The following is a 115,343-nucleotide window of genomic DNA, read 5'->3' on the forward strand; positions in this document are numbered from 1 at the left end:
CAAGCAGTTGTTGGAATCGCTGATCGACCGCCAGTTGTTGCAGAACGAGGCAGCCAAGGACAAGACGGACCGCGATCCCAAGGTGGTGCAGGCGATCGAGCGCGCCAAGGCGCTGATCGTAGCGCAAGCCTACATGCAAAAGCGCATCGGCACGGTTGCCCGTCCCACCAAGCAGGAAGTGGAAGAGTACTTCCACAAGAATCCGCAATTTTTCACCGAACGCAAGCAGTTCGACATGCGTGAACTGGTCATTGCCAGCGCCGACATGAATGACAAGCTGAAGGCGGCCATGGATGCGGCGAAGACGCTGGACGACGTTGCCGCATGGCTCGACGCGAACAAGGTCAAGTATGCCCGTACCCAGTTGTCGCGCACCAGCGCGGACCTGGCGCCCGAGCTGAGCGCGAAATTGCTGTCGATGCCGAAGGGCCAGCTGTTCATCATCCGCGAGGGCGACCGCACCTTGCTCATTTCCCTGGCCGATATCCGCGACAATCCCGTGACCTTGGCACAGGCCGCGCCGCAGATCGAACAGTTTTTGTTCAACAAGAAAAATAAGGATGCCGCCGATGCTGAACTGAAGCGTTTGCGCGCCACCGCCAAGATCGAATACCTGGGCAAGGATGCGGCGCCAGCCACCGCATCGGCAGCGGCCAGCGCACCGGCGCCGGCGCCGGCACCTGCGGCCCAGGCCGCACCGGCGCGGAGTCCTTCGGAAGCAAATGATCGTGGCGTTGCTGGCTTGAAATAAGTCGCAGCATTTTAGGTAAGAAACTCATCAATGGAATGAACGAATCATGAAACGACTTCTGATGTGGTGCATGGCTACCCTGTTGGCCCTGAGTGCCGGTTTTGCCGGCGCTGCCGATGTCCAGCTGGGCGCCGGCGACGTGCTGAAAATCTCCGTTTACGGCAATCCCGACCTGGCGCTCGAAACGCGCGTCAGCGAAGCGGGCGAAATCACCTTCCCCCTGGTCGGTAACGTAGCCCTGGGCGGCCTGTCCGTATCGGCTGCCGAGAAGAAGCTGGGCGGCTTGCTGGAAAGCGGCGGCTACCTGCGCAAGGCGCAGGTCAATATCATCGTCACCCAGCTGCAAAGCCAGCAAGTATCGGTACTGGGGCAAGTCAACCGCCCCGGGCGCTATCCGATCGAGGGCAAGCGCAGCCTGATGGACATGCTGGCCATGGCGGGCGGCGTTGGCGCCGATGGCGGCGATACGGTCAGCCTGATCCGCAAGCGCAATGGCAAGACCACGCGTGAAATCATTGATATCATCGACATGGTGCGCTCGGCCGACTTGAACCGCGACCTCGATGTGGCCGGCAACGACGTGATCTTTGTCGAGCGCGCACCGCGTTTCTATATCTATGGCGAAGTGCAGCGCCCGGGCGCCTTCCGCCTCGAACGTTCGATGACGGTGCTGCAGGCGCTGTCTGTCGGCGGCGGTCTGACGCAGCGCGGCACCGAGCGCGGCATTCGCATCAAGCGCCGCGACGAGGCTGGCAAGCTGCAAATCATCAACGCCAAGCATGACGACCTGCTGCAAGTTGACGATATGGTGTACGTGCAGGAAAGCCTGTTCTAAGCCTGTGTCCGTATCTTTCCGGCGCAAGCCGGATATTTTTCATTCTGTGTTGAGGTTTTCCCATGAATTTGTCACAGCTCCTACTGATCCTGCGTGCGCACAAGAAGTTGATCTTGGTCACGCTGCTGGTCACTGTTCTCGGCACGCTGTCGGTCAGTTTGCTCTTGCCTAAAACATACAAGGCGACAAGTTCGTTGCTCTTGAACTACAAAGGGGTCGACCCGCTGACGGGCCTGGCCATGCCGGGCCAGTTGTTGCCTGGTTTCATGGCGACGCAAATCGACATCATCAGCAGCAAGAACGTAGCGCTGCGCGTCGTCGACCATTTGAAACTGGCGGAAAGCCCGGCCGTGATCGCGCAATTCAATGAAGCGACCGAAGGCAAGGGCGGGACCGTGCGCGACTGGCTGGCCGATCTGCTGCTGAAAAAAGTGGAAATCGTGCCATCGCGCGAAAGTAGCGTGGTCGACATCAGCTTCAAGGGCAGCGATCCGCAGTTCGTGGCTGCCGTGGCGAATGCCTTTGCTGACGAGTATCAAAAGACCAGCATCCAGCTGAAGGTCGATCCGATGCGCCGCGTCTCGACGTACTTCAGCGAACAGACCAAGTTGCTGCGCGATAACCTGGAAGTGGCGCAAAGCAAGCTCTCCAAATACCAGCAGGACAATGGCATCGTCAGCGTCGACAACCGCCTTGATGTCGAATCGAACCGCCTGAATGACTTGTCGGCGCAATTGGTCATGGCCCAGGGTCAGTCGATGGAAGCATCGTCGCGCCAGCGCATGGCGCAGGGCAGCAATGGCATGGCGTCGCCCGACGTGTCGTCGAATCCGCTGATCCAGAACTTGAAGATTGGCCTGGGCAACGCCGAAGGCAAGTTGGCTGAAATCGCCCAGCGCCTGGGCCGCAACCACCCGCAATACGAGAGCGCAAAAGCGGAAGTCGACAAGCTGCGCGCCGACCTGCGCGAACAGCTGGCCAATACCTCCAGCAGCGTTGGCAACAATGCGCAGATCCTGCAGCAGCGCGAAGCGGCAGTGCGCGCCGCCCTGCAGGCGCAAAAGGCCAAGGTGCTGGAACTGAACCGTACCCGCGACGAGATGGGCGTGCTGATGAAGGATGTCGAGAGCGCCCAGCGCGCCTTCGACGTAACGTCCCAGCGCCTGTCGCAAACGCGCATCGAAGGCCAGGCGGAGCAGTCGGATATTTCCGTGCTCAATCCTGCCGTGCCGCCGATCGATCCGGCCGGTCCACGCGTGCTGCTCAATACCTTGCTGTCGATTTTCCTCGGCACCTTGCTGGGCGTGGGTCTGGCCATCGTGATCGAGATGCTGTATCGCCGCGTGCGTTCGGAAGCCGACTTGCAAGAAACGCTGCAGATTCCCGTCTTCGGCGCCATCGACTGGAATGCCAACAAGTCGCCGCGCAAAAAAGGTGCGTTGAACGGCATTCTGCCGCGCCGCCTGCGCTTACGTTAAACATGGATATGACGATGAACCAAGCCGCGCTCCCCATTTCAATGAACACCGTGCCACGTACCGGCGACTCCAGTATTGGCGGTCTGCTGCTCGAGTCGGGCAAGATCACGCCCGAGAACGCCGAGCGCGTGCTGCGCATGCAAAAAGAACTCGGCATCCGCTTCGGCGAAGCGGCCATGCGCCTGGGGCTGATCACGGAAGCCGACATCCAGCAGGTGCTGGCACGCCAGTTCGACTATCCCTACCTGCAAAAAGGCGAGGGCAAGTATTCGCACCTGCTGGTGGCGGCCTACGAGCCGTTCACGCCGCAAGTGGAAAAGCTGCGCGCGATCCGCAGCCAGCTCATGCTGCGATGGTTTGCCCGCGGGCACAAGGCGCTGGTGGTGCTGGGCGGTGCGTCCGGTGACGGCGCCAGCCTGTTTGCCGCCAATCTGGCCGTCGTGTTTTCGCAGTTGGGTGAACGCACCCTGCTGGTCGACGCTAACTTGCGCAATCCGCGCCAGCATGAAATTTTCGATGTCCAGACACGTCAAGGCTTGTCCGACGTACTCGCTGGCCGCGCCCAGCTCGACGTCATCACTAAGGTCGAATCGTTCGTCGACCTGTCCGTGCTGGGCTCGGGCACCTTGCCGCCGAATCCGCAGGAGCTGCTCAGCCGTAGCTCGTTTGCCAGCCTGAACACGGAACTCGAATCGCTGTTCGACATCGTCATCTATGACGTGGCTGCATATGCGCTCGGCTCCGACGCCATGGCCATTGCGGCGCGCGCAGGCGGCGTGCTGATCGTGGCGCGCAAGAATCAATCCCTGTTGGGCGACATCAACGCCATGGCCGAACAGATCGCGCAGAGCGGCGCCAAGGTGGTCGGTTCCGTGATGGTGGATTTCTAAATGAATACGCAAGTCAAGCGCTGGAATGGCGTGAATTTGCAGCAATGCAAAGAGTATCTGCCGGAATGGCTGCCGCTCGCCCTGGGCTTGCTTGCCATGTATATTCCTTCCTTTGCCGGCCTGTTCGGTGGCATCTGGGCCACGGAAGAGCAGGCGCATGGCCCCATCATCCTGTTCCTGTCGCTGTGGCTGATCTGGCGCAATTGGCCGGACATGCTGGAAAGAACCCGTGGCAGCCAGCCCAGCGCACTGGGCTGGGCCGTGCTGGCCATCGCGCTGCTACTGTATGTACTGGGCCGTTCGCAGCACATCATCGCCTTTGAAATCGGTTCCTTCATCTGGATGCTGGCGGCGGTGCTGCTGCTCAAGCGGGGCATGCGCGCCCTGAAAGTGTTGTGGTTTCCCTTTTTCTTCATGCTGTTCATGGTGCCGTTGCCTGCGCAGCTCGTCATCATGCTGACCATGCCGATGAAAATGGCGGTGTCGTACGTGGTCGAGCACCTGCTGTTCTTTGCCGGCTATCCGATCGCCCGTACCGGCGTGATCCTGCAGATAGGCCAGTACCAGCTGATGGTGGCGGACGCCTGCGCCGGCCTGCAGACCTTGCTGTCGCTGGAAGCGCTGGGCCTGTTTTACCTGAATGTGGTGCGCCATACCTCGGCCCTGCGCAATATTGCGCTGGCCATCATGATCATCCCGATCTCGTTCTCGGCCAACGTCGTGCGCGTCATCGTGCTGACCCTGATTACCTATTATTTTGGCGATGCGGCAGGGCAGGGCTTCCTGCATGGTTTCGCCGGCATGGTGCTGTTCATCACGGCGCTGATCCTGATTCTGTCCGTCGATACCCTGCTGCAATGGGTCGTTAAAATGCGCGAGCGCAAAGCTTTACGGAGTCAAGCATGAAAGCAATCAGCCGTTCCGTCCAGGTCAGCGTGCTGGCCGGCATCCTGATGGTGGCATCTGCCGGCCTGGCCAAGCACCTGACGCCGAATGTCAAGATTGCCGACAGCAAAAGCCAGTTCCAGCTCGCCGAGATCATTCCCGCTGCATTTGGCGGCTGGACCATCGATACGAGCATCATCCCGCTGCAGGTCGATCCGGAAACCCAGGCGCGCCTGGACAAGATATACAACCAGACCCTGTCGCGCACGTATATCGACCCGCAGGGAAACCGCGTGATGCTGTCGATTGCCTATGGCGGCGACCAAAGCAGCAATATGGCCGTGCACTTGCCCGAAGTCTGCTATGGCGCGCAAGGCTTCGAAGTGCAGAAGTCGGGCCGCAGCGAGGTCAGCACTGCATACGGCACGATACCGGTGAAACACCTGTATGCCGTTAATGGCCCGCGCCAGGAACCGATCACCTACTGGATTACCGTGGGCGACAAGGCGCTCACTCCCGGCATGGACCAGCGCATGCAGGAGCTGCGCTATGGCTTGAGCGGCGCGATTCCCGACGCCATGCTGGTACGCGTATCGAGTATCGATAGCGACACGGGGGCCGCCTATGCGATACAGGAAGGCTTTGTGCGGGCCATGTTGTCGAGTATGAAACCGCAGGACCGCGCACGCATCATCGGCAGCTTTCCCGGCTGATCCGGGCGCCGGTGCGTCGCCTGCCACGGCGTACGCGCCCTGAAATTTTATCGATAGGACTCACCATTAATACCTCTTTGCAGCGCCTGAACGCTTTTTCCTGGCCAGCGTCCCGCCATGCCCGCCAGCGCTGACATCAAGACGCGGGCGGTCAGCGCCGTCAAGTGGGCCGCACTTGGCACGGTAACCCGTTTCGTGCTGCAGATGGGGGTGCAGATCGTGCTGGCCCGTTTGCTGGGACCGGAAATCTATGGCCTGTTCGCCATGGGGCTGCTGGTCATGACCTTGAGCACCTTCCTGGCCGATTTCGGGTTTGCCTGGGGCCTGGTGCAAAATCAGGAGCTGCAGGACGATGACATCCGCTTTGCCTTTACGTGGCAAGTCCTGTCCGGCGCGGCTGCCATGTTGGCGCTGTACCTGCTGGCGCCGTGGATTGCCGCCTATTTCAAGGAACCGCGCCTGGCGCCGATCGTCTGCTGGCTGAGCCTGACGTGTTTGCTGAGCGCGATGACGGCGCCGAGCAGCAATCTGTTGCGCCGCCGGCTCGATTTTCGCTGGCTTAACATTGCACAGATTCTCAGCTATGCGCTCGGTTATCTGTGCGTGGGCGTGCCGCTGGCACTGATGGGGGCCGGCGTCTGGACGCTCGTCAGCGCCTGGCTGGTGCAGGCGCTGAGCCTGCTGGTACTGACCTATTGCCGCAACCCCCATACGCTGCGCCCGCTGCTGTGGTATCCGGGCGCGCGCCGCTCGACGAATACGGGTAGCACGGTCTTCATTACCAACCTGAGCAACTGGTTCTTGAACAACCTGGACCGTGTTTTTCTCGGGCGTATGCTCAACGCGCATGCGGTGGGCGTCTATGCGGTCGGCTATAACCTGGCCAATACGCCCAATTCGCTGTTTCTCAGCGCCCTGCAGCCGGCCTTCCTCGCGGCCGGCGCCCGTCTGCAGGATGATCTGCCGGGCCTGCGGCAAGCCTATCTGTCCGTGATTGCCGCCACCTGGATCGTGATTGGTCCCGTGTTCGTCGTGCTTGCCTGCCTGGCCGGCGACCTGATCGCCACCTTGTATGGCGATGCCTGGCGCGAGTCGAGCCGCGTGCTGGCCGTCCTGGCTTTGGGCATGCCAGCCTACGTCACCTGGGGCATGTCCACGCCGATCTTGTGGAATACGGGCGGCAAGCACCTGGAGTCCTTGCTGCAGATGCCGCTGATCGTGCTGGCCTGCCTGGCGCTCTGGCAGTTTGCAGGCCTGGGCGTGCTGGTCGCCGCTGCCATCGCCGCAGGCACCCTGCTGGCGCGCGCGCTGGTGATCGGCACCGCGGCATGCCGCCGCCTGCAACTGGGGCCGGCGCACTTGTGGCCCAGTGCCTGGCGTTCCCTCGTATTGATGCTGCTCGCGGCGGCCGGCGCCCATGGCGGCTCGCTGCTGGGACATGGCCTCGGGCATGGACCGTTGCCGGCCTTGTTGCTCGGCTCATTCGGCGGTGGCGGCCTGTGTCTGCTGGCCGGCATGATGCATCCGCCATTGCTGGGCCGGCGCATAGTCGACCTGCTTGGACGTTTCAGTCCGCCGGTGCCGGCACGGGTCGGTGTTTATCTTCGTAGTAAATGTTCAGTATGATGAGATTGATATGATTGAATTTATCGTCGGCTTGGTGGTATTGATCGCCGCAATCGCAGTCGTGACGGGTGCCGCATTGAGCGCGCACTGGGGAAGGAACCGTGAGTTGGGGGTGATGCAGTATATCCCCTACCTGATTCTGCTCAACTATGCCCTGTCCATCCTCTTGTCGACGCGTGACCTGGCGTTCCCCGAAGATGTGGTGGCGGCGATTTCCGTCAAGAGTCCCATCGTGACCTGGGTCGGGCGCCTGAACTCCATCTTCCTGATCTTTGCCTGCAGCGAGCGCATCTTGCGGCGCATGCTGACCGACAATCCCAGCAAGCCGCTGCCTGGCATGCTGCTGTTTGCTTTCTGGATATTTTTCGCGACAAATACGCTCAGTCCGGGCCTGTTTGGCCAGTATCCTTATGTATCGCACGAATTTCTGTACGCGCTGCTGGCTTGCCAGGCCGCGCTGCTGGCCAATACCAAGGCCGATGTGGATGCGATGACGGTCGTGTTGCGCAATGCCCTGTATATCCTGCTTGGCGCCAGTGCCGTTTGTCTGTTGTGGAAGCATAGTCTGGTGATGAGCACGAATTACCACGGCCTGATACCGGGCCTGAAGCTGCGCTATGCTGGCCTGACCATCCATGCCAACAGCATGGGCGTGTTGAGCGTGCTGTTTATGCTGTGCCTGTGGTATCAGCCGTTCAAGAATGTCTGGCTGATGCGTATCGGCTGGGCCATGGGCGGACTGAGCCTCTTGTTGACGCAGTCGAAGACCAGCTGGATCGCGTTCATGCTTTCTGCGGTCGTGTTGGCCTGGTATAGCCGTCGCGATGAAATCAATGCCCGCATTCAAGATTTCCGGCGTCCGCATCTGCCGGTGCTGCTGGTGCTGCTGGTGATGTTTGGCGGGGCGGGATTGTGCCTTGTGTTTATGTTCGGGGGCGCCGGCGACAAGATCGCACGCTTCTTCAGCAGCAGCGACGGAGCGGAACTGATGACCTTCATGGGACGCGACCAGATCTGGCAGGTCGCCATCGAAGAATGGCACAAGTATCCGGTGTTCGGCTACGGCTTGAACATCTTTGATGAAGCTTTCCGCAACAGTATCGGCATGCCGTTCGCCACGCATGCGCACAGCCAGTTTTTTCAGAGCCTGTCCAGCGCCGGCAGCGTAGGCGCCGTTGGCCTGCTGTTCTACAGTCTGGTGATTGCTGTTTTCGTTGGCAAGACTGTCAAGGCCAGCCAAGGCTTGTCGCTGGCCGTCTTCATCCTGCTGATTTGCCGTTCGATCAGCGAAGTGCCACTGTCGATGGCCAGCCTGGGGCCGGACCTGCCGATTCATATGCTGCTGCTGGCGGTATTGGTCCGATACTATGAGCCGGTATCCAGGCTCGAGCGGGATCGGGCAATGGCCCGCCAGCATGCAGTCGATGGGAACTGGTCCTGATGCTCTGTTCGGTTATTGTTCCCCTGTATAACAAGGAGCAGTATGTGCAGGCTGCGCTCGCTTCTGTGCTGGCACAGACACACCAGGAGCTGGAAATTGTCGTGGTCGATGACGGCTCGCGCGACGGCGGGGCAGCGCTGGTGGAGGCCATGCACGACCCGCGCATACGCTTGATACGTCAGGCGAATGGTGGCGTATCGCGTGCGCGCAACGCGGGCGTGGCGGTCGCGCGCGGAGAGCTGATCTGCTTTCTCGACGCCGATGACTGGTATGGCCCCGCCTATCTTGAAACCGTGTGCGCAATGGCGCGCCAGCATCCTGACGGCGCCTTCTATGCGACCGCGTATCGGCGCGTCAGCGGCGTTGATGACGCCGCGTGGGATATGCCTTCCGATAGCGTTGTCATTGATAATTTCTTTGCGCATCGCCATCGCCACGGCCCATTCTTTTTCACCGGGTCGGTGGCCGTGCCGCGGCGTGTGCTGCAGGACATGCAGCCCTGCTTTCCAGAGGGAGAGAACTTTGGCGAAGATCAGGACCTTTGGTTCCGGCTGGCAGAAAATGCCCGCCTAGTCTACTGCCCGGCGCGGCTGGTAGCATACCGGGTGGATGTGGCCGGCAGCCTGACGGCCGTGCATAATCTGCAATCGTTGCCTCCGTTTTTTTTGCGGCTGGAACAGCGCGCCACTTCGCTCCCCGCTTCGGATGCAGCGCGCCGCCCCGCATTGCGCATCGTTTCCGATGCGAGGGTTAGCGTGGCGCGTTTTGCCTTGCAAGAAGGGCGGCGTGGCGCCGCGTTGGCTGAGCTCTGGCGCGCCGCGCGCTGCGCCATTTCTGCGCGCTGGGCCGTGACCGTGCTTGTGTGTTCCCTGGGCAACGCTTCCATGCTAAAACGGTGGGAACTATGGCGTGAGTTACGTAAGTGCAATTAATAATATGAATTGTTGGTAGGTGATTTCGGTATAATCTTCCTTAGCCGATGTCATAAAAAATGTGTCGCGAAGGCCGGGAGCTTTTACTTCAGGTATGTCATGCCAGCGCAATCAATGGAATGCATGGTGGGTAATTGTTGATATCGCCCGGGAAAAAGTTTGATATTCTCATGGAGATTACAGCATGAACTCAGCTAAACGAACACTGTATATTGCCGCCTGGTTGCTGTTTCCTCTATGTCCATACGCCAGTGCGGACTGGGCACAATCAACGGATGCCCTGGTTGTCCGGCCGATGCCAGGAAACCGGCAAATACAGGTGCAGAACCCACCGACATTCAGTTGGGCGCGCTATTCCACAAACCCCAGTTCCTACACGCTTGAGATTCGCTCGGGCACGACGGTGGTGCGGACCTACACGAGTCTGCGCAATTGGTATTTACCCAGTGAGACCCTGCCGGCGGGGGTGTATACTTGGCGCGTTCGGCCGACCAACGGCACGCTCTGGTCCGATGACCGGTCATTCGAAATCAATGCCTCGTCGAAACCCTTTGTCCTGCCTGAAAATGCCGTGTTGCGGGCGAATGTACTGAAGCGTCCGCGTCCGCGCGGCCTGTCGTCCGCCTTGCCGATCGCGAGCGCCTGGACGCCAGCCATGAAAGCGGAACGCGGCAACGCCCTGCTGGGCTTGACGAATGAAGTCCTGCGGCAAACGACGGCCGTTGCCCTGCCTGCCGACGCGAACTGGCCACTTGTTGCGAGCAAGGTGATGACGGCGGCGTATGCGGCGCAAATGACCTCCATCCGCAGCTTGATCAGCCTCAATGCCCGGCAACTGGAAGCATCGGCCCTGCTATATCGCCTGACGGGCGATCAGCGGTTTCTGACGGAAGCCTTGCGTCGCGGCGACGCTCTTGCAGCACTCAATCCCGATGGACCGACCAGCTATGCCAACCAGGTGCAGGGCAGCCGTGCCATCGCCCTGACCATGAGCAAGGCCATCGATAGCCTGGCCTCCTCGCTGGACGGACAGCGGCGTACGGCGTGGCTGCAAACTGTCAAGGTCCGTACCGATGTCATCTACCAAGAGTTACTGGGAACGACCGGCGGCATCGAGCAACTGCCTTTCGATGCATCGACTGCGACCAATATCGGTTTCCTGGCTGGCATATCGGCCTTGGCGCTGGGCGATATCCCGGAAGCGACCACCTGGTTCGACTTCTCGGTGCGTTATTTTGCCAGTTCGCTGATGGTCTGGAGCGGTCCGGAAGGCGGATATTCGGACGGAACGGCGTATGCGGAATACGCGGTGGATTATTCCTTGCAGGTGTGGCAACCGCTGTTGCAGGCAACCGGCATCAATCTGTTTGAAAAGCCGTGGTCGGTGGGGCTGGCGCGCTTCTTCATGGAATTCGTTCCGCCCGGCGCCAAGACGCATTTGTTCGGCGACGGACAGGAAACGGAGCCTCTGTATCGCCTTTTGAAAGCCTATGTGTCGCGCTTTGCGACGCCCGAGGCGGCATGGTATGTTAACAGCATCAGCAGCAATGAAGATATGCTGACCTTGCTGCAAGCGCCATATCCGCTGCCCGTGACGACCGTGACGGAGGCGCCGCGACCGCCCGCCAACGCGGCGCTTTTCCCCAGTATCGGCTGGAGCGCCATGCACAGTAATCTGGCGGACCCAGGGCGTACCTCCGTCTATTTCAAGTCCACGCCGTATGGTTCGTTCTCGCATAGCCACGGCAATCAGAATAGCTTCGTGCTCACCAGCGCCGGCGTGCCGCTGCTGATTGAAACGGGCTGGTACGACTGGTATGGGTCGCCGATGACCACCTCCTGGTATCGTCAGACGAAATCGGCCAATTCCATCACTTTCGACAATGGCGTGGGCCAGATGATCGATGGCTATCGCGAGACACTGGTGCGCAATGGCTCCATCACCTCGTTTGCCACGACGCCCGCACTTGATTATGTTGCCGGGAATGCCACTGCTGCCTATGGTGGCGCCCTGAGCTCGGCAGTACGCCAGTTGTGGTATTTGCGCAGCAGTGATGCCGTGCTCGTGCGTGACAAGCTCAGTTCCCCGACGGCCCGTGTCTTTGAATGGAATTTCCATTCCGCCGCACCGATACTGGTCGATGCCAACGGCAACGTGTCCGTGGTTAACCAGGGGCGCTCTGTCTGCCTCAAACCGCTTGCCGATGCCGGCCTGCGCTTCGAGCGCCGTACGGGACCACCGCCGAAGCCTGGCAGCTATGAAGATCATGGGGCGTTCGTGCGTACCACCTCTGCTGCGAACGCGGAGTTTTTGGTCTTGCTCGATGTTGGCTGCAAGAACCTGCCGGTCACTGTGACGCCCAATAGCACGGGCAAGCAGGTGACGATCGGTACCCAGGTGGTGACAGTCACGAACTGAGTGCCAGCCTGTTTGCTGCTTGAGTTGCCCTGCTTGCCATAGCAGGCGCTCATGGCGATGTGCATACTCCACCCTATAAGTGATCAAGCTTATAGGGTGTTTTCATTTCTGATGGGAGCTATCGGGGCTGGCGCACCTCATGGCAACGGGCGGGATCACCAGACTGAAACACTACGTGGCATACATTTTTAAATGGTATAATTGCAATAATTTGATTATATTTTGAGCAATATTTATTATGAATGCACCGGTGCACATTGCGCATGAAAAGGGAGCGGATATGCATATATTGCAAATTGTTCCCGAGGCATTACCTACATTCCGTGCCGATGTCGCAGTTCTGTTTGGAGATTATCTGCCGCGTCATGGTGTCCGCTGTGCGTTGGTGGGCAAGCCTTCCGAGCTTGCCGTGTCGGCCGGGCCTGCGCAATTTGAACGGGTGGATGTCAGTGCCCGGGGCGGCGGGCGTTTGCGCCGTGAACTGTCCTTCCTCGCTACCTGCGCTGCGGCGCTGTTGCGTGCCAGCCGCCGTCGCTGTGCCGTGATTCAGGTGCGCGACATGGTATCGATAGGCTTGCTGGGTCTGATTGTCGCGCGCTGCAAAGGCATTCCCTTCGCTTACTGGATGTCCTTTCTGATGTGCGAGGGACGCATCGCGCGTGCGCGCGCGCTCGTCGCCACTCATGGTGGCGTGCGTAATCGGCTGGTGCTGTTCAAGGGCCTGTTGGAAGAACGCCTCCTGTACCGTTTTATTTTGCCGCATGCGCAGCACGTTTTTGTGCAAAGCGAAGCCATGCTGGAAATGATGGCCGGTAAAGGCGTGCCGCGGGAGCGCCTGAGCGCCGTGCCGATGGGGGTCGATACGGAAGTGCTGGCGGCCGAGGCTGTATGTGGCGAGCAATTGCCCGACTGGGCGGATGGGCCTTTGATTGCCTATCTCGGCACGCTCGATCCTAGCCGCCAGATTGTGCGCATGATCGATGCGCTGGCCATCGTGCGGGCCACGGTGCCGGACGCCCGCTTGCTGTTGATTGGCGGCGCGGCGGGGCAGCAGGACGTGGCGCAGTTGCAGGCCCATGCGGCGCAGCTGGGCCTGGGCGAGGCCGTGCGCATTACCGGCTGGCTGCCGTCCGAGCAGGCGTGGAAATTATTGATGGGCGCCGATGCCGCCGTCTCGTACATCCCCCGCAGCCTGGTCTACGATGTTTCCTCTCCGACCAAGTTGCTGGAGTATCTGGCGCTCGGCATGCCCGTGGTGGCCAATGACAGCCCGGATCAAGTGCGGGTCCTGGAAGGCAGCGATGCTGGTTGGCTGGTGGAGAGCTCAACCGAGGCCATGGCGGATGGCTTGTTGCGCATTCTGCACGATGTGCCGGCCGCGCGCGCACGCGCAGCCAGCGGCCCCGCATATATCGAAGCGCAGCGCAGCTACCGCGTGATCGCCTCTGCCGTTGCCCTCCAGTACAGGAATATGGTGGCGCGCTGAACGCGAATCAGGCGGACGGCCGGCGCAATACGAAGCGATGCTTGCCGTTTGCCTGCAGCAAAAATGGCGCATTGTAGACAAAGTCCAGCTGCTCGAATGTCAATGAAGCCTTGATGCGGTCGCGATAGTGCTCGCTCAGCGTCAGCTGGCCTTCGCTGCAGCTGCCGTGCAGATTGATTTCCAGGCGCTGTGCATCGTATACCACTTGGAATGAATGAATTTGCGCATCTTCGCGGAACAGATGCGTGAAGAATTCCGAGTGTACGGCGGCGCCATGCGGGTCGAGCACCATGTCGTTTTGCCTCCCTCCCACCTCGTCAATGAGCGGCAGGCCCCGTCCGCAGGCGCACATGCGGCCTGTCATGCGCACCAGGTCCCCCGTATCGCAGCGGGGCAGGAACATGGCCTGGTTGGCCATGTCCGTGGCGATCAGGCGGCCGTCCGGCAAGATTTCGGTGTGGCTGCGCGTTGAAATCAGGTGCATGCCATCCCGGTGCTCGCATTCAAATGCGGAAACGCCTGCTTCATTGCAGCCATACTGGCTGTAGCAGGGTACGCCGAAGGCGGCTTCGATATCGGCACGCATTGATGGCGTGAGCACTTCGGCAGTGCAGACGATGCCGCGCAGCGCGTGGCGCGTACGTGTTCCCGAAGCCAGCCGGTGGCGCGCCAGCCGGTGAATGGCCGAGGCGTAGCCGTACAGCAGGCGAAAGTTGTCATTGCTTAAGGCTGCATTGTAGTCGTCCATGCGTCGGGGCGACATGTCAAAGGCCGACAGTACGCTGACATTGAGTAAACGATAGTAAATGCGCTGCTTGTAGCCATTGCCGAATAGCGAAGATCCTGCCAAGAATGCTACTTTGTCGCCCAGTTGAAAGCCGGCCGCTTCCCATGCCAGGAAGATACCCGCCCATAGATAGGATTGCGATTCTGTGCTGCTGTAGTAGACGAGCGGTTCTCCGGTGGAGCCGCCGGTTTTCTTACGTATGATCTTGCCCTTGTATTGCGGGTTGAGCAGTTGTTCCCGGTGGGTATTGATAAAGCGCTTGTCCAGTACGGGCAGGTCGCTGAAATGCTTGACATCGCGGAACAGGGGCAGGGCGCTGCGCATCGCGTCGAAGTAGTTCTCAAGCTGGACCTTTTCACGCGCCTGCAATTGGTCGTGACTTTCGAATTGCCACTGTCCTAAGGCCTTGAGCAAGCTAATCGAATCGGTACCACGGGCCAGATCGATGATTTTGTAACGTAGTGCTGAAAACATGTTCTTTGCTTCCTATCGCGTTGCAACAATCTGGTTTTGTGAAACCACGCTGCTGCCCTTCCTGGATAGGTCAGGTCCCGCAGCAGGCAGGCCAGGCTGTGCGCGCAGATGAAATAATTAATTACAATACAATAATTATGGCACATGATACAGCTTTCAGTTGATCTTTTGGCTGAAGCCGGGCGGGTGCGCGCGATTGGGGTAAGGTCATTCAAAAATTACATTTTATGTTGTAGAATAGTTACTCTTTATGAATACAAGTATAACGATTCTGCTGTGCTGCAAAATGTACTGCCGCAATGTTGCAGCAGTATGTAACAATAGAAAAACGACAATGGTTGGTGTGGAGCTGACTTGTCTTACGGCTTTGTTTTCAATGCCTTGGGCTTTGCAAGTGCATTGAGTCCCTCTGTCGCGCTGACCCGACAAGGATAATTGCTGAACCATAGGGGGCAGGGTGAAAGAGTGCAAAGTGTTGATGTTAGGAACCGATCCCGACGGGCAGGGCGGAATTGCGACTGTCGCCTCGGTATTACGGCAACAGGGTTTTTTTGAGCGCAATCAGGTTCGCTACATCGTTACGCATGCAAATGGCGCAGGTGTGCGCAAGATACTGACGGCGCTGGAGGCCATCGCCGCTTTGAGCTGGGTCTGCTTGACGCGCCGTCGCGTGGTCGTGCATGTCCACTCGGCTTGCCGTGCCAGTTTTTTTCGGAAATCGCTGCTGCTGGCGATCGCCAGAATGGGCGGCTGCAAGACGGTATTCCATCTGCATGGCGGAGAGTTCCGGCAGTTCGTGCTGGAGGAGTCGGGACCGCTGGCGCGCTGGTGGATACGTCATACGATTGTGCGCAGCTCGGCCGTCATCACGCTGTCGGATAGTTGGGCTGATTTTTTGCACACGTTAGTGCCGTCGGCCAAAGTGCGGGTCATCGCCAATTCCGTCGCACTTCCTGCGAGCATGAACCCTGCATTGGAAGAACCCGGGCGTATTTTGTTTCTTGGACGCGCCGGCAAGGGCAAGGGTATTTTTGACTTGTTGGCAGCGGTGGCCCGGTTGAAGGACGAGTTTCCGGAAATTATGCTTGTGATCGGTGGCGATGGCGACCTGCAAGAAGTCGAGCGTGTTGCGGCCGAATTGCAGGTGAGCGCGCATGTCACCTTGCTTGGCTGGATAGGCCAGCAGGAGCGCGATAACCAGCTCCGGCGAGCCGCAGTGTTTACTCTCCCTTCCTATAACGAAGGCCTGCCCATGTCCATGCTCGAAGCAATGGCCGCAGGAAAAGCCGTGGTGGTCACTCCTGTGGGGGGCATCCCGGAAGCGGTGCGGGATCATGAAAATGGCGTGTTGGTGCCTGTGGGCGATGTGGATCAATTGGTTAATGCTTTCCGGCAGCTGTTCCTCGATGTTGCGTTGCGTCGCAGCATAGGGGACAAGGCGCGCGCCACCATTGTCGGACGCTACAGTACAGATGTTGTGATGACGCAACTTTCTCAACTATACGGAGAGTTGGAGCGCGCTACCTAGGCGGAGTGGTGGGCATAACTTGTCGACAGGTATCTGCTTGGCAAATATTGAATTTTTTTCGAAGGTTTTATTATGACAATAATTGCAGTGATTGGCCTGGGCTACGTAGGCCTGCCCTTGGTCGTGGAGTTTGGCAAGCTGGGGCGTACCATCGGCTTTGATATTTCCGTCGAGAAAGTTCAGTCTTGCCAGCGCGGCACGGATCCTTCGCGCGAACTGAGCGACCAGCAAATGGCCGCGGCCGTGCAGGCCGAGTATTCGTCCGAGCCGCAGGTGCTGGCCGAAGCCGATATTATCATCGTGGCCGTGCCGACCCCCGTCGACCAGGCGCACAATCCAGATTTCTCGCCCTTGATCGGCGCCAGCCGCACGGTGGGTCAGTATCTGAAAAAGGGCGCCATCGTCGTCTATGAATCGACCGTGTATCCGGGCGCGACCGAAGAGGTGTGCATCCCCGTGCTGGAAGAGGTCTCCGGCTTGAAGTGGAAGCAGGACTTTTTTGTCGGCTATTCCCCGGAGCGTATCAACCCGGGCGATCGCAAGCATATGTTGACGAATGTCATCAAGGTCGTGTCGGGCGACACGCCGCAGACGCTCGAGCGCGTTGCCTCCATGTACGAAACCATCGTCGAGCCGGGCGTGCACCGCTGCTCCAGCATCAAGGCGGCGGAAGCGTGCAAGGTGATCGAAAACACCCAGCGCGACCTGAATATCGCGCTGATGAACGAGCTGGCGATCATTTTCGACAAGATCGGCATCGATACGTCGGAAGTGCTGAAGGCGGCCGGCACCAAGTGGAATTTCCTGAAGTTCTCGCCGGGGCTCGTGGGTGGCCATTGCATCGGGGTCGACCCATACTACCTGACGCACAAGGCGGAAATGCTCGGCTATCACCCGCAGGTGATCCTGGCCGGACGCCGCATCAACGATGGCATGGGCAAATACATCGCCGAGCAGACCATCAAGAACATGATCGCCTCGGGCAGCTACATCAAGGGCGCCCGCGTCAACGTGCTGGGGCTGACATTCAAGGAAAACTGCGCCGACCTGCGCAACTCGAAGGTGGGGGACGTGATCCGCGAACTGAAGACCTATGGCGTGGAAGTATTCGTGCACGATCCATATGCGGAACAGGAAGAGGCGATGCACGAGTATGGCGTGCGCCTGTTCAGCTGGGAGGAGTTGCCGCGTGCCGACGCGATCGTGGCGGCCGTATCGCATCAGCAGTTGCTCGACCTGCCGGTGGAAGAGCTGCAGCGCAAGCTGATCAAGAGCGGCTGCTTCATCGACGTCAAGGCGTGTTTCGACCAGCAGGCGCTGGAAGAGGTGGGCATCAAGGTCTGGCGCCTGTAAGGGGCGGCGCCGCGCAGCAGCGCGGCATTTTTTTATTGTTGCAAGGGTAATTCATGCGTATCTGGTTTGAACTGACCAACTCGCCGCACATCAATATGTTTGCGGCCATGATCCGCGAACTGGAACGCGAACACGAGGTCGTGATCACGTGCCGGCCGCTGGCCAATACGGTCGAGCTGCTCGACTTGCATGGCTTCAAGTACACGGTGGTGGGCAAGCATTACGGCGGCCAGCTGTCGGCCAAGCTGTTTGGTTTCCCCGTGCGCGTCTACCAGCTGTGCCGTTTTCTGAGCGGCAAGAAAATCGACGTGGCGATCTCGCAGAGCTCTTTCCATTCGCCGGTGGCGGCACGCCTGATGGGCATCCGCTCCATCTATATGAACGATAACGAGCATGCGGCAGGCAATATCCCCGCGTTCTTGTTTGCCAACCGCATCATGGTGCCGGAGTTTCTCGGCATGGAAAAACTCAAGAAGCAGTGGGCCAATCCGGGCAAGGTCCTGCATTATCCGGGCGTCAAGGAAGGGATTTACCTGTGGGAGCTGGACCAGCGCCTCGGCGCCAAAGCCGTACAGCAGCGGACAGGGCGTGCGCGGCCCGTGGTGTATATTCGTCCGGAACCATGGACGGCCCAGTATTACAAGGGCAGCCGCAACTTCCTCGATGAATTGCTGTTGGGCATAAAAGACCAGGTCGATGTCGTCTTGCTGCCGCGAGGAAAAGAGCAGGGCGTGCATTACCAAGATCCGAAGTTTGCCGGCGTGCGCGTGGTCACCACCGCGCTCGACATCGCCGATATCGCGCCCGATTGCGACCTGTTCATCGGCGCCGGCGGCACCATGACGCGCGAGATGGCGGTGCTGGGCATTCCCACCATCTCCGTTTATCAGGATGCCTTGCTCGACGTCGACCGTCACCTGCTGGAAGTGGGCGCCTTCGAGCACTGGCCCGCCCTGACAGCCGCGCAGGCGCTGGCCTACCTGGACAGTGCCACGCAGCAACCACCGAATCGCAGCTTGCTGGAAAAGGGCCGCGCCGCGTATGACCTGGTCAAGCGGCAGCTCGTCAATGGTTGAATTTTGATTAACAACATCCGGGACGCTGACGGCACGGGCCGTCAGCGTCCCGGCAGCGCAAAAGGACAGGACAATATGATACGCCTCGCAGTAGTAGGCTTGGGCAAGATGGGCTTGTCCCATCACTCGATGATCAATGCACATCCCGGTGTTACGCTGGCGGCCGTCTGCGACGCCACCGGCTACATGCTCGACATCCTGGGCAAATATACGAGCGTCAAGACCTATACGGACTTTGACCTCATGCTCAATGAACTGGAACTTGATGCCGTGATCATCGCCACGCCATCGAGCATGCACGGCAAGATGGTGCTGGCCGCGCTGAACAAGAATCTGCACGTGTTTTGCGAAAAGCCGTTCTGCCTTGATACGGAGGAAGGCGAGCAGGCGACCCGCCTGGCTGCGGAGAAGGGCCTCGTCAACCAAGTCGGCTACCACTACCGTTTCGTCGGCGCCTTCCAGGAAGTCAAGCGCCTGCTGGACCTGGGCGTGATCGGCGAGGTGACGCACATGCTGGCCGAAGCCTATGGCCCGGTGGTGCTGAAGCCGAAGGGCTCCACATGGCGTACCCAGCGTTCGGAAGGCGGCGGCTGCCTGTACGACTACGCGGCACACCCGCTGAACCTGCTGAACTGGTATTTCGGTGCGCCGCGCGGCGTGGGCGGCTCCGTCCTCAACAAGATATTCTCGGCCGATACGGACGATGAAGTGTTTTCCACCCTGTACTACCCCGATGGCAAGAGCGCCCAGCTGTCCGTCAACTGGAGCGACGAGTCCTACCGCAAGATGACGACGAAGGTCAGCGTGTGGGGCAAGAACGGGCGCATCGCCGCCGACCGCCAGGAAATCCAGGTCTACCTGCGCGATGCCAGCGGTGCGCCGGAAGGCTACCGCGAAGGCTGGACCGTGCGCAACACTACGGAATTGACGGAACCGGTCGACTTTTACCTGCGCGGCGAAGAATACTCGGCGCAGCTCGATTACTTCGTCCGTTGCATCGTTGACAAGCGCGCGGACGACAATGTCAACTCGTTTGCCTCGGCGCTGGCGACCGACCGCGTGATCTCGATGCTGATCGCCGACGCGGAAAAAGGTCCTGGCGTGCTGTCCAGCGATGCCTTGCCAGAACAGCCGAAGAAGAAAAAAGGTTTCTTTTTTGGCCGCTGACATGCCGCGCAGCAGGATTTCGATACGAAATATGAATGGAGCAGGAAATGGATCAACTCGATCGTTTGTTATTTGGTGATAATCAGTTCTTCGGTGTGAATCATATGTCGGAGGAAAAAGCGCGGGCCCAGGCCATGCGCTTCCAGGATATCAAGGCCGTTATCAAGGTGCTCGATAATGCCTACGATGAAGGGGTGAAATCCTTCATGTGCACGACCCATGACCGTATCGCACAGGTGTGCGATCACATGCGTGCCGACCCGGTGCGCTACAAGGACTTCAAATTCATGCCTTGCATGCCGTATGCCCACAAATATGCGAATGCCGTCACGGAAGACGGCATCATGGGCGCGCTCAGGCGTTTTACGCCCGATGAAGGCTTCCTGAATGCGGCCCTGCGTGGCGGCAAGGCATTGGCGACCAAGGATATCGAAGGCATCATCACCCTGCTGGTGGATGCGGAAATGAAGATGTTTGCCGGCCTGAATACGCCCGTGATCTTCCTGCAGAACGTGGTGGTCGACCTGCTGCTGGGGCTGGGCTTCAAGGAAGCCTTCTCGATCTTCGCCAACCACGTGCGCAAGCGCTACAACGCCGAGCCCGGCTTCATCACTATGAATCTGCCGATGTTGCTCGACGTGCTCGAAGAGCAGGGCATCGACAATCCCATCGTCTGCTCGAACATCAACAAGGTGGGCTTCCGCATGTCCGGCGGCTTCGATGCCTACCAGAGCGCCTTGCGCGACCGCAAGTTCCGCGCGATCGCCATGTCCGTCTTCGCCTCGGGCGCCATCGCTCCCGAAGACGCGATCGAATGGGTGTGCAAGCAGCCGAACATCGAAGCTATCGTCTTTGGCGCCTCCAGCCGCGGCAATATCCGCAATACGCGCGAACTGGTGGAGCGCTACTGGCCAGCGGCACAGGAACTGGCATCATGAAGACGATCTATCTGGTGGCCGGCGCACGGCCCAATTTCATGAAGATCGCGCCCATCGTGCGCGCGTTGCAAGGCCATGCGCGCCTGGCGTTCAAGATCATCCATACGGGCCAGCACTACGACCGCGAGATGAACGACGTGTTTTTTGAAGAGCTGGGCATCCCCGAGCCGGACGTCTTCATGGCGGCAGGCGGCGGCACGCACGCGGAACAGACGGGCAAGATCATGCTGGCCTTCGAGCAACTATGCCAGGCCGAGCGGCCCGCCGCCGTGCTGGTGGTGGGTGACGTCAATTCCACGCTGGCCTGCTCGATTGCGGCGAAAAAACTCGGCATTCCCGTGGCACACGTGGAGGCTGGCCTGCGCAGCGGCGACATGGGCATGCCGGAAGAGATCAACCGTCTCGTGACGGACAGTATCTCGGACTGGTTCTTCGTCACCGAACCGAGCGCCGTCGAGCATTTGCGGCGTGAAGGCAAGTCGGAATCCGCCGTGCACTACGTGGGCCACGTCATGGTTGACAACGTTCTGTACCAGGCTGAGAAACTCGGCCGGGAGTCGCCGCAGCAATTTGAAACGTCGGCCTTCAAGGCGGCGCACAGCGGCGCGGGAGCCCGCTATGGCGTGGTGACCCTGCATCGTCCGAGCAATGTCGACAGCGCAGAAGACATGCGCAAGGTGGCGGGCGCGCTGGTTGAGATCGCCGCCGACCTGCCCCTGATCTTTCCCGTGCATCCGCGCACGCGCGCCAACCTCGACAAGTTTGGCATCGACCTGGGGCCGAACATCGCGCTGGTGGGGCCGCAGGGCTACATGGCCTTCCTCGACCTGTGGAAGGACGCGGCGCTGGTGTTGACCGACAGCGGCGGCTTGCAGGAAGAAACCACGGCGCTGGGCGTGCCCTGCATCACCATCCGTGAAAACACGGAGCGTCCGGTCACCGTCGACGAGGGCAGCAATGTCCTGGCTGGCACGGATCCGCTGCGCATCGTGGCCGAGGCGCGTAAGGTGCTGCGCGGCGAAGGCAAGCAGGGCCGCCGTCCGCATCTGTGGGATGGCCGGGCCGCGCAGCGCATCGTGGCGCAACTGGACCAGGAACTCGCATAGGCAGCGGCAGGCAAGGAATAGGCTGAAAGAGGATTGGACAGGCGCACAGGGCGGACACGGATAGCGCCGCCCATGCGCTTGCAAGATGGCCGATGGCTGGCGATACGCTGGCCGGACGCCGCATCCACCCCAAACAACGATGGAAAGCGATCGACGATGAAAGCAATGATATTGGCTGCAGGCAAGGGCACTCGCGTGCGCCCCCTGACCTATGATTTACCGAAACCGATGATACCCATCCTGGGCAAGCCGGTGATGGCTTACCTGGTCGAGCACCTGTCCCGTTACGGCATTACCGAAATCATGGTCAATGTCAGTTATCTGCATGAAAAAATCGAAGAGTATTTCGGCGAGGGGCACCAGTTCGGCGTGCAGATCGGCTATTCCTTCGAAGGTTACACGAATGACGCGGGCGAAGTCGTGCCCGAGCCGCTGGGATCGGCCGGCGGCATGAAGAAGATCCAGGAGTTCGGTAACTTTTTCGATGAAACCACCATCGTGCTGTGCGGTGATGCCTTGATCGACCTCGACATCAAGTCCGCCCTGTTCGAACACCGTCGCAAGGGCGCGCTGGCGTCCGTCATCACGCTCGAAGTGCCGTGGGACAAGGTCTCGAGCTATGGCGTGGTGGTCAGCGACGCCGATGGCCGTATCCGCGCCTTCCAGGAAAAGCCGGCGCAGGCCGATGCGTTGTCCAATTGTGTCAGCACGGGCATCTATATTTTCGAGCCGGAAGTGCTGGAACTGATTCCCAGCGACCGGCCATTCGACATCGGCTCGGAACTGTTCCCCCTGCTGGTCGAGAAGGGACTGCCTTTCTATGCGCAAAAACGCGATTACAACTGGATCGATATCGGCAGCGTCAAGGATTACTGGGAAGTGCTGCAAAGCGTGCTGATGGGTGAGGTGGCCCAGCTGGACGTGCCCGGCATCCAGATCGACGACGGCCTGTGGGTCGGCTTGAATACCAGCATCGACTGGAGCGGCGGCACGCGCATCGAAGGCCCCGTCTACATCGGTTCGGGCAGCCGCGTCGAGGCGGGCGCGACGATCATCGGACCGACCTGGATCGGCCACGGCAGCCACGTGTGCGCGGGCGCCGAAGTGGTGCGCAGCGTGCTGTTCGAGTACACGCGCGTGCTGCCGGGCGTGGCGCTCGATGAAATGATCGTCTTCAAGGATTACAGCGTCGACCGGGCCGGCGAGATGCGGCACGCGTCGCAGTATGATCCCGACGCCTGGGCCAATGCGCGCGACCGGCGTAACCGGCGGCGTGCCGAGACGTCCACGCAATTGCGCGCAGTCAAATAACCAGGAGCCCCGACATGCACATCTATCCAGTGATCTTGTCGGGAGGCTCCGGTAGCCGTTTATGGCCGCTGTCGCGACAGGTGCTGCCCAAGCAACTGTTGCCGCTGGTATCGAGCCAGACGCTGCTGCAGGAGACCGTGCTGCGCGTGCGCGACCTGGGCGATGTCGGGCTGGCGGTCATGCCGCCGCTGCTCGTGTGCGGCAATGAGCACCGTTTCATGGTGGCTGAACAGTTGCGCCAGGTTGGCGTCGCGCCGCTGGCCATCCTGCTGGAGCCGCTGGGACGCAATACGGCACCGGCCGTGGCGGCCGCCGCGCAATATCTGCTGGCGCACGATGCCGATGCCCTGATGCTGGTCTTGCCGGCCGATCACCTGGTCGGCGACGTGGCCGCGTTTCACCGGGCGATCGCGCAAGCCGCGCCGCTGGCTGCCGCCGGTGGGCTGGCCACCTTTGGCATCTTGCCGACCGCCGCCGAAACGGGGTATGGCTATATCCTTGCCGGCGCCCCTTTGCCTGGCTCGGCGCATGGACGCCAGGTCGAGCGCTTCGTGGAAAAACCGGACTTGTCCACGGCCCGCGCATTTCTCGCCGATGAGCGTTACCTGTGGAACAGCGGCATGTTCCTGTTGCGCGCCGCCACCTGTCTCGGCGAGCTGCGGCTGCTGGAGCCTGCCATGCTGGCGGACTGCGAGCTGGCCGTCGTGCACGGCTGCCGCGACCTCGACTTTTTCCGCCTCGATCCGGCCGCCTTTGCCCGCTGCCGCAGCGTCTCGATCGACCATGCGGTGATGGAGCACACGCAGCGCGCCGTCGTCGTGCCAGCCGCCATCGGCTGGAGCGATATCGGTTCCTGGTCGGCCCTGTGGCAAGCCTTGCCCGGCGACGAGCATGGCAATGTCGTGCGCGGCGATGCCTATCTCGATGGCGTGCACAATTGCCTGGTGCGGGCTGGCAGCCGCATGCTGGCAGTGCTTGGGGTGGATGACCTGGTGATTGTCGAGACCGATGACGCCGTGCTGGTGGCGCATCGCGACCAGGTGCAGCGCGTGCGGCAGGTGGTCGAGCACCTGGAGCGGCATGCGCGCACGGAACACGTCCAGCACCGCCTCGTGTACCGGCCCTGGGGAAGCTACGAAGGCATCGATATGGGCGAGCGCTTCCAGGTCAAGCGTATTGTCGTCAATCCCGGCGGGCAGCTGTCGCTGCAGATGCACCATCACCGCGCCGAGCATTGGGTGGTCGTGCGCGGCACGGCCCGCGTCACCTGCGGCGAGACTGTCAAATTACTGACGGAAAACGAATCCACCTACATTCCCATCGGCATGACGCATCGCCTGGAAAACCCCGGCAAGCTGCCGCTGCATCTGATCGAGGTGCAGACGGGCAGTTATCTGGGGGAGGACGATATCGTGCGCTATGCCGATGCCTACCAGCGTGCCTGAGCGATATTCCACGGAACAGGAATAAATGCCATAAAGAAACTATTCATTAAAGAAAAAATAACTGAATAAGTTACTTTATGATATCATCCGGGCTGCTTGTATTTAATCCAATTCCTGTGGGCAATTATTGTCTGCAATCACGTTTGCTGGAGTCGCATGAAAAACAATACCTGCTCGATCCTGGTCGCCTTGGCATGTGCCGGCGCGGCACTGTTTTCCCCGGCCGCCATGGCTGCCGTGCATGACATCAGCTCCGTGCCCACGGCTATTACCCTGACACAGGGTGGCTCGCTGACTTTCGGCGATAAGTTTAAAGCCGGTAACAAGGACAATGTCTTTAACGATCACTTTACCTTCAATGTGGCGCAGCTGAGCGATTTGAGTCTGGTGCTGACGTCGACCAGCACCAGCGCGGCGAACGGGCTGAACCTGACGGGTTTTGGTTTGTACAATAGCGCCAACAGCAGCCTGTTGCAGGGAACGCAGATGTTGACGGGCAAGGACGACAAGTGGTCCTTGTCCTTTGCGAACCTGTCCGCCGGTTCCTATTACGTCAAGGTCAGCGGCAATCTCGTGTCGGGTGCGGGCGCCACGTTCAGCGGCAACGGCAACCTGGTTTCCGCAGTGCCGGAACCGGCCACGTACGGCATGTTGCTGGGCGGCCTGGGTTTGCTGGGCTTCCTCGCGCGCCGCCGCCAAAAGCCAGCCTGATCGCATCGCAATCGATTCTTCCCGCATTTTATCCCGCGGCCAGCCTGCGCCGGCTGCTGTCTTTTTTTGGTGAAAAGTATGAACAAAATTCTGAAATCCCTGTTCCTGGCGATCATGCTGGCCGGCAGCAGCCTGGCCGCTCAGGCCGCGCCTGCCGATATCAGCCATGCACCAGTCGACCTGACCCAGGACCTGCTCGATTATTCGGGCAGCAACCTGTTCGGCTCCTTCAGCCTGGCTCCGGGCCAGCTGGCAGGTGCGGAGCACAATTTTTTCAGCGACAAGTTTTTGTTCACCTTGAGCGGTAGCAATGATTTCAGCGGCCTGGCCACGTCGCTGAAGTCCGGCCTGAACCCGGGTCTGACCCTGACCGGCTTTAATTTGAAAAATGCCGGTGGCATCGTCTTGCAAGGCACGCGGGACCTGGTCAACTTCAGCGCTGCAGACCAGGCGTGGAGCCTGTCGTCGAACCTGGCCCCGCTGGCGGCCGGCAACTACTTCCTGGAAGTCAGCGGTTATGTTGCCTCGGCAACGGGAGGCAGTTACAGTGGCAATGTCTCCGTCAATCCCGTGCCGGAACCGGAAACCTACGCCATGCTGTTGGCTGGCCTGGGTCTCGTCGGTTTCATGGCGCGTCGGCGCAAGTTGCAGGCCTGAAATCAATTCGGCTGGGTAAAAGATGGGGGCGGCAGCCTCCATTTTTTTTGCCTGCAGACTTTCAAGGCTATAATCGATCGTATCGCGGATGATCGGAACGCGATTATCCTGATGTTCCCACGTATCCTTTTACGGTAAACCATTGCGTATCTCTCCCTGTCTTTCGCTGCTGCTGGCAGCCGGCGCGGTCCATGGCGCCGATGCCACCATCGCCCGTGGCTTGCAAGCTGCGCATCTGGCCGTCGTCATCAACGATGCCGAGCCGAATAGCGTTGAAGTGGGCGAATATTATCGCCAGGCGCACGCCATCCCCGTGGCCAATATCGTGCATGTGAATATTCCGAACCGTCCGCGTAAGCTCAGCGCCAGCCAGTTCGCACAACTGAAGGAGTACATCGATGGCCAGTTGAAGCCGGGCATCCAGGCCGTGCTGATGGTGTGGAGTGCGCCCTATGCGGTGGAATGCAATTCCATCACGTCTGCCTACACGCTGGGCTACGACGCGGCGCAATGCGCAAAGACCTGTGGCGCCGGCAAGGCCAGCACCTATTTCAATAGCGATGCCGGCCAGCCATTCACGCAACTGGGCATGCGCCTGTCGATGTTGCTGCCCATCGATTTTGTCGAAGAGGCCAAGGCGGTGGTGGATCGTGGCACCGCCAGCGGTTTTTCCGTGCCATCGGCCACGGCCTATTATCTCAACACCAGCGACGGGGCGCGCAATAGCCGCGCGGCGTTTTTTCCGCCGGCCGGCGTGGTACGCCAGCGCAAGCTGACGATCAGGAACATGAAGGCCGATGTGCTTGAAGGTGCGCAGGACATCATGGTGTACCAGACGGGCATGGCGAAGGTGGACAAGCTCGACACCCTGCGTTTCCTGCCCGGCGCCCTGGCGGACCATCTGACGTCGTTTGGCGGCGACTTGCAAGGCACGGCGCAGATGAGCAGTCAGCGCTGGCTGGAGGCGGGCGCCACCGCCAGTTACGGCACCGTCAGCGAACCATGCAATTATTGGCAGAAGTTTCCCAATCCTACAGTGTTGCTGCGCCGCTACCTGAGCGGCATGACGGCGCTGGAGGCGTACTGGGGCAGCGTTTCCTGGCCAGCCCAGGGCTTGTTCATCGGCGATCCGCTGGCGGCGCCGTACGCGCCGTTCCGCCGCTGATGACCGCGGTGGTCGCGGACAAAAAAAATGGCTCGCAAGAGCCATTTTTATTTTAAGCCTGGGCCTTGCTGCGGCGCCGTCCTACCCAGGTCAGCAATCCCAGGCCCGCCAGCAGCATCGCATAGGTTTCCGGTTCCGGCACGGCCGGAATCGGTGGCACGACGCCGCCGCCGCCCGTGTCTATCGCGCCATTGCCGCCGCCACTGCGGTCGAAGCCGCCGCTTGCGCCCCCGCCGCCGACACCGCCGCCACCGGCCGGGGGCATAATGCCGCCACCTGAGGAGGTCAGCAGTGGTTCATAGACATCGCTGGCGCCGAGTGCGCGGCCAACGCGATAGCCGCGTCCTTCGATGGCCGGCTCTTCCTGCGCATACACGAAATCGCGGCTGCCGAAATGGTGTTCGCCGGTGCTGGCCAGCAAGTTGGGACTGGCGCCGTAGCCGCTATCCACAGGCTGGCTCAGGGCGCTGGCGAGACCGTGACTATTGCCCGAAAATGCAGGCGTGCGTAACATCTGGTCGGATTCTGCCTTACTGAAGTCGGGCGTCGAACCGACACCGTCATTGCTGCGCGTACCAAAGTTGACGAAGCCGTTCGCTAGGCTGCAGCCGCTGCTGGAGCTGTCCGGATTGAACTCTCCCCCCTTGCCGTCGCCATCCGTATTGGCCGCTTCGCAGCGTTTGCTGTTGTTTTCGGCCTGCGCCGCCGTCGCTTGTGCTTGCGCCATGCCTGCCGTCATGAAGAGGGCTGCGGCAAAGGCGGCGCTGACAGCAGAGTGGTGGATGCGTGGTTTTGACATGGTGTATCTCTTCAGAATTTACCCGAACGCCGCGCTGGTGCGCGGTCAGTTCGCGATGTGATTAATGTTGCTACCGATAATGCAATCTGTAGTGCATGGCGATGTTGCATTCCAGGAGGCATGCGAGGCTGGGGCCTGCTCTCATTGTGGCGGTACGCTTGCTGCGAAGCTGGTTGTTGTTAGGAACCAAACTTATTTGCCTTAAATATATCACATTTTTCCTGGCGGCGTCTTTTTGAGATGTTCCTTGGTGCACTTTGTTGCAAAAAAAATGCCTTGCCGGATATCAAAAAAGCTGGGCGGGCACGACTTTTTACTCCATTCGGCTTAATCAAATGTCATCAAGTCGTCATCCCGGGCGTTTAATATGCAAATAACAAGTCTGAAATACTTTTGTTAATTGTGGCGCGCCGGCCGATCATGTGGGGCCGGCGTCATTTATTTACCGACCGGGATCCTCATGCACACTTCGTTTTCCCCCTTGCGCACGCCGCTGCGCCTGACCGTCATGGCCGCCGTGCTGGCCAGCCTGTCCGTCCCAGCCCTGGCTGCTTCCGATATCGTCATCAGCCAGGTGTATGGCGGTGGCGGCAATACGGGGGCGCTGTACCGCAACGATTTCATCGAAGTCTTCAACCGCGGCGCCAGTCCCGTGAACCTGGGCAACTGGAGCGTGCAATACGCGTCCGCCGCTGGCACGAGCTGGTCCGTGACGGCCTTGCCGGCTATCGATTTGCAACCAGGCCAGTATCTGCTGGTCCAGCAAGCCAAGGGCGCGGGCGGCACGCAGGACTTGCCTGCGCCAGATGCCACGGGCAGCCTGGCCATGTCCGGCACGGCAGGCAAGGTGTTGTTGAGCAATAGCAAGACGGCCCAGACGGGCGCCAGCCCCACGGGCGCCGCCATCGTCGACCTGGTCGGTTTCGGCACGGCCAACGGTTTTGAAGGCGCCGTGGCGCCCGCGCCATCGAATACCCTGTCGATTACGCGCGCGAATGGCGGCTGCGGCGACACGGACGACAATAGCGCGGACTTCGCGGCCGGCAGCGTGGCGCCACGCAATACGGCGTCGCCCTTGAATGTGTGCGGCGGTCCCGTCGTGCACCAGATCGTCACCACTTGCCCGGCCAGCCTGGCCTTGGCTGTGGGCAATGGCGGCAACGCCGTGCTGCGCGCGTCCGACGTCGATGGCGTCGTGAATGCTGCTATCTTGAGCTCGCCGGCCGTGGCCGGCATCAGCCTGGCTAATTTCAGCGCGGCCGGCGTGGCGGGCGAAAGCGCCAGCGTGAACCTGCTGGTGGCCGCCGGCGTGCCGGTGGGCAATTATCCCGTCATCGTCAATTTCAGCAACGACCAGCTGCAAAGCGCCAGCTGCAAGATCGATGTCGCCGTGCAAGGACTGGCCGCCGTCAGCCACACGATCCCGCAAATCCAGGGCAGCGGTGCCAGCAGCCCCTACGCCAATTCCGTGCAGACGACGGAAGGCGTGGTGACCCTGAAAGTGGGCACGGGCTTCTTTATCCAGGACGCGGCCGGCGATGGCGACCCGTCGACGTCGGACGGCATCTTCGTGTACACGGGCGCGACGGCCACCACCGTGCAGCCGGGCGAACTGGTGCGCGTGACGGGCACGGTGGTCGAATACACGCCATCGGGCGCGAAAAATTCCTATACGGAATTCAAGGACGTGACGGCCATCCTCACGCAAAGCGCGGGCCACAGCATCGTGCCGGCGAACGTGACCTTGCCGAACGAGAACCTGGCGGCAGTGGAAGGCATGCTCGTGCGCTTCACGCAACCGTTGACCGTGTCGCAAAACGCCTATCTGGGCGCGCGCGGCGAACTGAGTCTGTCGGCGGGGCGTCGCGAAGTCCCGACCAACCGCTACCCGGCCGGTTCCGCCGAGGCGCAAGCCTTGACCGCCGCCAATGCGAACAACCTGATCGTGCTCGATGACGGCATTTTCGTGGTGCCAGCGACGATACCGTACATCGGCCAGGACAACACCGTGCGCAGCGGCGACACGGTGGCCGATCTGACGGGCGTGGTGGACTTTGGCGCCATCGGCGGTGGCGGCGCCGCGTACAAATTGCAGCCGACGCAAACGCCGCAATTCTCGCGCGACAACCCGCGCACGGGCAGCCCGGAACTGCCGTCCGGCAACGTCAAGGTGGCCAGCGCCAACGTGCTGAATTTCTTTACGACCTTTACCAATGGAAATAACGTATTTGGCCAGACGGGGCAGGGCTGCACCGTGGGCACTTCGACCACGAAGAGCAATTGCCGCGGCGCCGACAACCTGGCCGAGTTCGTGCGCCAGCGCGACAAGATCGTCGCCGAACTCAAGACCATCGATGCGGACGTGGTGGGCTTGATGGAAATCCAGAACAATGGCGAAACAGCCGTCACGTACCTGGTCGAACAGCTGAACGCGGCCATCGGCGGCGTCACGTACGCCGTGGTGCCGAAGCCGGCCGCCACGGGCACGGACGCCATCCGCGTGGCCATGATCTACAAGCCTGCCAAGCTGGGCCTCGTGGGCGGCGCCTTGTCGGACGCCAACGCCATCAACAACCGTCCGCCGATGGCGCAAACCTTCCGTGCCGGCAATGGCGAGAAATTCTCGCTGATCGTCAATCACCTGAAGTCGAAGGGCAGCTGCCCCTCGAGCGGACTGGACGCGGACCAGAACGATAGCCAGAGCTGCTGGAACGCCACCCGCGTGCAGCAGGCCCAGCGCCTGGTGGGCAGCTTCGTGCCGCAGGTGGCGGCCGCCGCCGGCGACGCGGACGTGCTGGTCATCGGCGACTTGAATTCGTATGGCGCGGAAGACCCGATCCAGGTCATCACGGGCGCCGGCTTCGTCAATGAACTCGAGCGTTTCGTGCGGCCGTCCGGCATGCCGTATTCGTACGTGTTTGGCGGCCAGAGCGGCTACCTCGACCATGCACTGGCCAGCGCTTCGCTGAGCCCGCAAGTGGCCGGCGTGGCCGAATGGCATGTGAATGCGGACGAGCCGGAAGTGATCGACTACAACATCGACTCGGCCAAGCCGCAAGACCTGTACAACGCCTTGCCGTACCGCGCCTCGGACCACGATCCCGTCGTCATCAGCCTGGACTTGCAGCCCGCCTACCGCGACATCACGGCCGGCGTGGCGCAAGCGAGCTCGGGCCTCACGTACAACCGCGTGACGCAAAAATACACGGGCACGTTCTCGTTCACCAACACGGGCACGAGCGTCTTGAACGGCCCGTTCCAGGTGGTGTTCGGCGGCTTGCCTGCCGGCGTCAGCCTGGCCAATGCCACGGGCAGCCATGCGGGCGCCGCGTATGTCACCGTCAACGCGGCCAGCCTGGCGCCGGGCGCGACGGCCTCGTTTGCCGTCAGTTTCATCAATCCGTCGAAAGTGACGATCAATTACTCGGCCAGCATCTTCGCCGGCAACTTCTAAGGACACCATCATGTTGACAACGACACTCAACCTCACCCTGCGTCGCGCCGTGTTGGCCGCCGTGCTGGCTGGCAGCTCCAGCCTGGCGCTGGCGGACCCGCTCGGCTACCACGTGGAGATCGACACGAGCGCCTTTTCCGGCGCCGGCTTCCTCGACTTCGCCTTTATCGCCGGTAACAGCCCCGCGCCGGGCGCCAGCGCCGTGCTCAGCAATTTCTCGGGCGCCTTTGGCGCACTGGAATCGGTGGAAGGCAACGTCAGCGGCAGCTTGCCCGGCACCTTGACCTTTGGTAATAGCGGCGCTTACAACGACTGGTTCCACAACGTGACCCTGGGCGGCAAGTTCGGGTTCAACATCGTCTTTGGCGGCGACTTCCTGAACACGGCCGGCAACGCGGGCACGACGTTTGGCGTGGGCTTGCTCGACTACACAGGCATGGCTTACCTGGGCAATACGAACGGCAACCTCGTGCAGTTCGAACTGACCCCGCTCAACGGTGGTTTGCCGGCCAGCATCGCCGGCAGCACGTATGCGGGCATCGCATCGATCTCGGCCGTGCCGGAAGCGTCGGAATGGATGATGCTGACGGGCGGCCTGGCGCTGATCGGTTTTGCCCTGCGCCGCCGCCAGCCAGTCACACGCGCATAGTTTTTTTTCCAGCCTGGACACAGCGCGCCTGCGGGCCGCTGTGTTTTTTTTATCTATTTATTCGTAATAGCTATAAATCAGGAAACTAAATTGTATTAGTCACCGTTTTACGCTTGATGCATAGTCAAAAACTTGTCGGGCAGTCTAGTATTTTCATGACTGCCGCCAACTTTTTCGGGAGATGCATCGATGCCTGGCCATATCCTGGTGCTGGACCCTGCGCCCTCCATGCAGGCGCTGCTGGCGCACAACCTTGAGGGCGCCGGCTACCGGGTCAGCTGCGCCGTTGACGCGCGCGGCGCGCTGGCGCTGCTGGCGACCGACCCGCCCGACGTGCTGCTGCTGGAATGGGAACTGCCGGATGCGTCCGGCATCGCGCTGCTGCGCCAGGTGCGCCAGGATGGCGTGCTGTGCGACTTGCCCATCATCATGATCAGCCCACGCGACAGCGAACAGGACAAGGTGCTGGCGCTGGAAAGCGGCGCCGACGATTACCTGTGCAAGCCCTTCGGCCCCCGTGAAATGCTGGCCCGCGTGCACGCGCTGCTGCGCCGTCGTGCGCCATCTGCCTTGCGCGCAGGTACAGGCACGGCCGGGGCTGCCGCCTTGCGGCTCGATCCGCACACCTTGCGCGTGACGGCGGGCAAGGTGCCCATCCACCTTGGCCGCGTTGAATTCAAGCTGCTGCATTTCCTCATGGACCATCCGGGCAGGGTGCACAGCCGCGCGCAACTGCTGGACCAGGTGTGGGGCCATGCCGCCTACCTGGACGAGCGCACGGTCGACGCCCACGTGGGACGCTTGCGCCACGCCTTGCAGCCGGGCGGTTGCGGCCACCGCATCGAAACCGTGCGGGGCAGCGGCTACCGATATCTGGCGTTTGATACCGCCGATGCGGCCGTGTACGCATGATGCTGCTGACGGGGCGGGAGCAGGAATATCTGTTGCACGCCATCCTCGGCGCGCATGGCATCGCCGCGCCCGGCGATTTCTTCCTGTGGAGCCAGGGGCCGCTGCAAACGTTGTTGCCGCACGACATATTGATGTGCGCGCAGCTGGACGCCGACGGGGCCGTGCTGCGCAGCGAAGCCTGGCACAGTGCCGCGCCCGACCACGCGCTGCTGCGCCAGCGCCAGGGGCAGCTGGCGCACCTTGCGCTGGCCTGGCGCGCGGGCGGCCGGAGGGCGGGCGTCATCGACGGCGTGCTGGTGCATGGCAGCGTGGGCGACGCCGGCGGCAGCTTTTTTGCCCTCTTCGCCGTGACGCCTGCGGACGCGGCGCGGCAAGCGTATGTGCTGGAATTGCTGCTGCCCTATCTGCACGTGCACTGGCTGGCGCTGCCAGGCAGCCAGCGTGCGCGCGTGACGGGCCCGGCTGCCACGCGCGCGGCCAGTGCGCGCGAGCTGGAAGTGCTGCATTGGGTGCGCGAGGGGAAAAGCAATGACGAGGTGGGACAAATTCTCGGCATCAGCGGCGCCACGGTGAAAAGCCATTTGCAGCGTATCTACAAATTACTGGGTGTCAGCAACCGCACGCAAGCCGTGTCGCGCGGCATCGCGCTGCGCCTGCTCAGCCATTAGCGCTGGTCCCGCGGCCGGGCCTGACTCTTTTCATTACCATCTTGCATGTGTTCGATGCTGCCGGGCGATACCCGCGCCACGTCCGGGCTCGCCTGCAGGCGGGCCACTTCGACCGGTGTCAGCATGGCGGCAAAGCCATTGAAGGCCGCCGTGTAGCGATATTGCACGGGAGCATCGGGTACCAGCGCCAGCACGGCGCGCTGCTGCGCTTCCAGCCGGGCCGTATAGCGCCGCGCCGTGTCGCTGTTCGTATCGAGCCCATGCACGCCGTCCGCTTGCGAGGCCAGCGGCGCGGTGCGTAATTGCACCACATAGGACTGCCGCGCCTCGGCGGCCTGCGCCTCCACAGGCAGGACATGGATGCCGGTCATGCCGGCCAGGATGGCAATGCAGAGGCGAAATGTGGACATGCGTCGATTGTACGCGCGTCGCGCATAAAAAACGCGCCCCGCAGGGCGCGCCGTGTTACTGCATGAGCGATACCGTTACAGCTTGGCGTCCGCCCTCACGTTACGCTGGCTGGGGACGGCCAGCGGCAAGGGGTTGTTGGTCTCCACCGACAGCACGGTGGTGGATGCCGCCGCGTTGTTGCCATCAAGGAAGACCACGCCGCCCAGGTAGCGTTTGCCCGTTTCCAGCCCCGACCAGCTGACGCCGGCCGTGGCGCTGCCGCCCACATATACCTTGGTTGGCAGGGTGGCTTTCAGGTTGCCGCCCTTGTCGGCTGTCGTGACGACGGCCGACGACAGGCCGAAGCCGGTCGAGACGCCATTTGCCAGTTCGTAGCCGATCACGCACACCTTGTAGTTGCCTGCCGCCGGGGTGGTGACGGTGATGGCCTCGTTCGAGCCGGCCGTGGCCGAGGTGGCGACCGTTGCGCCGGCGCTGTTGAGCAGCAGCATGTCGAGGTCATTGCCGGCGCCTTCCGTGGTGTCGCGGTCGAAGATTTCGAAGCGCGCCACGACGGTGCTGGCGGGAATGCTGACATTGACTGCGCGCACGCCGCTGCCGCCCGCCTTGCACGCGTCGGCCATCTGCGCCAGCGTTTCCACGCTGCCCGGCGCGGCCTGGTTGACGGTTTGCTCGCTGCGCGCCACTTCCTTCAGGCCGCCCGTCGCCGCGCCGACCTTGCCGGCAAAGCCGGTGGACAGGGTCAGCGAACGCAGGCCGCTGACCTTGTCGGCTTGCAGCAATGCGGGCGACTGCACCGCGCGGCCCGAGCGGGCCGTGACGGGGCTGCGCACCGTGTGCACGCCGTCGCTCCACACGAGGGCGCCATACTGCCAGGCATTGTCCGGCGCCGTCGTGCGCGCCAGGGTCACGGTGAAGGACTTGGTTTCGCCGGGCGCCAGTGCCAGGGTGGCAGGCGTTACCGTCACGCTGTAGCCGCTGAGCGAGGCGCTGGCCGTGTAGGTGGCGCTGCTGCTGCCCACGTTGGTGACGTGGCGCGTCACCGTTTGCGTGCCCAGCACGTTGCCGATGGTGATGGACGGCATGTTCAGATTGTAGCCGGCCAGGGTGCCGCCCGCGCATTCGGCCGTCATGCCGACGCCGCACATGTATTTCTTGTAGTCGGCCAGGCTGGCGTCATACACGAGGCCCGGATCGGTCGCCTTGTTTGGCGTCACGTGGCCCGCGCCCTGGCCCCATGGCAGGATGCCGCGCGCGTCGCCGGCCTGGATGTCGGGCAAGGTGGCGCTGCCGGTCGTCATCAGGGCCGACTTGATGGCGGCCGGGCTCCAGTCCGGATGCTGCTGGCGCAGCAGGGCGGCCAGGCCGGCCACGTGCGGGCTGGCCATCGAGGTGCCTTGCAGGAAGATGTAGGCTTGCGCCGGTACCAGGCTGCCATCCTGCACGGCGTCGCGCTGGGCGCGCGACAGGGCAGGCGTGCCGCCGGCCAGGATGTCCACGCCCGGCGCGGTGACGTCCGGCTTGAGCAGGTTGGCGTCGTACAGGTTCGGGCCGCGCGACGAGAAGTCGGCCACCACGGGGGCGGCGGGGCCGTTGCCGTTGGTGACGAAGCGCGAGATGGCGGCCGTGGCCGCGCCCGTTTGCGCCTGGGCGTTGATCAGCGCGCCATCGGCGGCGCTCACGTGCACGGCCGGCAGCACGTGCGGGTCGGACACCAGGCCCACGCCCGTGTCGACCAGCACCATGCCGGCGCCGCCCGCTTCGAGCACGGCGACGCCCTTGTCGGTACGCGCCGTGGTGCCGCGCAGGCAGCTGACGACCTTGCCGGCGACCTTGGCCGGGTCCAGCAGGGCCACGCCGCCGTTGTCGCCGGCGCGATAGCACAGGGCCAGTTTTTGCGCATCGGCGCCGGGCAGGCCCGCGTCTTGCGCGCGGATCAGGGCGGTGGCAGGCAGCGGGTTGTAGTTGAGCGAAGCGCCCGTGTAGCTGGAGCCATTGCTCAAAGTCACCTTGGCCTGGTTGGCGCGGTTATGCGTCGAGGCGGCCACCGTCGTGATCCACGGGCTGACGTGGGCTACCGTGTTCGCCGGTCCCGCATTGCCGGCGGACGCGGCAACGAAGACGCCCGCATTCGACGCATGCAGGAAGGCTTGCTCGACCGGGTCATTGACGGTGCCGCCGCCGCTGATCGAGTAGTTGATCACGTGCACGCCATCCTGCACGGCTTTTTCGATCGCCGCCACGCTGTCGCCACCGTAGCAGCCGTTCTTCGCACCGGTCGGCTGGGTGGCCAGGTTGTACGACCAGCACACCTTGTAGACGGACAGGCGGGCGCGCGGCGCCACGCCGGAAATGGCGCCCAGCGGCGTGCCGTTGACGGTCACGGGCACGCCCGCGTTGCCGCCCGCGGTGGACGAGGTGTGCGTGCCGTGGCCGCCTTCGCCGTTCGGGTCGCCGATGGAGTCGCGCGGCGAGGTGAATTCGCTCCAGTGCTGGATCTTGTCCGTCTCGGTCAGGCGCACGGCGTTGAAGTATTGCGCGCCCAGCAGCTTGTTGTTGCAGTGGTCGGACGTAAAGCCTTCGCCTGCCTGGCAGCTGCCTTTCCAGGCGGCCGGCGCGGGGCCGTAGGCCAGGGTGGCGTTCGGGTCGAAGGTTGGGGCGCCGTTGGCGTCGACCTTGTCCGCATACGACAGGTTTTCCGGCCACACGCCGCCATCGACGATGCCGATGATGATGTTCTCGCCCGCATGCTGCTTGCCGCCCAGCTGGCTCCACAGGCCGCCCGGCTGGTCCAGGCCCAGGAAGGTGGGCGTGTAGTTCGTTTGCAGGGCGCGCGGCTCGTCGGGCGCGATGCTGGCCACTTCGCCGCTCGCCTGCAGCTGGCGCACTTCGGCGTCGGTCAGCAGGGCGGAAAAACCGTTGAGGACGATCTTGTACTGGTATTGCACGGGCGCGGCGGCGACGAGCGCCTGTACCCGCGCCTGTTTCTGCTCAAGGTAGTCGCCGTACAGCTGCACTTGCGTGCTGGCCAGGTCGAGGCGGCTGCCGGCGGCAGGCTGGGTGGCATCGAGGCCTTCCACCGAGCCAGTGTAGGAGGCGATCGGTTTGTCGGTCAGCTGCACGATGTAGGGGCGGCGCAGGTCGTCGGCGTGGGCCTGGAAGCTGAGGCTGGCAAACAGGCTCAGCACGGCGAGCGAAATGGGACGCAAGGCGGGACGGAATGTCATGTAGGGTTTCCTGGTGACGGTAGCGGAATCGAAAGGGAAGATCAGGCTTGCTGGCGACGGCGCGCCGCGAAACCGATGCCTGCCAGGCCCAGCAGCATCATCGCGTAGGTCGATGGCTCCGGTACCGAGGCGACGATATTGTCGAGCGCAAACTGGCCCTTGTTGGTGCTGAAGGCATTGCAACTGCCGGCCGTGTTGCAAGTGAAGCCGAAGAAGGCCAGCGAGGCGAATTGCTGGCTGCCGAAGCTGGCGCTGGTGTTGTAGTGCTGGAACAGGAAGTTGCCGCCGACGGGGCCGCCCAGCTGATAGGTTTCATAGATGGAAGAACCGTTGGCGTAGAAGCCTTGCACGCGCAGCAGGCCGGCCACGGCCGGATAGGTGACGCCCTGGGCGTAGCCGATGAAGCTGGCGTCGAAGCCCTGCAGGCTGACGCTGCCGCCCGTCTTCAGCGGATCGAGGTAGACGATGCCGTCGTTCAGCGATGCATAGTAATTGCTCGTATTGTTGGTCGGGCACGCCATGCCGCAGGCGGCCCGATCCGTGCCATCGAACACGGCGCCGACCAGGTCGCCATAATTGGCACCGGCGGCATTCGAAGCACCCGTCAGCAGGAATTTGCCAAATTCCAGGGAGTCGCCATGGCCGACGAACTGGCTGTCGACGTTGTCAAAGTTGATCACGTCCGCGATGGCGGCGGGGGCCCAGGCGGCGGACAGGGCCAGGATGGCGGCGCCGGTCCACTGCTTGGCCGAGAAAGGACTTGCTGCGGCAGTTGCCTTCGAATGCACAATACGAGTCATGAATTTTCCCTTGGTGATTATGTAGGATGCAATATGTTTTGCGTCTGGGATGCTCTCTCCTGCGCGGCCGGATAGGATTAATGCGGACCAATGCGTAGAAAATTGATTTTTACTATAGCAAAAGAGGCAATTTCATTGTTTGATATTCTTGCAAATTTAATTTGAAAGTTACAAATAATGAATGAATAAAATTCATCATTTACTATGAGTTGGTAACCAGGAGTAGATAGTTTCTGGATTGAAAATAGTTGAGTAATTAACCAGGCTGTCAAGCGCGCGCGGCGCCGTGGCGGTTTCGCGCACACTGGATGGTTTCCGCGAGAATTTGTTGTTCACAGTACAAAGAAAAGATTGTATTAACCATAACCGGCATGGTAGGCTGATACGCATCAGGCAAGCGCGTGTCGCCCGTGCGTGGCCATCCGCCGCGCATGGCGACGCAATGTATTGAAGGTAGGCAATAAGGAGTTAGCGGATGCATGCAGCACACAGGCAGAACCTTGCGGCAACGCGCCATGCGCGCGGCTTTACCTTGCTCGAATTGCTGGTCGTGATCGTGATCATCGGCTTGCTGGCGGCGTATGTCGGCCCCAAGTATTTCGCCCAGTTGGGCAAGTCGGAAGTGACGGTGGCCAAGGCGCAGATCGAGGCGTTTGAAAAATCGCTCGACACCTACCGCCTCGACGTGGGGCGCTATCCGACCACGGAAGAGGGTTTGGCCGCGCTGCTGGTGGCGCCGCCCGCCGCCGGCACGCGCTGGAATGGCCCCTACCTGAAAAAAGCCGTGCCGCTCGACCCGTGGGGTCATGCCTATCAATACCGCGCACCCGGCAGCAAGGGCGAGTACGACATCGTCTCGATGGGCAAGGATGGCCAGCCGGGCGGCAGCGGCGAGAATGCCGACATCAGCTCGCAATAGCGCCAGCACCATTCTTTTTCCTACGGACAAGCCATCATGCAGTTCGAAGTACGCGCGCTTTCCACGGACCAGGCCGTAGCTACCTTGCAGACGTGCGTGATCGACGGGCGCGACGAGGCCGACGCGCGCCGCCAGGCCGAGGCGCGCGGCCTGTTCGTCAGCGCCATCCGCCCCGTGCGGGCCACGCCGTTCAGCGCGGCCGGGCGCCAGCGGGCGCGGGCGCTGCCCCTGCTGCTGTTCAGCCAGGAATTGCTGGCGCTGCTGCAGGCGGGCCTGGGCATCGTCGAAGCGCTGGAAGCCTTGCTGGAAAAGGAAGCCTCGCCGGCCACGCGCAGCGTGCTCACGCGCCTGCTGGAAGGCTTACGCGAAGGCAAGCGCTTTTCCGCCGTGCTGGGCGAGCAATCTGAACTGTTTCCTCCCTTGTACATCGGCATCGTCAAGGCGGCCGAGGGCACGAGCGACTTGCCGCGCGCGCTGTCGCGTTACATCGATTACCAGCAGCGCATCGATGCGGTGCGGTCCAAGATCGTCAGCGCCGCCATCTATCCCGCCATCCTGCTGGCCGTGGGCGGCGGCGTCAGCGCCTTCCTGATCAGCTATGTGGTGCCCCGTTTCGCCGAGGTATACCAGGGCGCCGGGCGCAACCTGCCGTGGATGTCGCAAGTGATGCTCAGCTGGGGCCAGTTCGTCACCGAACACGGCGTGCTGTTGCTGCTGGGCCTGGCGCTGGTCGGCAGCATCGTGTTGACTGCCGTGCGGCGCGTGCTGCGCAATGGCGGCGTGGCGCGCCTGCTGGCGAAACTGCCCGGCATCGGCGAGCGCGTGCGCATCTATGAATTGTCGCGCCTGTACCTGACCCTGGGCATGCTGGCCGAGGGCGGCATCACCATCGTGCAGGCGATCGCCACCGTGCAGGCCATGGTCTCGCCGGGCATGCAGGCGTCCTTGCAGCGGGCGCGCGGCGCCATCGAGGCGGGCCAGCCCCTGTCGTCGGCGTTCGAGCAGCACCAATTGACGACGCCCATTTCCCTGCGCATGCTGCGCGTGGGCGAGCGCACGGGCGACATGGGGCCCATGCTGACGCAGTCGGCCGCTTTTTACGACGGCGAAATCAGCCGCTGGATCGACCGTTTTACGCGCACCTTCGAACCCTTGCTGATGGCCGCCATCGGCCTCGTCGTGGGCGCCATCGTGATCCTGCTGTACATGCCCATCTTTGACCTTGCCGGCGATATTTCATGAACCAGATTTCCTCCGTTCCTGTCGCCATCGATCCCGCGCTGCTGCAGCGCGCGCGTATCCTGAGCCGGCAATCGAAGCGCAGCCTGGTCGAGGAATTGCAGGAGCTGAGCGGCATCGAGGCGCGCGCCGTGGTGCGCGAACTGGCGCGCCCGTTCGGCCTGGACGTGCTGGAAACGGCCGACATGCTGGCCTTGTCTCCCGCCTTCGACGTGCTGCCCCTGTCGCAGGCGCTGGCGCGCCACAGCGTGCTGCTGCGCGCCGCCGGCGGCCAGCTGGTGGGCGTGATCGCCGACCCGTTCGACCTCGACCTGCAAACCTGGCTCGGCGCGCGCGCCGGGCAGGGCGTCTTGGACGTGCGCCTGGCGCTGCAGGCCGACATCGGCGCCTATTTGTCGAAGCAGGAAGAATCGGCGCGCGCCGTCGACAGCCTGCTGCCGGGCGCCGCCACCGACGCGCGGCGCGACGGCAAGACGGCCGCCGTGCTGTCGTTCGCCAGCGTCTCGGAAGCGGCCAGCCCCGCCGTCAAGCTGGTCAACTCGACCCTGTATGACGCGCTGAAGGCGGGCGCCTCGGACATCCACCTGGAAAGCACGGCTGGCGGCCTAGCCGTCAAGTACAGGGTCGACGGCGTGCTCGATCACGCCACGTCCGTCAACGGCATCGAAGTGGCCGAGCACATCATCTCGCGCCTGAAAGTGCTGGCCGAACTCGATATCGCCGAGCGCCGCGTGCCGCAGGACGGCAGCTTCCGCGTCGAATCGGGCGGGCGCGAAATCGACTTGCGCGTCTCCATCATGCCCAGCATCCATGGCGAGGATGCCGTCATCCGCATCCTCGACAAGCGCGCCATGATAGAGGCGTATGGCGCGCTGACCCTCGAAGCGCTGGGCTTTGACTCGCCATCGCTGGTCGCCTTGCGCGCGCTGGCGCAGGAAGCCTATGGCATGCTGCTCGTCACCGGCCCCACGGGCTCGGGCAAGACGACGACCTTGTATGCGGCGCTGACGGAAATCCATAACGGGCGCGAAAAGATCATCACCATCGAAGACCCCGTCGAATATCAGCTGCCCGGCATTTTGCAAATCCCTGTCAATGAAAAGAAGGGACTGACCTTTGCCAAGGGCTTGCGTTCCATCCTGCGCCACGACCCCGACAAGATCATGGTGGGCGAGATCCGCGACCGCGAGACGGCGGAAATCGCCGTGCAGTCGGCCCTCACGGGCCACCTGGTGCTCACCACCGTGCATGCGAATAATGTGTTCGACGTGTTCGGCCGTTTTACGCACATGGGCATCGACCCGTATGCCTTCGTCTCGGCCCTGAACGGCATCTGGGCGCAGCGGCTGATCCGCACCAACTGCCCCCATTGCGCCACGGAGTACACGCCGGACGACAGTGAGCTGGCCAGCGTGGGCCTGGCGCGCGCCGACGTGGGCGAGTATCAATTCAAGCAGGGCAAGGGTTGCGGCGATTGCCGCGGCACCGGTTACAAGGGGCGCCGCTCGATCGCCGAGATTCTCGTACTGACCGATGAAATTCGCGAACTGATCGTCGATAAAAAACCGATCCGCCAGATCAAGGCGGCCGCGTATGCGAACGGCACGCGCAGCCTGCGCCTGGCGGCGCTGGAACTGGTCAAGCGGGGCGCCACCACCATCACGGAAATCAAGAGGGTCACCCTGCATGCGTAGAGGTCTCGGACAAGGATTGCGCCTGGGCGTGGCGGCGGGCAAGGTGAGCCTGTGGCGCAGCAGCCGCTGGCGCACGCCCGCATGGACCTCGCTCGGCGAAGCCGCGTATGCACCGGACGACGCGGCGTACGGCGGCTTTGCCGCCCTGGGCCAGGCGCTGGAACAGATACTGCCGGCTGGCGAATACGCGGGCTGGCCCTTGTCCGTGGTGCTCGACGATGGACTGGCGCGCCTGTGGCAAGTGGACATGCCGCAAGGCGCCGCGCGCCTGGTCGACATCGAGGCGGCCGCCGCGCTGCGCTTCCAGTCGCTGTATGGCGATGCGCCGGGCCTGTGGCACATGAGCCGCGCCTGGGATGCGCGCGCGCCCTTCTTTTGCGCCGTGCCCCGTGCGCTGCTGGCGCAGCTGACGCGCGTGGCCGACGCACGCAAGCTGGCCCTGATTTTCATTACGCCGCAATTCGCGCGCCACTGGAACCGCTGGCACGGTGCCTTGAAGCCGGGCGCCTGGTTTGGCCAGTTGCAGGAAAATACCCTGACCCTGGGCGTGCGCCACGATGGCCGCCTGCGCGCCGTGCGCGCGCTGCCCGTGCCGCCTGGCGCTGGCAGGGACTGGCTGGCGCAGACCTTGGCGCGCGAGGCGCTGCTGCAAGGCGTATGCGCACCGGCGCTGCTGCAGCTGTGCGGCGCGCCGCCGTCCGCATGGCTGACGCCGGCGAAAGAACTCCACTGCCAGCTTTTTTCTACGCCGGACGGGGAAGGCGCCTTGTCGCCTGCCGCCCGGCTGGCGCATAGCGGAGGCGTGGCATGACGCGCCTCGATATCGATTTCGCGCCGCCAAACTGGCGCCGCAGCCTGCACCGCGTGCCCGCGTGGGCGTGGTGCGTCGGCGCGCTGGGCGTGGCGCTGGCCGTCACGGCGGCGTACGGCGGCAGCGCCGCGCTGCAGCGCCAGCAGCTGCGCGAGGGACAGTTGCAGCGCGCCCAGCAGCGCGTGCTGGCTGCCACGCAGGGGCCGGCGCCGGTGGTGTCCACGCCGATCGCACCCGCACAGGCGGCGGCCGTGAACGCGGCCATCCTGCAATTGAACCTGCCGTGGCGCGACCTGCAGGATGCGCTGGCCAGCGCCACGCCGCCCACCGTCGCGCTGCTGGCGCTGGAACCGGACGCGCGCAAGCGGATATTGAAAATCACGGCCGAAACCACCGGCAGCGACGCCATGGTGGCCTACATCGCGCAATTGAAGCGGCAGGAGCTGTTCGGCACGCGCGTGCAGCTGCTGCGCCATGAAATCAACGCGCTCGATCCGAACAAACCCTTGCGCTTCCAACTCGAAGCGCGCTGGGGCACGCCATGATGGCCATCGACCTCAATACCTTGCGCCTGCGCGCGCAGCTGCTGTTGCGCCGCCTGGGCGCGGCAGCCTGCGTGGCCGTGGCCCTGCTCGCGCTGGGCGTGGCCGCCTGGGTGTGGGCCTGGCAGCAGCGCGCCGTGGCGACGCAGCTGGAAGCGCGGCCCTTGCCGCAGCCAGCGCTGGCCGTGGTGGCCGCGGCGGCGCCGGCGACGGCCAGCGAAAACCTGGCGCGCTTTTATGCCGCCTTGGGACAGCAGCGCCACGCGGAGCAGCAGGTCAAGCAGCTGTTCGACCTGGCCGCGAAAAACGGCTTGCTGCTGGCGCAGGGTGAATACAAGAGCGGCTACGACAAGGCCAGCCGGGTCGCTACCTACCAGGTGACCTTGCCGCTGAAGGGCAGTTATGCGGCCGTGTCGCAGTTCGCGCTGCAAGCGCTGCGCGCCGTCCCTTTCGCCTCGCTCGACGAACTGAGTTTTCGCCGCGAGCAGATCGCCGATACGGATCTCGAAGCGCGCTTGCGCCTGACCTTTTATCTGAGCGATGCGCCGGGCGCTGCGGGAGAGGTGCCGTGACCCCGCGCCATTATCTGATGCTGGCCGGCGTGCTGGGCGCGGGTGCCTTGCTGCTGTTCGGCGAGCGCCAGCCCGTGGCCGACGTGGCCGAAGCCGTGGAGCGGGCCGTCGCGCCCGCGCGCCATGCGGCGGCCAAGGCGCCGGCCGCGCAGCCGGCCATCCTGGCCCTGCTGCCGCGCAGCGAAGTGGCGGGCGAGGATGGCGATACCTTTGGCGGCGCCGGCGCGGTCTTCCAGAGCCAGAACTGGAATCCGCCGCCGCCAAAAATGGCGGTGACGGCCGCGCCGCCGCCACCGCCGCCGATGGCGCCGCCGCTGCCCTTCGTCTACCTGGGCAAGGCGGCCGCCGACGGCGCCTGGGAAGTGTTTTTGTCGCGCGCCGACAAGACGTATATCGTGCGCGCCAATACCGTCATCGACGGCGCCTACAAGGTCGTGGCGATCGCGCCGCCCGTCATGACGCTTACCTACTTGCCGTTGAACCAGGTTCAGCAGCTCAACATTGGAGTTTCCGAGTGATGTCTCGTTCCTTTTCATCGGCGCTGCTGCCGGTACTGCTGGTGCTGCTGTCCGGCTGCGCAGGGCAGCAAGCCTACCGCGACGGGCGCGAGCTGATCGCGCAAGACCAGGTGCCGGCCGGCCTGCAAAAGCTGCAGGAAGCGCTGCAGCAAGACCCCGGCAACGCGCAATACCGCAGCGCCTATCTGCAGGCGCGCGAACGGGCGACCGGCAGCCGCTTGCAGCAGGCCGAGCGGCAGGCGCAGGCGGGGCAGGCCGAGCTGGCGCGTGCCTCCTTCATGAGCGTGCTGGAAATCGATGCGCAGAACGAGCGCGCCAACAGCGGCTTGCGCGCGCTCGATCGCGAGCAGCGCCAGGGCAAGCTGCTGGCCGAGGCGCAGAAGGATATCGACGCGAAGCGCTACGACCCCGCGCGCCAGCGCCTGAACGCCATCCTCACGGAGCAGCCGGCTCACGCCGGCGCGCGCGCGCTGCTGCGCGACGTCGACGAAAAAACGGCGCCGCCCGTGGTCGAATCGGGCCTGGCCAAGTCGTACAAGCAGCCGATCACGATCGAGTTCCGCGACGCGCCGCTGAAACAGGTGTTCGAGCTGATCGCGCGCCGCTCGGGCCTCAATTTCGTCTTCGACAAGGACGTCAAGGCGGACGCGAAGACGTCGATCTTCCTGAAGAACAGCACGGTGGAATCGGCCGTCTACTTCCTGCTGGTGACGAACCAGCTGGAACAGCAGGTGATGGATGCAAACACGATCCTGATCTATCCGAACGTGGCGGCAAAATTGAAGGAATACCAGGAAGTGCTGGTGAAAACCTTCTTCCTGGCGAACGCGGACGCCAAGCAGGTGGCCAACACGCTCAAGACCATTTTGAAAACGCGCGACGTGGTGGCCGATGAAAAGCTCAACCTCGTCATCGTGCGCGACACGCCCGAGGCGATCCGTCTGGCCGAACGCCTGATCGCGCTGCAGGACGTGCCCGAGGCGGAAGTGGTGCTGGAGCTGGAAATCCTCGAAGTCAAGCGCAGTCGCCTGATGGAACTGGGCGTGGCCTGGCCGACGAGCCTGACCCTCACGCCGCTTTCCACCTCGGGCGGGATAGGCCTGACCATCAATGATTTGAATAACCTGAACCAGCGCACCATCGGCGTGAGCGACCTGTCCGTGACGGCGAACCTCAAGAAGACGGATGGCGACGCGAACATCCTGGCCAACCCGCGCATCCGCGTGCGCAACCGGGAAAAGGCGAAATTCGTCATCGGCGACAGGGTGCCCGTGGTGACCACCACCATTTCGCCGGGCACGGGCGGCTTTGCTTCCGAGTCGATCAGCTACCTGGACGTGGGCCTGACGGTGAACGTCGAGCCGACCATCTATTTGAACAATGAAGTGGGCATCCGCATCTCGCTCGAAGTGAGCAACCTGGGCGCGGCCACCACCACCCGCAGCGGCTCGACCCTGTACCAGATCGGCACGCGCCAGGCGTCGACCATGCTGCAGCTGAAGGATGGCGAAAACCAGGTGCTGGCGGGCCTGCTCAATAATGAGGAACGCAGTTCCGGCAACAAGGTGCCGGGCCTGGGCGACATCCCCGTGCTGGGGCGGCTGTTCGGCAGCAGCAAGGATGACAGCCAGAAGACGGAAATCGTGCTGTCGGTTACGCCGCACCTGGTGCGCACGGTGCAGCGTCCGGAAGCGAAGGAATCGGAATTCTCGGCCGGCACTGAAGGCAGCTTCCGCCGCCGTCCCGACATGGCGGCCAAGGCGCCCACGCAGATGCCGGGTACGGTGATCGTGCGTTCCGGCCCGTCGGCCGTCGGCATGCAGCCGGCGCCGGCGCAGCCGATGATGACGCCGGGCGCTCTGCCGGCGCCGCTGCCGCAGACGGTGCCCGCGCCGGAAGTGGCGCCGTCGCCCGAGCCGGCCCCGTCGCCCCTGCCGATATCGTCGGGCCAGCCCGTGCCGCTGCAGGCGGCGCCCTTGCCGCTGTCATCGAGCCAGCCTGTGCCCGTGGCGCCGCCACCGCCCGCCAAATGAGACTGGCGCATGCACAGGGTGGGCGGGACGGTTTCACCCTGATCGAACTGCTGGTGACCCTGGCCATCCTGGGCGTGCTGGCCACCCTGGTGATCCCCGTCACGCAGGTGACGGTGCAGCGGCGCCAGGAACAGGAATTGCGGCGCGCGCTGCGCGAGATCCGCCAGGGGATCGATGCGTATAAACGGGCCGGCGACGAGGGCCGCATAGCGCGCGCGCCTGACGCCAGCGGCTATCCGAAAAGCCTGGAACTGCTGGTCGAGGGCGTGCCGGACCAGCGCAACCCGAAGCGCAGCAAGATGTTCTTTTTGCGCCGCGTGCCGCGCGACCCGTTCAATGGGAACGCGGGCCTCGGCGATGCGCAAACCTGGGGCAAGCGCAGCTACGCCAGCGAGGCGGCCGAGCCGCGCGAAGGCGACGATGTGTACGATGTGTACAGCACATCCGGCAAGACGGGATTGAACAACGTGCCCTACCGTTTATGGTGAACCATGCCCGCTGAAAAACCCCGAGTCCGCGCGCGCGGCTTTACCCTGATCGAATTGCTGGTGGTGCTCGGCATCGTGGCGCTGCTGCTGACCCTGGCCGTGCCCCGTTATTTTCCCAGTCTCGACAAGGCGAAGGAAACCGTGCTGGCGGATAATTTGCGCAACCTGCGCACCACCATCGACCAGTTCCACGGCGATACGGGGCGCTATCCCGATTCCCTGGAGCAACTGGTGGAAAAGAAATACCTGCGCGCCATGCCCATCGATCCCATCACGGACAGCGACAGCAGCTGGCTCATCGTGCCGCCGCCCGACGATACGCCGGGCCAGGTGTATGACGTGAAAAGCGGCGCGCCCGGCAAGGACCGCAGCGGCACGCCGTTTGCCGACTGGTAGCGGCCATGCACCGGTCTGCGCGCGGCCAGCGCGGTTTTACGTATCTGGGCCTGATCATTCTGGTGGCCATCCTGGGTCTCGTGGGGGCGGCCGGGCTGAAGATGGGTTCCTTGCTGCAGCGCCAGGCGGCCGAGCAGGAACTGCTCGACATCGGCGCGCAGTTTGCAGATGCGCTCTACAGCTATGCGGCCGCCACGCCGCCGGGCCAGCCGCAACAGCCGCCGACCTTGGCCTCCTTGTTGCGCGATCCCCGCACGCCCCAGCTGCGCCGGCATCTGCGCAAGCTGTTTGTCGATCCCATCACGGGACGCGCCGAGTGGGGCCTGCTCTATCAGCCTGGCAGCAACGGCATCATTGGCGTGCACAGCCTGTCGCAGGCGGCGCCATTAAAAGTTGGCAATTTCGAGGCCCGGTTTGTCGGCTTCGAAGGCAAGGCGCATTTTTCGGAGTGGCGCTTCATGGCCGATTCCCGGGCGGCGTCCCTGCCATCCGCGGGAGCGGCGGCCGTGCCGGCGAGTGATGAAGCAGGCATCGCGCCCAGTGTGCCGGCGCCACCGTTGTTTTTCCGCCCTGTTACCCCGCCGCAAGAACCTGAGCCAGCAGAGCCAATTGAGGCGCCTGAACAGCAAAATCCTGCCGAAAACATTGCCGAGTAGGCGTTTTTACCTTAAAACATGGGAAAAATAAATACGTTCGCCGGTAACTATTCTTTTGTGGAAATTCATAGATATAGGCAAATATTTCATTTCGAAAATAGTTATCTAAGGCGAAACTTAGATAAAATATTTATAAGTATTTCGATGTAATTATGCTACCATTCCGTTCAGTACTTCCGGTACTAAAACTATTGGTGGCCTGCGCATTGCAGCCATAAATTACTTTTTAAGGGATAAACTATGAAATTGAAATTTATCGCTGCAGGCATCATGGCAGCAGCATCGTTCAGCGCATCGGCAGCAACCTACGACCTGGGCATCCTGGATCCAACCGGTTCCGATACCCTGTCGGCTTTCACGACCAAGTTCGCCGTCGATTCGGTAATCGATGATTCGTGGACTTTCCAGTTGCTGGCCCCATCGTCGACCTCGTTCGGTGCACTGCAAACGTTCTCCGTGGCTAACGGCGCGATCAAGGATTTCGCTGCTACCCTCGTCGGTTATGGCGACCTGACCAAAAGCACGTCTACCGGTATCCAGAATCTGAGCTGGGCAGGCCAACTGGCCGCAGGCACCTACACGGTGAAAGTCTCGGGCCTGACCCTGGTGAAAAATGTTCAGTACGTCGGTACGGTTTCGGCCCTGCCAGTACCAGAACCAGAAACCTATGGCATGCTGCTGGGCGGCCTGGCGCTGGTTGGCGCCGTGGCACGCCGTCGCGCCAAGAAAGCTGCTTAAGCTTACGTTGCAATGAAAAAAACCCGCTTCGGCGGGTTTTTTTTCGTCTGGATCAACTGCTTGATGCGAGACGCCGGCAACAGCGTCCTGCGCAATCACGCGTGGCGCTTGAAATCACGGAAGCGGAAGCCTACGGCAAATAAGGTGGCAAAGTACGCCACGCCGCACAGGGCCACCACCAGGGCCAGGGTGCCGGCCCGCAGCAGCGGATGGGCTTGCATGGCGATCCAGTCGATGTGCGCGGCGCCCAGATACGCCACGCCGCCCATCACGATGAGTGCCGGCAGCAGGCGCAGGAAGAACTTGGCCCAGCCCGGTTTCGGCTGGTAGATGCCGCGCTTGCGCAAGCCCCAGTACAGAAAACTGGCGTTCAGGCAGGCGCCCAGGCCGATCGACAGGGCCAGGCCGGCCACGGCGATGTAGGGCACGAACAGCAGATTCATCAGCTGCGTGGCGATCAAGACGCCGATGGCGATCTTCACGGGCGTGCGGATGTCCTGGCGCGCATAGAAGGCGGGCGCCAGGGTTTTCACGAGGATGATGCCGATCAGGCCAAGGCTGTAGGCCACCAGCGGCTGCGTCGACATGGTCACGGATTCGGCCGTGAACTTGCCATAATGGAAGAGGGTGGCGATCAGCGGCGTGGCCAGGGTGGCCATGCCAACGGCGGCGGGCAGGGCCAGCAAAAAGGTCAGGCGCAAACCCCAGTCCAGCAGGGCCGAGTATTCCGTCTTGTCGCCATCCACATTCGCCTTCGACAGGCTGGGCAGCAAGATGGTGCCCAGGGCCACGCCCAGCATGGCGGTGGGGAACTCCATCAGGCGGTCCGCATACGACAGCCAGGAAATGCTGCCCTCGGCCAGGCGCGAGGCGATGCTCGTGTTGATCATCAGGCTGATCTGCGCTGCCGAGACGGCGAACACGGCCGGTCCCATCTTTTTCAGCACGCGGCGCACGCCGCCGTCGGACAGGCCGATGGCGGGATTGATCGACAGGCGCGGCAGCATGCCGATCTTGATCAGCGCGGGAATCTGGATGGCCACCTGCAGCAGGCCACCGGCGAACACGGCAATGGCCATGGCGTAGATCGGTTGTTTCAAATAGGGAGCGAGGAACAGCGAGGCGGCGATGAACGACAGGTTCAGCAGCACCGGCGTGAACGCGGGAATCTTGAATTCGCGCCAGGTGTTCAGGATGCCGCCAGCCAGGGCCACGAAGGACATGCAACTAATATAAGGAAACATCAGCCGCGTCATCCACACGGCCGCGTCAAAAGCGCCCGCATCCTTGGTCAGGCCCGTGGCGATCGCATACACGAACCAGGGCGCGCCGATGATGCCGATGGCGGACACGAGCAAGGTGGCCCAGACGAGCGTGGTGGCCACGTGGTCGGCCAGCTGCTTGCTCGCTTCCTGGCCATGCTGGTTCTTGTATTCAGACAAGATCGGCACGAAGGCTTGCGAGAACGCCCCCTCGGCAAACAGCCGGCGCAACAGGTTGGGGATGCGGAAGGCAACAATGAAGGCGTCCGTGTAGGCGCCGGCGCCAAAGGCGCGCGCGAACAGGCTCTCGCGCAATAATCCGGTTACACGGGACAGCATGGTCATGCTGGAAATGGCGGCGAGGGTTTTAAGCAAGTTCATGGGGGCAGATTATAGCCGGGAGCGGTACCGGAAAACGGTTAAAATATGGTAACAATCGCTGCCGATTCGCCCTTGCCCGCCTCATTTTCACGTGTTTTTGGCGTGACACACGGTTTTTTGATTTGCCCCCGCTTGAAAATATCGCTATAATCGAAGGCTGTACAGAATTCTGTTACGCAGACACTAATGTTTGACAGGCACTGGTTTGGCACACATGGTTCGGCAGACGCACAGAACGCACCGGTTGGCAAACACTAATGTTTGCAAACGCACTTTGACCCTGTTTTAGGAAATTCCATGGCAAATACCGCACAAGCGCGCAAACGCGCTCGTCAAGCAGTTAAGCAAAACGCACACAATTCGTCCCAACGTTCGACCTTGCGCACGGCTATCAAAGCTGCTCGCAAAGCGATCCAGGGCGGCGACAAGGCAGCTGCTGCTGCAATCTTCCAAGCATCCGTGTCGACCATCGACCGTATCGCTGACAAGAAGATCATCCACAAAAACAAGGCAGCTCGCCATAAGAGCCGTCTGGCAGCTGCTTTGAAAGCACTGTCCGCTTAATATTCGCCAGCAGGCAAGCCACCATGGTGGCCTTGCCTGTGCCGGTACGCTGGCACTGGTTGAAAAGCAAAAACCCGCAGATTCGTTCTGGCGGGTTTTTTCGCGTTCCCGCGCCGGTTTTTAAGGCCGTGGCCGTCTGCGGTCGCCCGTATCTTGCGCGCTAGCGCGCCGCCGGCAAGTTGCCGATGCTCATGCCTGGCTTGATGTTCTTTTGCTTGAACCAGCCCAGATGCATTTCCAGCGCATAGCGCACGGGCACGGTCTTGGTGGAGCAATGGCTGTCGAGCGTGTGCGGCTGCATGTCTTCGATGTTGACGATCTTGCCGCTGGCATCGATAAAGGCCACCGACAGGGGCAGCGGCGTGTTTTTCATCCACATGCATTGCGTGGATGAATTGCCAAAGACAAACAGCATGCCTGCATTGGCCGGCATCTTTTCGCGGTACATCAAGCCCTGTTCGCGCTGCGCTTCCGTGGCGGCCACTTCCGCCTGGATCAAATGCATGCCGGCTGACAGTTGCAAGCTCCTCGTTTGCGCCTGGGCCATGCTGACGCAAGACAGCAGGGCGATGGACAGACTGAGACGGCGCAGGCAATTTTTCATGGGGCGGGGCGGTGGCGATCGAAGCGGCGATTAAGCCATGCTGGCGCACGCCTGGTCAAGCCTGCCGCCCGGCCGCGCCGAAAGCGTGGGGTTACCGCAACATGCTCGCCGTCGCCACCCCGGAAACTGCGTTTACTTGACGGGCTTGCCTGCTTCGGCGGGCTGCTTCGTCTTGCGTGCCAGGGGAATCAGGCGCGCCGCATCGGTCGCGGCGGAAGCGTGCACCTGGGCGCCCGACTGGGCCAGTGCGGCGCCGGCAAGCGGGGAGGCGGCCAGGGTTGATATTGCTTTTTTCATCATCTTCCCTTTTGTATCATGTCAGGGTCCGATGATCTTAATTGCATTATCTAAAAATAAATAGTGCTTTCTAGAAAAATTGAGTGCCGCGGCCGCTTTTCCTGGTCGCTTTACGCTTTGCCTATGTTCTCGGCCGGCACTTCGCACCATTCTCCCGGCATCAATGGATGGCTGGCCAGCGAGAACGGGCCGATGGCGCTGCGCACGAGGCGCAGGGTGGGCAGGCCGACGGCCGCCGTCATGCGCCGCACTTGCCGGTTTTTTCCTTCTTTCAAGGTGATCGCCAGCCATGAGGTCGGCTTGTCGGCGCGCGCGCGGATGGGTGGATTGCGGGGCCACAGCCAGTCCGGCTCGGCGATGCGCACGGCCTTGCATGGTTTGGTGATGAAGTCGCCCAGGTCCAGCGGCGCCTGCAGGCGCGCCAAGCTGGCCGCATCGGGCACGCCGTCGACCTGCACCAGATAGGTTTTCGCTTCCTTGCGGTCCGGATGGCTGATCTCGTGCTGCAGGCGGCCGTCGTCCGTCAGCAGCAGCAAGCCTTCGCTGTCGGCGTCGAGCCGGCCGGCCGGATAGATGCCGGGGATGGTGAGATGGTCGGCCAGGGTGGCGCGGCCCTCCTGCGGCGAAAACTGGCACAGGACCTGGAACGGTTTATTGAAGAGGATGAGTGGCATGCTGGTAGAGGAATTGATGTAAACGATGGTGGCTGCTGGTCGGCGCCGCAAAAGCGTGGCGCCCTGTAAGATACTGGTGCATAATGTGAAACGTTAGTCTTATGTCTTATAGAAGACTGTGGCGGTGGGCTTCTTTGGCGATGCGGATGGCCCGGGTGTTCTTTCCCTGCTAAAGTGCGTTGTTGCCGCCCTGTTCGGACTTGTTTTTGTAAACTCTGCAACCGCAGAGCGCGTCGCCGGCCCGCGTTGCCCGCCAGCGGTGTGTCCCACTTCGGAGATCACGATGTATCAACATATCACTGTACCTGCTGACGGCCAAAAAATCACCGTCAACGCCGATTTTTCGCTGAATGTACCAGATAATCCCATCGTTCCCTTCATTGAAGGCGATGGCACGGGCATCGACATCAGCCCGGTCATGATCAAGGTGATCGACGCGGCCGTGGCCAAGGCCTACGGCGGCGCGCGCAAGATCAGCTGGATGGAAATCTACGCAGGCGAAAAATCGACGAATGTGTACGGCCCCGATGTGTGGCTGCCGGAAGAAACACTGGAAGTGCTGAAAGATTACGTGGTGTCCATCAAGGGCCCGCTGACGACGCCCGTCGGCGGCGGCATCCGTTCGCTGAACGTGGCCCTGCGCCAGCAGCTGGACCTGTACGTCTGCCTGCGCCCCGTGCGCTACTTCACGGGCGTGCCGTCGCCCGTGAAAGAGCCGGAAAAGACGGACATGGTGATTTTCCGCGAAAACTCGGAAGATATCTACGCCGGCATCGAATACCAGCAAGGTTCCCCTGAAGCCAAGAAATTGATGGATTTCCTCGTCAATGAAATGGGCGTGACCAAGATCCGCTTCCCGGCCACGTCGGGCCTGGGCATCAAGCCCGTGTCCATCGAAGGCACGGAGCGTCTGGTGCGCAAGGCCATCCAGTACGCGATCGACAATGACAAGCCATCCGTGACGATCGTGCACAAAGGTAACATCATGAAGTACACGGAAGGCGGCTTCCGCGACTGGGCGTATGCGCTGGCGCAAAAGGAATTCGGCGCCGAGCTGATCGATGGCGGCCCATGGTGCAAGTTCAAGAATCCGAAGACGGGCCGCGACATCATCGTCAAGGATTCCATTGCTGACGCGTTCCTGCAACAAATCCTGCTGCGTCCGGCCGAATACAGCGTCATCGCCACCCTGAATCTGAACGGCGATTACATTTCCGACGCGCTGGCCGCGCAAGTGGGCGGCATCGGCATCGCGCCGGGCGCCAACCTGTCCGACTCCGTCGCCATGTTTGAAGCGACGCACGGCACGGCGCCCAAGTATGCGGGCAAGGATTACGTGAACCCCGGTTCCTTGATCTTGTCGGCGGAAATGATGCTGCGCCACATGGGCTGGCTGGAAGCGGCCGACCTGGTCATTTCCTCGATGCAAAAGTCGATCGCCTCGAAGCGCGTCACCTACGATTTCGCCCGCCTGATGGAAGGCGCGACGCAAGTGTCGTGCTCGGGCTTCGGCGAGGTGATGATCGAGCACATGTAATGGAGGGGCAGGGCGCTGCGCGCCCTGCGGACGAAAAAAAACCCCGTTCGAAAACGGGGTTTTTCACATCTGAGGGCCGGCGATGCTTAGGCTGCTTGGATGTTGGAAGCTTGCTTGCCTTTAGGGCCTTGCGTGACTTCGAATTGAACTTTTTGACCTTCTTTGAGGGTCTTGAAACCGTTCATGTTGATTGCGGAGAAATGAGCAAACAAATCTTCGCCGCCATCATCTGGAGTGATGAAGCCAAAACCTTTGGAATCATTGAACCACTTAACTGTACCTGTTGCCATAAAAAGAACTTTCAAAATTAAAACAAATCACACGAGCCATAAAAGCAAGAAGCTTCTTGCCCCCTCCTCGACGTCTCACTTCTTATCAAGCTGTACATTACTGCAACAGTCGATACAGCATTGTTGGCGGAATAAATAATGAAGTCAAGCGCTTTTCCATCGATATTGCCAAATTCTTCACGACAACCAAAAAAGCAACTCTTGATTTTGACGGCAAGGTCGCCATCTGCGCACTATTAAGAAAACGCGTAAGATTGAAAACAATTGGAAAGGCGTAGATATTGCGCATGACAACCACTGTGAAAGCATTAGAATAAGCGTATGGCAACCAAGCACGACACAGAAACCCTGCTGGAGCGGCAAGTGCTGAAGCCGCCACCGCTCTACCAGGTGGCCTTGCTCAATGACGACTACACCCCGATGGAATTCGTGGTGGCCATCATTCAGGAGTATTTCAACAAGGACCGTGAAACGGCGACGCAAATCATGCTCAGTGTTCATCGCTACGGCAAAGGAGTGTGCGGCGTGTTCTCTAAAGATATAGCGTGTACCAAAGTGGAGTTCGTTTTAACGCATGCGCGCAAGGCGGGGCATCCCCTGCAGTGCGTGATGGAGGAAGTATGATTGCGCAGGAATTAGAAGTAAGTTTGCACATGGCGTTTGTCGAAGCTCGGCAGGCACGGCACGAATTCATCACGGTTGAGCATTTACTGCTGGCACTGCTGGACAATCCCTCCGCTGCCGAGGTATTGCGTGCCTGCGCGGTCAATATTGAAGACCTGCGCAAGACCCTCACCAATTTCATCGGCGATAACACGCCGACCGTGCCTGGCACGGGCGAAGTCGACACCCAGCCGACGCTTGGTTTCCAGCGCGTGATCCAGCGCGCCATCATGCACGTCCAATCCGCCTCGAACGGCAAGAAGGAAGTCACGGGCGCCAATGTGCTCGTGGCCATCTTCGGCGAAAAGGACTCGCATGCTGTTTACTACCTGCACCAGCAGGGCGTGACGCGCCTGGACGTGGTCAATTTCATTTCGCACGGCGTGCGCAAGGACCAGTCGACGGAAAGCGCGAAAGCCTCCGAAGGCGTGGAAGAAGCGCCCGTCGATGGCCAGCCGAAGGAAAGCCCGCTCGACCAGTTCACGCAAAACCTGAACAAGGCCGCGGCCGAGGGCAGGATCGACCCCCTGATCGGGCGCGAGGACGAAGTCGACCGCGTGATCCAGATCCTCTGCCGTCGCCGCAAGAACAATCCGCTGCTCGTGGGTGAAGCGGGCGTGGGCAAGACGGCCATCGCCGAAGGCCTGGCCTACCGCATCACGCAAAGCGACGTGCCGGAAATCCTGCAGAATGCCGTCGTGTATTCGCTGGACATGGGCGCCTTGCTGGCCGGTACCAAATACCGCGGCGACTTCGAACAGCGTTTGAAAGCCGTGCTGAAACAGTTGAAGGACAATCCGAACGGCATCCTGTTCATTGACGAGATCCACACCATCATCGGTGCGGGTTCGGCCTCGGGCGGCACGCTGGACGCGTCCAACCTGCTGAAACCGGCACTGGCGAATGGCCAGCTGAAGTGCATCGGCGCGACCACGTACACGGAATTCCGCGGCGTGTTCGAGAAAGACCATGCGCTCTCGCGCCGCTTCCAGAAAGTGGACGTCAACGAGCCGACCGTCGAGCAAACCGTGCAAATCTTGCGCGGCCTCAAATCGCGCTTCGAAGAGCACCATGGCGTGAAATACTCGGCTTCGGCCCTGTCGACGGCGGCCGAACTGGCGGCGCGCTTCATCAACGACCGCCATCTGCCCGACAAGGCGATCGACGTGATCGATGAAGCGGGCGCGGCGCAGCGCATCTTGCCGAAGTCGAAGCAAAAGAAAACCATCGGCAAGGCCGAGATCGAGGACATCATCGCCAAGATCGCGCGCATTCCGCCGCAAACGGTCAACCAGGACGACCGCAGCAAGCTGCAGACGATCGACCGCGACCTGCGCAATGTCGTCTTCGGGCAAGATCCCGCCATCGACGCGCTGGCTTCGGCCATCAAGATGGCGCGTGCCGGCCTGGGCAAGACGGACAAGCCGATCGGCTCCTTCCTGTTCTCCGGTCCGACCGGCGTCGGCAAGACCGAGGTGGCCAAGCAACTGGCCTTCATCCTCGGTATCGAGCTGATCCGTTTCGACATGTCGGAATACATGGAACGCCACGCCGTCAGCCGTTTGATCGGCGCGCCGCCGGGCTACGTCGGTTTCGACCAGGGCGGTCTGCTGACGGAAGCGATCACCAAGAAGCCGCATGCGGTCTTGCTGCTCGATGAAATTGAAAAAGCCCATCCGGACATTTTCAATATCCTGCTGCAAGTGATGGACCATGGCACCTTGACGGACAACAATGGCCGCAAAGCCGATTTCCGCAACGTGATCATCATCATGACGACCAATGCGGGCGCGGAAAGCTTGCAAAAGACGTCGATCGGCTTCACCAATTCGAAGCAGGCTGGCGACGAGATGGCCGACATCAAGCGCATGTTCACGCCGGAGTTCCGCAACCGTATCGACGCGACCATCAGCTTCCGTGCGCTGGACCAGGAAATCATCCTGCGCGTGGTCGACAAGTTCCTCATGCAGCTGGAAGAGCAGTTGCACGAGAAAAAGGTCGAAGCCGTGTTTACCGAGAAGCTGCGTGCCTTCCTTGGCAAGAAAGGCTTCGATCCGCTGATGGGCGCGCGGCCGATGGCGCGCTTGATCCAGGACATGATCCGCAAGGCCCTGGCCGACGAACTGCTATTCGGCCGCCTGGTCACCGGCGGACGCGTCACGGTCGACCTCGACGACAAGGACCAGGTCTTGCTGGAATTCCCGGAACCGCCAGATGCGGCACCGACGGCTGCGCCGGAAACGGTGGAAGTGGAATAAACTTCCTGCAGTCAATGAAAAACCCGCCCACGCAAGTGGCGCGGGTTTTTTTACGTTTTTGTGGGCAATAAAGAAGGTTTTCTTTGGTCGCGCTTATGCCAGAATTGCTATCCGGTATCGACATGATGTCCATGCCGCCTTGACCGCTATCTGGATGCCCACATGAAAATTTCCCGCAATCTAGCCTTGCTCCTGTTGTCCGCCGGCCTGCTGGCTGACGCGGCTGCCGCCGCTCCTGCCGGCAGCTATTTCCGTTTCCCCGCCGTACGCGGCGATACCGTCGTTTTCACGGCTGAAGGTGATTTGTGGAAAAGCAATATCCACGGTGGCGCGGCGCAGCGCCTGACCACGCATCCCGGCTATGAAACGAACGCGGCAATTTCGCGCGACGGCCAGTGGCTGGCGTTTTCCGCCGCCTATGAAGGGGCGCAGGAAGCGTACGTGATGCCGCTGGCGGGCGGCTTGCCGCGCCGCATTTCATATGACAATGGCGGCGTGCTGGTGCTGGGCTGGACGGCGCAGGGCGAAGTGCTGGTCAGCACGCAAAATACGGATGGGCCGGCATCGCGCCGCATCGTCGCCGCCATCGATCCCGTGAAACAGACGCGGCGCGTGTTTCCCGTGGCCGACGCCAACGACGCCGTGCTCGACGACGCGGGCAAGACGCTGTTCTTCACGCGTTTCGGCCTGGCCATGACCAACGACAATGTGCGCAACTACCGGGGCGGCGCGCATGCCACCCTGTGGCGCTTTGACCTCGATGGCAAGGGCGAGGCCGTGCGCATGCATGCGGAGCCTGCCGTGTTGGCGGGCAACAACAAGCGCCCCATGTGGTGGCAGGGCCGCGTCTATTACATCAGCGACGCGGGCGGCAGCGACAATCTGTGGAGCATGCTGCCCGACGGCTCCGACCGCCGCGCCTTGACGACCCACACGCAGTGGGACGTGCGCAATGCCCAGCTGGGCGATGGCAAGATCGTGTATCAATTGGGCGCGGACCTGCAGGTGCTGGACCTGGCGGCAGGCACGGACTCGCCACCACTAGCGATCAGCCTCGTGTCCGACTTCGACCAGCAGCGCGCGCGCCAGATCCGCTCGCCATTGGACACCCTCTCCAACGTGCAGCTGTCCGGCAAGGATGAGCGCATCATCCTGACGGCACGCGGCAAGGTCAGCATCGCCGGTACGGGCAGCCTGCGCCGGGTCGATATCGCCATTCCCGATGGGGCAAGGGCGCGCGACGCCGTCTTTTCCAGCGACGAGAAATCCGTCTTCGCCATCGTCGACACGAGCGGAGAAAACGAAATCTGGAAGTATGCCGCCGATGGCTCGGGCAAGGGCGAGCAGCTGACGACGCAGGGCGACAACCACCGCTGGAAGCTGTACCCGTCGCCGGATGGGCGCTGGCTGGCGCACACGGACAAGAAGGGCCGCTTCTGGCTGCTGGACCTGGCGACCAGGGGCAACCAGCTGATCGACGATGCGGGCAAGGCGGGCGTGGACAAGCACGACGAAGTGCAATGGTCGCCCGACAGCCGCAACCTGGCCATCGTGCGCGTGGCCAGCAACGAGCAGCGCGAGCAGATCGGCCTGTACAACCTTGCATCGAAACAGCTGCAATTCGTCACCAGCGACCGTTATACCTCCGGTTCGCCCGTGTTTTCGCCCGACGGCAAGTGGTTGTACTTTTTGTCGGCGCGCAATTTTCAGCTGGCCAATGGCTCGCCATGGGGCGACCGCAACATGGGTCCCGTGTTCGACAAGCGCATCGGCGTGTATGCGCTGGCGCTGCAGCCGGGCAACCGTTTCCCGTTCCAGGCCGACGATGAGCTGAGCCGTCCGGGAGTGAAACCGGCCGAGACGGACGATGAAAAGGCGGCCGAACAGGCGGCGGAAAAAGCGCTGGAAAAGGCCGGTGGCAAGTCGGCCGTGAAAAAGGCGCCGGCCGCCTTGCCTGCCATCGTCAGCCAGAGCCTGGCCGAGCGTTTGTATGAAGTGCCGCTGGCTGCGGGCAACTACAGTGCGCTGGCTGTGGACGACAAGCGCCTGTATTTCCTCGAACGCGACAGCGGCGAGAACAAGTCCAGCCTGAAGACGCTTGCCATAGGCAATGCGGGCTCGAAGCCGGAACTGCTGGTGACCAATGTGCGCGAATTCGACCTGGCGCAGGATAAAAAACATTTGTACTACCGCACGGCCACGGCCACCGGCCCGGGCGAGATGCTGGTGATCGAGGCGGGCGCCAAGCTGCCGGCCGACCTGTCGAAAGCCAAGGTCAAGGTCGACGACTGGACGTTCGTGTCGAATCCGCGCCTGGAATGGAAACAGATGTTCAACGACGCCTGGCGCCTGCACCGCGACTTCCTGTACGACGCGAAGATGCGCGGCGTGAACTGGAAGGCGGCGCGCGACAAATATGCGCCGCTGGTCGAGCGGGTCACGGACCGGGCCGAACTCAATGACGTGCTGGGCATGATGGTGGCCGAAGTGGGCGCCCTGCATTCGCAGATACGCCCCGGCGAATTGCGCCGCACGGAGCAGGAAGGTACGCCGGCGGGCTTGGGCGCCGTGCTGGCGCGCACCAGCGATGGCTACTTGGTCGAGCATGTCTACCGCAGCGAAGCGGAATTGCCGTCGGCGCGCGCGCCGCTGTCGCGCCCCGACGTGGACGTGAAGGCGGGCGACGTGATCACGGCCGTCAACGGCAAGGACGTGCTGGCCGCGCGCGATATCAGCGATTTGCTGTTGAATCAGGCCGACAAGCAGGTGCTGCTGCAGGTCAAACGTGGCAAGGGCGCGCCGCGCGCCGTCATCGTCACGCCCGTCAACATGGCGAAACAGACGGTGCTGCGCTATGGCGACTGGGAATTGAGCCGCGCCGAGCAGGTGGCTGCCGCCTCGCAGGGACGCATCGGCTACCTGCACCTGCGCGCCATGGGCGCCAATGACATCGCCTCGTTCGCCCGCGATTTTTACGCCAACATCAACCGCGAAGGCTTGATCATCGACGTGCGGCGCAATAACGGCGGCAATATCGACAGCTGGATCATCGAAAAACTGCTGCGCAAGGCCTGGGCTTACTGGGCGCCGCCAGGCGTGCAGCCGTCGTCGAACATGCAGAACACCTTCCGCGGCCATTTGGTGGTGTTGGTCGATGAACTCACGTATTCGGATGGCGAGACTTTCGCCGCCGGCATCAAGGCATTGAAACTGGCGCCGCTGGTGGGCAAGCGCACGGCCGGCGCCGGCGTCTGGCTCAGCGACAATACGCGCCTGGCCGACAACGGCATGGCGCGCGTGGCGGAAAACGGCCAGTTCGGCATCGACGGCCAGTGGCTGATCGAAGGCGTGGGCGTGGTGCCGGATGTGGAGGTGGAAAACCCGCCGCACGCTACCTTCAATGGCGCCGACCGCCAGCTGGAAGTGGCGCTCGACATGCTGGCGAAAAAGCTCAAGGAGCAGCCGCGCCCCGCCTTCCAGGCGCAGCCGATCCCCGCGCTCAGGTAGTCCCGCTACAGGCCGCAGGCGGCCTTGAACTGCTGCGCGCGGCGGCGCGACACCTCGACCACGCTGCCGTCCAGCAGGTGCAGGACCAGGCCATCGGCGGCGTTCGGCGCCAGCTGCGCCACCTGCGCCAGGTTGACGATCTGGCGCCGGTTGGCGCGCAGGAACAGGGCGGGATCGAGCTTTTCTTCCAGCTGGTTCAGGGTGCGCAGCATCAGCGGCCGCTGCGCGCCGAAATGCACGCGCGTGTAATTGCCTTCCGATTCCAGCAGGCGGATATCGCCAAACGCGACGAACCAGCAGCGTTCCCCATCCTTGATGAAGACCTTGCGCGGCGCAGGCGGCGGCACGGCTTGGGCCCGCGCGCCGGCGCGCGCCAGCGCCGTGGCCAGGCGCGCCGCCTGCACGGGTTTTTGCAGGTAGTCGAGGGCGCTCACCTCGAACGCCTGTAGCGCGTACTGGTCGAAGGCCGTGCAAAAGATGACGTCGGGCGCATCATCGAGCGCGGCCAGCAGGTCGAAGCCGGAGCCGCCCGGCATCTGCACGTCGAGCAGCAGCAGGTCGGGGCGCAGCTTGCCGATCTGCGCGACGGCATCGGCTGCGCTGGCCGCCTCGCCGACGATCTCCACGGCGCCGCACTGCACATGCGGTGCCAGCAGCCGACGCAGCTCGGCGCGCGCCAGGCGCTCGTCATCGACCAGCATGACCTTGAGCGGCGATCCGTTCATGGCCGCTCCGGCAGGTCGATGGTGGCGTAGACCCAGCCCGCCTCTTGGCGCAAGGCCAGGCTGGCGCGCTCGCCGCAGGCCAGCTGCAAGCGCTGGCGCGCATTGCGCAAGCCGATGCCGGTGGAGCCGGACGCGCCGCGCAGCTGGCCCGTGTTGGCCACCTCGATCCGCAGCATGTCCACGCCGGTGCTGCGCTGCGCGGCAATGCGGATATCGCCGCCGTCGGCGCTCGCTTCGACGCCGTATTTGACGGCGTTTTCCACCAGCGTTTGCACGGCCATGGGCGGCACGCGCACGTGTTCCAGGTCGGGCGCGCTGATCTCGACCGCGAAGCTGACGCGCAGGCGTTCCTCGAAGCGTATCTGTTCGATGGCCAGGTAGGCGCGCACGGCGTCCAGTTCGGCCGCCAGCGGCACGGTGGGGTGCTGGCCCGATTGCAGCGCGTGGCGCATCAGCTTGGCCAGCTGGTCGATCATGTGCGCGGCCGCGTCGCGGTCTTCGAAGATCAGCGCACGCACGCTATTGAGGCTGTTGAAGAAGAAATGCGGATTGACCTGCGCCTGCAAGGCGCGCAGTTCCGCTTCCCGCCCACGCAGTTGCAGGCGCAGGGTTTCCGCTTCCAGGTGGGCGGCGCGGCGCAGCGACAGCGTGGTGAAGTAAAACACCGTCCAGGTCAAAAATACCCCGAACCAGAACAGCAGCGCGCCGGGCAGCCAGGCGATGCCCCGGATGGTGCCGGGCGGGTACATGACGTGGAAGGCTACCGTCACGCTGGCCGTCTGGATGGCGGCCAGCACCATCAGCGACGGCACGATGCGTTTCCAGCGCAAGCCGTTTGCCGCCCAGCCGCGCCGGAGCAGGACGCCATGCCACAGGTGCGACAGCAGCAGCCCGCCCAGCGAGCCCCAGCAGGCAATCGTCACGACGATGCGCAGCTGCGAGGAGCCGCCATACACGCTGTTGAACAGGGCGAGGGCGCCCCAGCCGGCCAGCTGGAAGGTCCAGTACCAGTTGATCCTGGCCAGCAGCGGCGGCCGGTGCACGGGCAGGTTCACCGCTTAGTCCAGGAACTGTTCAATGCGTGCAACCATCCAGTCCGGCTGGTCGTACATGATGAAGTGGCGCGCCGTGTCGGCCAGCGCGATCCGCACGCCGGGCAGTTGTGCATACTGCTGCTGGAAGGTCGCTTCGATGGCGGCGCGCGGCGCGTAATCCTTGTAGGCGATCCAGGTGCCCAGCACCAGGGTCGGCGATTTGATTTTCGCCACATCCTGGCGCAGGTCGCTGGCAATCAGGGTGCCCATGGCGTTGATGACCGTTTCGCGGTCCGAGCGCTGGCCCCAGCCGATGATGCGTTCCACATCGGCCGGCGCGCTGGCCATGCCGCTTACCGTGCGGCGCTGGCTGGCGCTGGCGCCGGCCGCATCCTGGGCCCGCATGGCCGCTTGCATCTGCGTCGCCATGGCTTGCAGCTGTTCCGGCGTGCTCGATGGCAGCTGCGCCGCGCCCAGCGCCGGCAGCGAGTCGACGATCACCAGCTTGCCCGTCTGCCGCGGATGGTCGATGGCCATTTTCAGGGCCACGAAGCCGCCCAGGCTATGCCCGATGATGGCCGGCTGGGCCAGTTTTTTCGCCACGATGTAGTCGGCCAGTTGCTGTTCCGCCTGCGCCAGCAGGTCGCCTGCGATGGCCGGCACGCCGGCAAAGCCGGCCAGGGTCAGCACGTGGCATTGGCGCGTGGCTTGCGGGCCGCACAGGCGCGCCACCGTGCCTTGCCAGACTTCGCCCGATGACGCCAGGCCGGGAATCAGGATCAGCGGGCGGCCCTGGCCCGTGACCTCGGCCGTGAAGGCTGTGGGCGCGGCGGCCTGGCCGGCGCCCGCCAGCAGCACGCCGGCGAGCAGGATACAAGTTTGCAGTGTTCGTTTCATTGGGTACTCCTCCTTGACGACCATGCTAGCGGCGCCGGCGTGCGGCCGCCAGCGCCGCGGGATGAGCGGCGGCAGGGCGGGATGAGCGGTTCATATCCACACATCCTGATCCTGGCAATGGTCGGGAAGGTAGGTCAGGTACTGCACCAACCGCGGCACCGGGCCGCGGTTGGGCGTGGCGCAATGGGGCAGGGCCTGGTGCCAGAGGAGGAAATCGCCGGCCATGCCGGCGACAGGCACGGGCCGCAAGTTGTCGACGGCCCACTCGCGCGGCTGGCGGCCCGGCGGCACTTGCCGCAGCCAGTCGGCCATGCGATGCTGGAAGCCGGGCACGCAGTGAAAGGCGCCGTATTGCGCGGGACAGTCGCTCAGGTACAGCATGCCTTGCAGCTTGAATGGTACAGGCTGTTGCAGGCTGACGTCCCAGTGCAGGGCGCTGCCCAGGAAGCGGTGCTGCGGTGTTTCCGGCGGATTGAAGCTGACCTTGTCGATGCTGGCGTAGATGCCGGTATCGATACCATACAGTTGCTGGCAGGCGTGGCGGATGTGCGCGCAGTGGCGGTTTTCCTCGAGGGCAGGATGGTCGGAAAACTGCAGCATCAGGCCCCGCTTGCCCGGGTGTGGCTGGTACCACGATGCCGGCTCGTCGGGACTGGCGCCCAGGTAGTCCCAGATGGCCGCCCGGGCAGCGGCGCACTGCGCGCGCGGCACGGCGCTGCGCAGCACGAGGTAGCCATGCTCCTCGAAATATCGCAGGTCGGCGGCGGACAGCACGTCCTGGTGGGGACTCGCGACGTGTGCGGGCCGCACGCGCGTGCGGCCAGCCAGCCACGCCTGGAAGGCTTCCAGGGTAGGGCGCTGCTGGAACAGGAACTGCATGGCGTCTTCCATGGAAATGCCGCGCGCATACAGCGCCTTGATGTCCCTGTGGTCGCGCGCCAGTCCGCTGGTGCCGCTGGCGTTAGCGTGTCCCGTGCAGCGCTGCCATAACTCGTGCAAGTGGGGCCAGTCGTCCATGGTGTGCTGGGAATGGTTGAAAAATCAGCCGGTGCGCAGGCGGCGCCACAGCGTGGTGCGGCTGATGCCGAGATACTGGGCGGCGGCGTCGCGGCGCCCGCCGAAGCGGGCCAGCACGGCGCTGGCGCTTTCGTCTTCCAGGCGCGGCGCGGTAGTGGCAGCGGCAGCGGCGGCTGGTGCCGGCGGCAGCGCCGCGCTTGCAGCGTTGGCCAGCTCCGGCGCCACGCCCAGCACGAAGGCGGGGGTGAGCGCCTGCAGCGGTTCGGCGGCCAGGAACAGGGCCAGGCGCTCGGCCAGGTTGCGCAGTTCGCGCACGTTCCCGGGCCAGTCGTAACGGCGCAGCAGCGGCGCGCAGGCCTGGACTTCCGCGTGCAGATTGGGATGCGGACGAGCGCCCAGCGCGGCCAGCGCGTTTTTCAGCGACCATTCGGCGAGGCCGGCAATGTCGCTGGCGCGTTCGCGCAAGGCGGGCAAATGCAGGCGCAGCACGGCCAGGCGGTAGAACAGGTCGGCGCGGAAGCGTCCTTCGCGGATGCGCTGTTCCAGGTCACAGTGCGTGGCGCTGATGATGCGCACATTGATGGCGATGGGCCGCGTGCCGCCCACGCGCACCACTTCGCGCTCTTCCAGCACGCGCAGCAGGCGCGTTTGCAGGGCCAGCGGCATTTCGCCGATTTCGTCGAGGAAGAGGGTGCCGTGGTTGGCCGCCTCGAACAGGCCCGCGTGGCCGCCCCGGCGCGCGCCCGTGAAGGCCCCGTCCTCGTGGCCGAACAGTTCCGATTCGAGCAGGGATTCGGCGATGGCGCCGCAATTGATGGCGATGAAGGGCCGGTTCGCGCCCAGGCTGCGCGGGCTTTCGCGGTGGATGGCCTGCGCCACCAGTTCCTTGCCGCTGCCCGTCTCGCCCTGGATCAGCACCGTGGCCGGCGAACGGGCGAACAGCACCACGGACTGGCGCAGCGCTTCCATCGCTTCCGATTCGCCACGCAGATCGTGCAGGCCGTGGCGCGCGCGCAGGGTGTCGGCGACCACCGCGCGGCGTCCCCGGGTCGATTCGATCTGCGTCAGGCGCGCCAGTTCCAGCGCGTCGTCGAAGGCGCGCCGGATGGCCGTGGCCGAATACACGAAGACGGCGGCCAGTCCCGCCTCTTCGGCCAGGTCGGTGACGAGGCCCGCGCCGACGACGGCTTTCACGCCGGCCGCCTTCAGTTCATTGATCTGCGCGCGCGCGTCTTCCTCGGTGGCGTAGGTGCGTTGCGCGATCTGGAAGCCGAAGGTGGCGGCGAATTCGGCCAGTTCCGGCATCGGGTCCTGATAGGTGACGACGCCGATGTGCGGCGAGATGCGCCGCGCGCGCGCCAGCGCCTGCATCACGTCGTAGCCGCTGGCCTTGGCGATGATGACGGGCACCGACAGCCGGCCCTTGAGGTAGGCGCCGTTCGAACCGGCCGCGATGACGGCGTCGCAGCGCTCGGTGGCCATGCGTTCGCGGATGTGGCGCACGGCGTCGTCGAAACCCAGGTTGATCGGTTCGATCGTCGCCAGGTCGTCGTATTCGAGCGTGATGTCGCGGAACAGGTCGAACAGGCGCGAGACGGAGACGGTCCAGATGACGGGTTTGTCGCGGTGGTCGAGCGGAGGTTGGGGAGGGCGGCGCATGCTTTATTCTAAACGATTTGTTTCATTTTCTTGCCATGCAACGGCGCTGCAACGGGCGTGTTGCAAGTGGTCTGTGGCGTTTCAGATATTGCCAATAAGGAATATGAAAAAACCGCCGGAAACTGGTTTATGATCTAGCAACACCATGATGCTTGAGAGAATTTTTGCCCAGGCACATGTTTATCTCATCCTTAACCGTCCCATGGTGTCCATGCAGCGCGTACCGACCAGCCCCGATTTCATCGCCGATGCCTTGCAGCTGATCGCCTTGCCGGCCTGCGCCTGCGATGCCTGCGGCATGGTGGTGGCGGCGAATGGCGCCTTGCAGGCCTTGCTGGGTACGGACATTTCAGGGCGCTTGCTGGCCGACTGTTTTACGGACGCCTACCGCGCCTCGAGCACCAGCATGCTGCGCGGCGCGCTTGGTGCGGCCGGGCGCGAGCGGCAGTGGGACAGCAGCCTGCAAGGATCGGGGGGCGCCATCGCCGTGCAGGTATGGTCCAGGCCGCTGCTGGTGGACGATGGCTTGCCGGGCGCGACCCTCGTGTTTGCCGACATCCGCGTGCAGCAGCGCGACCAGCAAGCCTTGCGCAAGACCTTGCTGGAACAGCAAGCCATCCTGGAAAGCGCAGCCGTCGGCATCGTCTTTTCCAAGGGCGGTTTCATCGAGGAGTGCAATATCCGCGCCGCCGAGATGCTCGGCTACGCGCGCCACCAGTTGACCGGCATGCCGGGCGCGGTGCTGTACCGCTCCGCCGAGCATTGCCGCGCCCTGGGACTGGAAGCGGCGCCGCTGCTCTCCAAAGGCAAGCCATACCGCACGGAGCTGGAATTGCGGCGCCAGGACGGCAGCTTGTTCTGGAGCCGTTTGCACGGGCGCGCCGTCGATCCCCTCAATACGCATGACGGCACGGTCTGGATCATCGAGGATATCAGCGACCACCGGCGCGATGAAGACCAGCTGCGCCGCGCCATGCTGGAAATGCAGGCAGTCATGGACAACGCGCCGCTGGCCATCGGCTTCCAGCGCGACAAGGGCGTGCTGCGCTACAACCGGCGCTTCGCCGAATGCTTCGGCTTCGATGGCGACAGCGGCGTCGGCATGGCCGTCGCCGACCTGTATCCGTCGCGCGCGGCCTACGAGAACGTCGTGCGGCAGGCTTCGCCCCTGCTGCGGCGCGGCTTGCCGTTCCAAGGCGAGATGGAAATGCGCCGCCGCGACGGCTCCACGTTCTGGGCGCTGGCCTACGGCTATGTGCTGAACCCGGAAAACCAGTCCGACCGCGCGCTGCGCGACACGATCTGGCTGTTCGACGACCGCAGCGCGCAAAAGGCGGCCGAGGAGGCCACGCGCCAGTTGATGCTCGAGCAGCAGGCCATTCTCGACAATGCTTCCGTCGGCATCCTGTTTTCCCGTTCGCGCCTGATCCTGCGCTGCAATCCCCGCTTCGCCGAAATGTTCGGCTACGCGCAGGAAGAGATGACGGGCTTGCCCGCCGCCGCACTGTTTCCCTCGCCCGCCGCCTACGAGGAATTCGGCGTGCAAGCCACGCCGCTGCTGGGACAGGGCTTGCCCTACGAGCTGGACGAATCGCTGTTCCGCCGCCGCGACGGCAGCCTGTTCTGGTGCCGCATCCGCGCCAAGGCCGTCGACCAGGCGCACAGCGAGCAGGGCGCCATCTGGATACTTGAAGACATCACGGCCAGCCGCCAGGCGCAGATGGAAGTGGCGGCCATCATGACGAATGCCTCGGTCAGCATCCTGTACACGAAGAACCGCCAGATCACGCGCTACAACCTGGGCTTTGCCGCCATGTTCGGCTACAGCGGCGACGAGGCGCTGGGCCTGCCCGGGCGCGCGTTGTACGTGTCGCAGCAGTCCTACGATTTGCTGGGCGCGGCCGCGTTTCCCTTCCTGTCCGTCGGCAAGCCCTTCCAGACGGAAGTGGAGATGATGCGCCGCGACGGCAGCACCTTGTGGGCGCAGCTGATCGCCTATGTCGTCAACCCGGACGACCCGGCCGCCGGCACCATCTGGATCATCGAGGACCGCACGGAAGCCAAGCGCGCCGAAGAGTCCCTGCGCAACGCGCTGCTGGAAAACCAGGCCATCCTCGACAGCGCCGTGCTGGGCATCTCGGTGATAGAGGGCGGCCACAATTTGCGCGCCAACAGCAAGATGGAAGAGCTGTTCGGCTATGGACCCGGCGAGATCAACGGCCTGTCGGTGCAGGCGCTGTATCCGGACGTGGCCGCGTGGAAGGTGGCGCGCGGCGAGACGGCGCGTGATTTCGAGGCGGGCAGGGTGCACATGTCGGAATACCAGCTGGTGCGCAAGGATGGCAGCCGCTTCTGGGCGCGCCTGTCCGGCCGGCCGTTTGACCTGGCGCATGCGCATGGCCGTTCCGTGTGGCTGGTCGACGACGTGACGGCGCGCCGCGAGGCGGCAGAGGCGGTGCGCCGCGCGCGCGACGAACTGGAACTGCGCGTGCAGGAGCGCACGGCCGAACTGGCCGGCGCCAACCTGCTGCTGCAGGGCGAGATCGCCGAGCGGCGCCAGGCCGAGGCGCGCGTGCACCACATGGCTTACCACGACAACCTGACGGGCTTGCCGAACCGCGCGCTGCTGTCGGACCGGCTGGAACGGGCCATGCTGGCCTCGCAGCGCTCGGAGCGCAAGCTGGCCGTGATGTTCATCGACCTCGATCGCTTCAAGACGATCAACGATTCGCTGGGCCACATGACGGGCGATTTGCTGCTCAAGGAAGTGGCTGCCCGGCTGTGCGGCGCCGTGCGCGCCAGCGACACGGTGGCGCGCCTGGGCGGCGATGAATTCGTCGTGCTGGTGCCGGGCATCCGCGGCGGCGAGGAAGCGGCGCGCGTGGCCGAGAAGATCATCGAGGCGCTCACGCCCGCCTTCCCGCTCGACGGCCACGTGCTGCACGTGACGCCGTCGATCGGCATCTGCCTGTATCCGGACGATGGCGACGACGTCGACGCCCTGATGCGCCATGCGGATGCGGCCATGTACCACGCCAAGGGCAATGGCCGCAACAACTACCAGTTCTTCACGCAGACGATGAACCAGGCGGCGGCCCTGCATTTTGATCTGGAAAGCAGCTTGCGCACGGCGCTGGCGCTGCAGCAGTTCGAACTGGTTTACCAGCCCGTCATCGATATCGCCACGCGCCGCCTGCACGGCATGGAAGTGCTGCTGCGCTGGCGCCGTCCCGGTCACGGCCTGGTGCTGCCGGACCGCTTCATTCCCATCATGGAGGAAAACGGCTTGATCGTGCCCGTGGGCGAATGGGTGATGCGCCAGGCCTGCGAGCAAAGCATGGCCTGGCAGCGCATGGGCTTGCAGCCCGTGCCCCTGGCGGTGAACCTGTCGCCACGCCAGTTCATGCACAAGGGCCTGGTGGCGGCCATCGGCGCCGTGGTACGGGAAACGGGGATCGACCCGTCGCTGCTGGAATTCGAGATCACCGAGACGGCGCTGATGCAGCACGGCGAGCATACGCTGGAGATTTTGCGGCAGATCAATGGCATGGGCCTGCGCCTGTCGATCGACGATTTTGGCACCGGCTATTCCAGCCTGGCCTACCTGAAGCGCTTCCCCGTGAAGAAGGTCAAGATCGACCGCGCCTTCATCAAGGACCTCGAGCACAGCGGAGAAGACCGCGCCATCGTGGCGGCCATCATCGCGCTGGCCGACAGCCTGCAATTGTCGGCCGTGGCCGAAGGCGTGGAAACGGAAGAGCAGTTCGCCCTGCTGCAGGCGAACGGCTGCCGCTATGCGCAGGGCTACCTGTTTTCCGCGCCGGTTCCAGCAGCGAATGCGCAGGTGCTATTGGAGAGGCGCGTCGTTTAATCGATCGTGGCGACGACCGGCGCGTGGTCGGACGGCTGTTCCCACTTGCGCGGCACGCGGTCGATCACGCAGGCCTTGCAGCGGCCGGCGAGGGCCGGCGAGAGCAGGATATGGTCGATGCGCAGGCCCTTGTTCAGGCGGAAGCCCAACTGGCGGTAATCCCACCAGCTGAACGATTTTTCCGCCTGCTCGAACAGGCGGAAGGCGTCCGTCAGGCCGATGTCGAACAGACGTTGCAGGGCGGCCCGTTCCTTGTCCGAGACCAGCACCTGGCCGGCCCAGGCGACGGGGTCGTGCACGTCGCGGTCGTCGGGGGCGATATTGTAGTCGCCGACGACGGCCAGTTGCGGGTGCAGCAGCGCTTCTTCGGCCAGCCAGTCGTGCAGGGCGGACAGCCAGCCCAGCTTGTATTCATATTTGTCCGAATCGACGCTCTGGCCGTTCGGCACATAGGCGCAGACGACGCGCACGCCACCGATGGTGGCGGCCAGGATGCGCTGCTGCGCATCTTCATAGCGGGGATTATTCCTGACCACGTCGGTGATCGGCAGCTTTGACAGGATGGCCACGCCGTTGTAGGTTTTCTGGCCGCTGAAGACCACCTGGTAGCCGGCCGCCTCGATCTCGGCGACAGGGAACTTGTCATCCGTGAGCTTGGTTTCTTGTAGGCACAGTATGTCGACCGGGTTGTCTGTCAGCCACTGCAGCACTTGCGGCAGGCGCACTTTGAGCGAGTTGACGTTCCAGGTGGCGAGTTTCATGGGGAAAAATCCTTGCTTGTATAGGTGGCGATAGGCGCGAATCTTACCGCATGCGTGTCGATGGCGTCCTGTCCCGCTTGTCGGGCGGGGGCTTTATTGACATGCAGGGAACGAGGCGTTCATGAACTATTTGTATTTAACCAATCGTGGCGCATGAATATTATGTTTTTGTGTATCATTGATCAACCCCTATGTTTGATTTGGCATAAGTGGCTGGCGTCGCAGGCTGCGTCTCGCCGTTTAACGCGACAAAGGTGTAAAGTTTCTCGCTAAAACGAGATAAAAACTACTAAAATGGCACAATGTAACAACTGTGTCATACGGCTTTGTTACAGCCAAGTGAAGAACCGAACAGGAAGCAGTTGTAATTAGTTGTAATTGCTATTCCGATTACATGACCACTGTGCCGGGGACGGAGTGTCCATCCCTGGCGCCGCCAGACTTGTTATATAAATTGCAGTACTGTATCTATGAGACTGTTTTGCGACATCAATAGATGGTACTATTTTGAAATGTTGCAGTTTTAATAGTGAGACTTGCGCGTAGCATTTGCAAAGGAAGAAAATGCGAACTGCATTTGAAGCGTGGGCGCAGCGTGACGGCCACATTGTGCGGCGAAGAGAAGACAAACCCGATGAGTACCTGATTTTCGAGACCCAGCGCCGCTGGGTTATCTGGCAGGCTGCTCTGACGCATGGCAAGACGGCTGCCAAGCCGCGCGTGAGCGCGGCCGAAAAGGCGGCGAAAGCCCAGCGCGCGCTGGAAATGTCCGCCGATGAAGCGACCGTGCGCAACAAGGTGCTCAATGAGGTACTCGAGGCCTTTAGCGGCGCCGATGGCGCGGCCGGCATGGAAGGCATACTGAAAGTGATCCAGGGCCTGAAGCAGAAGCAGAAGGCGCTGGCCGACGACAAGAGCGAAGATTCAACTGCTTGAGGGGACGGCGATGCGTTATCGGCACTATAAGGGCGGCATTTATGAACTGGTGTGCGAAGCCACGCTGGAAGCGGATCTGACGCCGATGATCGTGTATCGCGCCGCGGACGGCTCCATCTGGACCCGGCCGAAAGACGTGTTCTTTCAACTGATCGAAGTCGAAGGCGTCATGGTCCAGCGTTTCGCTCCCATCAACTGATGGCCGCCTGCGTGCGTGCCCGGGATTTTCTTCATGCGTAAATTGCTGTCCGCCGCTGTGGTGCTGGGCGTTGCCTGCACTGCGGCGCATGCCGAAACCATCGGTTCCGTCGACACGGTGTTCAAACTGATCGGTCCTGACCACAAGATCGTCGTCGAAGCGTACGACGATCCGCGCGTCGCTGGCGTCAGCTGCTATCTGTCGCGCGCCAAGACGGGCGGCCTCAAGGGGGCCGTCGGCCTGGCCGAAGACAAGGCCGATGCGGCCGTGGCTTGCCGCCAGGTGGGGCCGCTGCAATTCAAGGGCAAGCTGCCGCGCCAGGAAGAAGTATTTACCGAGCGCGCCTCGATCTTCTTCAAGCACGTGCGCGTCGTGCGCATGGTCGACAGCAAGCGCAATGCGCTCGTCTACCTCGTGTATTCCGACCGCCTGATCGAAGGCAGCCCGAAAAACAGCGTCACCGCCGTCGCCGTGCCCGGCGACCAGCCGATTCCCGTCCGTTAAGCGAGCCCCCCATGCGCGTGCCGCTGTCTGCCCCCCTTGCCGCCTTTGCCGCCGGGACGCTGCTGCTGTTCGGCCTGGGCGGCTGCGCCACCCTGACGGGCAACACTGACCAGATGGTGCTGGTGCAAACCATCCAGGACAACCGCGAGCTGACGGGCGCCGGCTGCATCCTCAGCAACGACGTCGGCAAGTGGTTCGTCACCACGCCCGGACGCATCACCATCCGCAAGAGCCGCGAACCGTTGAAAGTCGATTGCCGCAAGCACGGTTCGCCCGCCATCGCGACGGACGACCATATCGACCCCAAACTCAATGGCAGCGTCTGGGGCAATGTCATCCTGACCCTGGGCGTCGGCTATTTCGTCGACCGCAACACGGGCGCCGGCTTCGACTACCCCTCTATTTTGACCATCGTCATGCAAGACCCCGCGCGCCTGGCGCCGCCACCCCCGCCCGTCACCGCGCCGCCACCGGCTGTCGCCGTGCCGGAAACGGTGGTGCAGCCGAAGGTGGCGCCATCGCCCTTGCCCAATCCCGTCGTCTACTGATTCAAATACACGTAAAAAAGCCGCCAGGGTCAGTTCAGACCGTGGCGGCTGCATCGTCTTGCCAGCAGCTGGGCGCTGCCGGCAAGGCGTCAACTTAGACCCGGTTGATCAGGAACGTGGTGAGCAGAGGGACTGGACGACCGGTCGCGCCTTTCGATCCGCCCGATTTCCATGCCGTGCCGGCGATGTCCAGATGCGCCCAAGTGTACTTTTTGGTGAAGTTTTCCAGGAAGGCCGCTGCCGTCACCGCGCCGCCGCCTGGCGTGCCGATGTTGGCCAGGTCCGCGAAGTTCGACTTCAGCTGCTCGTTGTACGCTTCTTCGATCGGCATGCGCCATGCCGTGTCGCTGGCTTGCTTGCCCGCTGCCAGCAGTTCACCGGCCAGCTGGTCATGCGCCGCATCGCTGCGCGTAAACAGGCCGCTGTTGTGGTGGCCCAGAGCGACGACGCAAGCGCCCGTCAGGGTGGCGATATCGACGACGGCGGCCGGCTTGAAGCGTTCGGCGTAGGTCAGCGCGTCGCACAGCACCAGGCGGCCTTCGGCGTCCGTGTTCAGCACTTCGATGGTCAGACCGTTCATGGAAGTGACGATGTCGCCCGGCTTGGTGGCGCGGCCCGACGGCATGTTTTCGCACGCGGCGATGATGCCGATGACGTTCAGCTTCAGGTTCATCTCGCCGATGGCGCGGAAGGTGCCCAGCACCGAGGCGGCGCCGCACATGTCGTACTTCATTTCATCCATGCCAGGACCGGCCTTGATCGAAATGCCGCCCGTGTCGAAGGTGATGCCCTTGCCGACCAGGACGACCGGCGCATCCTTGGCCTTGCCACCCATGTGCTTCAGGACGATGAATTTCGGCGGCTGCTCGCTGCCGTTGGTGACGGACAGGAAGCTGCCCATTTTCAGCGCTTCGAGCTGTTTGCGGTCCAGCACTTCGACTTCGAACTTGTAATCCTTGGCCAGCTGCTTGGCCGTGTTGGCCAGGTAGGTCGGGTTGGCGATGTTCGCCGGCAGGTCGCCCAGGTTGCGCGTCAGGTCGGAACCGTTGGCGATGGCGGTCGCTTGCGCCAGCGCGCCGCGCGTCGCTGCCGTTGCGGGAGCGGCCAGGACGATCTTGCGCACGCCTGCCGGCGCCGGATCTTTTTTGCTTTTTTGCGAGTCGCTGCGGTATTCGCTGTCGTGGGCGGCTTGCACCACGCAACGGATTGCCCAATTTACGTCGCGCTCTTTCACTTCAGCCAGCGGTAATGCGATAATGGCGTCCGCAGCACCCAGCGAGCCGAAGGCCTTGAGTGCGGCTTGTACGCCGCTTGTGAAGCTTTTTTCGCTGACAGTGTCATCGCTGCCCATGCCTACCAGCAGAACACGTTCGGCGGCGACGCCATCGACTGTGCGCAGCAGCAAAGTGCTGCCAGGCTTGCCGCTGATGTCGCCGGACTTCAGCGCAGCCGAAATCGCACCCTTGCTGTCCAGCGATTTTGCCGCTGGCGACAGTTTTTTGTTTTCGAATACCGCAACCGCGATGCATCCGCTTTTGGCCGTGCCGAGGGTGCTCTTGGTATCGAATGCTTTTATGCTAAAGTCCATTTGGTTCTCCGTTTTCATTTACTAGTAACGTGTTACTCAACTAACTGACCCGAATTATAAACTCCGAATGATCTTTCAACGCGCCCTTCGACGTGAATTGGCTAGTGCCGCCGGGGCCACCTTCACAGTTTTATTCAGCATCCTGCTCACCTGGATGCTGATCGGTATTCTCGGCAAGGCGGCGGGCGGCAAGATCGCATCGTCCGACGTCATGTCGCTGATGGTTTTTTCCGCCCTGATGCAGCTGCCCACCATCATCATCCTCACCGGTTTCATTGCGGTGCTGATGGTCGTCACGCGCAGCTACAAGGAGTCGGAGATGGTGGTGTGGTTCGCCTCCGGCCTGAGCCTGTCGCGCTGGATCTGGCCCGTGCTCAGCTTCGGCCTGCCGCTGGTGCTGGCCACCGGTGTCCTGAGCCTGTACGCCACGCCGTGGGCGCAAAAGAAAAGCGATGAATATGTGGCGCGCTTTGAAAAGCGCGAAGATCTGCAGAAGGTCACGCCGGGCCAGTTCCGCGAATCGGCCGGCAGCAACCGTATCTTCTTCGTCGAGGGCGTTCGCGGTGAGAAGAACGTCGTGCAGAACGTCTTCGTCAATACCGTCGATGAAAAAGGCAGCGCCGTCGTCGTCGTGGCCAAGGAAGGCGTGATCAATACCGACGCCAAGGGCCAGCGCTTCCTCGTGCTCAAGAGCGGCCGCCGTTACCAGGGCGTGCCGACGCAGGCGGACTTCCAGACCATGGAATTCGAACAGTACATCATGCGCATCGAGAGCAAGCAGCAGGAGCTGGGCGCGGACCTGGGCGTACGCGCCATGAGCACCATGGCGCTGGTCGAGGCGAACAATCAGTTCACCATGGCCGAATTGCTGTGGCGGGTCAGCGCGCCCCTGATCGGCCTGATGCTGATCCTGCTGGCCATTCCGCTGGGCTTTGTCAATCCGCGCGCCGGCAGTTCGACCAATCTCATCATCGCGCTGCTGATTTTCTTTACGTACAGCAACCTGATCAAGGTCATCGAAGCGAGCGTGAAACAGGGCCGCATGACCTTCGGCCTGGCCTGGTGGCCGCTGCATCTGCTGGCCGCGCTGGCCGTGGTGGCGCTGTTTGTATGGCGCCTGAACGTGAATCACCGCTATCATCCGCTGGTTCTGCTGGCGGCTTTCAAGCGCGCGCGCCGCGCCGGCAATACAAGTAAAGCGGTATCGAAATGAAGATTTTACAGCGCTATTTTGCGGTCTCGATATTCCAGGCGGTGCTGTTCGTGCTGCTTGCCTTTTTGGCACTGCAAGCCTTCATCGACCTGACGGGCGAGCTGCCCAAGGTGGGCCGCAACGGCTACACCATTCAGTATGCCTTCCTGTACGTGCTGGTGCTGGTGCCGGGACACGTGTACGAGGTGATGCCGATCGCGGCGCTGATCGGCACCATCTACACGATGGCGCAGTTTGCCGCGAGTTCCGAATTTACCATCATGCGCGCTTCGAGCATGTCGACGGCGATGGCCGCCGGTTTTCTGTTCCGCATCGGTATCGTCTTCGTCGTCATCACCTTCATCTTCGGTGAGCTGATCACGCCGCGCACGGAACCGCTGGCCGAACGCCTCAAGCTGACTTCGCGCGGCGCGACCGTGTCGAGCGAATTTCGCTCTGGCCTGTGGACCAAGGACATGATCAAGAGCGAGGGCCTGACGGGCACCGTCACCGGTTCGCGCTTTTTCAATGTGGGCGAAGCGCGTCCGGACGGCCAGCTGAAGAACGTCAAACTGTATGAATTCGACATCGACATGCGTTTGCGTACCCTGACCGTGGCCAAGGGCGCGACGTACCAGGGCAATAACACCTGGCGCCTGACCGACGTGACGGAGACCTCGTTCTCGAACAGCGCGGCCATTGCCCCCGGTTTCGAGCCTAAGCTGGCGAACTACTTTGGACAGGAAACGAGCCTGGTGCGCACGGTGCAAAGCGCCAGCAAGGACATGATGTCGGAAGTGACGCCGAAGATCCTGACGGTCTCGGCCTCCGATCCCGAACGCATGTCGGCCAGCGAACTGGCCGTGTACACGCGCCACCTGGCCGAGAACAAGCAGGAAACGGAGCGTTTCCGCATCGCCTTCTGGAAAAAACTGATCGATCCGCTGGCCATTTTCGTGCTGATGGCGCTGGCGCTGCCGTTCGCCTACATGCATACGCGCAGCGGCGGCATCAGCCTGAAGATCTTCATCGGCATCATGATCGGCGTGAGCTTCATGCTGGTCAACACCCTGTTCTCGCATCTTGGCTTGCTCAGCACCTGGCCAGCCTTCCTGACGGCGGTGGCGCCGAGCGCCCTGTATCTGCTGCTGGCGCTGGGCGCCCTGTGGTGGGTGGAGCGGCACTGATGGAGACGAACGTGAAACAGGCACTGATCTTGTTTGCCCACGGTGCGCGCGCCGCATCGTGGGCCGCGCCCTTCGAGCGCCTGCGCGACCTGACCCAGGCGCGCATGCCCGACGCCAGCGTGCACCTGGCTTTCCTGGAACTGATGACGCCGCGCCTGCCCGAGCTGGTGGCGACCCTGGTGGCCGAGCTGCCCGCCGGCGCCATCCTGGACGTCACCGTGGTGCCCGTGTTCCTGGGGCAGGGCGGCCATGTGCTGCGCGACTTGCCGCTGCTGCTGGAAGAATTGCGCCAGCAGCATCCGGTACTGCGCCTGAAAGTGGTCGAAGCGGTGGGCGAGAACGCCAGCGTGCTCGCCGCCATCGCCGATTACTGCGTGGCGGCGCCAGGTTCCAGCATTCCCCCTTGAGCGGCATCGACATCGTCTACCTGTGGGTGGACGGCGCCGATCCCGCCTGGCGCGCGCGCCGGCAGCAGGCGTATGCCACCTGGGCGCAAGCCCATCCCGGCCAGCTGGCCCTGCACGGCAACGTGGCGGGCCGCTACCGCGACAACGGCGAACTGCGCTACAACCTGCGCGCGCTCGAGCGCTTCTTCCCCGGCCATGGCCACATCTACCTGCTGACGGACCGGCAAGTGCCGGCCTGGCTGCGCGCCTCGCCGCGCCTGACGGTGATCGACCATGCGAGCCTGATGCCCGCCGCCTCCCTGCCCGTGTTCGACTCCGGCCATATCGAATCGTATCTGCACCATATTCCCGGCCTGTCCGAGCGCTTCCTGTACCTGAACGACGATGTCTTTTTCGGCGCGCCGTTCGAGCCCGCATTCTGGTTTGGCGAGGAAGGGGACCGGCGTTTGAGTGTGTTTACGGAGAGCGAGCTGCAGGATGACCTGCACGATGATCTGCAGGGCTTGCGCGCCGACGTGGCGGCGCCCGTCAATTGCGCTACTTTGTCGCGGCAATGGCTGTCGGCGCAATATGCCGATTACCGGCATGAACCGCGCCTGTATGCGCATGCGCCCCGGCCCATGCTGAAAAGCGCGCTGCATGTACTGGAAGGGCTGGCGCCGGCCATGTTTTCCGGCGTGCGCGCGACCGTGTTTCGCTCGTGGCAGGTACCGGCATTGCTGCCCGACCTGGTGCCGCGCTGGATGGTGCATCAGGGAGTCGCGCGCTCGCGCATGCTCGACCCGCTGCATATCGCCAGCGGCGATGTGGCGGCGCCGCAGCAGCTCGAGGAGCTGGCGGCGCGTTTCGGCAGCTTGCCGTTTTTCTGCATCAACGATACCTGCGACGAGGCCGAGGACGACGACCCGCGCCTGCTGCGCGTGGCCGCCACCTTGCAGCGGCTGCTGCCGCTGCCATCCTCATTCGAAGGCGCTTAAGCCGCTTTCCTGTTTGGGGCCAGGCTGATGCGGGCGGCGGCCGTGCTGTCGGACAGCGAAGCGAGGAACAGCAGCAAATAGGCGCCCAGTTCGAACACTTCCTCGCCCAGCAGCGCATAGGCGTCCGGCATGCCATGGAAGACCTTCTTGTCGAAGGGCCAGCCGGCGACCATCAGCAAGCCGCCAAGCAGCGTCAGGATGGTGATGCGCATGCTGAAAATCCGCGGCGCCGCGGCAAACACCTTGCGCGCGCGCGGCGCGAAAAAGATCAGCACGCGTATCAGGATCAGCAATTCCACCACGCGCAGAGCTTTTTCCAGCTGCGCCCACGCGGGCGCCGTGCCGAACTGGTCGATATCGAGTTCGCGCAGCAGGAAGCCGAACAGCAGGGCCGACAAGCCCGCATGCATGAGGAAGCGCAAGGACTGGCGGTCGGTCTCTTGCCAGGCGCGCACGCCGTGCACGGCGCAAGCGAGGGCCAGGAACAGCGCCTGCAGCCATTCCAGCAAATGGTTTTCATCGTCGATATTCGGGAACGCCGTCCACAGGGCGATGGAGGCGAGCATGCTGAGCAGCACAGCGCTGGCGACGCCGGCATTGCTGCGGCTGAGCGAAGTCAGGGCTTCGCGCATGGAAGTGAAATTCATGTATGTCGTAAGGCTAAAGTTGCGCGGCGCGGTATTGCAGCCTGCGGGCGCAGCTTTTTTCGGAGAGATTGCCGGAGCGGCCTCCGTCAACCGGGAGACCGCAAGGCAAGCGCTATGGCGGGGCGTAGCGTGAATTTATTGCTAACACGCAACAATTTCTCGAGAAAAGATGCGTGAGCATCGTATCATGTTTCCCCGGAAGACGTCGGTTACTGACTTTAAAGTCGGTAAAATACGGTGTGTTTATTCAAGCATGGCGCGCCAGATTCGCGGCCGCTTCTTCGATGGCCTGGTGCGTGCGCGCGGCCATGGCGTCGCCCAGCATCACCAGCACGGGACCGTGGGTGTCGCCCAGGCCGTGCGCCAGGGCGCTCAGCGTCAGGCGCACGATGCGCTGGTCCGGGCGGCTGCAGTTTTCAATCACCACCACCGGCGTGTCGGCACGGCGGCCCTGGGCCAGCAGGCGCTGGGCCGTGGCGATGGCTTCGCGCCCGCCCATGTATTGCACCAGGGTGTCGCAGTCCGGGATGCGCGTCTGGTCCGGTTCGCCCGGTGCCGTGCTGGACGTAAAAAAGGCCACGCTGCGCGATACGCCCCGCTTGGTCAGCGGCTGCTGGGTGGCGGCCGCCGCCGCCAGGGCCGTGGTAATGCCGGGCACCACTTCGACGACGATGCCCGCTTCTTCCAGTGCCCGCAATTCTTCATCGGCGCGGCCAAACAGCATGGGGTCGCCCCCTTTCAGGCGCACGATGATGGCGTGCTTGCGCGCATTGTCGACCAATTGCTTGTTGATGAATGCCTGCGCCGTCGACAACTGGCCGCAGCGCTTGCCGACGAGGATTTTTTGCGCCTGGGGGCACAGCTCCAGCATCTCTTCGGTAACCAGCGCGTCGTGCAGCACGACGTCCGCCTGTGCCAGCAGGCGCGCGCCGCGCAAGGTCATCAGGTCTTGCGCGCCGGGTCCGGCGCCGATCAGGTAGACCTTGCCGGGGAGAGATGGGGAGCTGTTCATGTGGCTGCCTTTCCTGGACGATACGGGATTAGAGTCGAACCATGCCCGCCGCGACGGTCTGGTGGGTGACTTCATCGATCAGGATAAACGCGCCCGTGGCGCGGATGTCCGCATACGCATCGGCTGCCAGCGCCTGCTGCACGTTCAGGCTGATGCGCGCGATGTCGTTCAGCTTCAAGCCTTCGGCCGGATGGCGCTGCTGCGTATTGATGTCGAGGATCGATTCGATCGCCGTCACCTTGGCCGCCGTCTGCTTGGTGCCGTGCTTGATCCAGTACTTGCGGCGCAGGTCCAGCGCATCTTCCGACAGCCAGCACACGTCGGCCGTTACCTGTTTGAGCAGCGAGGCAGGGCGCTCGCTGCTCGCCAGCAAGTCGCCGCGCGAGATATCGAGGTATTCATTGAGCAGCAGGGTGACGGACTGGCCCACCACGGCCGTTGGCAGCGAACCGTCCAGGGTGACGATATCCTTGACGGTTGCCGTCTGGCCCGATGGCTGCACCACGAGGGTGTCGCCGATGCTGACCTTGCCTGCTTCGATGCGGCCCATGTAGCCGCGGAAGTCGTTCGCTTCGTGGCCGTTGTGGCGTGCCACCAGCTGCACCGGGAAGCGGAAGGGCGTGTCGTGCGATTCGTCGTAGACGGACAGCGATTCGAGCAGTTCGATCAAAGTCGGGCCCGTGTACCAGCCCAGCTTGTCGCCGCGTTCGACGACGTTGTCGCCCGTCAATGCTGACAGTGGGATCGGCGTGATGTCCTTCAAGCCCAGCGACTGGGCGAATTCGCGGTAGGCGGCGACGATGCGGTTGTACACCGTTTCATCGTAGTCGACCAGGTCCATCTTGTTGACGGCCACGACCACGTGCTCGATCTGCAGCAGGTGGGCAATCGTCGAATGGCGCTTGGTCTGGATCAGCAATTCCACGCTGCCGTCGTCGCCCAGTTTCACTTTCGATACGTCGATTAGGATGATGACGGCGTCGGCGGTGGACGCGCCCGTCACCATGTTGCGCGTGTATTGCTCGTGGCCTGGCGTGTCGGCGATGATGAATTTGCGTTTCGGCGTGGCAAAGTAGCGGTAGGCCACGTCGATGGTGATGCCTTGCTCGCGTTCCGCTTCCAGGCCGTCCGTCAGCAGCGACAGGTCGACCGTGTCGCCCACCGTGCGCTTGTGCTTGGAGCGCGACATGGCGTCGAGCTGGTCGGCAAAGATGCCCTTGCTGTCGAACAGCAAACGGCCGATCAGCGTGCTCTTGCCGTCATCGACGGAACCGGCCGTGATGAAGCGCAGCATGCCGCGCTCCAGGCTGTCGGTGAGAGTGGTGTTCTGGATTGCTGCGTTCATTAGAAATACCCTGCTTTCTTGCGTTTTTCCATCGAGGCTTCGGAAGTCTGGTCGTCCATGCGGGTGGCGCCGCGTTCCGTGATTTGCGTGATTGCCGTCTCGGCGATGATGGCGTCGACCGTCGCCGCGTCGGACGACACGGGGCAGGTGCACGAGATATCGCCCACCGTGCGGAAGCGCACGACTTGCGTTTCCACCGTTTCACCTTCGCGCGGCGGCGTCAGATCCGTCAGCGGCACCAGCAAACCGTTGCGCGGGATCACCTGGCGCTCGTGCGCGAAGTAGATCGGCGGCAGTTCGAGTTGCTCGCGAGCGATGTATTGCCACACGTCCAGCTCGGTCCAGTTCGAGATGGGGAAGACGCGCATGTTTTCACCCGGATGCACGCGGGTGTTATACAGGTCCCACAATTCCGGACGCTGGGCTTTCGGGTCCCAGGCGCCGAATTCGTCACGGAACGAGAAGATGCGTTCCTTGGCACGGGCTTTTTCTTCGTCGCGGCGCGCGCCGCCGATGCAGGCGTCAAATTTGTATTCGGCGATGGTTTCCAGCAAGGTCACGGCTTGGGCCGCGTTGCGCGAATCCGTGGCCGGGTTGCGCAGGCGCACGGTGCCGCGCTTGATCGAGTCTTCCACGGAACCGACGATCAGGCGTTCGCCCAGTTCCGCCACTTTCTTGTCACGGAAAGTGATGACTTCCGGGAAGTTGTGGCCCGTGTCGATGTGCACGAGGGGGAATGGGAACTTGCCTGGGCGGAAGGCTTTCTCGGCCAGGCGCAGCAGGACGACGGAATCCTTGCCGCCGGAAAACAGCAGCGCAGGGTTGGCCGATTCGGCCGCCACTTCGCGCATGATGTGGATGGCTTCCGATTCAAGGCTGTCGAGGTGACGCTGGTTCAAAATATTGCTCATATAGGGTGCTTTCTTGTTCTGCTGAGTCTGTTGTGTCTGTTCAGGCTGCCACGGATTTGATGCGTATCAGTTTGCCGTCCACCATGTGCAGGCCGCATTCTTTCGAATCCGGGTTTTCCCACCACCAGCGTCCGGCACGCACATCTTCGCCCGGCTGCACGGCCCGCGTGCACGGTTCGCAGCCGATCGACGGGTAGCCCTGGTCGTGCAACGCGTTGTAGGGCACGTCGTTGGCGCGGATATAGGCCCACACGTCTTCTTCCGACCAGTCCGCCAGCGGGTTGAATTTCGTCATCGCGTGCGCCGTATCAATCTCCTGCACGTGCAATTCGGCGCGCGTGGTGGACTGGGCGCGGCGCTGTCCCGTGACCCAGGCCTTGTTGCCGGCCAGGGCGCGGCCCAGCGGTTCGACCTTGCGGATGCGGCAGCATTCGCGGCGCATCTCGACGCTGTTATAAAAGGCGTTGAGGCCGTTCTGTTCCACGTAGGCCGCCACGGCTTCCGGCTGCGGGCGGTACAGGGTGATGTCGTGGTCGTAACGGGCCTTGACCTTGTCGAGCACGGCCAGGGTTTCCTGGTGCAGGCGGCCTGTTTCCAAGGAGAAGATGCCGATGGGCAGCTTCGCCTTGAGTATCATGTCGGTCAGCACCATGTCTTCGGCTGCCAGGCTGGACGCGAACACGGCCGGCGAAAAATCCGCCGCGATGCGTGCCAGCGTTTGCTCGGTGGCGTCAATCAAAGAAGTCAAATCGCTCATGATCGGTCCTCAGATGCCGGCCGCGTTGTCGAGGTCAGGATTCTGGCCTTCGCGCTGGTGGCGGCGGAACAGCGGCGACTTTTGATCCCACGAAGCTTGGTAGGTTTCCGAAAAGACAGACAAACCTTTCAGGGCGTCATGGATGCTGCGGTCCGGGCGCGTCGCGTACGCATCGAAGCCGACCCGGTGCATCGAGAACAGCTGGTCGCGCAGCACGTCGCCGATGGCGCGCAGTTCGCCCTGGAAACCGAGGCGGGCGCGCAGGTTGAAGGCGATGGAATAGCCGCGGCCATCCGTGAATTTCGGGAAATCCACGCCAATGACGGGCAGTTGCGCCACGTCGGCCGCCAGTTCTTCCGGGCGCTCGTCGCTGGCCAGCCATACGCCGATGTCGGGCAGGCGCGCGGCCAAGGCCTCGCGCTGGGCTTGCCATACTGGCAGCGGCACGATGACCTTGCCGGCTGGCACGACGACCGTTTCCGGCGTGTCGGTTTCATCGAGGCGCAGCAAGCCCCAGGTATTCGGCACCACGGTGGCGTTCTTGATGATTTCTTCGCGTACTTCAAACATATTCGTCTTCTCCCACCAGGTTGCCGACCGTGATCGGCGTTGCATATACGTGTTCCTTGAACGGCGCCAGGCCCAGGCGCTGGGCCGTGTCGACGAAGCGCTCGCCTTCGTGGCGGTCGCGCACGTAGACGTGCAGCAGGCGGCCAATGACTTCAGGCATCTGCAGGGAAGAGAACGATGGTCCGATGATCTTGCCGATGGCCGCGTTGTTGCCTTGCGCGCCGCCGATCGACACTTGATACCATTCGCTGCCATCCTTGTCGACGCCGAGGATGCCGATGCTGCCCACGTGATGGTGGCCGCAGGCATTGATGCAGCCGGAAATATTCAGTTCGATCTCGCCGATGTCGTGCTGGAAGTCGATGCTGTCGAAGCGTTCCGCGATGGCGGCCGCGATCGGCAAGGACTTGGCGTTGGCCAGCGAGCAGAAGTCGCCGCCGGGGCAGCAGATCATGTCCGTCAGCAAACCGATGTTCGGCGTGGCCAGGCCATGCGCCTTGGCTTCCTGCCACAGGGCAAACAATTTCGACTGTTCCACGTCGGCCAGCACCAGGTTTTGCTCGTGCGTCACGCGCAGTTCGCCAAAGCTGTAGCGGTCGGCCAGATCGGCCACGAAGTCGATCTGCTCGGCCGTCGCGTCGCCGGGCGGCACGCCCGTTTTCTTCAGGGACAGCACCACGGCCACGTAGCCGGGGCGCTGGTGCGGCTTGACGTTGCGCGCCAGCCAGTTGACATAGGCCTTGTTGTCCGCGTGTTCGGCCTTGTAGTCGAGTTCCGGCAGGGCAAGGTAGGCAGGCGGATTGAAGAAGTCCGCCACGCGCTGCATTTCCTCGGCCGTCAAGGTTTCCGGGCCGTCTTTCAAGTCGACCCACTCTGCTTCCACCTGGCGCGTGAATTCTTCGACGCCGATGGCTTTCAGCAAAATCTTGATGCGCGCCTTGTATTTGTTGTCGCGGCGACCGTGCAGGTTGTACACGCGCATGATGGCCTGGATGTAGGTCAGCAAATGCTGCCACGGCAGGAAGTCGCGCACGACGCTGCCCAAAATCGGCGTGCGGCCCATGCCGCCGCCGGCCATCACCTTGAAGCCCACTTCGCCAGCGGCGTTGCGCACGGCCGTCAAGCCGATATCGTGCACGGCAATGGCGGCGCGGTCTTCCTCGGCGCCATTGATGGCGACCTTGAATTTACGTGGCAGGGCGATGAACTCGGGGTGGAAGGTGCTCCACTGGCGCAATACTTCCGCGTACGGGCGCGGATCGATGATTTCATCGGCCGCGACGCCGGCGAACGGGTCCGATGTTGTATTTCGGATACAGTTGCCCGAGGTCTGGATCGCGTGCATTTCCACGGAAGCGAGGTCCGTCAGGATATCGGGAGTCTGCTCCAGCTCGATCCAGTTGAACTGGATGTTCTGGCGCGTCGTGAAGTGGCCATAGCCGCGGTCGTACTTGCGCGCGATGTGCGCGAACATGCGCATCTGCTTGGACGACAGCAAGCCGTAGGGCACGGCGATGCGCAGCATGTAGGCGTGGCGTTGCATGTATAGGCCGTTTTGCAGGCGCAGCGGAATGAATTCCTCTTCCGTCAGTTCATTGGCGATACGGCGCGCAACCTGGTCTCGGTACTGGGCGATGCGTTCTTTGATGATGAGGTGGTCGTACTGATCGTAATGGTACATATCAATTCCTAAAAAAGCCGGGGTGCTGGAAGATTGCCTGGGATTATGTTCTTGATACTGCTCTAGTCACTTGTTCGGTAATTAATAGATTAGCTTCACTGCCACGCCGGTCAAGGTCATCGCCAGCAGCACGCGTAAAAACTTTTCCGGCACGGAGCGGGCTACCCAGGAACCGAGCGTGATGCCGGGCAGGGAGCCGACCAGCAAGGAAGCCAGCAATTCCCAGTGGATGGAGCCGAGCCACCAGTGGCCCAGGGCGGCGATGGCCGTCAGGGGCACGGCGTAGGCGATATCGGTGCCCGCCACTTCGGCTGAGCTCATGCGTGGATACAGCATCACCAGCAAGGTGGCGCCGATGGCGCCGGCGCCAATCGACGAGACCGTCACCAGCACGCCCAGCACGGCGCCGGCAATAATGGTTGCGGCGGCAAGCTTGTTGCCTTGCAATTGTTTCTCGGGGTGTGCGTTGATCCAGGCCAGCATGCGGCCCTTGAAGATCAGCGCCACGACGGTCAGCAGTACGGAGGCGGCGATCGAGTAACGGATGATCTGGCCGATTTCCGGCGACAGGGTGCCGAACGATTTGAGCGCCAGGGTCGCGATGACGGCGGCGGGCAGGGCGCCGATGCACAGGCGCTTGACGATATCCCAGCGGACGGTGCCGCGCAGGCGGTGCGTCAATGTGCCGGCGCTCTTGGTGATCGAGGCGAACGCCAGGTCGGTACCGACGGCCACGGAAGGCGGCACGCCAAACAGCAGGGTTAACAGCGGCGTCATCAGCGAGCCGCCACCCACACCGGTCATTCCTACGAGTAATCCTACGGCAAATCCTGAGACTATATAAGACAAAGTCATGCTTGCACCCCCAAAGTACCCGCAATAGTAATAAACTTAGTGTTTATTCCAAACTACTAAGTACGCATTTGCTTATATGCGATATGCGTATATGCATGAACGTAAAATCATGGGTGGGGCGGAAACTCGGCAAATCACGGCAATCTAGGGCAAACCAGCAATGAATCTCCATCAACTGCGCTTCGTGCGCGAAGCGGTCCGGCAGAACTACAACCTGACGGACGCCGCCAAGGCTTTGTTTACGTCGCAACCGGGCGTATCGAAAGCCATTATCGAGCTGGAAGAGGAATTGGGCGTGGATATTTTTACGCGCCACGGCAAGCGCATCCGCGGCTTGACGGAGCCGGGCCGCCTGGTGCTGGAATCGGTCGAGCTGATCATGCAGGAAATCGACAGCATGAAACGCATCGGCAAGGAATTCGCGGCGCAGGACAGCGGCAGCTTTACCATTGCCACCACGCATACGCAGGCGCGCTACACCTTGCCCAAGGTCGTGCAAGCCTTCATGCTGAAGTTTCCGAAGGTAAGATTGTCTTTGCTGCAAGGTAACCCGCGCCAGATCGCCGAGATGGTGCAGCGCGACCAGGCCGACCTTGCCATCGCCACGGAATCGATCGCCGCCATCGATGGCTTGATCACCTTGCCATGCTATCAATGGGAGCACGTGGTGGTGGTGCCGCTCGACCATCCGCTGCTCAAGTCGAAGTCCGTAACCCTGGAAGAAATCGCCGCCTTCCCCCTGATTACCTATGACAGCGCGTTCGCCGGACGCAACAAGATCGACCATGCTTTCGTGCTGCGCGGCCTGAAGCCGGACATCTTGCTCGAAGCCATCGATGCGGACGTGATCAAGACTTATGTCGAGTTGGGCATGGGGATTGGTATCATAGCGGGTATGGCCTTCGATGCCGAGCGCGACAAAGGCTTGCGCGCCATCCCCGTCGGCCATCTGTTCGGCATGAATGTGTCGCGTGTGGCCGTCAAGCAGGGCGCGTATTTGCGCAGCTATATCTATACCTTTATCGAGTTGCTGACACCGACCCTGAACCGCAAGCTCATCGAGCAGGCGATGAGCGGTGATAAAGAGCACTACGAACTATAAACAATGCATGAAGTCGGCCGGGCGGTTGCCTGGCCAAGATTATTTAAGAAGAGAAGAAACAATGATTACCGATCAGCTTGCCAAATATTACGCCACCATCGCGCAGCAGTACGAGCGCGTCTATGACAAGCCCGAACGCCAGGAAGACCTGGAAGTGTTGCGCGACAAGGTCGCCGACGTGCTCGAAGGCCACACCGTACTGGAACTGGCTTGCGGCACCGGCTACTGGACGGAAGTGGTCGCCGAGTCGGCCGAGTCCGTGCTGGCCACCGATATCAACGATGAAATGCTGGCGCTGGCCCAGGCGCGCGGCTTGCCTGACAACGTCAGTTTCGCCAAGCTTGACGCTTTTAACTTGCCCGATGATTTGCAGGGCAAGTTCACTGCCGTGTTCGCCGGCTTCTGGTGGTCGCACGTCAAGCGCGAAGACCAGGACAAATACCTGAAGCAATTGCGCAGCAAGCTGGGCAAGGACATCCTGCTGGTGCTGATCGACAATTCCTATGTCGACGGCAGCAGCACCGTGATCGCGCGCACCGACCTGGAAGGAAATACCCACCAGTTCCGCACGACGGACGCGGGCGAGCGCTATGAAGTACTGAAGAATTTCCCATCGGATAGCCACCTGCGCAAGAAGTTTGCCCACTCGGCCCGTGAAATTCGCATGAAGCGGCTGGAGTACTACTGGCTGCTGAGCTGCCGCCTGAAGTAAGGCTGATCTGTGTAGATGGTAGGTCGGATTAGCGGCGCAGCCGCGTAATCCGATACCGCCACCTTGCCAACAATGTTGTCGGATTACGCATGGCCTTGCCCCGCTAATCCGACCTACGGTAAATAGGCCTTGCCGCCGCATGAACCGCCCTTGGGCGGTTTTTTTTCGCCTGTTGTTTTTATCTGACACGACGTTGTGCCAAAAAGCAACATCTTGTCGTTGTCATATTGTTGAAGTATTTGATGGGCATGATTCGGTTCAGCAGCTAAGCAGCTCAGCAGCGGCACACCTTGTCCAACCTAATGTAGAGAATCTCAAGTGAAAAAAATTACTCTGGCAGCATTGATCATCGGCACCTTCGCAGCAGCTACGGCACAAGCACAATCGAACGTCACCGTGTACGGCCTGGTTGACCTTGGTATTGCCAAGACCACTGGCCAGCCGACCGTCGAGCGCGAAAACAATGCGTCGCGCCTCGGTTTCAAGGGTACGGAAGATCTGGGTGGCGGCCTGTCCGCCATTTTCAACCTGGAAAGTGAATTCCTGGCCGACACTGGCGCGCAAAAAGGCGTGTTGTTCGACCGTCAAGCCTACGTGGGCTTGAAAGGCGCTTTCGGTACCGCCATCCTGGGCCGCACCAAGAACCTGGTCGATGGCACCATCGCCCGCGTCGACCCATTCAACACCTACGGTGTCGTCGGCAAGAACAATGAAACCCTGCTGCGTTCGGGCGTCGGCTCGTCGCGCGTCAACAATGCCGTGACCTACAACAGCCCAAGCTTTGAAGGTTTCGTGGGCAGCCTGCAATACGTGCTGAGCGAAGTCAACAGCGCTGACGCAGGCGTGATCGGCCTGGCAACCTACGACAATGGCCCAATCAGCTTGCACGCCGGCTACGAAAAAGCCGTGCAAGCAACGGCAACGGCCGCCAAGCCTGACCTGTGGTCCATCGGTGGCGGCTATAAATTCGGCCCAGCCAAGATCACGGCCGCCTACTCGAAAGGCGACACCAAAGTTGCCACGACTGGCGAATTCAAGTCCTACCTGATCGGCCTGAACTACACGGTCGGCGGCGGCGATGCCAAAGTGTCGTATGGCAAGCAAGAGCAAAGCAACAACAAGTTCAAGGATCAGGACACCATCAAGGAATTCGGCGTCGGCTACGACTACCACCTGTCGAAGCGCACCGACGTGTACGCTTACGCTGGCCGCGAGCGCGTCAAGTCGCTGACCTCGTACCAGATCGGCCTGGCACACAAATTCTAAGCATCGTTCGATGTGACGAAGTGGAAGGCGCCTGCGGGCGCCTTTTTTATTGCATCGCCGCCGCGGCCTCCTCGGCATGCATGGGCAGCGAGATTTCGATGCGCGTGCCACCCAGTTCGCTATCGGCGCCGATATGGATGTTGCCATTCAAGCCCCATACCCGCTCGCGCATGCCCAGCAGCCCCAGGGCCGTGGCCTTTTCCATGTCGTGTTCGGCGATGCCGCGGCCGTCATCCTGGATGGTGATTGCCAAGGAAGAGTCGATGCGGTGCAGGGCGATGGTGATGTGGCTCGCTTCGGCATGGCGCGCGATATTCGTCAGCGCCTCCTGCACGATGCGATAGATGGCCGTGCTGCGCGCATCGTCGAGCACGAGGTCGGCTTCGTCGGCCAGCAAGTCGAAATGGATGGCGCGGCGCAGCAGGAAGTCGTGGCGCAGTTTTTGCAGCGCAAAATACAAGCCCCCTTCATCGAGGGCGCGCGGACGCAGGTTGCTGGCGATGCGCCGCAGCGAGGTGATGGCCGTCACCAGCAGGCCGTCCATGCTGTGCAGCAGCGCCTGCAGGGACGCGGTGGTGTCCGTGTGCTGGCGCACCAGGGTCAGGTCGACGCGCAGGGTGGCCAGCAACTGCCCCAGGTCATCATGCAATTCGCGCGCGATATGCTTGCGCTCTTCTTCGCGGATGGTTTGCAGCGCGCTCGACAATTCACGCAATTGCGAAAAGGAACGGGCCAGCTGTTCATGCATCTGCTGGCGCGCACTGATGTCGCGCACGATGATGGTAAATACGCTCTGGCCATCTTCCTGCATGGCCGAGAGCGAGCCTTCGAGGGGAAACATGGCGCCATCGCTGCGCCGTCCCGTCAGGGTGTAATCGGTGGCACGGCGGCCCGTCAGGCGCAGCTCCTGGCAGATGTCGCCAAACGGCGGATCGCCATCGCGCTTGCCCAGTCCGCCCAGGGTACGCAAGTCGCGCAGGATGTAGTGGCCCAGGCGCATGCCGCACATGGCGGCCGGCGTGTCGTCGAACAATCTGGCTGCTGCCGCGTTCGCATGCAGGATGATTTGCCGGCTGTCGATGCTGATGATGGCGTCGCTGGCGCTGTCGATGATGGCCTGGCCGCGCGCCTGCTGTTGTCGGCGGGCTTTCAGTGGCGGAAACAGGCACAGCAAAAGCGCCGCCGCCATACCCAACGGCAAGAAGCGCAGCAGTGCGGGACTGCCTCGGTCGGGCATGGGGCTCTCCTTGCGAACGTGGGCGAAGGCAGGCAGTGCAGGAATGGCGGGCGAGACTTGATATAGCCTATGCCTGCTGGCGTGGCACGGTTTGATGTGGCGCAGGAAGGGGGCAGAAGAGAGTGCGCCGCGCCGGCCTGGGCCTGGCGGCGGCGAGAGACTTACATTTGCTTGAACAGGTGCAGGAAGCTGCGGCTCACTTCAAGCTTGTCGGATTTGCCTTTGATGAGCACCAGGTGGCGGCCGCGGATGTCGCGCGTCACGCCTTCGATGGCATTCACGTTGACGAGGGTGGCGCGGTGGATTTGCCAGAACAGGGAAGGGTCGAGCTCTTCGGCCAGATCGCGCACGGGCTTGCGTATCAGCGCCTCGTACTTGGCCGTCTGCACGCACGTGTATTTCTCGTCAGAACGGAAAAACAGAATCTCTTCCACGGGGATCATGCGCAAGTCCTGGCCGATGCTGGCCTGTATCCATTGCAAATACGTGGGCTTGGCCGTGATTTTTTCCGCCAGCTGCGACAGCATGGCCGTGACGCTGCTGTTGACGTCCATGGCGGGTTTGTTCAAGTGCGTTTTCAGGCGTTCCACCGTCACCAGCAAGCGCTCGTGCTCGGGCGGCTTGAGTACATAGTCGACGGCGCCCCGTTCGAAGGCTTCGACGGCGTGGCTGTCATAGGCCGTGACGAAGACGATGTGCGTCTTGCTGCCGATAACTTGCGCCGCTTCCATGCCCGTCTTGCCCGGCATGCGGATATCGAGGAAGGCAAAGTCAGGCTTGAGTTGCTCCACCAGTTCGATCGCTTCGTCGCCATTCTTGGCTTCGCCGATGATTTCCAGTTCGGGCCAGGCCTGGCCCAGGCGCAGGCGCAGTTGGTCGCGCATCAGTCTTTCGTCGTCGGCAATAATAGCGGTAGGCATAAGTCTCAAGTGTGAACAGGCGAAGATTGATTATTCAATGATTTGGCGTTTTTATCAACTACTCTGTCTTATTTGGACAATTGATAGGGCACTTCGATCACGGCGCACACGCCGGACGGTTGATTTGGCGTAATGGTCAGGCTGCCCTCGTCGCCATGCAGCAGCTTCAGCCGCTCGCGGATCGTGGGCAAGCCCAGTCCCGTACCATCGCTGGGGACCACGCCAAAGCCCAGGCCGTCATCGGTGACCGTCACGCGCAGCTTGCTGTGCGCCACTTCGGCCACGATGCGCAGGGTGCCGCCTTCCGGCTTGACTTCCAGGCCGTGCTTGATGGCATTTTCCACCATCGATTGCAACATCATGGGCGGGAAGGCGGCGCTGCGCAGGCCGTCGGGAATCTGGAAATCGACGGTCAGGCGCTCTTCCATGCGCATTTTCAGCAGGTTCAAGTACGCTTGCACCATGTCCGCTTCACGGCCGAGGTTGGTAATGAGGGCGTTGTCGCGCATTTGCGGCAGCACGGCGCGCAGATACTGGATCAGGCTGCGCTGCATCTTGGCCGCACGCGGCGGGTCGACCTGAATCAGGTGCTCGACGGAGGCAAGCGTGTTGAACAGGAAGTGCGGCTCGACTTGCGCCTGCATCATCTGCATCTTCGCCTCGCTGAGCTGGCGCTGCATGGATTCGCGTTCGGCTGCTTCGTTCGCCGTGACGGTTTCCGCTTCCGCACGTTTCTTGCCGCCGACCAGCGCTTTCATGGCGAAAAGGGCCAACACCAGCAAGGAGACAAAGCTCTTGAACCAGGTCGAGGCTTGCTGGTGATAGCGCGACACTTTTTGTTCGGCAGCATCATCGACGGCTTCTTCGATGGCATTTGACAGCTCTTCGCCGATTTGTGGCGGCAATTCAATATGAACCTCTTCGCCCGATGCATTGGTCGTCACCGGATAATTAGGCTTGGCGGGGGCGGCAGGCGGCTCGGGTGGTTCTGACGGCACGGCTTTGGCCTGCGCGTCCGCTTCGGCGGCATCGGCCGGTTCGCTGGCCGCGTCGGTGGCGCTGCTGCGCCGGTTCTTGTTGTTGCGGGGATTGAAATGGATGCCCGTATCGTCGATCAGGATATTGGTTTCACCCGAACCCTTGCTGCTGCGTTTGTGCGACTTGATGACAACTTCTTCATCCGGGCTGGACGAGAACAGCTCATCTTGCAAAATGGAACCGGCGATCAGTGCCAGCGCAGCGAACAGGAAGAATTTCCACCAAGACAGTTGGGTGACCCAGGTCGTCGTCGCGTCGAATGCCCGTTGCAACCAAGCGAGGATGGTTTTCAACAATTCGGGCAGGCTGGAAATCGGAAGCATGGGGCACTTTCAAATACAAGAGTTAATGGACGCAGCGGGCAAGTTTAACCCCTTGTTGCGTAGCGTCAGAGTCTGATGGTGCCACTGTGCCTAAAGACCACGAACTACGCCAGCCGATTGCGACAGGCTGCACAAAAAGGCGCTTGAAGTGAAGGCCAGGCTTGCTGGGCGGTGAGGGGCGGTAAATATCGCTTGCGGGGAATGTGGGGCAGGGCTATAATTCGCCCCCTCGCTGAACGACGCATGCAAATGCAGAGTGAGACGAGAGAAAAGAAGGAGTTGACGGATTTAGCGAAATGCTTCATACTCTTCCTTCTTCGCAGCTGACAAACACAACGCTTTGTCGATAGCGCGAAAGCAGTAACCGAATATAGTTCTTTAACAATTAACAGTCGATAAGTGTGGGCATTTGATGTAAGTGCAGCGTCAATCTTCGGATTGGCGTCTAACTTAAAATATCAAATGTTCACAAGAAATAATGAAATAGGATACTTCTTCGGAAGTAGCCTGTCAGTTTTTTGAGTGAGCAAACCCCTCGCAATGCGAGGGGTTTGAACTAGTTAAATAGTTCGACCATGCCGGTAAAACGGCAAAGTAACAGAGATTAAACTGAAGAGTTTGATCCTGGCTCAGATTGAACGCTGGCGGCATGCCTTACACATGCAAGTCGAACGGCAGCACGGAGCTTGCTCTGGTGGCGAGTGGCGAACGGGTGAGTAATATATCGGAACGTACCCTGGAGTGGGGGATAACGTAGCGAAAGTTACGCTAATACCGCATACGATCTAAGGATGAAAGTGGGGGATCGCAAGACCTCATGCTCGTGGAGCGGCCGATATCTGATTAGCTAGTTGGTAGGGTAAAAGCCTACCAAGGCATCGATCAGTAGCTGGTCTGAGAGGACGACCAGCCACACTGGAACTGAGACACGGTCCAGACTCCTACGGGAGGCAGCAGTGGGGAATTTTGGACAATGGGCGAAAGCCTGATCCAGCAATGCCGCGTGAGTGAAGAAGGCCTTCGGGTTGTAAAGCTCTTTTGTCAGGGAAGAAACGGTGAGAGCTAATATCTCTTGCTAATGACGGTACCTGAAGAATAAGCACCGGCTAACTACGTGCCAGCAGCCGCGGTAATACGTAGGGTGCAAGCGTTAATCGGAATTACTGGGCGTAAAGCGTGCGCAGGCGGTTTTGTAAGTCTGATGTGAAATCCCCGGGCTCAACCTGGGAATTGCATTGGAGACTGCAAGGCTAGAATCTGGCAGAGGGGGGTAGAATTCCACGTGTAGCAGTGAAATGCGTAGATATGTGGAGGAACACCGATGGCGAAGGCAGCCCCCTGGGTCAAGATTGACGCTCATGCACGAAAGCGTGGGGAGCAAACAGGATTAGATACCCTGGTAGTCCACGCCCTAAACGATGTCTACTAGTTGTCGGGTCTTAATTGACTTGGTAACGCAGCTAACGCGTGAAGTAGACCGCCTGGGGAGTACGGTCGCAAGATTAAAACTCAAAGGAATTGACGGGGACCCGCACAAGCGGTGGATGATGTGGATTAATTCGATGCAACGCGAAAAACCTTACCTACCCTTGACATGGCTGGAATCCCTGAGAGATTGGGGAGTGCTCGAAAGAGAACCAGTACACAGGTGCTGCATGGCTGTCGTCAGCTCGTGTCGTGAGATGTTGGGTTAAGTCCCGCAACGAGCGCAACCCTTGTCATTAGTTGCTACGAAAGGGCACTCTAATGAGACTGCCGGTGACAAACCGGAGGAAGGTGGGGATGACGTCAAGTCCTCATGGCCCTTATGGGTAGGGCTTCACACGTCATACAATGGTACATACAGAGCGCCGCCAACCCGCGAGGGGGAGCTAATCGCAGAAAGTGTATCGTAGTCCGGATTGTAGTCTGCAACTCGACTGCATGAAGTTGGAATCGCTAGTAATCGCGGATCAGCATGTCGCGGTGAATACGTTCCCGGGTCTTGTACACACCGCCCGTCACACCATGGGAGCGGGTTTTACCAGAAGTAGGTAGCTTAACCGTAAGGAGGGCGCTTACCACGGTAGGATTCGTGACTGGGGTGAAGTCGTAACAAGGTAGCCGTATCGGAAGGTGCGGCTGGATCACCTCCTTTCTAGAGTTTGCACGAATCAGGTAACTGGTTCACGCATCAAATGTTCACACTTATCGGCTGTTTAATTAAGAAGAAACAGTAGTCGTAGTAGTTCCGCGTTGGGGCTGTAGCTCAGCTGGTTAGAGCACCGTGTTGATAACGCGGGGGTCGTTGGTTCGAGTCCAACCAGCCCTACCAGTCATTACCCAGGGGGATTAGCTCAGCTGGGAGAGCACCTGCTTTGCAAGCAGGGGGTCGTCGGTTCGATCCCGTCATCCTCCACCAAAGTTTTACTTGAAAGTACAAATGTAAGCCTCTGGGTTTAGATTTGATCTTTTAGCGATCAAAGCTGTTTCGTTCTTTAACAATCTGGAAGAAGTAAAGATTATTTATTGATCGGTTTGCCGTAAAAAGCGAATCGATGGGTAATGATTGTATGTATCAACAAACAAGCAACAACGTTGTACTTTCTTATCCCTGTAGCGCTCTTTGATGACTTCGGTCTTCAGAGGCTAACGTTATAGGGACAAGCGAATAAGTGCACATGGTGGATGCCTTGGCGATTACAGGCGATGAAGGACGTAGTAGCTTGCGATAAGCTGCGGGGAGTGAGCAAACACACTTTGATCCGCAGATTTCCGAATGGGGCAACCCACCCTTTTAGGGTATTGCAACCTGAATACATAGGGTTGCAAGGCGAACGCGGCGAACTGAAACATCTAAGTAGCTGCAGGAAAAGAAATCAACCGAGATTCCCAAAGTAGCGGCGAGCGAAATGGGAAGAGCCTGTACGTGATAGTCGGACCGATAACAGAATCCTCTGGAAATAGGAGCCATAGCGGGTGATAGCCCCGTATGTGAAATCGGACCGGTGGTACTAAGCGTACGACAAGTAGGGCGGGACACGTGACATCCTGTCTGAATATGGGGGGACCATCCTCCAAGGCTAAATACTCGTAATCGACCGATAGTGAACCAGTACCGTGAGGGAAAGGCGAAAAGAACCCCGGAAGGGGAGTGAAATAGATCCTGAAACCGTGTGCATACAAACAGTAGGAGCGGACTTGTTCCGTGACTGCGTACCTTTTGTATAATGGGTCAGCGACTTACATTCAGTGGCAAGGTTAACCGAATAGGGAAGCCGTAGAGAAATCGAGTCCGAATAGGGCGATCAGTCGCTGGGTGTAGACCCGAAACCAAGTGATCTACTCATGGCCAGGATGAAGGTGCGGTAACACGCCCTGGAGGTCCGAACCCACTAATGTTGAAAAATTAGGGGATGAGCTGTGGGTAGGGGTGAAAGGCTAAACAAACTTGGAAATAGCTGGTTCTCTCCGAAAACTATTTAGGTAGTGCCTCAAGTATCACCATCGGGGGTAGAGCACTGTTATGGCTAGGGGGTCATTGCGACTTACCAAACCATTGCAAACTCCGAATACCGATGAGTGCGAGCTTGGGAGACAGACGTCGGGTGCTAACGTCCGGCGTCAAGAGGGAAACAACCCAGACCGCCAGCTAAGGTCCCAAAGATTGGCTAAGTGGAAAACGAAGTGGGAAGGCTAAAACAGTCAGGATGTTGGCTTAGAAGCAGCCATCATTTAAAGAAAGCGTAATAGCTCACTGATCGAGTCGTCCTGCGCGGAAGATGTAACGGGGCTAAGCCAGTCACCGAAGCTGCGGATATTGTTCTGTGATTTATCACAGATATATATGGTAGGAGAGCGTTCTGTAAGCCTGCGAAGGTGTCTTGTAAAGGATGCTGGAGGTATCAGAAGTGCGAATGCTGACATGAGTAGCGATAATGGGGGTGAAAAGCCTCCACGCCGTAAGCCCAAGGTTTCCTGTTCAACGTTCATCGGAGCAGGGTGAGTCGGCCCCTAAGGCGAGGCAGAGATGCGTAGCTGATGGGAAGCAGGTTAATATTCCTGCACCGTCGTATGATGCGATGGGGGGACGGATCGCGGAAGGTTGTCTGACTGTTGGAATAGTCAGTTTCTGTCTCATAGAAGGCGCTTAGGCAAATCCGGGCGCGGAATTCAAGGGGATGGGACGAGTGAACTTGTTCACGAAGCAATCGGAAGTGGTTCCAAGAAAAGCCTCTAAGCTTCAGTCATACGAGACCGTACCGCAAACCGACACAGGTGGGCGAGATGAGTATTCTAAGGCGCTTGAGAGAACTCGGGAGAAGGAACTCGGCAAATTGGTACCGTAACTTCGGGAAAAGGTACGCCCCGGTAGCTTGATTGGTTTACTCCATGAGGGTGAAAGGGTTGCAATAAACTGGTGGCTGCGACTGTTTAATAAAAACACAGCACTCTGCAAACACGAAAGTGGACGTATAGGGTGTGACGCCTGCCCGGTGCTGGAAGATTAAATGATGGGGTGCAAGCTCTTGATTGAAGTCCCAGTAAACGGCGGCCGTAACTATAACGGTCCTAAGGTAGCGAAATTCCTTGTCGGGTAAGTTCCGACCTGCACGAATGGCGTAACGATGGCCACACTGTCTCCTCCCGAGACTCAGCGAAGTTGAAATGTTTGTGATGATGCAATCTACCCGCGGCTAGACGGAAAGACCCCATGAACCTTTACTGTAGCTTTGCATTGGACTTTGAACCAATCTGTGTAGGATAGGTGGGAGGCTTTGAAGCGGGGACGCTAGTTCTCGTGGAGCCAACCTTGAAATACCACCCTGGTTTGTTTGAGGTTCTAACCTTGGTCCGTTATCCGGATCGGGGACAGTGCATGGTAGGCAGTTTGACTGGGGCGGTCTCCTCCTAAAGTGTAACGGAGGAGTTCGAAGGTACGCTAGATACGGTCGGACATCGTGTTGATAGTGCAATGGCATAAGCGTGCTTAACTGCGAGACTGACAAGTCGAGCAGGTACGAAAGTAGGACATAGTGATCCGGTGGTTCTGTATGGAAGGGCCATCGCTCAACGGATAAAAGGTACTCTGGGGATAACAGGCTGATTCCTCCCAAGAGTTCATATCGACGGGGGAGTTTGGCACCTCGATGTCGGCTCATCACATCCTGGGGCTGTAGCCGGTCCCAAGGGTATGGCTGTTCGCCATTTAAAGTGGTACGTGAGCTGGGTTTAAAACGTCGTGAGACAGTTTGGTCCCTATCTGCCGTGGGCGTTGGAAATTTGAAGGGGGCTGCTCCTAGTACGAGAGGACCGGAGTGGACGAACCTCTGGTGTACCGGTTGTCACGCCAGTGGCATTGCCGGGTAGCTAAGTTCGGAAGAGATAACCGCTGAAAGCATCTAAGCGGGAAACTTGCCTTGAGATGAGATTTCCCAGAGCCTTGAGCTCTTTGAAGGGTCGTTCGAGACCAGGACGTTGATAGGCTGGGTGTGGAAGTGCAGTAATGCATTAAGCTAACCAGTACTAATTGCCCGTACGGCTTGTCCCTATAACCTTAGCAGGTACAGAGGATAAGACGGTACAACGTTGTGAGTTTGTTGATACTACCAGTCATTACCCCGATCTTTGCTTCTTCCAGATTCAGGCTTTGTCGCTCCACCGAGGACAAATGCCAGTACAAGTTATGCCTGATGACCATAGCAAGTTGGTCCCACCCCTTCCCATCCCGAACAGGACCGTGAAACAACTTTGCGCCGATGATAGTGCTGCAACCAGTGTGAAAGTAGGTTATCGTCAGGCTTGTTATACAAAAAAACCCCTTCCGGTGATCCGGTTGGGGTTTTTTTACGTCCAATGATTTTATGCATGGCATCGACCGCGTGCTACCTTGAAAGGGATATCTTGTCTGCTGTGCATACACTGGAACAATTACGTGCTGGTCAACTGGCTGGCCTGCGCCGCCTGAAACTGTCCTGCGGCCTGACGGCATTCCCCCGCGAAATCTTCGACCTGGCCGACAGCCTGGAAATCCTCGACCTGTCCGGCAACGCGCTATCCACATTGCCCGACGATTTGCCGCGCCTGCACAAGCTGCGCATCATTTTTTGCTCGGATAATCTGTTCACCACCTTGCCGGCCGTGCTCGGTTCATGCCTTGCCCTGGAAATGATCGGGTTCAAGGCGAACCGGATACGCCACGTGCCGGCCGCAGCCTTGCCGCCCAAGCTGCGCTGGCTGACCCTGACCGACAATGCCATCGAGTCCATGCCCGATGAGCTGGGCAAGTGCAGTCAATTGCAGAAACTCATGCTGGCTGGGAACTGCCTGAGCCACTTGCCCGCTACCCTGGCGGCTTGCCGTCGGCTGGAGCTGGTGCGCATTGCCGCCAACCGTTTCACGGCGCTGCCCGACTGCCTGCTGTCCTTGCCACGCCTGAGCTGGCTCGCATATGCGGGCAATCCCTTTACGGAAGCGCGTGAGCTGGCCGCTCTGGCCGGTACAGCTGTGGCGGGCGTGGCCTGGCAGCGCCTGGAACTGGCGCAGCAGCTGGGCGAGGGCGCGTCGGGCGTGATTTACCGTGCCCGCCTCGATGGCGTCGATGATGTCGCCGTCAAAGTGTTCAAGGGGGCGATGACCAGCGATGGCTTGCCGCGCAGCGAGATGGCCGCCTGTATCCGCGCCGGTGCCCATCCGGGACTGATTCCCATCCTAGGGACGCTCGATGCGCATCCGCAAGGGGCGACGGGGCTCGTCATGCCGCTTATCGACGTTGCCTACCGCAACCTGGCCGGCCCGCCGAGCCTGGCATCGTGCACGCGCGACGTGTATGCCGATGGCGGGTGCTTTGAGGCACAGCAAGCGCTGGCCATTGCCCACGGCATCTCCTCAGCCGTGTGCCAACTGCATGCGCACGGCATCGTGCATGGCGACCTGTATGCGCACAATATCCTGCATGCGGACGCCGGCGCCTGCCTGCTGGGCGACTTTGGCGCGGCCTCGATGTTTGCGCCGGGTTCGCCGCAAGGGGAAGTGCTGCAGGGCATGGAGGCGCGCGCCTTTGGCGTGTTGCTGGGCGAGTTGATCACGCATGGTACGACGCCTTTGCCCGCCTTGCAGGCCTTGATGGATGCTTGCCTGCAGGAAGACGTATTGCGCCGGCCCACGTTCGACGCGATCGAACGGGCATTGCGTGACATGCTCCCCGCATAAAAAAAATGGCGCAGCCTTCGCAGGCTGCGCCATTTTTATATCAGGCTGACAAGATTCAGCTTGCTGCCAGGATTTCTTTTTCCGGCAGGGCGATCTGGTTGTCGACGCTGAACTGGTAATCCTTGAAGACGTGTTCGGCCGTCAGGATCTGGTATTCGCCGTTGTCGAGCTTGTGCGTGGTGTCCTTCAGGCGATACGTGTAATGGCCGCAGGTCCAGCAATTGAAGTTGCGCATGTGCGTGCACAGGCAAGTCTTGTCCATCACGACGACGGTTTTTTGCTCCGGATGGGCAGCCACTTCGCGGTTGTACGAGTTGATGTACGCGCAGTTACCGGTCGCGTCGAGCAGGTAGCCATACGATTCGCAGCCTGGACGGATGCCGGCGCCGATGGCGGGCGTGTTCTTCAGCATGCGCATCGGGTAACCCGTCGGCGAGACGCCATTGACGATGATGTCTTCTTCCGATGCCTTGTAGTATTCCTGCTTGACCTTGTTTGGCAAGCCGCATTCCTTGGTGACGGTAAAGCGCGTCGCCACTTGCACGCCGGCCGCGCCCGCTTCCAGGAAGGACACGGCATCGCTGCCCGTGAAGATGCCGCCAGCGGCGATCAGCGGGATGTCCAGCTGCTCGGCCTTCAGGTAGGCCAGCAGTTCTGCCGTGATCGTGTGCAGGTCGTAATTGGCCCAGTCCATGCCGAAACCCAGGTGGCCGCCAGCCAAAGGTCCTTCGACGATGATGAAGTCGGGCAAACGGTCCAGCTTGGCGTTCTTGCGCAGGAAAATCTGCAGGGCGCGCACGGACGACACGATGATGCCCAGCTTGGCATCACGGAAACGCGGGTGATCGGCCATCAGGGCGAACGAACCGAAGTGCAAACCGGCGGACAGGGTGATGCCGTCGATGCCGGCATCCAGTGCCGCATTCAGGCGCACGCGCAAGGTTTCACGCGGTCCATTCATGGTCAGCTTTTCCATGCAATTGACGAAGATCAAACCATCGCCTTTTTTCGCTTCCATGGTGCGGCCGATATGCAGGCGTTGCGCTTCCGCCAGGCGGCCCAGGTCGAACTGCACCACGGCCTTGTCGCTGTTATTGATGTTGAACTTGTACAGTTTCGTCTTGTCTTTGACGAAGGTGGTGTCGAAACGGCGATCCGACACGTCTTCCACCATGGCATCGGAGATATGCCCGATACCGTTCAGCCGGGCCGCTTCCAGGGCCAGCTCCGACGTGGAAATATCCACACCCATTCCGCCTATCATGATGGGCACATATTCTTTTTTGCCAAATCGCAGGCGGAAATCATCAACACGTTTCATTGCTATCCTTAGACTACCGTGGTTATCACTGAGCCAGATGTACGGTCAAGCCCGGCGCCGGTCGGGCGCGCGGGCGCATGTAGCTGTGCGCAGCTTCAATTCTACCCCAAGCGGGCAGGCTCTCCGAGGCAGAGCTTGCCTCCATGCGGGTGCAAGCGCAGGCTGGAGCGTGCGCAGCATCGAAATTAATCGCGGAAATTGTTAAATTCCAGCGGCATGTCGGGCACGTCCTTGCGCAGCATGGCCATGGCCGCCTGCAGGTCGTCGCGCTTGGCGCCCGTGACGCGCACGGCTTCGCCCTGGATGCTCGCTTGCACTTTCATCTTGCTGTCCTTGATGACGCGCACGATTTTCTTGGCATCATCCGATTCGATGCCATTCTTGATCTTGATGATCTGCTTGACCTTGTCGCCGCCGATCTTCTTGATGTCGCCTTCGTCGAGGAAGCGTACATCGACCTTGCGTTTGGTCAATTTGTTGGTCAGCACGTCGCGTACCTGGCTGAGCTGGAATTCCGAATCCGCAAACGCGGTCAATTCGTTTTCCTTGTGTTCGACGCGGGCGTCGCTGCCCTTGAAGTCGAAGCGGGTCGTGATTTCCTTGTTCGATTGCTCGACTGCATTCTTGACTTCGATCATATCGGCTTCGGAGACTACATCAAATGACGGCATGGTCTGTTCCTTTTCTTGTTAAAGCGAGCGCGCGCTCGGCGCACTGGGCCTTGGCGGCTGATTCCGCGCCATGGGACGGCCCTGTTAAAGATGCGACATTTTAACGGACAACGGACAAGTCGCCCTTGTCCTGAGGTGGTTTTTTGTCGCTTTCGCTCTATAATCGAGCAAAATTTCCCTATCTCATGCATCCAGAGCTCACCATCGAACACAATTACAACCTCCAGCGCCTGAATACCTTCGGCATCGCGGCCAACGCTGCCGCCTATGTACGCATCACTTCGCAGGCCCAATTGCAGGCCGCGCTGCAAGATCCCGCCCTGTCCGCCATGCCGCGCCTGATATTGGGCGGCGGCAGCAACATCGTGCTCACGGGCGACTTTCCCGGCGCCGTGCTGCACATGGCCACGCGCGGCATGCGCCTGGCGCAGGCGGACTTCGAGACGATACTCGTCACGGCCGCGGCCGGCGAAAACTGGCACGATTTCGTGCAGTGGACCCTGGCGCAAGGCGTGGGCGGGCTGGAAAACTTGTCATTGATCCCCGGCACGGTAGGCGCGGCGCCTATCCAGAATATCGGCGCGTATGGCGTTGAAATCAAGGATTATCTGCATAGCGTGAGCGTCATGCACAGCGCCAGCGGCATCGTCTTCGACATGGACCGCGACGCTTGCCGCTTTGCCTATCGCGACAGCATCTTCAAGCAGGCGGACGGGCGCGAGCTGATCGTGCTGGAAGTGACGTTTGCCTTGCCAGCCGAATGGCAGCCGAACTTGCGCTATGCGGAACTGGCGCAGGCCGTGGCCGAGCGCAATCTTGCCGAGCCGACGCCGCAACAGGTGGCCGACACGGTAATGGCGATCCGCCGGCGAAAATTGCCGGATCCTGCCGTGATCGGCAATGCGGGCAGTTTCTTCAAGAATCCCGTGGTGTCACGGGAGCAATGTCTTGCCTTGCTGGAACGTTTCCCTGCGCTTGTGCACCATGCGCAAGCCGATGGCACGGAAAAGCTGGCGGCCGGCTGGCTGATCGATCAGTGTGGCTGGAAGGGAAAAAACCTGGGGCCCGCGGGAGTGTATCCCAAGCAGGCGCTGGTTCTGGTGAATAATGGCGGCGCTCGTGGCGCGGACATTACCCGGCTGGCGGAAGCGATACAGGATGATGTAGAGGCGAAATATGGCGTGCGCCTGTCGCCCGAGCCTGTGTTTGTCTAAATAGTCAATCCGCGCTTGAAAAAATGTTCAGGGCAAGGCGCATTGCCGAAGACAGTACGTATAGTACGGCGAGGCAGTGCAACGCAGCCATGGACGTTTTTTCTGCGTGGATTAACCGAAGTGGCAGACGTAGTCGACAGTTTCAGTGGTTTCAATATCAAAATAGCTATTGCCCGGGATGCTGAATTGCGTGCCCGCGCCATAGCTGTTCCATTCCGCCGCGTCAGCCAAACGTACCTTGCACAGGCCGCCGACGATCTCCATGATTTCCGGCGCGCCCGTGTTGAAGCGCAACGATGACGGGAAAATCACGCCCACGCTTTTCTTCGTGCCATCGGCGAGGATGACGTTGTGCGACACGCATTTGCCGTCAAAGTAGATATTCGACTTCTTGACGACGCTGACATTGTCCAGTTGTGTGCTCATGCTTCACTTTCCTTGCTGTTAAAAATCAGTCGCGGACGTCATTGGCGCTCAGCACGCTGTTGCGTCCGCCGCGCTTGGCCGCGTACAGGGCCTGGTCGGCGCGGTTGATCAGTTGCTCGATCGTCGAGTCCGGCGATGGGACGACGGTGGCCACGCCGATCGAGATGGTCACGATGCCTGTGGTGGCCGCCGGGTTTTCGATCTGCAAACCTTCCAGGTGGCGCCGGCATGCCTCGGCGATCAGCCGCGCGCCGGCCGCTTCCGTTTCCGGCAGGATCAGGGCGAACTCTTCGCCGCCATAACGGGCTGCCAGGTCGGCCGGGCGTTTCAAATGTTCCGTCAGCACGGCGGCGACTTTTTTCAGGCCCAGGTCGCCCGCCAGGTGGCCAAAGTGGTCGTTATAGCTTTTGAAATGGTCGATATCGCAAAACAGCAGGCTCAGCGGCGTCTTGTCGCGCTGGCCCCGCTGCCATTCGAATTGCAGGGTTTCATCGAAGCGGCGGCGGTTGGCGATGCCCGTCAAGCCATCGAGGGCAGCCAGTTTCTGTAATTCAATGTTCGCATCCGCCAGATTCTTTTGGCTTTCGCGCAGGAAACGGAATGCCTGGTCGCGCTGCAATCGGCTGATGTGCGCGTTGGAATGGTAGCGTATGCGCGCCAGCAACTCCAGGCGGTCCGGCAGTTTCACCACATAATCGTTGGCGCCGACGGCAAAGCTGTGGGCCTTCAGTTTCGGGTCGTCCTTGGCCGACATGACGATGACGGGCACATGCGCGAGCGCCGCGTTGTCGCGGTACAGCTGGATCAGCGCGAAGCCGTCGATGCCGGGCATCACCAGGTCTTGCAGGATGACGGTCGGTTGCAAACGCAGCGCCGTGTCGAGCGCCTGCGTGGCGTCCGTCACGTAATGAAATTCGATATCCTGCTGGTCGCTGAGCATGCGCCGGACTGCCTCGGCAATGATCAACTGGTCGTCCACCAGCAGCACGCTGACCTTGAATTCGGTCAATGCGGGCTCATGCTGGGTGAAGCTGGAGGAGAATTCTGGCATTGCATTCTTTTCAGATGTTAGGGGAGGGCTCCCACCCATTGTTGAGCTTGGCGCCCAGGCGGCTGCGCAGGCTGGCGCCTATTCTATCCAATGGCAGGATTTGCTGCGCCGCATCGAGTTCGGCCGCCGCACGCGGCATGCCGTACACGGCACTGCTGGCCTGGTCTTGCGCAATCGTCGTCTTGCCCGCGCGGCGCATGGCCAGCAGGCCATCGCCGCCGTCGCGCCCCATGCCAGTGAGCAATACGCCGATGGCGTCGCCGCGCCAGTGCTGTGCCACGCAGTTGAAGAAGACATCGACGGACGGGCGGTAAACATAGTCGCGTGGTGCTGCATCGTACCCCAAACGATAATTTTGATCTAGCAGCAGGTGATCATTGGTCTTGGCGATCAGTACGCTGCCTGCCACCAGTTCGTCGCCGTCGGCGATCACGCGCACGGGCATGCTGAGCTGGTCATCGAGCCATTTGGCGAAGTGCGAGGCGAAGGTTTCATCGATATGCTGCACCACGACGATGGCGCAGCCGGGCGGCGCCGTCCAGCCGGACAGCACCTTGGCCACGGCCGACGGCCCGCCCGTCGAGGCGCCGATGGCCACCAGAGTGCTGACCTGGCCATCGCCCCGGTCGCCGCCATTGCCGTTCGCCTGGCGCGGCGGCGGCGCTTCGGCGCTGTGGCGTATCAGCTTGCCAATGGTCTTGATCTTGGCCAGCAGTTCGCTGTCGCCGCCCACTTCGCCCTGCAGCACGGGCGTGGCCGTGACGTCGAGTGCGCCCGCACCCAGCGCGCGGAAGACCTGGTTGACATTGTCCTGCGGGCGCCCCGTGACGACGAGGATGGCGCACGGGCTTTGCTCCATGATCAGGCGCGTCGCTTCCACGCCATCCATCTCCGGCATGTTCAAGTCCATCAGGATCAGGTCGGGACGGTTGCCCTCGCACATGCGCACGGCTTCGAGTCCCGTGCGGGCGATCCACAGCACCTGGTGTTCCTGCGTGCTGGCGACCACCCGGCGCAGGGCCTCGGCGGCCATGGCGACATCGTTGGCGATGGCAATTTTCATGAATGACAGCTCATAAGCGGGCATCTCCTATCAGGTCGGCCACCGCGTCGAGCAAGGTCTCGTCGTGGAAGCTGCCTTTGGTCAAATAATAGTCGGCGCCGGCGGACAGGCCGCGCGCGCGGTCTTCCGGACGGTCCTTGTACGACACGATCATCACCGGCAGCTTGTGCAGGTGCAGGTCCTTCTTGATCAGCGAAACGAGTTCGATGCCATCCATGCGCGGCATGTCGACGTCGGTGATCACCAGGTCATATTCTCCGCTGCGCACCACGTTCCAGCCGTCGATGCCATCGATGGCCACGTCGACGTCGAAGCCGCGCGCCAGCAGCAGCTTGCGCTCCATCTCGCGCACCGTCAGCGAATCGTCGACGACGAGGATGCGCTTGGCGCGGCGCTGCTGCGCGTGGCCCGCCTGCGCCAGCTGGTGCAGGCCGCCTTCGTGCAGCAGCTTGTCGATCGACAGCAGCAAATCGGGCACGTCGAGGATCAGCACCGGTTCGCCGTCGTCGAGCAGGGCGGCGGCGGAAATGTCGCGCATCTTGCCGAAGATCGGGTCGATGGCCTGCACGGCCAGGCTTTGTTCGCCGCGGATGGCGTCGACCACCAGCGCATAGCTTTGCTTGCCGCGTCCGATCACCACCACCGGTAAATCGTCGGCCTGGCTGGCCGCTTCGCCCAGCTCGAGCACCTGCGCCGCCGATACCAGTCCCAGATGTTCGCCCTTGAGTTCAAAGAACTGCTTGTTTTCCAGGGTATGGATGGCCGCTTGCGGCACGCGCACCACGCTTTCCACCTTGACGATGGGGATGGCGTAGGCTTCGCCGTGCACGTCGACCACCAGCGCGCGCACGATCGACTGCGTCAGGGGCAGGGTGATCAGGGCGCGGAAACCGCGGCCCGGTTCCGATTCGAGGCGCACGGTGCCGTTTTGCTGGCGTATCGTCTCGTGCACGATGTCGAGGCCCACGCCGCGTCCGGACAATTGATTCGCCTTTTCCTTCAGGCTGAAGGCGGGCAGGAACAGAAATTCCAGCAGCTCGCCCGGCGACAGCGCGGCGGCCATGGCGGGGCCGGCCATCTTGCGCTCGATGACGGACTGGCGGATTTTTTCCAGGTCGACGCCGCGCCCGTCGTCGCTGATCTCGATGCTCAGCATGCCGGCGCGGTGGCGCGCCTCCATGCGTATCGTGCCCAGCGCTTCCTTGCCCGCGTCGATGCGCTCGTACGGGCCTTCCATGCCATGGTCGATGGCATTGCGCAGCATGTGGTTCAGCGGGCTTTCGATCTTCGCCAGGATGTCGCGGTCGACCAGGGTGTCTTCGCCGTCGATCTCGAGCTGCACTTCCTTGCCCAGGCTGCGCGCCAGGTCGCGCACCATGCGGGGAAACGCGTGGATGCCGTCGCGGAAAGGGCGCATGCGCAGGGCCAGCACTTCGTCGACCATGCCTTGCGAGACGGCCAGCAGGCGCCGTTCATAGGTTTCGATGTCGGCGATGTGCTCGAGCATGAACTGCTTCAGGGGCTGCGTCTTTTGCAGCGCCAACAGGGACTTTTCCATCAGGCCCGGGTCGGCCGAACGGGCAATGGCTTCGTGCAGGTGCTCGATGGCGGAAAACAGGCTGCTCTGGTTGCGCTTGAAGCGTTGCAGGGCGCCGACGAACGGGTGCATCTGGTGCGCATTGATGCGCGATTCGCTGGCCAGCGACAGCAGTTTGTCGAAGTTCTGCGCCTGGGCCTTGGCCGGTGCCGCGCCTGTACGCGGTACTGGCGCGGCCGTTTCCGGTTCATCCCCTGCCAAGCCGCTGGCCACGGGAACTTGCGGTTCGGCCGCTTCCGGCGGCAAGGGGGGCGGAGCAGGAACGGGCGCCGGCGCCGAAGGCAGTGCCGGCAATTCGGGCAGGTCGGCGATGCCGGCGATGGCGTTCAGGGTCTGGTCGATCTGCGCCGCATTGGCGGCCAGCCACGCTTCGGCGCCCGCGTCGTCCAGGCGCGACAGCTGCACGATCAGGTCGACGCCCGACAGCAGCACGTCGACCCGTTCCGGCGTGAGTTTCAAGCGGCCGTGCTGGGCGGCGACGAAGCTGTCTTCCATGCCGTGCGCCAGCTGCACCACCACTTGCAGGCCGACGATGGCGGCGGCGCCCTTGATCGAGTGCGCCGCGCGCATCATCGCTTCGACGGCGGCCGCGTCACCCGCATGGCGCTCCATGGCCAGCAAGCCGTCGGTGAGGATCTGGGTCTGGCTGTCCGCCTCCATGCGGAACAGGTCCAGCATGGAAAAGGCACTGAGGTCGCCGTGCTGGTCCTGGCTCATCGTAATAGTCTCGCAAGTTGAAAGCCGATCAGCGCCGTGTCGAGGCAGCCGATGCGCATGTCGCCCTCGGTGATCACGCCCGACAGGAAGCGCGACAGGCCCTTGTTGATGGTGGCCGCCGGCGCCTGCACGGCGCCCGACGCATAGCGCACGATGCCGTGCAGGTCGGCCACGGGCAGCGCGTAAGCCTGCTCCTCCCAGCGCATCAGCAGCAGGCGGGCGAACGTGTGGCGGCCCTTGGCCGGCGGCGCACCCTGTTCGTCGATGCCCAGCAAGTGTGCCAGCGACATGCACGGATACAGCTTGCCGCCGATATTGACGATGCCCGCCAGGCCGCCTCCGCCGCGGTGCGGTAGCGCGTGCGGCTTGGCCTGCGGCGCCACGGAGTCGAATACGCGCGTGGGCAGCGCCAGCCATTCGCGGCCGATGCGAAACACCAGCGCCGAACTGTCGCGCACTTCACCGCCCGCGTCCAGCTGGCGGAAGTGGCTGGCCCAGTCGCGCCGGTAGTGTTCGTCCACGGGCCGCTGCAGGTTGCGCTGGGCGGCGCCCGCGTACACGTCGCAGTTGCGGCAATGGACGTTGGCTGGCAGCTTGGGGCAGCTCTGGTCGCCGACCACGCCGATATGGTTCCAGCAGTCGTCGATGGTGGCGGGGGACTCGGTGGCGATGAGATTTGTCATGCTTGCCCCTTAGTTGGACGCCTGGCGGCGCTCGTAGATGCGTGCCGCGCGCGCCTTCAGGGTGGCGGCGGCCGTGTGGTTGCCATTGCGTTCGGCCAGCAGGGACAGGTGGCACAGCGCCTCGTAGTGGTCGGGCTGCAGATAGATGCAGCGGCGCCAGTAATCGTCGGCCAGGTCCATCTTGCCGGCCAGTTCATTGATGATGCCCAGCATGAAATACGCTTCCGCCGCCTCGGGCACTTTCGCCAGGTGGGCGTGGCATTTTTCACCGGCTTCGCGCAGCTGGCCGCGGTCGGCCAGCAGGCGCGCTTCGGCCAGCAAGTCCGTTTGCGCGGCGGCTGCTTGTACCGGCACGGGCCGCGGGCGCGCCGCCTCTGGCGCCGGTGCCGATGGGGGACGCAAAGGCGCCGGCCGTGGCGTGGGCGGCACGCTGCGCAGCGCGCGCGCCGGTGGCAAGGCGGCCACCGGGATGATGGCGGCCGGTGGCGTGCTGTCCTTTTTCAGGGCGAAGGCCTGGCGGAACTGCAGCGGCGCAAAGCCGTTCTGACAGAACGACGGCACTTCCGCATAGCCGGCCAGCAGCATGCCGTCGTCGGCCAGCAGGGTGGACAGATTCTGGATCGCCGCGCGCGTGGTCGGCTTGTCGAAGTAGATCAGCAGGTTGCGGCAAAAGATGACGTCGTAGTGGCGGCTGTAGGTGGCCGTGTCGAACTGCAGCAGGTTGCCCTGCCTGAAGGTCACCTGTTCGCGCAAGGAGTCGATGATGCGGTAGGCATCGTCGGCCACGTGCGTGAAATAGCGCTCGCGGAAGGCCACGTCCTGTGCGCGGAAGGCGTTGCGGCCATAGATACCCGCCTGCGCCCGCTCGATGCAGCCGGGGCTCAGGTCATACGCGTCGATGCTGAACGCCTGTTTCGGCACGCCGCCGTCGCGCAGCGCCATGGCCATCGAATATGGTTCCTCGCCGCCCGCGCACGGGATCGACAGGATGCGCGTGGCGCGTCCGCGCGCCCAGCGTTCCTGCACCAGTTCGACGGTGGCGTAGAACGCCTGCGGATCGCGGAACAGCCACGATTCGGGCACCACCACCAGTTCGATCAATTGCGTCATTTCGGCCGGCGTGAGCGCCTGCAGGTACGCTTCGCTGTCGGCAAAGCCCGTCTGCTCCATGCGCTGGCCGACGGCCCGTTCGGCCACGGATTTGGAGACGGACAGGCCGGTCGCGCGGCGCAGCAGGGCCTGCGCCGTCATGCCGCGCTCGCGTCTTGAAACAGCAGCGCGCGCACGTCCGGCGGCAGCAGGTGTTCCAGTTCCACCAGCTGCACGATGCCGTCGGCGTCGCTGGCCACCTGGCCCAGGAAGGGCGCCGTGGCCACGCCGCTGTCTTCAAGCCGGAGCGGGTCGATGTCGGCGATGCCGCGCACCTGCGAGGCCAGCAGGCCCAGCGCGTGCGTGCTCTCGTCGCCAGGCGCGCGGTAGTCGACGATGACGATGCGCGTGTCGAACTGCGCGGCGGCGGCCGGCAGCCCGGCCAGGCGCGACAGGTCGATCACGGGCACGGGCGTGCCATGCAAGTCCATCAGGCCAGCCACATAGGCTGGCGTGAGCGGCAACTGTTTCAGCTCCAGCAGCGGCAGGACGCGCACGATGCGGGCCAGGGGCAGGCCGTAGCGGTCGCGTCCGATGTGAAAGAGCAGCACTTTCATGGGATCAGATGGTCACGGCGAAGGTCGACACGCTCGATTGCAGGTCGCCCGCCGCATATTGCAGCTGATGCACGGCTTCGCTGGTGGCCTTCAAGGACTCCACCGTTTGCTGGGTGGCGTCGTTGAGTTGCATCATGGTGTCGGAAATCTGCGAAGCGCCGATCGCCTGCGACTGCATGCCTTGCAGCACGGCGTCGAATTGCGGTGTGAGTTTTTGCACCTGGTCCATCACGGACGACAGCTGCTCGGCCACTTGCCGCACTTCGCCCACGCTGCGGCGAATTTCTTCCGAGAATTTATCCATGCCCATCACGCTGGCGGACACGGCCGACTGCATTTCCTTGAGCATTTGCTCGATATCCCACGTGGAGACGGACGTCTGGTCGGCCAGGCGACGAATTTCCGTTGCCACCACGGAGAAGCCGCGGCCCGCCTCGCCCGCTTTTTCCGCCTCGATGGCGGCGTTCAGCGACAGGATGTTGGTCTGGTCGGCCACCTTGGTGATGGTGATCAGCACGCTATTGATATTGCTGGCTTTTTCCGACAGGGCCGCCAGCTTGGCGTTGATGGAATCGGTGGCCGACACCATGTGCTGCATGGTCGAATCCATGCGCTTGAGGTTGTTTTGCGCTTCGGCCGTGGCATTCGTCGTGTAGTCGGCCACGGCGGTGGCGTCTTCCATGGTTTTCAGCAGCTGGCTCGTGTTGGCCGAGATTTCCTTGGTGGTGCTGAGAATTTCCACGCTCGTTTGCGCCTGCTCGATGCCCGTGGCTTCCTGCTGGCGCGCCGATGCGGCGATTTCCGTGGCCGAGGTCGTCACCTGGATGCCGGCCTTTTGCACATTGTTGAGCAGGCTGCGCAGGTTTTCAAACATCTTCGCCAGGCCATTGCCCAGCTGGCCGATGGCGTCGCTGCCCGTGATGCCGACCTTGCCCGTCAGGTCGCCCGAGGCGGCTTTCGAGACCACTTCCAGCAGGGAATCGACCTTGGCCCGCAAGCTATTCGTCGCGGCCAGTTCATTGGCCTGGTTGTCCTGGATGGTTTGCGCCATGCGGTTGAATTCTTCCGTCACCTTGCCCAGTTCGTCGCGCGAGAGGATGGCGGCGCGCGCGCTTTGCTCGCCGCCGGCGATGCGTCCGACGGCGTCCGTCAGGCTGTTCAGCGGGCCGAGGATGGAACGGCCCAGCAGATAGGCAATGCCCAGCGCCAGCACCACGCACAGCAGGCCTCCCAGCGCCAGGGTCAGCAGCATGGTTTCCTGCAATTTTGTCGTGGTGGCCGTGCGTTCTGCCAGCAGGCGCGATTCTTCCGCCGCCACTTCGTCGAGCAGCTTGTTCGCTTGCGCGACGGCAGGGTAGCCGCCCGGCGGCATGGTGCGCGCCACCGATTCCGTGGCGCCTGGCGCATTGCCCAGCGCGCGGCGCTTTTCGATCAGGGGGGTGATCCAGTCCTTGACCCAAGTGCTGGTCAGCGCGTCGATCTTGCGGAAGCGTTCCGACTGCACCTTGTTATCGACGGTCATGGCGATGGCTTTTTGCGTGTGCTGGCTCAGCATTGCCGCCTCATCCGTTTCCGGTGTCAGCGACGTTTCACTGCCGGTCAGGATGAAACCGCGCGCTTCCACCTGGATTTGCAGGACGGCATTGTGAATCTTGTCGATCTCGACCAGCACTTCCATCGTGTGGCGGTCCCATGCATTGGCTTCCGACAGCCGTGAAAAGCTGTTGTAGGCCACGCCCAGCAGGATCAGGATGATGGCCACGATGGAGCCGAAGCCCAGGTACAGTTTATTCTTGATACTCAGGTCTTTGAACATGGGAGGGCTCCGGAAGCGGGAAGGTCAGCACAATTGCACTGTAGCATTTTGCCACGGGGACAGCAAAATGGGGGTAATCTGGGCGCGCGCCGGGCCGTAAATCGCGGACGAGTGCGTTTCAAATGTAAAAAAGCCGCCCGTGGGCGGCTTCGGTTATGCGGGAGGTAGTGCCTCCTAGTAACTAATTACTTCTGGCCGCGCTTTTCGCGGGCGATGGCGGCGATGCGCATGCGCAAGGCGTTCAGCTTGATGAAGCCGCCGGCGTCGGCCTGGTTGTAGGCGCCGCCGTCTTCGTCGAAGGTGGCGATGTTCATGTCGAACAGCGAATCGGTCTTCGAATCGCGCGACACGACGATCACATTGCCCTTGTACAGCTTGATGCGTACCCAGCCGTTCACGGTTTGCTGCGTGTGGTCGATCAGGGTTTGCAGGGCAACGCGCTCGGGCGCCCACCAGTAGCCGTTGTAGATCATCGACGCGTAGCGCGGCATCAGATCATCTTTCAGGTGGGCCACTTCGCGGTCCAGGGTGATCGATTCGATGGCGCGGTGGGCTTTCAGCATGATGGTGCCGCCCGGGGTTTCATAGCAGCCGCGCGATTTCATGCCCACGTAGCGGTTTTCCACCAGGTCCAGGCGTCCCACGCCATGCTTGCCGCCAACCTTGTTCAGTTCGGCCAGCACGGTGGCAGGCGACATGCGCACGCCGTTGATGGCGACGATATCGCCTTTTTCGTATTCGATGTCCAGGTATTCCGCTTCGTCCGGCGCCTTTTCAGGGCTGACGGTCCAGCGCCACATGGTTTCTTCCGCTTCGGCGCTCGGGTTTTCCAGGTGGCGGCCTTCAAAGCTGATGTGCAGCAAGTTGGCATCCATCGAGTACGGCGCGCCGCCGTTCTTGTGCTTCATGTCGATTTCGATGCCGGCGTCTTCCGCGTACTTCAGCAGTTTTTCGCGCGACAGCAGGTCCCACTCGCGCCATGGGGCGATGATCTTCACGCCAGGTTTGAGCGCGTAGGCGCCCAGTTCGAAACGCACCTGGTCGTTGCCCTTGCCGGTCGCGCCGTGCGAGATGGCATCGGCGCCCGTGGCGTTGGCGATTTCGATCAGGCGCTTGGCGATCAAAGGACGGGCGATCGAGGTGCCCAGCAGGTATTCGCCTTCATACACGGTATTGGCGCGGAACATCGGGAAGACGAAATCGCGCACGAATTCTTCGCGCACGTCTTCGATGTGGATGTTTTCCGGCTTGATGCCGAATTTGATGGCCTTGGCGCGCGCCGGTTCCAGTTCTTCGCCCTGGCCCAGGTCGGCCGTGAAGGTGACGATTTCGCACTGGTAGTTATCTTGCAGCCATTTCAGGATGACGGAGGTGTCGAGTCCGCCGGAATAGGCCAGGACTACTTTTTTAATGTCGCTCATATTGCTTCCAGTTGTCGTTGTCGATGTATGTGTTGCGATGCTGCCAGGTTTTTGTGCAGTGCCGGGCGAATTATTGGATTTTACCGAGTAACAGGTATTCGATCAGCGCTTTTTGCACGTGCAAGCGGTTTTCCGCCTCGTCCCACACCACCGATTGCGGGCCGTCGATCACTTCGGCGGCCACTTCCTCGCCGCGGTGGGCGGGCAGGCAGTGCATGAACAGGGCGTCGGGCGCGGCGCGGGACATCTTTGCGCCATCGACGATCCAGCCGTCGAAGGCGGCGATACGGGCCGCGTTTTCCGCTTCGTAGCCCATGCTGGTCCACACGTCCGTGTTGACCAGGTGCGCGCCCTCGCAGGCGTCGGACGGGTTGGCGAAGAAGGTATAGCGCTGCGTCTTGACTTGCGACAGGTCGATGTCGTAACCCTTCGGCGTCGACACGTTGACGTGGAAGCCGAACACTTCGGCCGCCTGCAGCCACGAGTACAGCATGTTGTTGGCGTCGCCGATCCAGGCAACGACCTTGCCGGCGATCGAGCCGCGGTGTTCGATGTAGGTGAAGATGTCGGCAAAGACCTGGCACGGGTGGTGTTCATTGGTCAGGCCATTGATCACCGGCACGCGCGAATTGGCGGCGAAACGCTCGATGATGTCCTGGCCGAAGGTACGCACCATGATGATGTCGCACATGCGCGACATGACCTGGCCCGCGTCTTCCACCGGCTCGCCGCGGCCCAGCTGGGAATCGCGCGTGTTCAGGTAGATGGCGGCGCCGCCCAGCTGGTGCATGCCGGCTTCGAACGACAAGCGCGTGCGGGTGGAGTTCTTTTCAAAGACCATCACCAGGGTGCGGTCGATCAGTGGATGGTAGATTTCGTAGTTCTTGAACTTGCGCTTGATCAGATGGGCGCGTTCGATCACATATTCGTACTCTTCCAACGTGAAATCGGAGAACTGGAGGTAGTGCTTGATCGGTTTTTTTGTCGACATAATGACCACTTGAAGATGCGCAGGCCGCCGGCGGCGTGCCTTTCCCGCCGGGTTGCATCAGCGTACAACATCTCGTCTGATGACTGCCTCGCCCGGCGCGCTGCTGTGTTGATCGGTGCTCGCGCCTGTTTGTCGCGCGGGCCGATGCGGTTTGCCATGTTGAAAATAATGCAATGACAAGTACTTCAGCCGTTCAATTATAAGGGTTTTGCTTTTAGATTGGAAAGACCGTCCGGACGCGTACTTGTATAGGCAAGCCTGCGCCCGGGAAACGGGTCAATAGATGCTGGCGGACGCGGCTCCATCGAGCTGGGGCGCCACCAGCGGCAGGTCGAGGGTGAAACGCGTGCCGGCGGGGCTGCTGGCCACCTGGATGGTGCCGCCCAGCAGGGCCGTGACGATGTTGTAGCTGATCGACAAACCGAGGCCGCTGCCGCCCTGGCCCAGCTTGGTGGTAAAGAAGGGGTCGAAGATGCGCGACAAATGCTGTTCGGCGATGCCGCCGCCATTGTCGGCGAAGACGACCTGCACGCGCGCGCCGTCTGGCGTGGCGGACAGGCGCATGCAGCCCGTGCCGGCGGCGCCATTGTTGGGCGCGGGAGCGAAGGCGTGCAGCAGGGCGTTGTTGATCAGATTGGTGATCACCTGGCCGAACGGGCCCGGATAGCTGTCCAGTACGATGCCGAACGCGATGTCCGTCTCGATGCGGTGGCCCGAACTGCGGATGCGGTTCATGACGGTGGCGATGATTTCATTGCTCACCTGCTGCAGGTCGAACTGGCGCCGCTGTTCGGTGGTGCGGTCGACGGCCACCTGCTTGAAGCTGTTGACGAGGTCGGCTGCGCTGTGCAGGCCGCGCA

General features: G+C 61.8%; 98 protein-coding genes, 2 tRNA genes and 3 rRNA genes (2 of these 103 running past the window's edge). 62 read left to right on the forward strand and 41 right to left on the reverse strand.

From position 1 onward, the window contains the following. The 11 genes from CLU90_RS25650 to CLU90_RS25700 form a co-directional block, all read left to right on the forward strand. Nucleotides 1–751, forward strand: the 3' portion of a protein-coding gene (locus tag CLU90_RS25650; protein WP_100429167.1) for an EpsD family peptidyl-prolyl cis-trans isomerase. 233 nt of this gene lie to the left of the window's left edge; the window shows 751 of its 984 coding nt (coding positions 234–984); its start codon lies beyond the left edge, outside the window; the stop codon is at nt 749–751. Nucleotides 752–797: 46 nt separating this feature from the next. Continuing rightward, on the forward strand, nt 798–1,586 hold the full coding sequence (epsE, locus tag CLU90_RS25655) for a polysaccharide export protein EpsE (RefSeq protein ID WP_198511267.1): 789 nt from the start codon (nt 798–800) through the stop codon (nt 1,584–1,586). Nucleotides 1,587–1,648: 62 nt separating this feature from the next. Beyond that, nucleotides 1,649–3,064 (forward strand): chain length determinant protein EpsF, encoded by a 1,416-nt coding sequence (gene epsF, locus CLU90_RS25660; RefSeq protein ID WP_100429169.1) that lies wholly within the window; start codon nt 1,649–1,651, stop codon nt 3,062–3,064. A gap of 14 nt (nt 3,065–3,078) precedes the next feature. Next, nucleotides 3,079–3,954: a chain length determinant protein tyrosine kinase EpsG gene (gene epsG, locus CLU90_RS25665; protein ID WP_100429571.1), complete on the forward strand. Its 876-nt coding sequence runs from the start codon at nt 3,079–3,081 to the stop codon at nt 3,952–3,954. Beyond that, nucleotides 3,955–4,860, forward strand: coding sequence for an exosortase B (gene xrtB / locus CLU90_RS25670; protein WP_100429170.1), 906 nt, complete (start codon nt 3,955–3,957; stop codon nt 4,858–4,860). It begins immediately after the preceding gene. After that, nucleotides 4,857–5,552 carry an exosortase-associated protein EpsI, B-type gene (gene epsI / locus CLU90_RS25675; RefSeq protein ID WP_100429171.1) on the forward strand — a complete coding sequence of 232 codons (696 nt, stop codon included), beginning with the start codon at nt 4,857–4,859 and terminating at the stop codon, nt 5,550–5,552. The genes xrtB and epsI overlap by 4 nt, the downstream gene beginning before the upstream one ends. Nucleotides 5,553–5,669: 117 nt before the next feature. Further along, complete coding sequence (locus tag CLU90_RS25680) at nt 5,670–7,178, forward strand: lipopolysaccharide biosynthesis protein (RefSeq protein WP_100429172.1); 1,509 nt, start codon at nt 5,670–5,672, stop codon at nt 7,176–7,178. A gap of 10 nt (nt 7,179–7,188) precedes the next feature. Next, entirely contained in the window at nt 7,189–8,619 is a 1,431-nt protein-coding gene (locus tag CLU90_RS25685) for an O-antigen ligase family protein (protein ID WP_100429173.1), read from the forward strand. After that, complete coding sequence (locus tag CLU90_RS25690; RefSeq protein WP_100429174.1) at nt 8,619–9,551, forward strand: glycosyltransferase family 2 protein; 933 nt, start codon at nt 8,619–8,621, stop codon at nt 9,549–9,551. The genes CLU90_RS25685 and CLU90_RS25690 overlap by 1 nt, the downstream gene beginning before the upstream one ends. A 184-nt stretch (nt 9,552–9,735) precedes the next feature. Beyond that, a complete protein-coding gene (locus tag CLU90_RS25695) occupies nt 9,736–11,970 on the forward strand; it encodes a heparinase II/III domain-containing protein (RefSeq protein WP_100429175.1) in 2,235 nt (744 codons plus the stop codon). Between the two features lie 280 nt (nt 11,971–12,250). Further along, nucleotides 12,251–13,456: a glycosyltransferase gene (locus CLU90_RS25700; protein WP_198511268.1), complete on the forward strand. Its 1,206-nt coding sequence runs from the start codon at nt 12,251–12,253 to the stop codon at nt 13,454–13,456. Nucleotides 13,457–13,463: 7 nt separating this feature from the next. Here CLU90_RS25700 and CLU90_RS25705 read toward each other — a convergent pair whose 3' ends face one another. Further along, the gene (locus tag CLU90_RS25705) at nt 13,464–14,717 is read right to left on the reverse strand and encodes a phenylacetate--CoA ligase family protein (RefSeq protein ID WP_100429177.1); all 1,254 of its coding nucleotides are present in this window, start codon (nt 14,715–14,717) and stop codon (nt 13,464–13,466) included. 478 nt (nt 14,718–15,195) lie between these two features. On the opposite strand from CLU90_RS25705, the gene CLU90_RS25710 reads away from it, so the two are divergent. From CLU90_RS25710 to CLU90_RS25760, 11 genes are all read left to right on the forward strand, one after another. Continuing rightward, entirely contained in the window at nt 15,196–16,245 is a 1,050-nt protein-coding gene (locus CLU90_RS25710) for a glycosyltransferase family 4 protein (RefSeq protein ID WP_100429178.1), read from the forward strand. A gap of 72 nt (nt 16,246–16,317) precedes the next feature. Next, nucleotides 16,318–17,598, forward strand: coding sequence for a nucleotide sugar dehydrogenase (locus CLU90_RS25715; RefSeq protein WP_100429179.1), 1,281 nt, complete (start codon nt 16,318–16,320; stop codon nt 17,596–17,598). Between the two features lie 53 nt (nt 17,599–17,651). Beyond that, nucleotides 17,652–18,674, forward strand: coding sequence for a DUF354 domain-containing protein (locus CLU90_RS25720; protein WP_100429180.1), 1,023 nt, complete (start codon nt 17,652–17,654; stop codon nt 18,672–18,674). A 75-nt stretch (nt 18,675–18,749) separates the two neighbouring features. Beyond that, nucleotides 18,750–19,841: a Gfo/Idh/MocA family protein gene (locus tag CLU90_RS25725; protein WP_100429181.1), complete on the forward strand. Its 1,092-nt coding sequence runs from the start codon at nt 18,750–18,752 to the stop codon at nt 19,839–19,841. Between the two features lie 47 nt (nt 19,842–19,888). Further along, entirely contained in the window at nt 19,889–20,779 is an 891-nt protein-coding gene (locus CLU90_RS25730) for a hypothetical protein (protein WP_232731335.1), read from the forward strand. Next, nucleotides 20,776–21,885: a non-hydrolyzing UDP-N-acetylglucosamine 2-epimerase gene (gene wecB, locus CLU90_RS25735; protein WP_100429183.1), complete on the forward strand. Its 1,110-nt coding sequence runs from the start codon at nt 20,776–20,778 to the stop codon at nt 21,883–21,885. Before CLU90_RS25730 ends, wecB begins: the two co-directional genes overlap by 4 nt. 156 nt (nt 21,886–22,041) lie before the next feature. Then, nucleotides 22,042–23,196, forward strand: coding sequence for a sugar phosphate nucleotidyltransferase (locus CLU90_RS25740; RefSeq protein ID WP_100429184.1), 1,155 nt, complete (start codon nt 22,042–22,044; stop codon nt 23,194–23,196). Between the two features lie 14 nt (nt 23,197–23,210). After that, nucleotides 23,211–24,641 carry a mannose-1-phosphate guanylyltransferase/mannose-6-phosphate isomerase gene (locus CLU90_RS25745; protein WP_100429185.1) on the forward strand — a complete coding sequence of 477 codons (1,431 nt, stop codon included), beginning with the start codon at nt 23,211–23,213 and terminating at the stop codon, nt 24,639–24,641. 156 nt (nt 24,642–24,797) lie between these two features. Continuing rightward, the gene (locus tag CLU90_RS25750) at nt 24,798–25,352 is read left to right on the forward strand and encodes an FxDxF family PEP-CTERM protein (RefSeq protein WP_100429186.1); all 555 of its coding nucleotides are present in this window, start codon (nt 24,798–24,800) and stop codon (nt 25,350–25,352) included. A 78-nt stretch (nt 25,353–25,430) separates the two neighbouring features. Beyond that, nucleotides 25,431–26,009 carry an FxDxF family PEP-CTERM protein gene (locus tag CLU90_RS25755; protein ID WP_100429187.1) on the forward strand — a complete coding sequence of 193 codons (579 nt, stop codon included), beginning with the start codon at nt 25,431–25,433 and terminating at the stop codon, nt 26,007–26,009. A gap of 142 nt (nt 26,010–26,151) precedes the next feature. Further along, nucleotides 26,152–27,174, forward strand: coding sequence for a TIGR03790 family protein (locus CLU90_RS25760; RefSeq protein ID WP_100429188.1), 1,023 nt, complete (start codon nt 26,152–26,154; stop codon nt 27,172–27,174). A 52-nt stretch (nt 27,175–27,226) separates the two neighbouring features. Here the strand turns inward: CLU90_RS25760 and CLU90_RS30000 are convergent, their stop codons facing one another. Then, nucleotides 27,227–27,973 (reverse strand): PEP-CTERM sorting domain-containing protein, encoded by a 747-nt coding sequence (locus CLU90_RS30000; RefSeq protein ID WP_232731336.1) that lies wholly within the window; start codon nt 27,971–27,973, stop codon nt 27,227–27,229. Nucleotides 27,974–28,433: 460 nt separating this feature from the next. Here CLU90_RS30000 and CLU90_RS25770 point away from each other — a divergent pair, with 460 nt between their 5' ends. The 4 genes from CLU90_RS25770 to CLU90_RS25785 all read left to right on the forward strand — a co-directional run bounded on the left by CLU90_RS25770 (nt 28,434) and on the right by CLU90_RS25785 (nt 33,656). Further along, nucleotides 28,434–31,427, forward strand: coding sequence for an ExeM/NucH family extracellular endonuclease (locus CLU90_RS25770; protein ID WP_100429189.1), 2,994 nt, complete (start codon nt 28,434–28,436; stop codon nt 31,425–31,427). A gap of 10 nt (nt 31,428–31,437) precedes the next feature. Beyond that, nucleotides 31,438–32,076 carry an NF038129 family PEP-CTERM protein gene (locus CLU90_RS25775; protein ID WP_092715188.1) on the forward strand — a complete coding sequence of 213 codons (639 nt, stop codon included), beginning with the start codon at nt 31,438–31,440 and terminating at the stop codon, nt 32,074–32,076. A 189-nt stretch (nt 32,077–32,265) separates the two neighbouring features. Further along, nucleotides 32,266–32,988: a winged helix-turn-helix domain-containing protein gene (locus tag CLU90_RS25780; RefSeq protein ID WP_100429190.1), complete on the forward strand. Its 723-nt coding sequence runs from the start codon at nt 32,266–32,268 to the stop codon at nt 32,986–32,988. Beyond that, entirely contained in the window at nt 32,985–33,656 is a 672-nt protein-coding gene (locus CLU90_RS25785; RefSeq protein ID WP_100429191.1) for a LuxR C-terminal-related transcriptional regulator, read from the forward strand. Before CLU90_RS25780 ends, CLU90_RS25785 begins: the two co-directional genes overlap by 4 nt. Here CLU90_RS25785 and CLU90_RS25790 read toward each other — a convergent pair. The 3 genes from CLU90_RS25790 to CLU90_RS25800 form a co-directional block, all read right to left on the reverse strand. After that, nucleotides 33,653–34,066, reverse strand: a complete 414-nt coding sequence (locus CLU90_RS25790) for a protease inhibitor I9 family protein (protein WP_100429192.1) — start codon at nt 34,064–34,066, stop codon at nt 33,653–33,655. The two genes, CLU90_RS25785 and CLU90_RS25790, sit on opposite strands and share 4 nt — an antisense overlap. A 75-nt stretch (nt 34,067–34,141) precedes the next feature. Further along, nucleotides 34,142–37,294 (reverse strand): S8 family serine peptidase, encoded by a 3,153-nt coding sequence (locus tag CLU90_RS25795; RefSeq protein ID WP_100429193.1) that lies wholly within the window; start codon nt 37,292–37,294, stop codon nt 34,142–34,144. 41 nt (nt 37,295–37,335) lie between these two features. Then, complete coding sequence (locus tag CLU90_RS25800; protein WP_092715198.1) at nt 37,336–38,094, reverse strand: NF038120 family PEP-CTERM protein; 759 nt, start codon at nt 38,092–38,094, stop codon at nt 37,336–37,338. 475 nt (nt 38,095–38,569) lie between these two features. Here CLU90_RS25800 and gspG point away from each other — a divergent pair, with 475 nt between their 5' ends. The 12 genes from gspG (at nt 38,570) to CLU90_RS25860 (ending at nt 48,700) form a co-directional block, all read left to right on the forward strand. Then, entirely contained in the window at nt 38,570–39,013 is a 444-nt protein-coding gene (gene gspG / locus CLU90_RS25805) for a type II secretion system major pseudopilin GspG (protein ID WP_034751618.1), read from the forward strand. Nucleotides 39,014–39,049: 36 nt separating this feature from the next. Then, a complete protein-coding gene (locus CLU90_RS25810; protein WP_100429194.1) occupies nt 39,050–40,255 on the forward strand; it encodes a type II secretion system F family protein in 1,206 nt (401 codons plus the stop codon). Further along, nucleotides 40,252–41,946 (forward strand): GspE/PulE family protein, encoded by a 1,695-nt coding sequence (locus tag CLU90_RS25815; protein ID WP_092715202.1) that lies wholly within the window; start codon nt 40,252–40,254, stop codon nt 41,944–41,946. Before CLU90_RS25810 ends, CLU90_RS25815 begins: the two co-directional genes overlap by 4 nt. Then, complete coding sequence (locus CLU90_RS25820) at nt 41,939–42,757, forward strand: hypothetical protein (RefSeq protein WP_157808902.1); 819 nt, start codon at nt 41,939–41,941, stop codon at nt 42,755–42,757. Before CLU90_RS25815 ends, CLU90_RS25820 begins: the two co-directional genes overlap by 8 nt. Then, on the forward strand, nt 42,754–43,302 hold the full coding sequence (locus tag CLU90_RS25825) for a hypothetical protein (protein ID WP_092715206.1): 549 nt from the start codon (nt 42,754–42,756) through the stop codon (nt 43,300–43,302). Before CLU90_RS25820 ends, CLU90_RS25825 begins: the two co-directional genes overlap by 4 nt. Next, on the forward strand, nt 43,299–43,871 hold the full coding sequence (locus CLU90_RS25830) for a hypothetical protein (protein ID WP_100429196.1): 573 nt from the start codon (nt 43,299–43,301) through the stop codon (nt 43,869–43,871). The genes CLU90_RS25825 and CLU90_RS25830 overlap by 4 nt, the downstream gene beginning before the upstream one ends. Then, a complete protein-coding gene (locus CLU90_RS25835) occupies nt 43,868–44,389 on the forward strand; it encodes a hypothetical protein (protein WP_100429197.1) in 522 nt (173 codons plus the stop codon). The genes CLU90_RS25830 and CLU90_RS25835 overlap by 4 nt, the downstream gene beginning before the upstream one ends. After that, a complete protein-coding gene (locus tag CLU90_RS25840) occupies nt 44,389–46,422 on the forward strand; it encodes a secretin N-terminal domain-containing protein (RefSeq protein WP_100429198.1) in 2,034 nt (677 codons plus the stop codon). The genes CLU90_RS25835 and CLU90_RS25840 overlap by 1 nt, the downstream gene beginning before the upstream one ends. Further along, nucleotides 46,419–46,910 (forward strand): type II secretion system protein, encoded by a 492-nt coding sequence (locus CLU90_RS25845; RefSeq protein WP_100429199.1) that lies wholly within the window; start codon nt 46,419–46,421, stop codon nt 46,908–46,910. Before CLU90_RS25840 ends, CLU90_RS25845 begins: the two co-directional genes overlap by 4 nt. A 3-nt stretch (nt 46,911–46,913) precedes the next feature. After that, nucleotides 46,914–47,306 carry a type II secretion system protein gene (locus CLU90_RS25850; protein WP_100429200.1) on the forward strand — a complete coding sequence of 131 codons (393 nt, stop codon included), beginning with the start codon at nt 46,914–46,916 and terminating at the stop codon, nt 47,304–47,306. Nucleotides 47,307–47,311: 5 nt separating this feature from the next. Further along, complete coding sequence (locus CLU90_RS25855; protein ID WP_100429201.1) at nt 47,312–47,962, forward strand: type II secretion system protein; 651 nt, start codon at nt 47,312–47,314, stop codon at nt 47,960–47,962. 240 nt (nt 47,963–48,202) lie between these two features. Then, nucleotides 48,203–48,700, forward strand: coding sequence for an FxDxF family PEP-CTERM protein (locus CLU90_RS25860; RefSeq protein ID WP_100429202.1), 498 nt, complete (start codon nt 48,203–48,205; stop codon nt 48,698–48,700). 95 nt (nt 48,701–48,795) lie between these two features. Here the strand turns inward: CLU90_RS25860 and murJ are convergent, their stop codons facing one another. Then, a complete protein-coding gene (gene murJ, locus CLU90_RS25865; protein ID WP_100429203.1) occupies nt 48,796–50,343 on the reverse strand; it encodes a murein biosynthesis integral membrane protein MurJ in 1,548 nt (515 codons plus the stop codon). Nucleotides 50,344–50,640: 297 nt separating this feature from the next. Here murJ and rpsT point away from each other — a divergent pair, with 297 nt between their 5' ends. Next, the gene (gene rpsT, locus CLU90_RS25870) at nt 50,641–50,907 is read left to right on the forward strand and encodes a 30S ribosomal protein S20 (RefSeq protein ID WP_010395935.1); all 267 of its coding nucleotides are present in this window, start codon (nt 50,641–50,643) and stop codon (nt 50,905–50,907) included. Nucleotides 50,908–51,067: 160 nt separating this feature from the next. On the opposite strand, the gene CLU90_RS25875 is transcribed toward rpsT, so the two are convergent. The 3 genes from CLU90_RS25875 to CLU90_RS25880 form a co-directional block, all read right to left on the reverse strand. Next, nucleotides 51,068–51,511, reverse strand: coding sequence for a DUF192 domain-containing protein (locus CLU90_RS25875; protein ID WP_100429204.1), 444 nt, complete (start codon nt 51,509–51,511; stop codon nt 51,068–51,070). Between the two features lie 132 nt (nt 51,512–51,643). Then, entirely contained in the window at nt 51,644–51,811 is a 168-nt protein-coding gene (locus CLU90_RS29510; protein ID WP_157808903.1) for a hypothetical protein, read from the reverse strand. Between the two features lie 107 nt (nt 51,812–51,918). Beyond that, entirely contained in the window at nt 51,919–52,482 is a 564-nt protein-coding gene (locus CLU90_RS25880; RefSeq protein WP_092715225.1) for a pseudouridine synthase, read from the reverse strand. Between the two features lie 283 nt (nt 52,483–52,765). On the opposite strand from CLU90_RS25880, the gene icd reads away from it, so the two are divergent. Next, nucleotides 52,766–54,019 (forward strand): NADP-dependent isocitrate dehydrogenase, encoded by a 1,254-nt coding sequence (gene icd / locus CLU90_RS25885; protein WP_046682579.1) that lies wholly within the window; start codon nt 52,766–52,768, stop codon nt 54,017–54,019. 86 nt (nt 54,020–54,105) lie between these two features. Here the strand turns inward: icd and cspE are convergent, their stop codons facing one another. Continuing rightward, nucleotides 54,106–54,309: a transcription antiterminator/RNA stability regulator CspE gene (cspE, locus tag CLU90_RS25890; RefSeq protein ID WP_010395943.1), complete on the reverse strand. Its 204-nt coding sequence runs from the start codon at nt 54,307–54,309 to the stop codon at nt 54,106–54,108. A 321-nt stretch (nt 54,310–54,630) separates the two neighbouring features. Here cspE and clpS point away from each other — a divergent pair, with 321 nt between their 5' ends. The 3 genes from clpS to CLU90_RS25905 all read left to right on the forward strand — a co-directional run bounded on the left by clpS (nt 54,631) and on the right by CLU90_RS25905 (nt 60,737). Then, the gene (gene clpS / locus CLU90_RS25895) at nt 54,631–54,933 is read left to right on the forward strand and encodes an ATP-dependent Clp protease adapter ClpS (protein WP_034751577.1); all 303 of its coding nucleotides are present in this window, start codon (nt 54,631–54,633) and stop codon (nt 54,931–54,933) included. Then, a complete protein-coding gene (clpA, locus tag CLU90_RS25900) occupies nt 54,930–57,230 on the forward strand; it encodes an ATP-dependent Clp protease ATP-binding subunit ClpA (RefSeq protein ID WP_100429205.1) in 2,301 nt (766 codons plus the stop codon). Before clpS ends, clpA begins: the two co-directional genes overlap by 4 nt. 162 nt (nt 57,231–57,392) lie before the next feature. Continuing rightward, the gene (locus CLU90_RS25905; protein WP_100429206.1) at nt 57,393–60,737 is read left to right on the forward strand and encodes a S41 family peptidase; all 3,345 of its coding nucleotides are present in this window, start codon (nt 57,393–57,395) and stop codon (nt 60,735–60,737) included. A 5-nt stretch (nt 60,738–60,742) separates the two neighbouring features. On the opposite strand, the gene CLU90_RS25910 is transcribed toward CLU90_RS25905, so the two are convergent. From CLU90_RS25910 to prpR, 5 genes are all read right to left on the reverse strand, one after another. Continuing rightward, nucleotides 60,743–61,462 (reverse strand): LytR/AlgR family response regulator transcription factor, encoded by a 720-nt coding sequence (locus CLU90_RS25910; protein ID WP_092715231.1) that lies wholly within the window; start codon nt 61,460–61,462, stop codon nt 60,743–60,745. After that, on the reverse strand, nt 61,459–62,517 hold the full coding sequence (locus tag CLU90_RS25915) for a sensor histidine kinase (RefSeq protein ID WP_232731337.1): 1,059 nt from the start codon (nt 62,515–62,517) through the stop codon (nt 61,459–61,461). Before CLU90_RS25915 ends, CLU90_RS25910 begins: the two co-directional genes overlap by 4 nt. Before the next feature lie 3 nt (nt 62,518–62,520). Next, complete coding sequence (locus CLU90_RS25920; protein WP_157808904.1) at nt 62,521–63,393, reverse strand: alpha/beta fold hydrolase; 873 nt, start codon at nt 63,391–63,393, stop codon at nt 62,521–62,523. A 90-nt stretch (nt 63,394–63,483) separates the two neighbouring features. Then, on the reverse strand, nt 63,484–64,410 hold the full coding sequence (locus CLU90_RS25925; protein WP_092715235.1) for a phytanoyl-CoA dioxygenase family protein: 927 nt from the start codon (nt 64,408–64,410) through the stop codon (nt 63,484–63,486). Between the two features lie 24 nt (nt 64,411–64,434). After that, nucleotides 64,435–66,069, reverse strand: a complete 1,635-nt coding sequence (gene prpR / locus CLU90_RS25930; RefSeq protein WP_092715237.1) for a propionate catabolism operon regulatory protein PrpR — start codon at nt 66,067–66,069, stop codon at nt 64,435–64,437. A 211-nt stretch (nt 66,070–66,280) separates the two neighbouring features. Between prpR and CLU90_RS25935 the strand changes: the two genes are divergently transcribed. Next, a complete protein-coding gene (locus tag CLU90_RS25935) occupies nt 66,281–69,940 on the forward strand; it encodes a sensor domain-containing protein (RefSeq protein WP_100429572.1) in 3,660 nt (1,219 codons plus the stop codon). Here the strand turns inward: CLU90_RS25935 and xth are convergent. Continuing rightward, entirely contained in the window at nt 69,937–70,701 is a 765-nt protein-coding gene (xth, locus tag CLU90_RS25940; RefSeq protein ID WP_092715240.1) for an exodeoxyribonuclease III, read from the reverse strand. The genes CLU90_RS25935 and xth overlap by 4 nt on opposite strands. 564 nt (nt 70,702–71,265) lie before the next feature. On the opposite strand from xth, the gene CLU90_RS25945 reads away from it, so the two are divergent. The 4 genes from CLU90_RS25945 to CLU90_RS30005 are packed head-to-tail and all read left to right on the forward strand — an operon-like array spanning nt 71,266 to nt 72,888. Continuing rightward, nucleotides 71,266–71,637, forward strand: a complete 372-nt coding sequence (locus CLU90_RS25945; RefSeq protein ID WP_092715242.1) for a hypothetical protein — start codon at nt 71,266–71,268, stop codon at nt 71,635–71,637. A gap of 10 nt (nt 71,638–71,647) precedes the next feature. Then, nucleotides 71,648–71,836: a DUF1653 domain-containing protein gene (locus tag CLU90_RS25950; RefSeq protein WP_034782199.1), complete on the forward strand. Its 189-nt coding sequence runs from the start codon at nt 71,648–71,650 to the stop codon at nt 71,834–71,836. A 33-nt stretch (nt 71,837–71,869) separates the two neighbouring features. Next, nucleotides 71,870–72,340 carry a CreA family protein gene (locus CLU90_RS25955; protein ID WP_092715244.1) on the forward strand — a complete coding sequence of 157 codons (471 nt, stop codon included), beginning with the start codon at nt 71,870–71,872 and terminating at the stop codon, nt 72,338–72,340. 11 nt (nt 72,341–72,351) lie between these two features. Further along, nucleotides 72,352–72,888 (forward strand): hypothetical protein, encoded by a 537-nt coding sequence (locus CLU90_RS30005; RefSeq protein WP_232731338.1) that lies wholly within the window; start codon nt 72,352–72,354, stop codon nt 72,886–72,888. A gap of 94 nt (nt 72,889–72,982) precedes the next feature. Here CLU90_RS30005 and CLU90_RS25965 read toward each other — a convergent pair whose 3' ends face one another. Further along, nucleotides 72,983–74,476 carry a leucyl aminopeptidase gene (locus CLU90_RS25965; RefSeq protein ID WP_100429207.1) on the reverse strand — a complete coding sequence of 498 codons (1,494 nt, stop codon included), beginning with the start codon at nt 74,474–74,476 and terminating at the stop codon, nt 72,983–72,985. A 67-nt stretch (nt 74,477–74,543) separates the two neighbouring features. Between CLU90_RS25965 and lptF the strand changes: the two genes are divergently transcribed. From lptF to CLU90_RS25985, 4 genes are read left to right on the forward strand one after another with little or no spacing between them, the layout of a single operon-like run. Then, nucleotides 74,544–75,689 carry an LPS export ABC transporter permease LptF gene (gene lptF, locus CLU90_RS25970; RefSeq protein ID WP_092715248.1) on the forward strand — a complete coding sequence of 382 codons (1,146 nt, stop codon included), beginning with the start codon at nt 74,544–74,546 and terminating at the stop codon, nt 75,687–75,689. Beyond that, entirely contained in the window at nt 75,686–76,855 is a 1,170-nt protein-coding gene (gene lptG, locus CLU90_RS25975) for an LPS export ABC transporter permease LptG (RefSeq protein WP_092715250.1), read from the forward strand. Before lptF ends, lptG begins: the two co-directional genes overlap by 4 nt. Then, a complete protein-coding gene (locus CLU90_RS25980) occupies nt 76,855–77,262 on the forward strand; it encodes a sirohydrochlorin chelatase (RefSeq protein WP_092715252.1) in 408 nt (135 codons plus the stop codon). Before lptG ends, CLU90_RS25980 begins: the two co-directional genes overlap by 1 nt. After that, a complete protein-coding gene (locus CLU90_RS25985) occupies nt 77,259–78,239 on the forward strand; it encodes a Stealth CR1 domain-containing protein (RefSeq protein WP_092715254.1) in 981 nt (326 codons plus the stop codon). The genes CLU90_RS25980 and CLU90_RS25985 overlap by 4 nt, the downstream gene beginning before the upstream one ends. Here CLU90_RS25985 and CLU90_RS25990 read toward each other — a convergent pair. The 8 genes from CLU90_RS25990 to CLU90_RS26025 all read right to left on the reverse strand — a co-directional run bounded on the left by CLU90_RS25990 (nt 78,236) and on the right by CLU90_RS26025 (nt 86,017). Next, nucleotides 78,236–78,886 (reverse strand): hypothetical protein, encoded by a 651-nt coding sequence (locus CLU90_RS25990; protein WP_092715256.1) that lies wholly within the window; start codon nt 78,884–78,886, stop codon nt 78,236–78,238. The genes CLU90_RS25985 and CLU90_RS25990 overlap by 4 nt on opposite strands. Nucleotides 78,887–79,133: 247 nt before the next feature. Next, the gene (gene cobA, locus CLU90_RS25995; protein WP_092715258.1) at nt 79,134–79,898 is read right to left on the reverse strand and encodes a uroporphyrinogen-III C-methyltransferase; all 765 of its coding nucleotides are present in this window, start codon (nt 79,896–79,898) and stop codon (nt 79,134–79,136) included. 28 nt (nt 79,899–79,926) lie between these two features. Next, complete coding sequence (locus tag CLU90_RS26000; RefSeq protein ID WP_100429208.1) at nt 79,927–81,243, reverse strand: sulfate adenylyltransferase subunit 1; 1,317 nt, start codon at nt 81,241–81,243, stop codon at nt 79,927–79,929. Further along, nucleotides 81,243–82,154, reverse strand: a complete 912-nt coding sequence (gene cysD, locus CLU90_RS26005) for a sulfate adenylyltransferase subunit CysD (protein WP_034751518.1) — start codon at nt 82,152–82,154, stop codon at nt 81,243–81,245. The genes CLU90_RS26000 and cysD overlap by 1 nt, the downstream gene beginning before the upstream one ends. Nucleotides 82,155–82,194: 40 nt before the next feature. Next, on the reverse strand, nt 82,195–82,911 hold the full coding sequence (locus CLU90_RS26010; protein ID WP_092715263.1) for a phosphoadenylyl-sulfate reductase: 717 nt from the start codon (nt 82,909–82,911) through the stop codon (nt 82,195–82,197). A 9-nt stretch (nt 82,912–82,920) separates the two neighbouring features. Further along, nucleotides 82,921–83,481: a DUF934 domain-containing protein gene (locus CLU90_RS26015; protein WP_100429209.1), complete on the reverse strand. Its 561-nt coding sequence runs from the start codon at nt 83,479–83,481 to the stop codon at nt 82,921–82,923. After that, the gene (locus CLU90_RS26020) at nt 83,474–85,162 is read right to left on the reverse strand and encodes a nitrite/sulfite reductase (protein ID WP_070290526.1); all 1,689 of its coding nucleotides are present in this window, start codon (nt 85,160–85,162) and stop codon (nt 83,474–83,476) included. Before CLU90_RS26020 ends, CLU90_RS26015 begins: the two co-directional genes overlap by 8 nt. Before the next feature lie 81 nt (nt 85,163–85,243). Beyond that, nucleotides 85,244–86,017 (reverse strand): sulfite exporter TauE/SafE family protein, encoded by a 774-nt coding sequence (locus tag CLU90_RS26025; RefSeq protein WP_086138739.1) that lies wholly within the window; start codon nt 86,015–86,017, stop codon nt 85,244–85,246. A gap of 160 nt (nt 86,018–86,177) precedes the next feature. On the opposite strand from CLU90_RS26025, the gene CLU90_RS26030 reads away from it, so the two are divergent. The 3 genes from CLU90_RS26030 (at nt 86,178) to CLU90_RS26040 (ending at nt 89,097) form a co-directional block, all read left to right on the forward strand. Beyond that, nucleotides 86,178–87,119, forward strand: a complete 942-nt coding sequence (locus tag CLU90_RS26030) for a CysB family HTH-type transcriptional regulator (protein ID WP_086138738.1) — start codon at nt 86,178–86,180, stop codon at nt 87,117–87,119. Between the two features lie 61 nt (nt 87,120–87,180). Continuing rightward, the gene (locus CLU90_RS26035) at nt 87,181–87,831 is read left to right on the forward strand and encodes a class I SAM-dependent methyltransferase (protein WP_092715269.1); all 651 of its coding nucleotides are present in this window, start codon (nt 87,181–87,183) and stop codon (nt 87,829–87,831) included. A gap of 318 nt (nt 87,832–88,149) precedes the next feature. Further along, nucleotides 88,150–89,097: a porin gene (locus tag CLU90_RS26040; protein ID WP_100429210.1), complete on the forward strand. Its 948-nt coding sequence runs from the start codon at nt 88,150–88,152 to the stop codon at nt 89,095–89,097. A 46-nt stretch (nt 89,098–89,143) separates the two neighbouring features. Here the strand turns inward: CLU90_RS26040 and CLU90_RS26045 are convergent, their stop codons facing one another. From CLU90_RS26045 to CLU90_RS26055, 3 genes are all read right to left on the reverse strand, one after another. Continuing rightward, nucleotides 89,144–90,334, reverse strand: a complete 1,191-nt coding sequence (locus CLU90_RS26045; protein WP_100429211.1) for a PAS domain-containing sensor histidine kinase — start codon at nt 90,332–90,334, stop codon at nt 89,144–89,146. 161 nt (nt 90,335–90,495) lie between these two features. After that, entirely contained in the window at nt 90,496–91,254 is a 759-nt protein-coding gene (locus tag CLU90_RS26050) for a LytR/AlgR family response regulator transcription factor (RefSeq protein ID WP_092715273.1), read from the reverse strand. A gap of 68 nt (nt 91,255–91,322) precedes the next feature. Further along, the gene (locus CLU90_RS26055) at nt 91,323–92,615 is read right to left on the reverse strand and encodes a sensor histidine kinase (RefSeq protein ID WP_100429212.1); all 1,293 of its coding nucleotides are present in this window, start codon (nt 92,613–92,615) and stop codon (nt 91,323–91,325) included. Between the two features lie 606 nt (nt 92,616–93,221). Between CLU90_RS26055 and CLU90_RS26060 the strand changes: the two genes are divergently transcribed. The 6 genes from CLU90_RS26060 (at nt 93,222) to CLU90_RS26085 (ending at nt 99,806) form a co-directional block, all read left to right on the forward strand. Continuing rightward, a 16S ribosomal RNA gene (locus tag CLU90_RS26060) occupies nt 93,222–94,752 on the forward strand. A 100-nt stretch (nt 94,753–94,852) separates the two neighbouring features. Further along, a tRNA-Ile gene (locus CLU90_RS26065) sits at nt 94,853–94,929 on the forward strand. 11 nt (nt 94,930–94,940) lie between these two features. Next, nucleotides 94,941–95,016: transfer RNA gene (locus CLU90_RS26070), tRNA-Ala, on the forward strand. A gap of 239 nt (nt 95,017–95,255) precedes the next feature. Continuing rightward, a 23S ribosomal RNA gene (locus CLU90_RS26075) occupies nt 95,256–98,145 on the forward strand. Nucleotides 98,146–98,283: 138 nt separating this feature from the next. Further along, nucleotides 98,284–98,396: ribosomal RNA gene (gene rrf / locus CLU90_RS26080) — 5S ribosomal RNA — on the forward strand. The 16S, 23S and 5S rRNA genes sit together here with 2 tRNA genes alongside, the layout of an rRNA operon. 111 nt (nt 98,397–98,507) lie before the next feature. Further along, nucleotides 98,508–99,806, forward strand: a complete 1,299-nt coding sequence (locus tag CLU90_RS26085) for a leucine-rich repeat-containing protein kinase family protein (RefSeq protein ID WP_232731411.1) — start codon at nt 98,508–98,510, stop codon at nt 99,804–99,806. A gap of 55 nt (nt 99,807–99,861) precedes the next feature. Here CLU90_RS26085 and CLU90_RS26090 read toward each other — a convergent pair whose 3' ends face one another. Both CLU90_RS26090 and CLU90_RS26095 read right to left on the reverse strand, forming a co-directional pair. Then, the gene (locus tag CLU90_RS26090; protein ID WP_092717715.1) at nt 99,862–101,127 is read right to left on the reverse strand and encodes a nitronate monooxygenase; all 1,266 of its coding nucleotides are present in this window, start codon (nt 101,125–101,127) and stop codon (nt 99,862–99,864) included. Between the two features lie 185 nt (nt 101,128–101,312). Next, a complete protein-coding gene (locus tag CLU90_RS26095; protein WP_034759416.1) occupies nt 101,313–101,798 on the reverse strand; it encodes a YajQ family cyclic di-GMP-binding protein in 486 nt (161 codons plus the stop codon). 185 nt (nt 101,799–101,983) lie between these two features. Between CLU90_RS26095 and murB the strand changes: the two genes are divergently transcribed. Beyond that, nucleotides 101,984–103,012 (forward strand): UDP-N-acetylmuramate dehydrogenase, encoded by a 1,029-nt coding sequence (gene murB, locus CLU90_RS26100; protein WP_100429214.1) that lies wholly within the window; start codon nt 101,984–101,986, stop codon nt 103,010–103,012. A gap of 111 nt (nt 103,013–103,123) precedes the next feature. Here murB and ppnP read toward each other — a convergent pair whose 3' ends face one another. The 11 genes from ppnP to CLU90_RS26155 form a co-directional block, all read right to left on the reverse strand. Then, the gene (ppnP, locus tag CLU90_RS26105) at nt 103,124–103,438 is read right to left on the reverse strand and encodes a pyrimidine/purine nucleoside phosphorylase (RefSeq protein ID WP_100429215.1); all 315 of its coding nucleotides are present in this window, start codon (nt 103,436–103,438) and stop codon (nt 103,124–103,126) included. A 25-nt stretch (nt 103,439–103,463) separates the two neighbouring features. After that, nucleotides 103,464–104,489, reverse strand: a complete 1,026-nt coding sequence (locus CLU90_RS26110) for a diguanylate cyclase (protein ID WP_092717723.1) — start codon at nt 104,487–104,489, stop codon at nt 103,464–103,466. Nucleotides 104,490–104,499: 10 nt separating this feature from the next. Further along, nucleotides 104,500–105,552: a chemotaxis-specific protein-glutamate methyltransferase CheB gene (gene cheB, locus CLU90_RS26115; RefSeq protein ID WP_092717726.1), complete on the reverse strand. Its 1,053-nt coding sequence runs from the start codon at nt 105,550–105,552 to the stop codon at nt 104,500–104,502. 10 nt (nt 105,553–105,562) lie between these two features. Beyond that, nucleotides 105,563–107,866, reverse strand: coding sequence for a hybrid sensor histidine kinase/response regulator (locus tag CLU90_RS26120; protein WP_100429216.1), 2,304 nt, complete (start codon nt 107,864–107,866; stop codon nt 105,563–105,565). Further along, nucleotides 107,863–108,549, reverse strand: coding sequence for a chemotaxis protein CheW (locus CLU90_RS26125; RefSeq protein ID WP_100429217.1), 687 nt, complete (start codon nt 108,547–108,549; stop codon nt 107,863–107,865). The genes CLU90_RS26120 and CLU90_RS26125 overlap by 4 nt, the downstream gene beginning before the upstream one ends. Nucleotides 108,550–108,558: 9 nt before the next feature. Further along, nucleotides 108,559–109,800, reverse strand: coding sequence for a CheR family methyltransferase (locus tag CLU90_RS26130; protein WP_092717735.1), 1,242 nt, complete (start codon nt 109,798–109,800; stop codon nt 108,559–108,561). Further along, on the reverse strand, nt 109,797–110,255 hold the full coding sequence (locus CLU90_RS26135; protein WP_100429218.1) for a chemotaxis protein CheW: 459 nt from the start codon (nt 110,253–110,255) through the stop codon (nt 109,797–109,799). Before CLU90_RS26135 ends, CLU90_RS26130 begins: the two co-directional genes overlap by 4 nt. Nucleotides 110,256–110,259: 4 nt before the next feature. After that, complete coding sequence (locus CLU90_RS26140; RefSeq protein WP_100429219.1) at nt 110,260–112,071, reverse strand: methyl-accepting chemotaxis protein; 1,812 nt, start codon at nt 112,069–112,071, stop codon at nt 110,260–110,262. 185 nt (nt 112,072–112,256) lie between these two features. Next, complete coding sequence (locus CLU90_RS26145) at nt 112,257–113,492, reverse strand: argininosuccinate synthase (protein ID WP_086140762.1); 1,236 nt, start codon at nt 113,490–113,492, stop codon at nt 112,257–112,259. Nucleotides 113,493–113,562: 70 nt separating this feature from the next. Further along, nucleotides 113,563–114,483: an ornithine carbamoyltransferase gene (argF, locus tag CLU90_RS26150; protein ID WP_092717746.1), complete on the reverse strand. Its 921-nt coding sequence runs from the start codon at nt 114,481–114,483 to the stop codon at nt 113,563–113,565. Between the two features lie 276 nt (nt 114,484–114,759). After that, nucleotides 114,760–115,343 carry the 3' portion of an ATP-binding protein gene (locus CLU90_RS26155; RefSeq protein WP_232731339.1) on the reverse strand. The gene runs 2,266 nt beyond the window's last position, so 584 of the gene's 2,850 nt are visible here — the last part of the coding sequence; the start codon falls outside the window, past its right edge; the stop codon is at nt 114,760–114,762.

Origin of the sequence: Janthinobacterium sp. 67, assembly GCF_002797895.1 — a bacterium.
In the GTDB taxonomy this organism is placed as follows: domain Bacteria; phylum Pseudomonadota; class Gammaproteobacteria; order Burkholderiales; family Burkholderiaceae_D; genus Janthinobacterium.

Coding starts and splice junctions, on each gene's coding strand:
- CLU90_RS25880 (WP_092715225.1), bottom strand. CDS start 52,482: ATGCCACTCATCCTCTTCAATAAACCGTTCCAGGTCCTGTGCCAGTTT.
- clpS (WP_034751577.1), top strand. CDS start 54,631: ATGGCAACCAAGCACGACACAGAAACCCTGCTGGAGCGGCAAGTGCTG.
- CLU90_RS26050 (WP_092715273.1), bottom strand. CDS start 91,254: ATGCCTACCGCTATTATTGCCGACGACGAAAGACTGATGCGCGACCAA.
- cspE (WP_010395943.1), bottom strand. CDS start 54,309: ATGGCAACAGGTACAGTTAAGTGGTTCAATGATTCCAAAGGTTTTGGC.
- epsG (WP_100429571.1), top strand. CDS start 3,079: ATGAACCAAGCCGCGCTCCCCATTTCAATGAACACCGTGCCACGTACC.
- prpR (WP_092715237.1), bottom strand. CDS start 66,069: ATGCGCCGCCCTCCCCAACCTCCGCTCGACCACCGCGACAAACCCGTC.
- CLU90_RS25820 (WP_157808902.1), top strand. CDS start 41,939: ATGCGTAGAGGTCTCGGACAAGGATTGCGCCTGGGCGTGGCGGCGGGC.
- CLU90_RS26025 (WP_086138739.1), bottom strand. CDS start 86,017: ATGACTTTGTCTTATATAGTCTCAGGATTTGCCGTAGGATTACTCGTA.
- CLU90_RS25935 (WP_100429572.1), top strand. CDS start 66,281: ATGCAGCGCGTACCGACCAGCCCCGATTTCATCGCCGATGCCTTGCAG.
- epsI (WP_100429171.1), top strand. CDS start 4,857: ATGAAAGCAATCAGCCGTTCCGTCCAGGTCAGCGTGCTGGCCGGCATC.
- CLU90_RS25785 (WP_100429191.1), top strand. CDS start 32,985: ATGATGCTGCTGACGGGGCGGGAGCAGGAATATCTGTTGCACGCCATC.
- CLU90_RS25945 (WP_092715242.1), top strand. CDS start 71,266: ATGCGAACTGCATTTGAAGCGTGGGCGCAGCGTGACGGCCACATTGTG.
- gspG (WP_034751618.1), top strand. CDS start 38,570: ATGCATGCAGCACACAGGCAGAACCTTGCGGCAACGCGCCATGCGCGC.
- CLU90_RS25705 (WP_100429177.1), bottom strand. CDS start 14,717: ATGTTTTCAGCACTACGTTACAAAATCATCGATCTGGCCCGTGGTACC.
- CLU90_RS26095 (WP_034759416.1), bottom strand. CDS start 101,798: ATGCCGTCATTTGATGTAGTCTCCGAAGCCGATATGATCGAAGTCAAG.
- CLU90_RS30005 (WP_232731338.1), top strand. CDS start 72,352: ATGCGCGTGCCGCTGTCTGCCCCCCTTGCCGCCTTTGCCGCCGGGACG.
- epsF (WP_100429169.1), top strand. CDS start 1,649: ATGAATTTGTCACAGCTCCTACTGATCCTGCGTGCGCACAAGAAGTTG.
- CLU90_RS25695 (WP_100429175.1), top strand. CDS start 9,736: ATGAACTCAGCTAAACGAACACTGTATATTGCCGCCTGGTTGCTGTTT.
- CLU90_RS26140 (WP_100429219.1), bottom strand. CDS start 112,071: ATGTTCAAAGACCTGAGTATCAAGAATAAACTGTACCTGGGCTTCGGC.
- CLU90_RS26035 (WP_092715269.1), top strand. CDS start 87,181: ATGATTACCGATCAGCTTGCCAAATATTACGCCACCATCGCGCAGCAG.
- CLU90_RS25965 (WP_100429207.1), bottom strand. CDS start 74,476: ATGGACTTTAGCATAAAAGCATTCGATACCAAGAGCACCCTCGGCACG.
- CLU90_RS25920 (WP_157808904.1), bottom strand. CDS start 63,393: ATGAAACGAACACTGCAAACTTGTATCCTGCTCGCCGGCGTGCTGCTG.
- CLU90_RS26000 (WP_100429208.1), bottom strand. CDS start 81,243: ATGAACGCAGCAATCCAGAACACCACTCTCACCGACAGCCTGGAGCGC.
- CLU90_RS25775 (WP_092715188.1), top strand. CDS start 31,438: ATGTTGACAACGACACTCAACCTCACCCTGCGTCGCGCCGTGTTGGCC.
- CLU90_RS26030 (WP_086138738.1), top strand. CDS start 86,178: ATGAATCTCCATCAACTGCGCTTCGTGCGCGAAGCGGTCCGGCAGAAC.
- CLU90_RS26125 (WP_100429217.1), bottom strand. CDS start 108,549: ATGACAAATCTCATCGCCACCGAGTCCCCCGCCACCATCGACGACTGC.
- CLU90_RS25780 (WP_100429190.1), top strand. CDS start 32,266: ATGCCTGGCCATATCCTGGTGCTGGACCCTGCGCCCTCCATGCAGGCG.
- CLU90_RS25845 (WP_100429199.1), top strand. CDS start 46,419: ATGAGACTGGCGCATGCACAGGGTGGGCGGGACGGTTTCACCCTGATC.
- rpsT (WP_010395935.1), top strand. CDS start 50,641: ATGGCAAATACCGCACAAGCGCGCAAACGCGCTCGTCAAGCAGTTAAG.
- xrtB (WP_100429170.1), top strand. CDS start 3,955: ATGAATACGCAAGTCAAGCGCTGGAATGGCGTGAATTTGCAGCAATGC.
- cheB (WP_092717726.1), bottom strand. CDS start 105,552: ATGAAAATTGCCATCGCCAACGATGTCGCCATGGCCGCCGAGGCCCTG.
- icd (WP_046682579.1), top strand. CDS start 52,766: ATGTATCAACATATCACTGTACCTGCTGACGGCCAAAAAATCACCGTC.
- CLU90_RS30000 (WP_232731336.1), bottom strand. CDS start 27,973: ATGTCAAAACCACGCATCCACCACTCTGCTGTCAGCGCCGCCTTTGCC.
- CLU90_RS25685 (WP_100429173.1), top strand. CDS start 7,189: ATGATTGAATTTATCGTCGGCTTGGTGGTATTGATCGCCGCAATCGCA.
- CLU90_RS25710 (WP_100429178.1), top strand. CDS start 15,196: ATGTTAGGAACCGATCCCGACGGGCAGGGCGGAATTGCGACTGTCGCC.
- CLU90_RS25715 (WP_100429179.1), top strand. CDS start 16,318: ATGACAATAATTGCAGTGATTGGCCTGGGCTACGTAGGCCTGCCCTTG.
- CLU90_RS25795 (WP_100429193.1), bottom strand. CDS start 37,294: ATGACATTCCGTCCCGCCTTGCGTCCCATTTCGCTCGCCGTGCTGAGC.
- CLU90_RS25925 (WP_092715235.1), bottom strand. CDS start 64,410: ATGGACGACTGGCCCCACTTGCACGAGTTATGGCAGCGCTGCACGGGA.
- CLU90_RS25740 (WP_100429184.1), top strand. CDS start 22,042: ATGAAAGCAATGATATTGGCTGCAGGCAAGGGCACTCGCGTGCGCCCC.
- CLU90_RS26145 (WP_086140762.1), bottom strand. CDS start 113,492: ATGAGCGACATTAAAAAAGTAGTCCTGGCCTATTCCGGCGGACTCGAC.
- CLU90_RS26010 (WP_092715263.1), bottom strand. CDS start 82,911: ATGAGCGATTTGACTTCTTTGATTGACGCCACCGAGCAAACGCTGGCA.
- CLU90_RS25810 (WP_100429194.1), top strand. CDS start 39,050: ATGCAGTTCGAAGTACGCGCGCTTTCCACGGACCAGGCCGTAGCTACC.
- CLU90_RS25905 (WP_100429206.1), top strand. CDS start 57,393: ATGAAAATTTCCCGCAATCTAGCCTTGCTCCTGTTGTCCGCCGGCCTG.
- lptG (WP_092715250.1), top strand. CDS start 75,686: ATGAAGATTTTACAGCGCTATTTTGCGGTCTCGATATTCCAGGCGGTG.
- CLU90_RS26120 (WP_100429216.1), bottom strand. CDS start 107,866: ATGAGCCAGGACCAGCACGGCGACCTCAGTGCCTTTTCCATGCTGGAC.
- CLU90_RS25825 (WP_092715206.1), top strand. CDS start 42,754: ATGACGCGCCTCGATATCGATTTCGCGCCGCCAAACTGGCGCCGCAGC.
- CLU90_RS25755 (WP_100429187.1), top strand. CDS start 25,431: ATGAACAAAATTCTGAAATCCCTGTTCCTGGCGATCATGCTGGCCGGC.
- clpA (WP_100429205.1), top strand. CDS start 54,930: ATGATTGCGCAGGAATTAGAAGTAAGTTTGCACATGGCGTTTGTCGAA.
- argF (WP_092717746.1), bottom strand. CDS start 114,483: ATGTCGACAAAAAAACCGATCAAGCACTACCTCCAGTTCTCCGATTTC.
- CLU90_RS25910 (WP_092715231.1), bottom strand. CDS start 61,462: ATGAACGGATCGCCGCTCAAGGTCATGCTGGTCGATGACGAGCGCCTG.
- CLU90_RS25790 (WP_100429192.1), bottom strand. CDS start 34,066: ATGTCCACATTTCGCCTCTGCATTGCCATCCTGGCCGGCATGACCGGC.
- CLU90_RS26110 (WP_092717723.1), bottom strand. CDS start 104,489: ATGCCAGAATTCTCCTCCAGCTTCACCCAGCATGAGCCCGCATTGACC.
- CLU90_RS25700 (WP_198511268.1), top strand. CDS start 12,251: ATGCATATATTGCAAATTGTTCCCGAGGCATTACCTACATTCCGTGCC.
- CLU90_RS25770 (WP_100429189.1), top strand. CDS start 28,434: ATGCACACTTCGTTTTCCCCCTTGCGCACGCCGCTGCGCCTGACCGTC.
- CLU90_RS25860 (WP_100429202.1), top strand. CDS start 48,203: ATGAAATTGAAATTTATCGCTGCAGGCATCATGGCAGCAGCATCGTTC.
- CLU90_RS25855 (WP_100429201.1), top strand. CDS start 47,312: ATGCACCGGTCTGCGCGCGGCCAGCGCGGTTTTACGTATCTGGGCCTG.
- CLU90_RS25815 (WP_092715202.1), top strand. CDS start 40,252: ATGAACCAGATTTCCTCCGTTCCTGTCGCCATCGATCCCGCGCTGCTG.
- ppnP (WP_100429215.1), bottom strand. CDS start 103,438: ATGAGCACACAACTGGACAATGTCAGCGTCGTCAAGAAGTCGAATATC.
- xth (WP_092715240.1), bottom strand. CDS start 70,701: ATGAAACTCGCCACCTGGAACGTCAACTCGCTCAAAGTGCGCCTGCCG.
- cysD (WP_034751518.1), bottom strand. CDS start 82,154: ATGAGCAATATTTTGAACCAGCGTCACCTCGACAGCCTTGAATCGGAA.
- murB (WP_100429214.1), top strand. CDS start 101,984: ATGCATCCAGAGCTCACCATCGAACACAATTACAACCTCCAGCGCCTG.
- CLU90_RS26020 (WP_070290526.1), bottom strand. CDS start 85,162: ATGTACCATTACGATCAGTACGACCACCTCATCATCAAAGAACGCATC.
- CLU90_RS25800 (WP_092715198.1), bottom strand. CDS start 38,094: ATGACTCGTATTGTGCATTCGAAGGCAACTGCCGCAGCAAGTCCTTTC.
- CLU90_RS25730 (WP_232731335.1), top strand. CDS start 19,889: ATGGATCAACTCGATCGTTTGTTATTTGGTGATAATCAGTTCTTCGGT.
- CLU90_RS25955 (WP_092715244.1), top strand. CDS start 71,870: ATGCGTAAATTGCTGTCCGCCGCTGTGGTGCTGGGCGTTGCCTGCACT.
- CLU90_RS25840 (WP_100429198.1), top strand. CDS start 44,389: ATGTCTCGTTCCTTTTCATCGGCGCTGCTGCCGGTACTGCTGGTGCTG.
- CLU90_RS26135 (WP_100429218.1), bottom strand. CDS start 110,255: ATGAAAGTGCTGCTCTTTCACATCGGACGCGACCGCTACGGCCTGCCC.
- CLU90_RS25980 (WP_092715252.1), top strand. CDS start 76,855: ATGGAGACGAACGTGAAACAGGCACTGATCTTGTTTGCCCACGGTGCG.
- CLU90_RS26055 (WP_100429212.1), bottom strand. CDS start 92,615: ATGCTTCCGATTTCCAGCCTGCCCGAATTGTTGAAAACCATCCTCGCT.
- CLU90_RS25950 (WP_034782199.1), top strand. CDS start 71,648: ATGCGTTATCGGCACTATAAGGGCGGCATTTATGAACTGGTGTGCGAA.
- CLU90_RS26015 (WP_100429209.1), bottom strand. CDS start 83,481: ATGTTTGAAGTACGCGAAGAAATCATCAAGAACGCCACCGTGGTGCCG.
- CLU90_RS25725 (WP_100429181.1), top strand. CDS start 18,750: ATGATACGCCTCGCAGTAGTAGGCTTGGGCAAGATGGGCTTGTCCCAT.
- CLU90_RS25875 (WP_100429204.1), bottom strand. CDS start 51,511: ATGAAAAATTGCCTGCGCCGTCTCAGTCTGTCCATCGCCCTGCTGTCT.
- CLU90_RS26045 (WP_100429211.1), bottom strand. CDS start 90,334: ATGCCCGACCGAGGCAGTCCCGCACTGCTGCGCTTCTTGCCGTTGGGT.
- CLU90_RS29510 (WP_157808903.1), bottom strand. CDS start 51,811: ATGATGAAAAAAGCAATATCAACCCTGGCCGCCTCCCCGCTTGCCGGC.
- CLU90_RS25750 (WP_100429186.1), top strand. CDS start 24,798: ATGAAAAACAATACCTGCTCGATCCTGGTCGCCTTGGCATGTGCCGGC.
- CLU90_RS25745 (WP_100429185.1), top strand. CDS start 23,211: ATGCACATCTATCCAGTGATCTTGTCGGGAGGCTCCGGTAGCCGTTTA.
- epsE (WP_198511267.1), top strand. CDS start 798: ATGAAACGACTTCTGATGTGGTGCATGGCTACCCTGTTGGCCCTGAGT.
- CLU90_RS25720 (WP_100429180.1), top strand. CDS start 17,652: ATGCGTATCTGGTTTGAACTGACCAACTCGCCGCACATCAATATGTTT.
- CLU90_RS25990 (WP_092715256.1), bottom strand. CDS start 78,886: ATGAATTTCACTTCCATGCGCGAAGCCCTGACTTCGCTCAGCCGCAGC.
- cobA (WP_092715258.1), bottom strand. CDS start 79,898: ATGAACAGCTCCCCATCTCTCCCCGGCAAGGTCTACCTGATCGGCGCC.
- lptF (WP_092715248.1), top strand. CDS start 74,544: ATGATCTTTCAACGCGCCCTTCGACGTGAATTGGCTAGTGCCGCCGGG.
- CLU90_RS26130 (WP_092717735.1), bottom strand. CDS start 109,800: ATGACGGCGCAGGCCCTGCTGCGCCGCGCGACCGGCCTGTCCGTCTCC.
- CLU90_RS26090 (WP_092717715.1), bottom strand. CDS start 101,127: ATGAAACGTGTTGATGATTTCCGCCTGCGATTTGGCAAAAAAGAATAT.
- CLU90_RS25850 (WP_100429200.1), top strand. CDS start 46,914: ATGCCCGCTGAAAAACCCCGAGTCCGCGCGCGCGGCTTTACCCTGATC.
- wecB (WP_100429183.1), top strand. CDS start 20,776: ATGAAGACGATCTATCTGGTGGCCGGCGCACGGCCCAATTTCATGAAG.
- CLU90_RS25690 (WP_100429174.1), top strand. CDS start 8,619: ATGCTCTGTTCGGTTATTGTTCCCCTGTATAACAAGGAGCAGTATGTG.
- CLU90_RS25830 (WP_100429196.1), top strand. CDS start 43,299: ATGATGGCCATCGACCTCAATACCTTGCGCCTGCGCGCGCAGCTGCTG.
- CLU90_RS25680 (WP_100429172.1), top strand. CDS start 5,670: ATGCCCGCCAGCGCTGACATCAAGACGCGGGCGGTCAGCGCCGTCAAG.
- murJ (WP_100429203.1), bottom strand. CDS start 50,343: ATGAACTTGCTTAAAACCCTCGCCGCCATTTCCAGCATGACCATGCTG.